This window comes from Pseudomonas sp. OTU5201 (assembly GCF_038440135.1).
Taxonomy (GTDB): Bacteria; Pseudomonadota; Gammaproteobacteria; order Pseudomonadales; family Pseudomonadaceae; genus Metapseudomonas; species Metapseudomonas resinovorans.
In genome coordinates this window covers 112466-223272 of sequence record NZ_JASATC010000001.1, presented here as the reverse complement: position 1 = coordinate 223272, position 110807 = coordinate 112466, and the positions used below count along the sequence as shown (strand labels likewise).

The window sequence follows — 110807 nt, the reverse complement described above, 5'->3', positions numbered from 1 at the left end:
AGTCCTGTACCACCGGCAGCCACTTGTCGCGGCTGGGGATGGCGGCCTTGCCGGCATTCAGGCGCTGATAAAGGGCTTCGGCGCGACGCACCTGTTCGGCGGTCGGCTTGATCCGTACTGACTCATAGCCGGTGACCTGGCTCCCTTCGAAAATGGGCGTGACATAGGCATTCACCCAGTAGTGGTCGCCGTTCTTGCAGCGGTTCTTCACCACTCCCATCCACGGACGTCCCTTTTTCAGGGTCGCCCACATATGAGCGAAGACCGCAGACGGTACGTCCGGGTGGCGCACCAGGTTGTGAGGCGAACGAAGCAGTTCGTCGCGGCTGAAGCCGCTGATGTCGATGAAGGCTTCGTTGGCATAGGTGATGACGCCTTTGCTGTCCGTGGTGGAGATCAGGCGTTGTTCGATCGGGAAGCTGCGTTCCCGCTGGGTTACAGGTTGGTTATTTCTCATGGTGTCCTTCCGCAAGGCTTACTGCTTATATCGGCATCCGCGCACTTAGGTTGAGCCTTTTCTTTTTGCGACAGTCTATCCGGATTCTGTCGCCACCTACCCCAAATTTCCCTGCCTGCCTCACGCCCCGATAGCGATTTCGAAGTCGTGCAAGTTTTTGACGCGGATAATCTGGCGAACTTTTCTTTTCCTTTGATGAATATCTATAAAACGCAGTGTTCTGTTTTTGGCGGCATATATATGGCGCACTTTAGGGTTTTCATTGGTGTCTATCAATGGAACTTGCGGGTGCATTTTTTGGCTTGAAAAGACTGCCCTGCATGGTTTTGGTGCTTGCTTTGATTTTGGGTGAAGGCTGCGTGGTGCTTGGCTTGTAGGGTAATTGCTTGTTTTTAATTGGTTATTAAATTTGAAACTTTAAGATGCTTTGGTAGTTGTGCGGATGGCATTCGATTTGCTCAGTTGAAATTGTCTTTCGCAATACGGCTGTCGTGCTTTCTTGACGTCGTGAATCCGGTCCCCGGTCATTCGCGAAGAATCCTGCCGTGCCTTCGAGTCTTGTTCGGGCTGGACGCTCGCAAGTCAGTCGCGAGGTCGGCCCTGGTCGTTCGCCTGGGGGGATCGTGTAATGCGCATCAGCATTTTCGGATTGGGGTACGTGGGGGCCGTTTGTGCCGGTTGCCTGTCGGCGCGGGGGCACCAGATCGTCGGGGTGGACATCGCCCCGTTGAAGATCGAGATGATCAACCAGGGCAAGTCGCCCATCGTGGAACCGGGGTTGGGGGAGTTACTTAAGCAGGGTGTGGCCAGTGGGCGCCTGCGCGGCACCCTGGATGTGCGTGATGCGGTGCTGAGCACCGACATCTCCTTCATTGCCGCGCCAACGCCGAGCAAGAAGAACGGCGACCTGGACGTTTCCTACATCGCCCAGGTCTGCGAGCAGATCGGCAGCGTGCTGCCGGAGAAGACGACTCGCCACACAGTGGTGGTGCGCAGCACGGTACTGCCCGGCACGGTGATGAACGTGGTCGTCCCGATGCTGGAGAAGTCCTCGGGAATGAAGGCCGGTGTCGATTTCGGCATCGCGGTGAATCCCGAGTTCCTTCGTGAGAGCACTGCGATCAAGGATTACGACTACCCCGCCATGACGGTCATCGGGGAGCTGGATTCGCAATCCGGAGATCTGCTGCAGGCCATCTACAGCGAGCTGGACGCGCCCATCATCCGCAAGAGCGTCGAAGTAGCGGAGATGATCAAGTACACCTGCAACGTCTGGCACGCAACCAAGGTCACCTTTGCCAACGAGATCGGCAATATCGCCAAGGCCGTGGGTGTCGACGGCCGCGAGGTGATGGAGGTGATCTGCCAGGACCACAAGCTCAACCTCTCCAAGTACTACATGCGCCCAGGCTTCGCCTTCGGTGGCTCCTGCCTGCCCAAGGATGTGCGTGCGCTGACCTATCGCGCCGGCCAGTTGGACATCGAGCATCCATTGCTGCACTCGATCATGCGCAGCAACCGGGTCCAGGTCGAACGTGCCTTCGACCTCATTGCCGGCCATGAAAAACGCCGTGTCGGGCTCCTCGGCCTGTCCTTCAAGGCCGGTACCGATGATCTGCGCGAGAGCCCCCTGGTCGACCTGGCCGAGATGCTGATCGGCAAGGGTTACGACCTGCACATCTACGACCAGAACGTCGAATACGCACGGGTCTACGGTGCCAACAAGGACTACATCGAGTCGAAGATCCCCCACGTGTCATCCCTGCTGCGCGCCGACCTGGCCGAGGTCGTGGAGCAGGCCGACGTCATCGTTCTCGGCAATGGTGACCAGCAGTTCGCCGGACTGCTGGACAAGATGCCGGCGGGCAAGACGGTGATCGACCTGGTGGGGTTCATGAAGTCGCGCAGCGGCGCGGGCATGGAAGGTATCTGCTGGTAGCCAACGGACCGGACGCCAAGCCCCGGAGCCGGTAAGGCGACGGGGTCGGGGAGCGGCGTTCCAGGGGGGATGCGAATGGATGGCTTGGCGAGCAGTCTGCGCGAGGGCGCCGGCTGGATGTTCTTCTGCACTGCACTGATGCTGCTGGCGCTGGCCATGCCGCAATCGGTGTTCGATCCAGAGTCGCGGGATTTCCTGCTGCTGCTGGGCGCCGTGGGCATCTGGCGCTATTCCATGGGCGCGATCCACTACCTGCGCGGCATGCTGTTCCTCTATGTCGTGTTCCCTTGGTACCGGCGCCAGGCGCGCAAGCTGGGTGAGTCCGCCGCCCCGTCCCATGTGTTCCTGCTGGTCACCAGTTTTCGCATCGACGCGCTGACCACGGCCCAGGTCTACCGCTCGGTGATCCAGGAGGCCATCGACTGCGGCTATCCGGCCACCGTGGTGTGCTCCCTGGTGGAAATGTCCGACGAGCTGCTGGTCAAGAGCCTCTGGCAGAAGCTCGATCCGCCTGCGCGCGTCAGCCTGGACTTCGTGCGCATCGCCGGTACCGGCAAGCGCGATGGCCTGGCCTTCGGGTTCCGCGCGATCTCCCGGAGGCTACCGGACGAGAACGCGGTGGTGGCCGTGGTAGACGGCGATACCGTGCTCACGCCTGGCGTGGTGCGTCGGACGGCGCCCTATTTCAAGCTGTTGCCCCGGGTTGGCGGGCTCACCACCAACGAGTTCTGCGAAGTGCGTGGCAGCTACATCATGAGCGAGTGGCACAAGCTGCGATTCGCTCAGCGCCACATCAACATGTGCTCCATGGCCCTGTCGCGGCGCGTGCTGACGTTGACCGGGCGGATGTCGGTATTCCGTGCCCAGGTGGTTACCAATCCCGGTTTCATCGCCGATGTGGAGAGCGATCACCTCGACCACTGGCGGCTCGGCCGCTTCCAGTTCCTCACCGGTGACGACAAGTCCAGCTGGTACAGCCTGATGCGCCTGGGCTACGACACTTTCTACGTGCCGGATGCCGCCATCAACACCGTGGAGCACCCGCCGGAGAAAAGCTTTTTCAAGGCCAGCCGCAAGCTGATGTTCCGCTGGTATGGCAACAACCTGCGGCAGAACTCCCGCGCCCTGCGCCTGGGACCGCGCCGCCTGGGCTGGTTCACCTGCCTGGTGCTGGCCGACCAGCGCGTGGCGATGTGGACCAGCTTGCTGGGACCGGCCGTCGCGATCATTGCCAGCCTGAAGTACGGCATCCAGTTCCTGCTGATCTACCTCCTCTGGATCGGCCTGACCCGGCTGGCACTGACCCTGCTGCTGGTGGCCTCCGGGCACCCGGTCGGGCCGGCCTATCCGCTGATTCTCTATTACAACCAGGTGCTCGGCGCCCTGGTGAAGGTCTACGTCTTCTTCCGGCTCGACCGGCAATCCTGGACGCGGCAGAACACGCGGCTGGATCGCGGGCTGGCGAGCTTCCAGAACGGGTTCAACACCTGGTCCTCCAGGGCCATGACCTTTTCTGCGGCCAGTGTCTTCCTGGCCGTGCTCATGAGCGTTGTGTAAGGGGGTGGGGTGGCTGAAGGGCCGGCCCTGCAGGGGACAAAACCGTTTCGCAAAGGAAGGGAATGATGAGTACAGCCACGGGTGTTGCCAGCAATGCCAATATCGTCCATGAGTCCGAGGCCCAGCGGCAGTTTGCGCGCCTCAAGATGCCGGCCAAGGTGCGCTTCCTTGGCCCCAATCGCGAAACACTGGAAAGCGAGCTGCTGGATCTTTCCGCTGGCGGCTTCAGCTTCCGGGATACGACTCACCCGCTGAGCGTAGGGGGGCACCACAAGGGCAAGCTGGTGTTCCAGGTCGACGGGCTGGGCATGGCCATCGACGTCGAGTTCCAGGTGCGGTCGGTGCAGGACAGGGGGGCACGCGTTGGTTGCGAGTTCCACAATCTGCGCCCTCGCGAGGTGGCCGCGCTGCGCTACCTGATCACCGCCTACACCAGCGGTGAGATGGTGACCGTGGGCGACATGCTCAACACCTTGCAGCGCGACAACTTCGCCAAGGCACGCAAGGGGCGGGATGGCGGTGCCAGCATGGGCTTCTTCGGTCGCCTGCGCGCCTTGAGCTTCAGCCTGATGATCTTCCTCGTCGGCGTCGGCGCCTTCACCTACATCCTCAACCAGCTCTATCAGCTGTACTTCGTCACCCATGCCGACTCAGCCATGGTCAGCCTGCCTAGCCAGACCGTCAGCATGCCGCGCGAAGGCGTGGTGCAGGCCGCGTTGGTGAAGGTCGGCGGAGAAGTGGCCAAGGGTGCGCCCCTGGCTACGTTCAGCGCGACCATGCTCGACGTGCTGAAGAACAGTCTGCCGGAAGGCCAGATGACCCCGGACAACATCGAGAGGCTCTTCAGCAAGACGCTGCAGGGCACCCTCACCAGCCCCTGCGACTGCCGCGTCGTGGCCCAACTGGTGGGCGATGGCCAGCCGGCCGGCAAGGGAGCGCCGGTGTTCGAGCTGTTGCCCCTGCAAGGGCAAGCCACGATCGAGGCGCGCTTCCCCTACAAGACCTTCGCCAAGGTGCAACCCGGCGCCGAGGTGCGTGTTCAGGTGGCCGGTGAGAGTACATCGCGCACCGGGCGAATCAGTACTGTGTCCCTGCAGCAGGGCGGATTGGCCTCGGACCTGAGGGTTTCCGTTCTCACCGACGATCCCTTGACCACCGACATGGCCGGGCGCCCGGCGGAAGTGGTCATCGACGGCCTGCCCGGCAACTTGCTGCTGGACAAGGTCATGGCGGCCGGCAAATGAAAGTCGTACGCCTGGCCCTGATGGGCTGCGGCCTGCTCGCGGGCTGTGCCGGGCTGCCCGACCAGCAGCTGGCGCGGGAAGCGCTGCTGCGGGGTGATACGGAAACCGCCCGGCAGAACTTCCAGGCTCTGGCCGGCATGGGGTATCCCGAGGCGCAGACGGCGTTGGGCGACATGGCAGTGGGCAGTCGCGACCCTTCGCGCCTGGCCGAAGCCGAAACCCTCTACCGCCAGGCCGCGACCCGTTCGGTACGGGCGCAGTCGCGCCTCGGCCGGCTGCTGTCGCGTCAGGGCAGCGCCAGCGACGCGCAGCTCAAGGAGGCCGAGACGCTCCTGAGCCAGTCCATCGCCCAGGGCGAGTACAGCGCCGTGGTGCCGCTGACGCTGCTCTACCTGAGCTACCCGCAACTGTCGCCGGACCTCGATCCGCAGCAACAGGTGAACGACTGGCGCGCCAGCGGTATTGCCGAGGCCGAACTGGCGCAGATTCTCATCTACCGCAGTCAGGGCGCCTACACCGTGCACCTCGCCGAGGTGGAGGCCAAGTGCCAGGCGCTGCTGGCGGTTCAGGACATCTGCTACGTCGAGCTGGCCACCGTCTACCGGCTGCGTCATCAGCCGGCCGTGCTGGAACAGTTGCTGGCAAATCTGCGCGATGCCCACGCGGCAGGGCGTGTGGCGCCCGCGCGGGTGGAGTCCGTGGCCCTCACACTGGCCGATCCGACCATTCCGGCTCCGGCCGAGCTGAGCCAGGCCAAGGCCTTGCTGGTGGATGTCGCGCCGGGCTACCCGGCTGCCTGGTCGTCCCTGGGCAAACTGCTCTACGACTACCCGGCGCTCGGCAGCAGCGAGGACATGCTCGCCGCCCTCGAACGCGGTCGAGCGGCAGGCGACAGCCGCGCCGAGCTGCTCACCGGGCGCCTTTACTACGACGGTCGCGCGCTTGCGCAGGACCCGCACCAGGCCGAAGCCCACCTGCTGAAGGCGGCGCCCGAGCAGCCGGCGGCGAACTTCTACCTGGGTCAGCTCTATCGCCGTGGCTATCTGGGGGACGTCCGTCCGCAACAGGCGGTCGACCGCCTGCTGCTGGCCGCGCGAGCTGGCCACGGCAGCGCCGACCTGGCCCTGGCCCAGCTGTTCAGCGAGGCCCGTGGCGTCAAGGTTAACCACGTCAACGCCTACGTATTCGCCCGGATCGCCGCCCGCCAGGGACGTCCGGAAGCGGCCGCCCTGGTGGTGGGTCTGGAACCGGCCATGACGGCTGCCGAGCGCCAGCGCGCCGCCGAGCTCCTGCGGGAAGAGCAGGGCGCGCGGCAGGTCGACCCGGCACGCCTGGCCCGAATTAAACCGCTGCACAATGGTATGGACCTGCTATGAAGATGACGCACTGGATGGGGGGCATCCTCGGTGGCTCATTGCTGAGCGGCCAGCTGTTGGCGGCCACGGCGGAGGAGCCGCGCAGTTTCGGCCTGGATATCAAGTTCACCGCGCAATCGGAGGACGATCGTGATCTCGGCACCCGGCCAGGAGGCGACGTGCAGGGCCTGGGTGTCGACGTGCGTCCCTGGCTCTTCGGGCTCTGGGGTGACTGGAGCGCCTACGCGATGGCGCAGGGCGTGGCCGCCACCGACACCATCGAGACCGACACCCTGGAGTCCGACAGCATCGTCGCCGACAGCGAAGGCGGCAGTGATGCCCGCGAGGCCGACAAGAGCTACCTGGCGCTGCGTGAGTTCTGGGTGGACTACGGCGGGCTCACCGCGTACCCCGGCGAACACCTGCGATTCGGCCGGCAGCGCGTGCGCAGCGATGAAGGCACCTGGTGGGATACCCATATCGAGGCGCTGCACTGGGTGTTCGACACCACCTTGCTCAAGGCTAATCTGGGCCTTGCCGAGCGCTACAGCGAGTACCGTACCGACATCGACGACCTGGCTCCCGAAGACGAGGACCGCCAGCACCTGTTCGCCGGAATCTCCACCCAGTGGGCGCCGGGCCACAGCCTTGGCGCCAAGCTCCACCACAGCCGCGATGATGGCGACCTGGCCGGCGTCGGCGAAACCGTGGACGAACTGACCAAGACCCAGACCGGCGATCTCACCTGGCTGGGCCTACAGGCCGATGGCGACTACTTCAACCCGCGTAGCACGCTGCCCCTGAACTACTGGGCGCAGGCCATCTGGCTCACCGGTGACCAGGACAGCGTCACCCAGAGCTCGGCCAGCGGCCTGCCCCTGGTCACCGGCGAACGCAGCGGTGATCTGGATGCCTGGGCGGTGGACCTGGGGCTGCGCTGGAACATCGACGGCCAATGGAAGGCCGGCGCGGCCTACGCCAGGGGCAGTGGCGGCACGGATTCCAACAGCGAAGATTCCGAGCAGTTCGTGCAACCAGGGCTGGAGAGCAACCGTTCCAGCTTCACCGGCACGCGGACTCGCCTGCATCGCTTCGGCGAGGCCTTGCGCGGCGAACTGACCAACATCCAGATGGCGACCCTCTACGGCTCCCTGGCGGTGCGCGAGGACTACGACGCCAGCCTCGTCTACCACCGCTTCTGGAGACTGGAAGACGACCTGCCCACTGGAGATTCCGGAATCAGCGCCACTCTGGTGAACGGCGAGAAGGACCTGGGGCAGGAACTCGACCTGGTGGCCACTTACTACATCAAGGGCGGCCTGGTGCCGCCGGGGCTGGACTGGGTGGACGAACCTTCGGCACTGGTCCGCGTGCGGCTGGGGCTGCTGTTCCCTGGTGATGCCTACGAAGACGCGGACTCCACCATGCACCGCGCCTTCGTCGACTTCATCTGGCGCATTTGAGGGAGGGGCGGGAGATGCAAGGGATGATCAAGTCCGGAGTCGCATTGGCCGCGTGCCTGGCCAGTGCCCTGGCCGGCGCGGAAATACTGGCCGGCGGCTACCGGCTCAGCGCCGAAGCGGGCGAACCGCTGGAGATTGCCGCGCCGGCGATGCCGGATCTGTCCGTTTTCACGGCTGCGGCGGCGGAGGCCAGGATTCAGCGCAAGCCGGAGGGCCGCGCGGTAATCAAGGAGATGCTGCATGAAGACGTACTGGACGAGTTCATCGGCGGCGAAGAGCGCCTGAAGGAATGGGTAGTGCGCCAGAAACGCATGCCCCGCGCCATCTTCATCGAGAAGGGCTACATGAACACCGCCGCGCTGGCCAGGCAATTGCCCCGGGAGGTGTTCGCCGAAACCGCTCCTGGCGTCTACCTGGCGCGGCTGCCGATCATCGTGCGACCCGGCGCCACCCTGCACATCGACCGCGAGACACGCGAACTGCGGCTGTCCCAGGAGGCCGGTGCCTTCCTGGTCAACGACGGGCGGGTCTTCATCATCGGCACGCGGGTCAGTGCCTGGCGCGAGACCATCGGCGAGCCGGCGTTGTGGCGCGACGGCAAGGAGTTTCGGCCTTACTTTCTCGCCTGGGGTGGCACCGAGACCTATGTGGTCGACAGCGTGATCCAGAGCTTCGGCTACGACGCCAGCAAGGCCTACGGATTCTCCATCTCGCAGTACAGCCCGAGCATGGCGCCAAAGATGAAGCGCTCACGTCCTACCGGCTGGTTGCTCAACTCGCGCTTCATCGACATGTGGTACGGCTTCTACTGCTACGAAGCGGACGACGTGGTCATCCTCGGCAATACCTACGAGGACAACATCGTCTACGGCATCGACCCCCACGACCGTTCGCGGCGGCTGATCATTGCCGAGAACGAGGCATTCGGAACGAAGAAGAAGCACGGGATCATCATCTCCCGCGAGGTCAACGACAGCTGGATCATCAACAACCGGTCCCATCACAACAAGCTGTCAGGCATCGTCCTGGACCGCAGCAGCGTCAACAACGTCGTCGCCTACAACGAGACCTACAAGAACGAAGCGGACGGCATCACCCTCTACGAAAGCCCGCGCAACCTGCTCTGGCACAACCGCAGCATGAACAACGAGCGGCACGGCATACGCGTGCGCAACAGCCTGGATGTCCGCCTCCAGGGCAACCTGCTGGCAGCCAACAAGCTCACCGGCATCTACGGCCACATCAAGGACCTGCGCGGTACCGATCGTGACCTGGAAGAAGACCCCTTCGACCCGCGCGTGTCCCTGCGCATCGTTGGCGACCAACTCGTCGGCAATGGCTCCAGCCCCATCGCCATCCATTCCCCGACGCGGCTGGAACTCTACCGGCTGAGCATCCTGGCGCCGCAGAAATCCTCGGGGATTTCCTTCAGCGGCCTGCTGGGCGAACACCAGGCAGAAATCATGGACATTCTGCTGCGCCAGCAGCGGGCGGTGCTGATTGAGCCCGCCGGCAGCCTGGCCAGCAAGGAGTGAAGCGATGAATCGAGCCACATGCGTGGTCGCGGCGACTCTTCTGGCCGCTGCCAGCGAGCTGCGCGCCGCGCCGACCTATGAGGCGCAAGCCTGTTGCAACCTGTGCCCGGCGGCGGCCAGCCTCGAATCGGCCCAGCCGGGCCTGGCGGAACTCGGTGCCCTGCTGGAGGCCCGTGATGGCTGGTTGTTCAGCCGTGCCCAGGACCTGCGTACAGAGTTCGGCCTGGACGACTACAGCTACAAGCAACTCAGGCGCTTGCGCAACGCCCTCAAGCACAACGGCACCGAGCTGCTGGTGGTCTACCAGCCCAGTCGCGGACTGCTCCATGGCGAAAAACTGCAGCCGGCCGACCTGTTGCGATTCGACCAGGCCGGGGCGCGCGAAAACTACCGCGCGACCCTCGCACGCCTGCGCGAGCTGGACATCTGGGTTCCGGACCTGGCCAGCCTGCTGGAAGCCCGGGCCGACATGCCGGACTACTACTTCAAGGGCGACCAGCACTGGACGCCCCAGGGGGCGGAGCGCACTGCGCGGCTGGTGGCCGATACGGTGCGCGGCATTCCGTCGCTGCAACACCTGCCCCAGGCGCGTTTCGCCAGCCAACCCAGTGGCTTGATCGGGCGCAGCGGTTCACTGCAGAAGGCCGCGCAGCTGGCCTGCGGCACGGGTTATCCGCGTCAGTTCGTCCAGGGCTATGTCACCCGTCCCTTGGAGTCGGGCCAGGTACCGGCTGCCGAAGTGGTGCTGGTGGGCGGCGGGAACGCTGACGATGGCTTCAACTTCGCCGGCTTCCTCGAGGAGAACCTGGAGACGCCGGTGCACAACGCATCCCAGCCGGGGGGCGGGCATGCGGCTGCACTGATGGCGTACCTCATGAGCGATGACTACCGGCAGCGGCCACCGAAACTGCTGATATGGGAGATGGACGATGCCGACAGCCTGACCCAGCGCAATTTCTACCGACAGACCATCGCTGCGGTGGGGGACGGCTGCACGGGCCGGCCCGCGTTGCTGCAGGGGCGAGCCAGCCTGGCGGCCGGTAGCCACCAGGTACTGTTCAATGGTGCCGACGGCGTACTGCCGATTCAAGGCAGCGACTACCGGATCGACCTGCAACTGGACGACGCGAGCGTGCAGCAACTGGCCGCCACCCTGACCTTCATGAACGGTCGCCAGGAGAATCTGGTGTTCCTGCGCGGCCCGGGACCGGGGCGCTTCCTGCTGGAGCTGCGCGAGGACGCTGACTGGGACGAACTCACCTTCCTCTCTCTCAATGTCCAGGCGTTGCCAGGTGGCGGTGACGGGCAGCTCAGCGCGCGCCTGTGCAAGGCGCGCAGCGACGAGGCGCGGCCGGAGCTGCGCACCGCACAGGCCGGAGCCGGATCGTGAAGGCCTGGATCGCGGTGCTGGCAAGCCTGGTGCCAGTCCTGGCCGGCGCCACCGATCTGGTTCCCCCCGGGGGCTACTACCTGCCGGCAACGCTGAAGAAGGGCGAGGCGGAAACCTGTCCAGTGGTGGCCAGGCCTTACGTGGGCGACCTGATGATTCCGAGCAAGTACGAGGGCTCCGGCCCGGCTCGGGACCAGTTGAACAAGGCATCCAACGCCCGCTACCAGGCCCAGGCCGAGCAGATCCGCGTACTCGAGAAGATGGTCAACAAGCAGGTGGCTGCCTGGTTGCGGCTGGGGCGCGAAGGGCACCTCGACTGCGCCTTGGAATGGCTCGGCCAGTGGGCAGCTGCCGAGGCGCTGCTGAGCCGGGAGTACACCCATACCGGCAAGTCCATGCGCAAGTGGGCCCTGGGCAGCATTTCGTCGGCTTATCTGCGGTTGAAGTTTTCCCGATCCCAGCCCCTGGCCGGACGCGAGGCGCAAACCCGCCCCATTGAGGCTTGGATCGGCCGGCTCGGCCAGCAGGTGGTGGCGGACTGGCGCGACCAGCCGCTGGAGCGCCTCAACAACCATCAGTACTGGGCCGCCTGGGCGGTGATGGCCGCTTCGGTCGTGGTTGATCGTCGCGACCTGTTCGACTGGTCCGTGGCGCAACTGCGCATCGGCGTCTCGCAGGTCGATGCGGAGGGCTACCTGCCCAACGAGCTGCGCCGCGAGACGCGCGCCCTGGCGTACCACAACTACAGCATGGGCCCGCTGATGATGATGATGGCATTCGCCCAGGCCAACGGCATCGACCTGCGCGCGGACAATCACCGGGCGATCCAGCGCCTGGCCACGCGCGTGGAGCAGGGCATCGAGAACCCACGGCGCTTCGAAGAGAAGACCGGCTTCAAGCAGGAGCTGGAAGACCTGCAAGAGGACGGCAAGTTCGCCTGGCTGGAACCCTATTGCGCGCTCTACCGCTGCGCGCCCAGCACCGAAGAGTGGCGCCGCTCCATCGAGCCGCTGAAAACCTACCGGTTGGGTGGTGACATCACCCAGCTGTTCGCCACGCCACCGCAGGTGGGCGAGCGCGACTGAAGCATGCGTTTCCCCGGCACAGGACGTGCCGGAGGCTTGATCCGGCCGGTCGTCGGGAAGACGGCGCGGCCCAGGTGGATTCGAGGGTTGAGAGGAGAGCAGGCATGATTCCAGTGATTTTGTCCGGTGGCAGTGGTTCGCGACTCTGGCCGCTGTCGCGCAAGCTGTACCCCAAACAGTTCCTGGCCCTGGCCGGTGAGCACACGCTGTTCCAGCAGACCATGCAGCGCCTAGGTGGCGACGGCATCGAACGACCGATCATCGTGTGCAACCAGGAGCACCGCTTCATCGTCAACGAGCAGTTGGCCGGTATCGGCATGACCGCCCAGGGCATCCTGCTGGAACCTTTCGGTCGCAACACGGCACCGGCAGTGGCCATTGCCGCCCTGCGGATGCTTGCCGAAGGCCGCGATGAACTGCTGCTGGTGCTGCCGGCCGACCACGTGATCACCGACCAGGGTGGGCTGCGCCAGGCCCTGGAGATCGGCCGGGCGGCCGCGGAGGACGGCGAGTTGGTGCTGTTCGGCATTCCCGCCGAACGCCCCGAGACCGGTTTCGGCTACATCAAGGCCGCACGTGGCGAAGAGGGGGCGGAGCTGCAGCCGGGGGCGTACCGGGTCGAGCAATTCGTCGAAAAACCGGACAGCGGCCGCGCCGCCGAGTTCGTGCGCAGCGGCGGTTATTACTGGAATAGCGGCATGTTCCTGTTCCGCGCCAGCCGCTATCTGGACGAGCTGCGCAACCATGAACCGGACATCTACGACACCTGCGTGCTGGCGCTTGAGCGCAGCAAGGTCGAGCGCGACGTGCTGCGCATCGATGCCGGCACCTTTGAGTGCTGCCCGGAGAACTCCATCGACTATGCCGTGATGGAAAGAACCTCCCGGGCCTGCGTGGTACCGCTCAGCGCTGGCTGGAACGATGTGGGGAGTTGGTCGTCCCTCTGGGAAGTCCACACCAAGGACGGCGATGGCAACGTGCTCAAGGGCGATGTGCTCACCCACGACAGCCGCAATTGCTATGTCCACGGCAACTCCAAGCTGGTCACGCTGCTGGGCCTGGAGGACGTGGTGGTGGTGGAAACCCGTGATGCGGTGATGATCGCCCACAAGGACAAGGTGCAAGAGGTGAAGAAGCTGGTCGGCGCACTGGACGCCTGTGGCCGCCAGGAAACCCAGAGCCACTGCCAGGTCTATCGTCCCTGGGGCGGCTACGACTCGGTGGACTCGGGTTCCCGTCACCAGGTCAAGCACATCACCGTGAAGCCGGGGGCGCAGCTCTCGCTGCAGATGCACCACCACCGCGCCGAGCACTGGATAGTGGTGTCCGGTACCGCACGGGTGACCTGTGACGACAAGACCTTCCTGCTCACCGAAAACCAGTCCACCTACATCCCCATCGCCTCGATCCACCGCCTGGCCAACCCCGGCAAGATTCCGCTGGAAATCATCGAGGTCCAGTCCGGTAGCTACCTGGGCGAGGACGACATCGAACGGTTGGAGGATGTCTACGGCCGCAGTGCCCAGGACCTGGGCCTGGTGAAAGGCTGAAAGCGCGTCACGCGGCGCGGCCTGCGCTTTTCCGCGGGCCGCGCCGGGAGGTTAGCCCGCCAGGAGTTGCCGCAGAACGTAGTGGAGGATGCCGCCGGCCTTGAAGTACTCCACCTCGTTCTGGGTGTCGATGCGGCACAGTAGTTCAGCTTGCTCCTTCGAGCCGCCATCGCGGGTGATTTCCAGGTGCAGGTCCATGTGTGGGCGCAGGCTGGCGCCGTCCAGGCCGCTGATGGTCAGGGTTTCCTTGCCGGTGAGGTTGAGGGTCTTGCGGTCGACGCCCTCCTTGAACTGCAGGGGCAACACGCCCATGCCCACCAGGTTGGAGCGGTGGATACGCTCGAAGCTCTCGGCGATTACCGCCTTGACCCCCAGCAGGTTGGTGCCCTTGGCCGCCCAGTCGCGGGAGGAGCCGGTGCCGTATTCCTTGCCGGCGACTATCACCAGCGGCGTGCCTTCGTCCTGGTAACGCATGGCAGCGTCATAGATGGCCAGTTTTTCACCGCTGGGCAGGTGCAGGGTGTTCCCGCCTTCCTCGCCACCAAGCATCTCGTTGCGAATACGGATATTGGCGAAGGTGCCGCGCATCATTACTTCATGGTTGCCGCGCCGTGAGCCGTAGGAGTTGAAGTCGGCAGGGGCGACGCCGTGCTCGCGCAGATAGCGCCCAGCCGGGCTGTCGGCCTTGATGTTACCGGCCGGGGAGATGTGGTCGGTGGTCACCGAATCACCGAGCAGGGCCAGGATGCGCGCCTGGTGGACGTCTTCCACTTTCGGCGGCGCACCGGTGATGTCGGCGAAGAAGGGCGGGTGCTGGATATAGGTCGAGTCCGCCTGCCAGGCGTAGGTATCGGATTCGGGCACCTTGATCGCGCGCCATTGCTCGTCGCCGGCGAAGACTTCGGCGTATTCCTTGCGGAACATGGCGGTATCCACCTTCTGGATGGCTGCGGCGATTTCTTGCTGGCTTGGCCAGACATCCTTGAGATAGACCGGCTGGCCATCCTTGCCCTGGCCCAGGGGCTGGCTGGCAACATCCACGCGCACACTGCCCGCCAATGCATAGGCCACTACCAGCGGTGGCGACGCCAGCCAGTTGGCTTTCACCAGGGGATGCACACGTCCTTCGAAGTTGCGGTTGCCCGAGAGCACCGAGGCCACCGTCAGGTCCGCTTGCTGGATGGCCTTCTCGATGGGGTCGAGCAGGGGCCCGGAGTTGCCGATGCAGGTGGTGCAGCCGTAGCCCACCAGGTTGAAGCCGAGCTGGTCCAGATAGGGCGTGAGGCCGGCCGCGCGGAAGTACTCGGTCACTACCTTGGAACCCGGGGCGAGGGAGGACTTCACCCAGGGTTTTCGGCTCAGGCCCTTTTCCACGGCCTTCTTCGCCAGCAGGCCGGCGGCCATCATCACGCTGGGGTTGGAGGTGTTGGTGCAGGAGGTGATGGCGGCGATGACCACGGCGCCATCTTCGAGATTGAAGCGTTCGCCATCGTCCAGCGTCACGCTGGCCTTGCCGGCACCACGTGTGCCGGAGGATTTGAGTTGCAGGTTCAGCAGGTCGTCGAAAGCCCTGGGCACCTGGGGCAGCGGCACGCGGTCCTGGGGGCGGCGGGGGCCGGCCAGGCTGGCCTCGACGCTACCGAGGTCCAGCGAGAGCGAATCGGTGAACAATGGCTCATGGCCAGGTTCGCGCCATAGGCCCTGGGCCTTGCTGTAGGCCTCCACCAGTTGCACGGTTTCTTCCGGTCGGCCTGAGAGGCGCAGGTAGCCGAGGGTGATCTCGTCAACCGGGAAGAAGCCGCAGGTGGCGCCGTACTCCGGGGCCATGTTGGCGATGGTGGCGCGGTCGGCCAGGGGCAGGTCGGCCAGGCCGTCGCCGTAGAACTCGACGAATTTCCCCACCACCCCCTTCTTGCGCAGCATCTGGGTGACGGTGAGCACCAGATCGGTGGCGGTAATGCCTTCACGTAGCTTGCCGGTTAGCTTGAAGCCAATCACTTCGGGAATCAGCATCGACACTGGCTGGCCGAGCATGGCGGCTTCAGCTTCGATGCCGCCGACGCCCCAGCCGAGCACGCCGAGGCCGTTGATCATCGTGGTGTGGGAATCGGTGCCTACCAGGGTGTCGGGGAAGGCGTAGGTGAGGCCGCCTTCTTCACGGGTCCAGACCGTACGGGCGAGGTATTCGAGGTTGACCTGGTGGCAGATACCCGTGCCGGGAGGCACCACGCTAAAGTTGTCGAAGGCCCGCTGGCCCCAACGCAGGAAGGCATAGCGCTCGCCGTTGCGCTGCATTTCGATCTCGACGTTCTCTCCGAAGGCGGCCTGGGAGGCGAAGCGGTCCACCATCACCGAATGGTCGATCACCAGGTCCACCGGCGACAGCGGGTTGATGCGCTGCGGGTCGCCACCGGCCGCCGCGACGGCGGCGCGCATGGCGGCCAGGTCCACCACGGCCGGCACGCCAGTGAAGTCCTGCATCAGCACCCGGGCGGGGCGGTACTGGATTTCCCGATCCGAACTGCGCGGGCCGAGCCATTCGGCCAGGGCCTTGAGGTCGGTAGCATTGACCGTTTCGTCATCCTCCCAGCGCAACAGGTTCTCCAGCAGCACCTTCATCGACATGGGCAGCTTGTCGATCGCACCCAGGCGCTTGGCGGCCTCGGGCAAGCTGAAGTAGTGAAAGGTCTTGCCTGCGACTTCGAGGCTGCGGCGGCAGTTGAGGCTATCCAGGGAAGGCATCGGGATCTCTCCTTGAGGCCCACACGGCATGGGCCGGCTGCTCGTACGGAAGCTAAAACCCTAGCTCCGCTTGGCGGGTCCTGCCACGTCAGCCGACCGGCAGGGTGGGCCGGGCTCCTCTGATGACGCTGTCCGGCTGTAGGAATTTCCTTCCTTTTCTGTGTGAAAACGGGCGTTGCGCAACTATAGTGCGCGCCCAGGAGGAACCCACCCGATGAACACCTTGCTGTTGCACTGCCGCCCCGGTTTCGAGGGTGAGGTCTGTGCTGAAATCGCCGAGCACGCCGCCCACCTCGATGTGGCGGGTTATTCCAAGGCCAAGCCCCATAGCGCCTGCGCCGAGTTCGTCTGCAGCGAGCCCGGCGGCGCCGAGCGGTTGATGCGCAAGGTGCGTTTCAGTCAGTTGATCTTTCCGCGCCAGTGGGCCCGTGGCGAATACGTCGAGCTGCCGGAAACCGACCGCATCGGCGTGCTGTTGGAGGCACTGGCCGGCTACCCGGTGTGCGGCAGCCTCTGGCTGGAGGTGCTGGACACCAACGAAGGCAAGGAACTGTCCACCTTCTGCCGCAAGTTCGAGAAGCCACTGCGCAGCGCCCTGATCAAGGCCGGCAAGCTCAAGGACGACCCGCAACTGCCGCGCCTGTTGCTGACCTTCCGCAGTGGCCGACAGGCGTTCGTCGGCATGGCCGAGTCCAACAACTCGGCGCTCTGGCCCATGGGCATCCCGCGTCTTAAGTTTCCCCGCGAGGCGCCGAGCCGCTCGACCCTCAAGCTGGAAGAGGCCTGGCACCACTTCATCCCCCGCGTCGATTGGGACAAGCGCCTGGCACCTGGCATGACTGCAGTGGATCTGGGCGCAGCCCCCGGTGGCTGGACCTGGCAGCTGGTGCAGCGGGAGATCAAGGTCACCGCCGTCGATAACGGCCCCATGGCGGAGAGCCTGATGTATTCCGGCTTCGTCGAACACCAGCGTGCCGACGGTTTCACCTTCAAGCCGCGCCGGCCGGTGAACTGGATGGTGTGCGACATCGTCGAGAAGCCTGCGCGCACTGCCGCGATGATTGAAACCTGGCTGGGCGAAGGCTGGTGCCAGGAAGCGGTGGTCAACCTCAAGCTGCCGATGAAGCAGCGCTACGCCGAAGTGCGGAAGCTGCTGGCGCGCATTGACGACGGGCTGAAAGGGCGCGGGCTGAAGGTCTTTATCGGCTGCAAGCAGCTCTATCACGACCGCGAGGAAGTGACCTGCCATCTGCGCAGGCTATAGCGCCGGCACTCGCTCCACCCAGTAGCTCTGCTTGTGTCCACGCGCCTGGTACTCCGCTACCAGGCGCTCGGCTTCTGCCCGGGTCAGGCCGTCGCGCAGGACGAACTCGTTGCCGTTGTCATCCAGTCGCTTGACGCACCAGCTGCGCTCGGGGGCTTCGGACATGGCCCGCTCCCATGGGAAAACCTCATGCTGCGCCGCCGTTCACTGGCTGGCCAGTGGCGTCTCCAGGGGGATCAACGCCGGCAGGCGGACCTCCCCCTTGAGCGTGGTCGACTGCGGGCTCCAGGAGCTGTTGAACAAGTACTGGCCGCTGAAACCGCTGACTTTCAGACCCAGCTGTTCGCCGGGCTGGAGCAGGGCGCTGACGGCTGCCAGCTCAACCTGGCGGGCGTTGAGTGGGGTGACCTGTTCGCTGAGCACTTCGAGGCGGCCTCCGGCGCGGCGCACGGCCAGGGAGGCGAACAGCAGCGGTGTGTCGGCGTCGCGCTGCAACTGCAGCCGTGCGGTACCCACCAGTCCACTGACGTTGTCGACCTGGCGCAGCGGGATGAAGCGGGAAGGGCTGAGCCATCCGCTGGTCAGCGGGCGAATGCGCGTCTCCGGCAGGGTCTGTGGCGCCTCCATCTGCGGGGGCTGTTGCAGCGCCAGGCCGTGATCCAGGTCGAGGCTGAGGCAAAGGTCCGGCACGCTGTCGGCGACGCCGGGCCGGCCGCGCAGCTTGTCCTCGTACCAGGCAACCACCGCCTGATAGAGGTTGATGGCGCGGCCACCGCAATGCAGCACGGGCTCGTTGTTGAAGGGTGGCAAGCCGCTCCAGCGCTGCAGGGGCGGCGGCAGGATATGCCCACCCTGCATGCCCAGGAAGCGCACATCGGCGTCGCCCTGATCCAGGCAATCGCGGATGGCCAGCCCCTGGTCGAGGGGGAATAGGGTGTCGCGCAGGCCCTGGATCAGCAGCGCGTCTGCGTGCGGGCGCTGGCCGCGTTGGCAGTAGCTGGAAAGGCTGTGGGACTTGAGCTCCGCCCGTACTTCGGGCGTCATATCGCCGCCGGCGCTCTTCAGGTAAGGCGCCTGGGTGAACTTTCCCAGGTCGTAGCCAGTGGCGATGCCGAGGCCCAGCAGTACGCCAGTCCAGCCGACTTTCATGCGTCCGCCCGGGGCAAGGGCCTCGGACAGGTCGTACCAGGTCGCGATGGGCACTATGGCGTCGATGCGCGGATCTTCCGCCGAGGCCAGCAACTGCACGGCGCCACCATAGCTTTCGCCGAGCATGCCGACACGTGGATCGCCGGGGCGGTCCATGGTCAGCCGCGGCAGGTGGGCGGCGGCCCAGTCGATCACCGCCAGGGCGTCCTGCACTTCGTAACGCGGGTCCATCATCTCGATATCGCCGTCGCTGCCGCCCCAGCCGCGCTGGTCGTAGCTGATCACCCAGAAACCGGCCTGCCAGGCCTTGAGCGCGGCTCGCCCGGACATCATCTGTTGGCCGTAGAAGCCGTCCGGCCCGGTCACCCGCCAGCCGCCCCAGCCGTGGGTGTGAACGACCAGGGGCGCTTGCTCGCCGGGCTTCAGCGCCGGCTGGAAGACGGTGGCGGAAAGCCGGGTGCCGTCCCGGGCGGTGATCACTGTCTCGAAGTGGGTCGCAGGCAGCGCGCGGTCGGTGAGGGTGCTGTAGTCGGGAAGCTGCTCGCGGGCAGCGCAGCCGCCCAGCAGGAGAAGAATGAGAATCAGACTGGTGGGGCGCATCGGATTTCCGCTGGCGGTCATGTTCCGTCCAGCTTGCCCGAGTGAGCGGGCCAGGAACGCCCATCCAAGGTTGTGTGGCGCTGTGGCCGGACGTCGCAGTACGCGTGGCAAGGCTGGGCGGACACTCGGCTTTGCGCCACAATAGCCGCCAGTTTTTGGAGTGCCCCATGTCCCAACAGCCTGATGCCATCCTCGACGCCACCGGCCTGAACTGCCCCGAACCGGTGATGATGCTGCACAACAAAGTGCGCGACCTGCCGGCCGGCGGCCTGCTCAAGGTGATCGCCACGGACCCTTCCACGCGCCGCGATATCCCGAAGTTCTGTGTCTTCCTTGGCCATGAACTGCTGGACCAGTCGGAAGAGGCCGGCACCTACTTTTACTGGATTCGCAAGAAGGCAGATTGATGCCCTTCTGCTTCGCCCCAGGCTCGAACATGAACCCTGCGCGCGTGCAGAGCCGGGGGCTGGCGTTCAGCGAGCCCCGGCTGGTCTCACGCCAATGTGAATGAAAAAAGGGCCGCTCAGTGCAGCCCTTTTTTGTCAGCGGCGAATCCTTGCCCGTGCGCTGCGCGCCAGTCTCAGGCTGAGCAGCACCGCAGCACAGGTCAGGCCCACCACCAACCCCTGCCAAAGCCCCTTGGGCCCACTGGGTTCGCCCAGCCAGTCGGACAGGCCGAGGGCATAACCCACCGGTAGGCCGATGCCCCAGTAGGCGAAGAGGGTGATGACCATGGTCGCGCGGGTGTCCTGGTAGCCACGCAGGGCGCCAGCAGCCGCTACCTGGATGGCGTCGGAGAACTGGAACAGCGCCGAGTAGACAATCAGCATGGCTGCTACTGCGATCACTTGCGGATCAGGCGAGTACATTTTCGCGATCAGTTCGCGGAACAACAGCATCAGGCTGGCGGACAAGCAGGCATAGGCCAGTGCGGCGCCGATACCAATACCTGCGGCGAAGCGCGCGGCGCGCGGCTCGCCACGGCCCAGCGCCTGGCCGACGCGCACGGTGACCGCCATCGCCAGGGCGTACGGGATCATGAAGATCAGGGCGCTGAAGTTAAGCGCGATCTGGTGCCCAGCCACCACGGTGGCGCCCAGTCCGCCGATCAGCAGTGCGATCACGGCGAAAATGCTCGATTCGGCGAATACGGCGATGCCGATGGGGCCGCCGATGGAAAGCAGGCGCTTGATCATCGACCACTGCGGTTTGTCGAACTGGCCGAACAGCCGGCTCGGCTTGTAGGCTGGGGCGCGGGTTACCCAGCTCAGCATGCCCAGCAGCATGAACCACATCACTGCGCCGCTGGCCCAGCCACAGCCCACGCCACCCAGAGCGGGCATGCCGAGGTGGCCGTAGATCAGGATGTAGTTCAGGGGAATGTTCAGCAGCAGGCCGCAGATGCCCAACACCATGCTCGGGCGGGTACGGCCCAGACCGTCGCTGAAGCAGCGCAGCACGTAGTAGAGGGCCACCGCCGGAAAACCGAAGGCGATGCCGTGCAGGTAACCCATGGCCGGGTCGACCAGGTCAGGGTCCACGCCCATCAGCTGCAGAACGGGGCGCGCATTGATCAGCAGCAAGGCGCCGCAGATACCTACCACCAGCGCCAGCCAGAGGGCCTGGCGCACCAGCGGTCCGATCTCGTCCGGTTTGCCGGCGCCAAAGCGCTCGGCGACCTTGGCGGTGGTGGCAAGGAGGATGCCGGTCATCAGCAGGAACACCGGAATCCAGATGGAGTTGCCGAGCGCCACGGCAGCCAGGTCGCGGGGGCTGACGCGGCCGGCCATCACCGCGTCGACGAAACCCATGGCGGTGTTGGAAAGCTGGGCGATCATGATCGGCGCCGCCAGCTTGAGCAGCGCGCGCAGTTCCGTGCTGGCGCGGCTGAAACGGGTTTGAGGTTGGGTCACTGATAGTTCCATATCGATAAGTCATCCTCCGGGCATACCGGTGGTGTCCATGCAAAGGGTGGCTGACGGGAATCTGGGCGTTGCCTGGTCGCGACGGGCTCGCGACGGTGCACGGTCCCAGCCTTTGCAGCAGAGGCTGCCGGCGGAACGGGACGTGGAGGCTGAGGGACGCCTAGTCTACGCCCTGACGCCTTGGTCAGAAAAGAGGGGCGACGGCCCGTGATACGGGCATCTGCCGAGGGGATTGCGTAAAATGACGGCCTCTCTGCCGGAGCCTGCCATGCAAATTGTTGCCGACGAAAACATACCCCTGGTCGATGCCTTCTTTGGCGGCTTGGGGAAAATACGCCGTCTGCCGGGGCGCGCCATCGATGCTGCCGCGCTGGCAGACGCCGATCTGCTCCTGGTGCGTTCGGTGACCCGCGTCGATCGCGCGCTGCTGGCGGGTAGCCCGGTGCGCTTTGTCGGCACCTGCACGATCGGGACCGATCACCTGGACCTCGACTACTTCACCGAGGCCGGTATCGCCTGGTCCAGCGCCCCCGGTTGCAACGCCCGCGGCGTGGTGGACTACGTGCTCGGTAGCCTGTTGGTGCTGGCCGAGGACGAAGGCGTGGACCTCGGTTCGCGCACCTTTGGCGTCGTGGGTGCCGGCCAGGTGGGCGGGCGCTTGGTGGACGTGCTGCGTGGTCTCGGGTGGCGGGTGCTGGTGTGCGATCCGCCGCGGCAGGCCACTGAAGGGGGCGACTTCGTCGATCTCGCGACCATCCTTCGCGACTGCGACGCCATCAGCCTGCACACGCCGCTGGACAGCGGCGGTGGGCACCCGACTCATCACCTGTTGGACGCCGGTCGCCTTGCGCGGCTGCGCTCCGGTGCCTGGCTGATCAACGCCAGCCGTGGTGCCGTAGTGGACAACCAGGCCCTGCGCGAGCTGCTTGGCCGCCGCCCGGACGTGCGCGCGGTGCTGGATGTCTGGGAAGGCGAGCCCCGGGCGGACGTTGAGCTGGCGCGCCTTTGCCGTATCGCCACGCCGCACATCGCCGGATACAGCCTGGACGGCAAGTTGCGCGGCACGGCGCAGATCTACCAGGCCTGGTGCCGGGTCGGTGGGCAAGCGGAAAGTGTGCAATTGGATGAGCTGCTACCGACCCCCTGGCTGGGGGAACTGGCCCTGGATGCCAGTTGCGACCCGAGCTGGGCGCTGGCGACCCTGTGCCGCGCGGTGTATGACCCGCGCCGCGACGATGCGGATTTCCGTCGCAGCCTGGTGGGCGATGAGGCGAAGCGACGCGCTGCTTTCGATGCCCTGCGCAAGCACTATCCGGTGCGCCGGGAGATCGACGGGTTGCGGGTGCGTTTGATGGGGGAAGCCCCCAGGTTGGCGGAGATTGTCCGGGCGCTGGGCGCGGAACTGGTGTAGGAAGTGGCCCGGAATCACCCCGGGCCAGGAGTGCTCAAGCCTGTTTCAGCTCAGACTCCAACTGCTTGTGCAGTTCCTGGCAGGCGCGCTGGATCATGGATTCGGTGATGGGAATCTCACGGCCCTGGGCGTCGATGACGGCGCCGCCTACGGGACGACGATTCCGTAGCGGGATCACGCGGCGATCGGAAGTGCTGTCATGCAAACTCATGGCCTGTCTCCTCTTCAGGTGGTGCGCGCAGTCTAGGTAGGATAGATGAAAGCGCGGTGACAGTTGGCGCCAACGTTACGCCAGAAAAAAGAACGACCAAGAAACACTAGCATTGAATATGCCAACTGCGAATGTTCTGGTCGTGGTAGGTGGACCCCCAGTGCGGGGCGACAGTTCAGTTCGAGGTAAGCATGTCCTTGTTCCATATGGGCCTGATCATCAATCCCCTGGCCGGTCTGGGCGGCCCGGCTGCGCTCAAGGGTAGCGACGGCGTAGCCGCAGAGGCCCTTGCCAGAGGCGCGGAGCCCCGTGCGGCAGCGCGCACTCGCCTGGCCCTGGAATGTCTGCTGCCGCTTGTCGGGCGCATCCAGTTCCTCACCTTCCCCGGCCCGATGGGCGCCGACCTGTTGGCGGATATGGGCTTCGACCACCGCGTACTAGGCCATCTCGACGGCCCCATGACCTCTGCAGAGGACACTCGGCATGCTGTCGACGCCCTGCAGGATACCGGCGTTGCCTTGATTCTCTTCGCCGGTGGAGACGGCACGGCGCGGGATGTCAGCGCCGCAGTGCGTGAAGGCCAGCCGGTGCTGGGTATTCCCGCCGGCGTGAAGATCCACTCCGGCGTCTATGCCATCAGCCCGCGCGCCGCCGGGGAACTGGCGCGGCGCCTGGTGAAGGGTGGCCTGGTGCGCCTGGCCAGTGGCGAGGTGCGCGACCTGGACGAAGCGGCCCTGCGTGACGGCAAGGTCGCGGCGCGCTGGTATGGCGAGCTGACCGTGCCCGAGGAAGGCCACTTCATGCAGCACGTCAAGCAAGGCGGGATGGAGTCGGAAGAGCTGGTGCTGGTGGACCTGGCCGACTGGCTAAACGACAGCTGGGAGGAGGGCGTGCGCTATGTACTCGGGCCGGGCTCCACCCTCCATGGCCTGGCAGCCAACCTGGGGCTGGACACCACGCTGCTGGGCGTCGACGTGGTCGAGAACGGTCTGGTGATCGCCCGAGACGTGACCGAAAGCCAGCTTTTCGCGCTGGTGGACGGCCATCCGGCGCGGTTGCTGGTCACGGCCATCGGCGGCCAAGGGCACATCATCGGCCGGGGCAACCAGCAGATCAGCCCCAGGGTGCTGCGGGCCATCGGTCTGGATCACCTGAGGGTGGTCGCCACCAAACGCAAGCTCGCTACCCTGGAGGGCCGGCCGTTGCTGGTGGACAGTGGTGATCCGGCCCTGGATGAAGCCTTCCCGGATGCCGTGCGCGTCTGGGCGGGCTACAAAGAGGAGCTGCTCTATCCCGTGGGGTGGGGCGACCCGGCCTGAGGCTGAGCACCGGTATCCGGGGAGATCGGCTACCATCGACGGCACTTCCTCGTGGATTCAGGAGCATCGTGATGGATGCCGAGCAGTACCCGCCCCATGTCCGCTCCGGCGAGCGCGTCGTGCTGTTTGACGGGGTGTGCAAGCTCTGTAACGGCTGGGCGAAGTTCCTGATCCGCCATGACCGGGCGCGGGTGTTCAAGCTTGCCTCGGTACAGTCGGTGGAAGGGCAGGCGATCCTGCGCTGGTTCGGCCTGCCCACCGATAGCTTCGCCACCATGCTCTATGTGGAAGGCCGCGAGCTGTTCGTCCGCTCCGAGGCCATCGCACGAATCGTCCGTCAGTTGCCGGCCCCCTGGCCGCTGCTGGGCGTTTTCCGCTTTCTGCCCTTGGGCCTGCGCGACTGGTGCTATGACCGTATTGCCCTGAATCGCTACCGCCTTTTCGGCCGGCACGATGTCTGCCTGTTGCCGTCGCCCGACCATGAGGGGCGCTTCCTGAATGCCGACCGCTGAATCACGTCGCTTCGCCTCGTTGGCCCGTTGGGGGTTGGCGCTGTTGTTCCTCTACCACGGTCTGGTGCCCAAACTGCTCTGGCTGAGCGCCGACGAGAAATTGATGATTGCCGCCCATGGCCTGACTCGCGTGGAGCAGGTAACGACCATTGCCGGACTGGCGGAAATCACCCTGGCGCTGATCCTGTTGCGGGTACGCAAACAGCGCTGGCCCCTGGCGCTGGCGGCGGCGCTGTTGATCGGCCTACTGCTGGATGTGGCGCTGTTCACTCCGAGCTTGCTGATCCAGGCATTCAATCCTCTGTCCACCAACCTGGTGGCGCTCTGCCTCTGTCTGGTGGGGTGGTGGGCCGAAGCGCCCGCTGCCGCCGCGCAGTGCGCAGGCAACCCCCTTAGGCAATCCGACTGAGTCTCTCCATGGCATCCCTTTTTTCTGCAAGGCAGCGCAATGCGCTGCGCATGGCCGGTCGCTTCGTTTCGCCCTATCGCTGGCGAGTGTTGGGTGCGCTGCTGGCGTTGTTGTTCACTGCCGGAATCACCTTGTCCATGGGCCAGGGCATCCGCCTGTTGGTGGACCAGGGCCTGGCCACCCAATCCCAGGCGTCGTTGCAGCATTCGATCATGCTGTTCTTCGGTCTGGTGCTGGCGCTGGCCGTCGGTACCTTCACGCGCTTTTACCTGGTGTCCTGGATAGGCGAGCGATTCGTCGCGGACATCCGCAAGCGCGTGTTCGATCACCTGATCCAGCTGCATCCAGGTTTCTACGAGAGCAACCGCGCCTCGGAGATCCAGTCTCGGCTTACAGCTGACACGACGCTGCTGCAATCGGTGATCGGCTCGTCCCTCTCCATGGCGCTGCGTAATGGCATCATGCTCGTGGGCGGCATCGGCCTGCTGTTCGTCACCAATCCCAAGCTGACCGGCATCGTGCTGCTGGCGTTGCCGCTGGTGCTGGCGCCTATTCTCATTTTCGGGCGCCGGGTGCGGCGCCTGTCGCGGCAGAGCCAGGACCGTATCGCCGATGTCGGCAGCTACGTTGGCGAAACCCTGGGGCAGATCAAGACGGTGCAGGCGTACAACCACCAGGCCCAGGATCGCCAACGTTTCGCCAGCACGGTGGAAGGCGCCTTTGACGCTGCACTGCACCGCATTACCCAGCGTGCCTGGCTGATCACTCTGGTGATCCTGCTGGTGCTGGGAGCGGTTGGGGTCATGCTTTGGGTCGGCGGAACGGACGTCATCGCCGGGCGTATCTCTCCCGGCGACCTGGCGGCCTTCGTGTTCTACAGCTTGATCGTGGGGGCGGCCTTCGGTGCCATCAGTGAAGTGATCGGTGAACTGCAGAGCGCCGCCGGTGCGGCCGAGCGTATCGCCGAGTTGCTCCAGGCGCGCAACGCCATCCATGCCCCGGCTGAGGGGCGGGTGACACTGCCGGAACGTGTCAGTGGGCGTATCGAATTGGAGGCCGTTTGCTTCGCCTATCCCAGTCGGCCTGAAGTGAACGCTCTGGATGGCGTCAGCCTGGACGTTCGCCCTGGCGAGACCCTGGCGCTGGTCGGGCCCTCGGGCGCGGGCAAGTCGACGGTCTTCGAGCTGCTGCTGCGTTTCTTCGACCCCCAGGCGGGCAGCATCCGTGTCGAGGGCGTGGAGTTGCAGCAACTCGACCCTGTCGACCTGCGCCGCTGTTTCGCCCTGGTGTCCCAGAATCCCGCGCTGTTCTACGGCAGCGTCGAAGACAACATCCGCTACGGACGCCCCGAGGCCAGTGATGCCGAAGTGGAGGCTGCCGCGCGTGCGGCCCATGCCCACGAATTCATCAGCCGTCTGCCGCAGGGCTACCAGACGCACCTGGGGGAGGGCGGCATCGGCCTTTCCGGTGGCCAACGCCAGCGTCTGGCCATTGCCCGAGCCCTGCTGGTGGATGCACCCATCCTGCTGCTGGACGAGGCCACCAGCGCCCTTGATGCAGAAAGCGAACACCTGATCCAGCAGGCCCTGCCGGCCCTGATGAGCGGGCGCACCACGCTGGTGATCGCCCACCGTCTGGCCACCGTGCAGAATGCCGATCGCATCGCTGTGATGGAGCGGGGAAAAGTGATTGCGGTCGGTCGTCACGCGCAACTCGTGGCCAGCAGCCCGCTCTATGCGCGACTGGCCGAGTTGCAGTTCGGCGTCCAGGCGGAGGATGAGGTGGAGTAGGGGAGTTAAATAACGGAATGAAAAAAAGGGGATGCCGATGGCATCCCCTTTCTTTTTCAGGCTTGGATTCAGACGACCGGTTTGGTCTCGTCCTTGGCTTCGTCCTTCTCTTCTTCCTCGGCCTTGGTATCGGCTTGGGCCGGTGCTTCGGCTTCGGCTGCTCCAGCCACTTTCTCAGTCTGTTCGGCCGGAGCCTCTACAGCCTGTTCGGCAGCTTCTTCAACCTTCTGCTCGGGGGCGACCACTTCCTCTTCCACGCCGGCGATGGCGTGTACGGCAGCGGAGAGCGGTTCGGCAGCGGCTACCGCGTCAACGGCCTTGGCAGCAGCCTCTTCGGCTTCCTTGGCCAGACGCTCGGCTTCGCGCTGACGGCGACGCACTTCACGCGGGTCGTTGGGAGCACGGCCACCGCTGGAGGGCGCACGAACCAGCTCTTCGACCTGAGGCTCTGCAGTCGGTGCTTCCTCGACGGAAGCGACGGCAGGCGCTTCGGCTTCGGCTTCGACCGGGGCCGCTTCAACGACCTGAGGGGCTTCGACCACGGCCGGGGCTTCCTCGACCACCGGAGCCTGTTCGACGACCGGAGCGGCTTCCTCGGCTTGGGCGACCACGACTTCGGCAACCGGAGCATCAGCAGCCGGAGTTTCGGCCGCGGCCGGTGCTTCAGCAGTTGCTTCTGCGACCAGGTCTGCGGTGACCGCGGCGGTGGCGGCTACTGCAGCGATCTGGACGGCGTCGGCCGGGGCAGCCTGTTCGGCGCCTTCCTGATCTTCCTGGCCTTCTTCCAGCTCATCACCGTTTGCTTCGCGCTGGCGCTCGCGGCGATTGCTGCGGCGACGCTGGCCACGGGAACGGCGACGGGGACGTTCGCCATCGGCGCCTTCCTGTTCGTCGTCCTGCAGCAGCTCTTCGTTGTTCAGCAGTTCTTCGTCGACCGCCTCGGCATCAGCCTGGGCCAGTTCTGCACGGGGCTGGCGCTCTTCACGAGGTTGACGCTCTTCACGCGGCTGGCGTTCTTCGCGGGCCGGACGTTCGGCGCGTTCGCCACGCTCGCGGCGACCTTCCTGGCCTTCACGGGGCTCACGAGGCTGACGCTCTTCGCGAGGTTGGCGCTCTTCACGCGGCTGGCGTTCTTCGCGAGGCTCGCGTGGCTGACGCTCTTCGCGGGGCTGGCGCTCTTCACGCGGTTCACGCGGCTGACGCTCCTCGCGAGGTTGGCGCTCCTCACGCGGCTGGCGCTCTTCGCGGGCCGGACGCTCGCCACGCTCGCGGCGAACTTCCTGGCCTTCGCGCGCCTCACGGGTTTCGCGCGGCTGACGCTCTTCGCGAGGCTTGCGATCGTCCTCACGGCGGCCTTCACGACCTTCGCGGGGCTCACGACCGTCGCGGCGACGATTCTGCTGGCGACCGCTACGGCGTTCTTCACTGCGCGGCTGACGCTCGGTGGAAGGCTTCTCGGCTTCGACCTTGGGCTCTTCCTTACCGGCGAACAGTCCTACCAAGGACTTCACCAGACCCTTGAACAGGCTGGGTTCCGGGGTCGGTGCGGGTGCGGGCGTCGGGGCCTGAGGGGCAACCGGGGCCGGAGCGGGGCGCTCAGGGGAGACAGTTTTCACCGCGGCTTCCTGGCGAACCAGGGTGCGGGTGGAGCTGACCGGCTGAACTTCTTCCGCTTCGGCAGGCGTCATTTCGTAGCTGGACTGGCTGCTCAGCACTTCCGGGCTGTCATCGCGCAGGCGCTGGACTTCGAAGTGCGGGGTTTCCAGGTGGTCGTTCGGCAGGATGACGATGCGCGAACGGCTACGCAGCTCGATCTTGGTGATGCTGTTGCGCTTCTCGTTGAGCAGGAACGCGGCAACCGGGATCGGGACCTGGGCGCGGACTTCGGCGGTGCGGTCCTTGAGGGCCTCTTCTTCGATCAGGCGCAGGATGGCCAGGGACAGGGATTCGACGTCACGGATGATGCCTTGGCCGTCGCAGCGCGGGCAGACGATGCCGCTGGTCTCGCCCAAGGACGGACGCAGGCGCTGACGGGACATTTCCAGCAGACCGAAACGAGAGATGCGGCCAATCTGCACACGGGCGCGGTCGGCTTCCAGGGCTTCTCGGACTTTCTCTTCCACGGCGCGCTGGTTCTTGGCCGGGGTCATGTCGATGAAGTCGATGACGATCAGGCCACCAATGTCACGCAGGCGCAGCTGGCGGGCGATTTCTTCGGCCGCTTCCAGGTTGGTCTGCAGGGCGGTTTCTTCGATGTCGCCGCCTTTGGTCGCGCGAGCCGAGTTGATGTCGATGGACACCAGGGCTTCGGTCGGGTCGATGACGATGGAACCACCGGACGGAAGCTTCACTTCGCGCTGGAAGGCGGTTTCGATCTGGCTTTCGATCTGGAAGCGATTGAACAGCGGGACGCTGTCCTGGTAGAGCTTGATCTTGCTCTGGTATTGCGGCATCACCTGGCGGATGAAGCTCAGGGCTTCTTCGTGGGCTTCGACGCTGTCGACCAGCACTTCGCCGATGTCCTGGCGCAGGTAGTCACGAATGGCGCGGATGATGACGTTGCTTTCCTGGTAGATCAGGAAGGGGGCGCCACGCTCACCGGAGGCTTCCTTGATGGCGCTCCAGAGTTGAAGCAGGTAGTCCAAGTCCCACTGCAGCTCTTCGCTGGAGCGGCCGAGGCCGGCAGTGCGGACGATCAGGCCCATGTCGGCCGGAGCGTTGAGGCCGTTCAGCGCTTCACGCAGTTCGTTGCGCTCTTCGCCTTCGATGCGGCGGGAGATACCACCAGCGCGAGGGTTGTTCGGCATCAGAACCAGGTAACGGCCGGCGAGGCTGATGAAGGTGGTCAGGGCTGCGCCCTTGTTGCCACGTTCTTCTTTCTCGACCTGGACGATGACTTCCTGGCCTTCGCTGAGCACTTCCTTGATGTTGATGCGGCCTTCGGGGGACTTCTTGAAGTACTCGCGGGAGATTTCTTTCAGAGGCAGGAAGCCGTGGCGCTCAGCGCCGAAATCGACGAAGGCAGCCTCGAGGCTGGGTTCGATACGAGTGATTCGGCCTTTGTAGATGTTGGCTTTCTTCTGCTCGCGGGCGCCCGATTCGATGTCCAGATCGTACAGGCGTTGGCCGTCGACCAGAGCAACACGCAACTCTTCGGGCTGAGTCGCGTTAATCAGCATTCTTTTCATGTGGTACCAATAGGTTTCCGGGCTACCGGAAACGGCGATTGGCGCACACGACTCTCGCGGTCGGTGTCAGGTGCGTGTCAGGGGAGGCGGGCCACCCCAGTGTCCAGCGAACTCCAGCCAAAGGGGCCGGAATCGCGACTACGTCTCCTGCTTGCTGTGTCGTGACAGAAGCACTTGTTCAGGAGGAGGAATCAACGGTCGGTAGCGGACGAAATGAAGCGTCTTGAAACTACGCAGTCCGACGGTTATGCATCTCCACCCTACACTTATCCCTTGAAAATCGGGTGCCGCTCGCTGAATCCGTAGCGGGTTGCATTTACCGTGATCTCCCGTTGGAAGGGGTGATCACGCGTCATGGCTCGAGGCTTTGATTTCGGAAATATCGCGGTCAATGCGGCGAATTTTCTGTCGGACGGCCTTACGTCCTGAAAGGGTTGCAGCGGTTGGGGTGGCAGTTTTGGCGAACACCCCGAAACCAGGCCGCTTTTGGCGGCGTTCGCGACTATAGCAGTAATCATTAAGTGCTTCAAATCCATAAAAAATTGTTATGATGCCCAGATGAATACTCCTGCCTCTCCGACCTCCGGCGTCCAGCTGCTTGAGGTTTCGCCGGAATATGCCGGCCAACGCATCGACAATTTCCTACGTACCCAGTTGAAAGGTGCGCCCAAGACGTTGATTTATCGCATCCTTCGTAAGGGCGAGGTCCGCGTCAACAAGGGGCGAATCAAGCCGGAGTACAAGCTTCAAGCTGGCGATATCGTGCGGGTTCCGCCGCTGCGCCTGTCCGAACCGAACGAGCCGGCACCGGTGGCCCAGGGGCTGCTGGAACGTCTGGAGAGCGCCATCGTCTATGAAGACAAAGCGCTGATTGTGCTGAACAAGCCGTCTGGCATCGCAGTGCATGGTGGCAGCGGCCTCAGCTTCGGCGTGATCGAAGCCTTTCGTCAGTTGCGTCCAGAGGCTAAGGATATTGAGCTGGTGCATCGCCTGGATCGCGACACTTCCGGTCTTCTTATGATCGCCAAGAAGCGCAGCATGTTGCGTCACCTGCATGAGGCATTGCGTGGTGATGGCGTCGATAAGCGCTATCTGGCGCTGGTGCGCGGCAGTTGGCCGACCTCGAAGAAGAAGGTCAGTGCGCCGCTGCTTAAGAACAACCTGCGCTCCGGCGAGCGTATGGTCGAGGTGAATCCCGAGGGCAAGGAGGCGCTGACCGAATTTCGTGTCGTGCGTCGTTTTGGCGAGTTCGCCACCCTGGTGGAAGCCAGTCCCATCACCGGGCGCACTCATCAGATTCGTGTGCATGCCAAGCACGCCGGTCATTCCATCGCTGGCGATCCCAAGTACGGGGATGAGGATTTCACCCGCGAGATTCGTGATCTGGGTGGCAAGCGCTTGTTCCTTCATGCGCATTCCCTGGCTATCAGCCTTCCCGATGGCGGTGAGCTGAAGCTGGAGGCTCCGGTGGATGAGATGTGGCAGAAAACCCTGGAGCGTCTCGGTGCCTGATTATCAGCTTCTGATCTTCGACTGGGATGGCACGTTGGTTGATTCCATTGCCCGTATTGTCGAATCCATGCGTGTGGCAGCGGAGGTTTCGGGGTTGCCCTGGCGTGATGATGCCGCCATCAAGGGCATCATCGGGCTCGGCTTGCCGGAGGCTATCGCCACCCTCTACCCAGAGCTCGAGGATGCGCAGCGTATCGATGCATTCCGGCAGCGTTATGCTGAGCACTACAGCGCCCTGGAGGTTCAGCCTTCCCCGTTGTTCGAAGGGGTGGCTGAGTCCCTGGAGGAATTTCGTGAGCAGGGTTACCGTCTGGCCGTGGCCACTGGCAAGAGTCGTCGCGGGTTGGATCATGTGCTGGCAGGGCGTGGGTGGCTAGACTATTTCGACGTCACTCGTTGTGCTGATGAAACGGCAAGCAAGCCTGATCCGCGCATGCTGCAGGAAATCCTGGCGCATTGTGGGGTGGCGGCCGAGCGGGCGGTGATGGTGGGGGATTCGCCCTTCGATCTGCGCATGGCGCATCGGGCCGGGATGGATTCCGTGGCGGTGGGCTATGGTGCTCAGCCGCTTGCTGAGTTGCTCAAGGAGTCGCCCAGATTGGCGATCGAGCGTTTCGAGGAGCTGAGTCACTGGTTGAGTGGTGGTCTGAGCCGGCAATCCCGAGAGGTGGAGTCTTATGTCTGACGAGTGGAAAGAACCGGCGGTCGACAAGGCTGAACAGAAGAGCTGGAAACTGCTGGAAAAAGCGGTTCTGGCCGGTGTTCAGGAGCAGCGCCGTGCCCGACGCTGGGGTATTTTCTTCAAATCGCTGACCTTCCTTTACCTGTTCGCTGCGCTGGCGCTGTTCTCGCCGATCTTCGACCTGCAGAAAAGTGCGGCGCGCAGTCAGGAGCACACCGCCCTGGTTGAGGTGCGCGGAATGATCGCCGATGAGGAGGCAGCAAGCGCCGACAATATCGTGACCGGTCTACGTGCGGCCTTCGAAGATCCGAAGACCAGGGGTGTGGTGCTGCGCATCAACAGTCCGGGCGGCAGTCCGGTGCAGTCCGGCTACGTTTATGACGAGATCCGCCGACTACGTGAAGAGCACAAGGACATCAAGGTCTACGCCGTCATTTCGGACCTGGGTGCGTCCGGTGCTTATTACATCGCCAGCGCGGCAGACGAGATTTATGCCGACAAGGCCAGTCTGGTCGGCTCCATCGGTGTCACTGCGGCGAGCTTCGGCTTCGTCGATGCCATGGCTAAGCTTGGTGTCGAGCGCCGTGTCTATACCTCGGGCGAGCACAAGGCTTTCCTCGATCCGTTCCAGCCGCAAAAGCCGGAGGAGACCGAGTTCTGGCAGGGTGTGTTGAGCACCACGCATCAACAATTTATCGAGAGCGTGAAGAGGGGGCGTGGCGACCGGCTCAAGGTTGACACTCATCCCGAACTCTTCAGTGGTTTGGTCTGGACTGGCGAGCAGGCGTTGGCGTTGGGGTTGGTGGACAAGCTTGGCAATACCAGTTTTGTGGCTCGTGAAGTCGTCGGTGCAAAGGAGATTGTTGACTACACCGTTCAGGAGTCGCCTTTCGATCGATTTTCGAAGAAGTTTGGTGCCAGCGTCGCTGAGCGCCTAGCGCTCTGGATGGGGTTCCAGGGGTCAGGCCTGCGCTGAGTGTGAGTGTCGTTAATGAAGGAGGGCCCGGCGAATGTCGGGCTTTCTTCCTTCTATATAGGGCTCAGGGGATCTGAACGCCTTCGGCGAGTAGCATGTCCACCAAGTGGATAAGCGGTAGGCCGACCAGGCTGGTGGCGTCCGTGCCGTCGGTGGAGCGAAACAGGCTGACGCCGAGGCCTTCTGCCTTGAAGCTGCCGGCACAGTCGTAGGGTTGTTCGGCTTCCAGGTATCGGCTGATGCGTGCAGCGTCCAGTTCGCGGAAGTGCACGGTGAACGGTACGCAGGCGACTTGATGTTGGCCGGTGGCGCTGTTCAGCAGGGCAAGGCCGGTCAGGAAGCTGACGCTGGCGCCGCTGGCGCGCTGCAGTTGGTCGCGGGCGCGCTCGAAATCGTGGGGTTTGCCGAGGATCTGCTCGCCCAGTACGGCGACCTGATCGGAGCCGATGATCAGGTGGTTCGGATTCTGTGGGGCAAGGGCGCGGGCTTTCTCCAGGGCCAGGCGGCGCACCAGTCGTTCGGCGGATTCTTGTGGTTGTCGGCGTTCGTCGATGTCCGGAGCGCCCCAGGTGAAGGGTAGGCGCAGGCGTTCGAGCAGTTCGCGGCGGTAGGGGGAGCTGGATGCGAGCACCAGTGGCAGCATGGCGGTCTCCGGGTTGTTGGGCGAGAAATTTTATAGAGGCCTTTCGTGTATGGACAATGCGGAAATTCTTTTGACAGGGCAGGGGCTCATCCCTAGAATGTCGCGCCTATGTTGAATGGGCCGATTCCACCTCATGTAGATCCGCGCAAGTTGGCGGACCGCGAAGTCACTCTTGATGGTGACATTGCGCTCGCCCGCCTGGAGCGACTCTGCGAACCTCTTGCGGACAACGCAGGCAGCATTCATGCGAGCCTCGCGTTTGGTCGTGACGAGCGTCGCGCTGTTGTCATCCACAGCCGGATTGATGTTGAGGTCAAGATGGTTTGCCAGCGTTGTCTAGAGCTGGTCACCCTGAACATCCACAGCGAGTGTGATTACGCAGTGGTGCGGGAAGGGGCTGACAGTCAGTCGCTGCCGAAGGGCTATGACGTGCTGGAAGTGGGTGAGGATCCATTGGATCTGATGACTCTGGTCGAGGATGAGCTACTGCTTGCCCTGCCCATAGTTCCGGCCCATGACCCTGAAGATTGCCAGCAGCCGGCGGGCACCAACGAGCCCGAGCCGAGCGTGGACGAGGTTTCGCGGTCCAACCCGTTCAGTGTACTGGCGCAGTTAAAGCGTGACCCAAACGTTTAGGAGTTAATTGATTATGGCTGTTCAGCAGAACAAAAAATCCCGCTCGGCACGCGATATGCGCCGTTCCCACGACGCCCTCGAGTCCAGCGCCCTGTCCGTAGAGAAGAGCACCGGTGAAGTTCACCTGCGCCACCACGTTTCCCCGGACGGTTTCTACCGCGGTCGTAAAGTGATCGACAAGGGCGCTGCTGAGTAATCCTTGGCCGCCTCGATCATCGCGATTGATGCAATGGGCGGGGACTACGGTCCCCGCTGCATTGTTCCAGCCAGCGTCGCCTGTCTGGCTGAGTTCCCCTCGCTGCACCTGGTCCTCGTCGGCCAAGCCCCCCTTCTTGAAGAACTTGTCGCCCGCGTTCCTGCGGACTATCGCCAGCGCCTGCAAATTGAGCACGCCAGCGAAGTGATCGCCATGGACGAGCGTCCGGCGCAAGCTTTGCGCGGCAAGCCGGATGCCTCGATGCGCGTCGCGTTGGAGTTGGTCCGTAACGGACGGGCCCAGGCTTGTGTCAGTGCCGGCAATACGGGCGCCCTGATGGCGCTGTCCCGCTATGTGTTGAAGACTCTGCCTGGAATTGATCGCCCGGCGATGGTCAGTGCCATTCCCACGGCGCGTGGTCATTGCCATCTTCTGGATCTGGGGGCGAACGTCGATTGCAGTGCCGAGCATCTTTACCAGTTCGCTGTAATGGGGGCGGTCGCCGCAGAAGCCTTGGGTATCGCCCGTCCGCGCGTTGCGTTGCTGAATGTCGGCACTGAAGACATCAAGGGCAACCAGCAGGTCAAGCTTGCGGCGAGCCTTTTGCAGCAGGCCGAAGGCCTCAATTACATCGGCTACATCGAAGGTGATGGTCTCTATCGCGGTGAGGCGGATGTAGTGGTTTGCGACGGTTTCGTCGGCAACATCCTGCTCAAGTCCAGCGAAGGTTTGGCCTCGATGATCGCTGCGCGTATCGAGGCGCTCTTTACCGAAAGCCTGGGGGCTCGCCTGGTTGGCTCGCTGGCTTTGCCGCTGCTGCGTCGATTGCGCACCGACCTGACGCCAGCGCGCCACAATGGGGCGAGTTTCCTGGGTTTGCAGGGCATCGTCATCAAGAGTCACGGCTCGGCTGGTGCGGAAGGGTTCCAGAGTGCCATTCGCCGGGCGCTGATCGAGGTGCGCGAGAATCTGCCGCAACGCCTTCACGGCCGACTGGAGCATCTGTTGCTGTAGGATGTGACCACTATCGGCAGCCTGTCATCCAAATGTCAGTTTCGTGCGCTTGGCTATGCCGGGCGTCAATCTCCCTATACCGCCAGATAAGGGACCTCACTCAATGTCCGCTTCCCTCGCTTTCGTATTTCCCGGTCAGGGTTCCCAGTCTCTGGGCATGCTGGCCGAGCAGGGGGGCCAGCACAAGCTGGTCCTGGATACCTTTGCCGAAGCCTCCGAGGCGCTCGGCTACGATCTCTGGGCGCTGACTCAGCAAGGTCCGGAAGAGCAACTCAACCAGACCGATAAAACCCAGCCTGCCATTCTCACGGCTTCCATCGCCCTGTGGCGCCTTTGGTTGGCCGAAGGTGGCGCCCGTCCAGCCTATGTCGCTGGTCACAGCCTGGGCGAGTATTCCGCCCTGGTGGCCGCTGGCAGCCTGGGTCTCACCGATGCGGTGAGACTGGTAGAGCGTCGCGGCCAGCTGATGCAGCAAGCCGTTCCGGCAGGGCAGGGCGGCATGGCCGCAATCCTTGGCCTGGAAGATGTCGACGTGCTGGCCGCCTGCGCCGACGCCGCACAGGGTGAGGTGGTCAGTGCCGTGAACTTCAATGCCCCTGGTCAGGTGGTCATTGCCGGTGCTGCTGCTGCGGTCGAGCGTGCCATCGAAGCGTGCAAGGCACGCGGTGCTAAGCGTGCCATGCCATTGCCGGTAAGCGTGCCGTCGCACTGCGCGCTGATGAAGCCGGCCGCCGAGCGCTTCGCAGAATCGGTTGAAGCCCTGGATTGGCAGACGCCTCAGATTCCGCTGGTGCAAAATGTCAGCGCTGCTGTGGTGGCCGATCTGACAGAGCTCAAGCGCGATCTGCTGGCTCAGCTCTATAGCCCGGTCCGTTGGGTCGAATCGATGGTCAGCCTGTCCGAGCGTGGCGTCACTGATCTGATCGAGTGCGGCCCCGGCAAGGTGCTCTCGGGCCTTAACAAGCGTTGCGTGAAGGGTGTCAACACCCACAACCTGGATACCCCTGATGCTTTCGCAGCCGCCCGTGCTGCGCTGGCCTGAACAAGGAGAAGACCTATGAGTCTGCAAGGTAAAGTGGCACTGGTCACCGGCGCGAGTCGCGGCATTGGCCAGGCTATCGCCCTCGAGCTGGGCCGTCAGGGCGCCGTGGTGATCGGCACCGCGACCTCTGCTTCCGGTGCCGAGCGCATCGCCGAGTTCCTCAAGAACAACGGTATCGAAGGCGCAGGCCTGGTTCTGGATGTCAGCAACGATGAGTCGGTTGCCAGCACCCTGGAGCACATTCAGCAGCACCTGGGTCAGCCGCTGATCGTGGTGAACAACGCCGGCATCACCCGCGACAACCTGATGCTGCGCATGAAAGACGACGAGTGGTTCGACGTCATCAATACCAACCTCAACAGCCTGTACCGCCTGTCCAAGGCCGTGCTGCGTGGCATGACCAAGGCTCGCTGGGGGCGCATCATCAATATCGGTTCGGTGGTGGGTGCCATGGGCAACGCCGGCCAGACCAACTACGCGGCTGCCAAGGCTGGCCTTGAAGGTTTCAGTCGCGCCTTGGCGCGCGAAGTTGGCTCGCGCGCCATTACCGTCAACTCGGTGGCCCCCGGCTTCATCGATACCGACATGACTCGCGAGCTGCCAGAAGCCCAGCGCGACGCGCTGCTGAACCAGATTCCGCTGGGTCGTCTGGGTCAGGCCGAAGAGATTGCCAAGGTGGTGGGGTTCCTCGCTTCCGACGGCGCTGCCTACGTTACCGGCGCTACCATTCCGGTCAACGGCGGCATGTACATGAGCTGAATGTGACGAATCCCTTCAGAAAGCTGTCATATGGGCTGTCTAGAATTCGCTATATAAGTGCAGCCGGGTTATAGACATTTCGTTGCAGCGATCCGGAAGGGGTTCAGGCGTTCTGCTTGAAATGCGGAAAACCCTTTCTATACACTGCAGCCCCAGCTGCACGGACTTTTCCATAGGAGTGAAAACACGGTATGAGCACCATCGAAGAACGCGTCAAGAAAATCGTCGCCGAGCAACTGGGCGTCAAAGAAGAGGAAGTAACCAACAGCGCTTCCTTCGTTGAAGACCTGGGTGCCGACTCCCTTGACACCGTTGAGCTGGTGATGGCTCTGGAAGAGGAATTCGAGACCGAAATCCCGGACGAGCAAGCCGAGAAGATCACCACCGTTCAGGAAGCCATCGACTACATCAACGCCAACGCGCAGTAATGTAGTCGTCGGTTCCCCGACGCGGAAAAGCCGCACGACCCGACTGGGCGTGCGGCTTTTCTTTAAGCCGATTGTTGAAAATCCGCGGTTTGCACGTTGCCTGCCGGGCTTTTCAACAGTCTGTTAATCCGAATCAACCGCCGTGTAGAGATTGAAGAAGGAGAGCGCTGTGTCGCGTAGACGCGTCGTGGTCACTGGCCTGGGCATGCTGTCGCCGTTGGGTACCGATGTACCGAGCAGTTGGCAGGGAATTCTGGCTGGCCGCAGTGGCATTGGCCTGATCGAACATATGGACCTTTCCGCGTACTCCACCCGTTTTGGTGGTTCGGTCAAGGGGTTCAATGTCGAGGAGTACCTGTCGGCCAAGGAGGCGCGCAAGCTTGACCTGTTCATCCAATACGGTCTTGCCGCGAGCTTCCAGGCTGTGCGCGATTCGCGCCTCGAAGTCACTGACGCCAACCGTGAGCGCATTGGCGTCGCCATGGGGTCGGGCATCGGCGGTCTGACCAACATCGAGAACAACTGCAAATCCCTGATCGAACAGGGGCCGCGACGGATTTCGCCGTTCTTCGTACCTGGCTCGATCATCAACATGGTGTCCGGCTTCCTGTCGATCCACTTGGGTATCCAGGGGCCGAACTACGCCATTGCGACCGCTTGCACCACTGGCACCCACTGCATCGGCATGGCCGCACGCAACATCGCCTATGGCGAGGCAGACGTGATGATCGCTGGCGGCTCCGAGATGGCTGCTTGCGGACTGGGTCTAGGAGGTTTCGGCGCAGCTCGAGCGCTGTCCACCCGCAATGATGATCCGACGCGGGCCAGTCGTCCCTGGGACAAGGGGCGCGACGGCTTCGTGCTGTCTGACGGCGCCGGTGCCCTCCTGCTGGAAGAGCTGGAACATGCCAAGGCTCGTGGCGCGACCATTTACGCCGAGCTGATCGGATTCGGCATGAGTGGCGATGCCTATCACATGACCTCACCGCCGGATGACGGCGCTGGCGCTGCCCGTTGCATGCGCAATGCCCTGCGCGATGCGGGCTTGAATGCCGACCAGGTGCAGTACGTGAACGCCCACGGTACCTCGACACCGGCAGGCGATGTGGCTGAAGCCATGGCGCTCAAGTCGGTGTTTGGCGATCACGCCTACAAGCTCGCGGTCAGTTCCACCAAGTCCATGACTGGCCACCTGTTGGGTGCGGCTGGTGCCGTTGAGGCGATCTTCAGTGTGCTTGCCCTGCAGGACCAGGTGGCGCCGCCGACCATCAACCTGGAAGAGCCGGACGAGGGCTGCGACCTCGACTTCGTGCCTCACGAAGCGCGTTCCATGCCCATCGATGTGGTGCTGTCCAACTCTTTCGGCTTCGGTGGCACCAACGGTTCCCTGGTGTTCCGTCGGTTCGAGGGCTGATGCCGGACTGGGTCGACGGCCACCCGGCCGAGTCGCTGTCTATCAAGGACCGCGGCTTGGCCTATGGTGATGGGCTTTTCGAGACTATCGCCGTGCGCGCTGGTCGGCCCCCGCTTCTCGAATACCACATGGCGCGGTTGTCTGAAGGCTGTCGACGCCTGGGTATACCCCTCGATTTCCAATTGATGCGCACTGAGCTGCTGGCCTTCTCGGCTGGGTTGGGTGAGGGCGTTGCCAAGCTGATCATCACTCGCGGCGAAGGGTTGCGCGGTTATGCGCCGCCACCGGTTGCGCTGCCACGACGCATCCTGCAGAGCGCTCCCTTTCCGAGCTACCCGGAGGGTTACTGGGAGCAGGGCGTCCAGCTTTTTTCCTGCGCGACCCGTCTTGCCGAGCAGCCGCTTCTGGCTGGACTCAAGCACTTGAACCGACTCGAGCAGGTCCTTGCCCGCGCCGAATGGCAGGGCGGCGAGTTCGCCGAGGGCTTGATGCGCGACCAGTCCGGTCGCGTGATCGAAGGGGTGTTCAGCAATCTTTTCATGGCGCGTGATGGCGTGCTGATCACGGCGGATCTAGGCCGTTGTGGCGTCGCCGGTGTCATGCGTGCCGCGCTGCTGGACGGCGCCAGGGCAGCTGGAGTCGAGGTCGAGGTGCGGGATATTCCCTTCGACGAGTTCCTCAGGGCTGATGAGGTTTTTCTTTGCAACAGCCTCTTTGGTATCTGGCCGGTGCGTTCTGTAACAGGCCATCACTGGCCGGTCGGGCCGCTGACCCGTAAACTTCAGGCCATCGCCCGCGATCTACTGGACATCTGATTCGTGATACGCAAATTCCTGCTGATGCTGGAGGCAGGCCTGCTTCTTGCCGGCCTGCTGGTAGCCTTCGCCGGCTGGCAGCAGCGCGTCACCCTTGAACAACCCCTGAACATCTCCGCCGAGCGGATGCTGGATGTGGCGGCTGGTGCCACACCCGGTGGACTGCTCAATCGCCTGGAGGAAGAGGGTGTACTGAACAATGCCTTCTGGCTGCGTCAGTACTGGCGCTTCAACCTGGCCAACGCCTCCCTGCACAGTGGCGAGTATCGCCTGACACCCGGCATGCGGGCTGGTGACTTGCTGGGGCTCTGGCAGCGAGGTGAAGTGGTGCAGTACAGCTTGACGCTGGTGGAAGGCTGGAACTTTCGTCAGGTCCGCGCGGCACTCGCCAAGCAAGCCAAACTGGAACAGACCCTGGCCAATGTCAGCGACTCCGAGCTGATGGCTCGACTCGGCCGTCCGGGGGAGTATCCGGAAGGCCGCTTCTTCCCTGATACCTACCACTATGTGCGTGGCATGCGCGATATCGACCTGTTGAAGCAGGCGCGCGATCGCCTCGATCAGGTCCTGGCCGAGGAGTGGGGCAAGCGTGCGGACCGACTGCCTTATAACGATGCCTATCAGGCGCTGATCATGGCTTCCCTGGTGGAGAAGGAAACCGGTGTGCCGGCCGAGCGTGGGCAAATCGCCGGCGTCTTCGTGCGTCGCCTGAATACCGGCATGCTGCTGCAGACTGACCCGACCGTGATCTACGGTCTGGGCGAGCGCTACAACGGCAACCTGACGCGTGACCACCTGCGTGAGCCGACGCCTTACAACACTTACGTCATTACTGGTTTGCCGCCGACTCCGATTGCCCTCGCCGGGCGCGAGGCCATTCACGCCGCGCTGCACCCAGCCGCAGGAAAAAGCCTCTACTTCGTCGCCCGTGGCGACGGCAGCCATGTATTCTCCGAGACCCTGGGCGAGCACAACCAGGCCGTGCGTGACTTCCAGTTGAAGCGCCGCAACGGCTACCGCTCCAGCCCGGCCCCGCAATGAATAAGGACACCCAGTGAGCGGTCTGTTCATCACATTGGAAGGCCCGGAAGGCGCCGGAAAAAGCACCAACCGCGAGTACCTTGCCGAGCGCCTGCGTAACCATGGCGTCGAAGTGGTACTGACTCGCGAACCCGGCGGTACGCCGCTGGCTGAGCGCATCCGTGAGCTCCTGCTGACTCCTAGCGACGAAACCATGGGCGTCGATACCGAGCTGCTGTTGGTGTTCGCGGCTCGCGCCCAGCACCTGGAAGGCGTGATCAAGCCGGCACTGGCTCGTGGCGCTGTGGTGCTCTGCGACCGGTTCACCGACGCGACGTACGCCTACCAGGGTGGAGGACGCGGCTTGCCCGAGGAGCGCATTGCGTTTCTGGAGCGTTTCGTCCAGGGCGACCTGCGTCCAGATCTGACACTAGTCTTCGACCTGCCTGTTGAAATTGGTCTGAGTCGAGCTGCAGCTCGTGGTCGTCTCGATCGTTTCGAGCAGGAGCAGCGCAGCTTTTTCGAGGCTGTGCGCCAGACCTATCTTCAGCGCGCTCGTGCCGCAGAGGAGCGCTACAAAGTGATCGATGCCTCGCTGCCGTTGGCCGAGGTGCAGGCCAATCTCGACAAATTGCTGCCCGAGCTGCTGGAGCGCTGCCATGGCTGATGCCTATCCCTGGCAGGAAGCGCTGTGGCAACAGCTGGCAGGTCGATCCCGTCACGCGCATGCCTACCTACTGCATGGGCCGTCCGGTATCGGCAAGCGTGCGCTTGGTGAGCGCCTGATGGCGCGATTGCTCTGCCAGAGCCCGGCCGGGCTCGACGCCTGCGGTCGGTGCAAGGCGTGTCTTCTGCTGGCGGCCAATACCCACCCTGATGCCTTTGTGCTGGAACCGGAGGAGGTCGACAAGGCCATCCGCGTTGACCAGGTCCGCGAGTTGGTGGAGTTCGTAGTCCAGACCGCGCAGCTCGCGGGGCGCAAAGTGGTGCTGCTGGAACCGGCCGAGGCGATGAACATCAATGCCTCCAACGCGCTGTTGAAAAGCCTGGAAGAGCCCTCTGGCGATACTGTCTTGCTATTGATCAGCCACCAGCCCAGCCGACTCCTGCCGACCATCAAGAGCCGTTGCGTACAACAGGCTTGTCCGCTGCCCAGTGAAGCTCAGAGCCTGGCCTGGCTGGGTTCTTCGCTGCCTGATGCATCGCCCGAGGACCTGCGAGAGCTGCTGGTTCTAGCGGGTGGTTCGCCGCTCTTGGCTTTGCGTCTGGAAGGACAAGGCGTTCGCAGCCAGCGTGCCGATGTCGTGGAAGGTGTGAAGAAGCTGCTCAAGCAGCAGGTGGGCGCCAGCCAGTTGGCCGAAGGGTGGAGCGCCGTGCCGCTGCCCCTGCTGTTCGACTGGTTCTGCGACTGGGCTCAACTGATGCTGCGCTACCAGCTCACCCGCGATGAGACGGGGCTGGGACTGAACGATATGCGCAAGGTGGTGCAGTACCTCGCCGACAAGGCCCCGCAGCACAAGGTCCTCGCGGTCCAGGATTGGCTGCTGCAACAGCGGCAAAAAGTACTGAACAAGGCCAACCTCAACCGTGTCTTGCTTCTCGAAGCGCTTCTGGTGCAGTGGGCAAGCCTGCCCGGGCCGGGCTAGAATCGGTGGCTGAACCCGCTTGTCAGGATATCCGCATGAGCTTGCCGCCAAACCTGGGCCCGCGTAACGGGATTCTGTCCTTGACCATTAAGGACAAGTCCGTGCTGTATGCCGCCTACATGCCGTTCATCAAGAACGGTGGCCTGTTCATTCCGACCAACAAGACCTACAAGCTGGGCGATGAAGTGTTCATGCTGCTCAATCTGATGGACGAGCAAGAAAAGATTCCGGTCGCCGGCAAGGTGGTCTGGATTACTCCCAAGGGCGCCCAGGGCAACCGTGCAGCGGGCATTGGCGTCCAGTTCAACGACGGCGACAGCGGTGCGCGCAACAAGATCGAGACCTACCTCGCCGGCGCCCTCAAGTCCGACCGTCCCACTCATACGATGTAACCGGCCGTCAGGTCCGGGCTGCAAGCAACAGGCTTGAAGCTTGGCGCCTGCGCCTGGAGCCTGAGCCATGCTGATTGACTCCCACTGCCACCTGGACCGCCTCGACCTGGCCGCCCATGATGGTTCTCTCGATGCTGCCCTGGAAGCTGCCCGCGCCCGTGGGGTTGGCCAATTCCTCTGTATCGGCGTGAGTGCCGACAATGCCGCTGCCGTGAAGTCCCTGGCTGAGCGTTATGAGGACGTGCACTGCTCCGTTGGCGTTCACCCGCTGGATCTACAGCCGGGCGAATCCCTCGCACTCGACTGGTTGCTGGGCGAGCTGCAGCATCCGCGTGTGGTGGCTATTGGTGAAACTGGCCTGGACTATCACTACGAGCCCGAAGCCGCCGAGCTCCAGCAGCAGGCTTTCCGTCTGCACCTGGATGCAGCGAAGGTGACCGGCAAGCCGGTGATCGTGCATACCCGGGAAGCCCGCGCCGATACGCTGGCGCTACTGCGCGAAGCAGCGCTGCCTCAGGCCGGCGTATTACATTGCTTCACCGAGGACTGGGATATGGCTCGCGCTGCGCTGGACCTCGGCTTCTACATCTCCCTTTCCGGCATCGTCACCTTCCGCAATGCCGATGCCCTGCGTGAAGTGGCGCGTCAGGTGCCGTCCGATCGCCTGCTAGTGGAAACCGATTCGCCCTATCTCGCGCCCGTGCCCTACCGCGGCAAGCCCAACCTGCCGCAATACGTGCGCGAGGTCGCGGAGTTCCTTGCCGATTTGCGTGGGGTATCGTTCGAAGCCTTTGCCGAGCAGACCAGCGAGAATTACCTGCGCCTGTTCCCCCTCGCACAACGAGGCTGAGAAGCGCCCAGTGAGTGGCTGAAAAAACTGCGCACAAAAAAAAACCCGGGTTCTGGGGGATGAATCCGGGTCAAGACCATTAGGAGTAAAACAAAGGAACGCGATCCACGGTTCCTCGACTGGCTGGGCACTTGGGGGGAGATGCCACACGCCAGTAAGAGAAGTATTGGTCAATATCTCCAAGCGTCCAGATAGCCCGAAGGCGATTCTTAAACCTATTTGGAATACGCCGGCACCGGCTGAGTCCTCATGCGTCTGCCATCTGGCGCAGTAGCGCAAGGGTTTCGTCTATCACGCGGGGTTCGGTATAGAAGTGCGGCGAAAAGCGGATGCCGCCACCCCGTTGGGCGCATACCACTTGCTCGGCTCGCAGTCGCTCGAACAGCGTCTGATTGTCCCAACCGTCCAGCCGAAAACTGAGGATGCCGGCACGTCGCGCCGGATTCAGCGGGCTTAACAGCCGAACCCCGGGAGTCTGCGCCAGTCCGTCCTGCAGCCACTGCACGCGTTCCGCCAGCGCGACCGCCACCTGCTCCATGCCTACCTCTTCCAGCAACGACAGGCTTGCCTCCAGCGCCATGGCGCCGAGCATGTTCGGGCTGCCGCACTCGAAGCGTCGCGCCGTGTGGGACGGTGCCCAGTCGGCGCGTTCGTAGTCGCCTGGATGCTCCAGCATGTGCCAGCCGTATTCATGGAGTTTCAGTTGCTCGCGCAGATCGCTGCGGCAATAGAAGACTCCCAGACCTTCCGGGCCGAGCATCCACTTGTGCCCATCGGCCATGGCAAAGGCGCAATCGATGGCCTGGGCGTCGAAGGGCAGGGCGCCCAACTGCTGGATGGCGTCGACACAGAAGAGCACGCCGCGCTGCCGGCATTCCTGGCCGAGGCGTTGCAGGTCCAGGCGCAGGCCACTGGCGTACTGCACGGCGCTGACAGACAGAAGTCGGGTGCGCGGCCCGCAGGCTGCGAGCAGGGCGCTTTCGGGATCGCTGCCGTCCAGTGATACCTGGACGGTGTCCACGTCGTAGCGTTTCAGCGCTTCCCAGACGACCCGATTGGAGGGGAACTCCTGGTCGCTGATGATGACCTGATCACCTGCCTTCCAATCCAGACCAAAGGCAACGAAAGACAGGGCTTCCGATGTATTCTTGACCAACGCTAGATCAGCAGTGGTTGGTGCGTTCAGCAATTTGGCCAGGCGTTCGCGCAGGCGACGTTCTACTATCAGCCAGTCTGGATAATCTCGTGCGCCGAGGCGCCAGTTCTCTTCGGCAAAGCTCTGGACCGCACGGGTCGCTCGTTTGGGCCATGGCGCAACCGCAGCATGGTTGAGATAGCGGAGCCCATCAGCGTGGGCAAACTCATCTTGCAATAAGCTCATAGTCGGATGATCCGTGCATTTTTACGCCAGATAGGCATAATACGCGGCTTGATTTTTGACCCCACAGTCCCTTTATGCAGAAAGAACCCCGTAAAGTCCGTGAGTTCCGCCGCCGCGAGCAGGAAATTCTCGACACCGCCCTCAAGCTCTTCCTGGAAGAGGGCGAAGACAGCGTTACCGTCGAGATGATCGCTGACGCAGTGGGTATCGGCAAAGGCACCATCTACAAGCACTTCAAGTCGAAGGCGGAGATCTATCTGCGCCTGATGCTCGATTATGAGCGCGACCTGAACGCGTTGTTCCATTCCGCTGATGTTGATCGTGACAAGGAAGCGCTGTCGCGGGCCTATTTCGAGTTCCGCATGCGTGACCCACAGCGCTATCGCCTGTTCGATCGCCTGGAAGAGAAGGTTGTGAAGAACAGCCAGGTGCCCGAGATGGTCGAGCAGCTGCACAAGATTCGTGCATCCAACTTTGAGCGTCTGACCCTGCTGATCAAGGGGCGTATCGCTGAAGGCAAGTTGGAAGATGTGCCGCCGTACTTCCACTACTGCGCTGCCTGGGCCTTGGTACATGGCGCCGTCGCGCTTTACCACTCGCCGTTCTGGAGCAACGTGCTGGAAGATCAGGAAGGTTTCTTCCAGTTCCTCATGGACATTGGCGTGCGCATGGGTAACAAGCGCAAGCGCGAAACCGAGTCGCCAGCCGGCTGACGTATTCAGTGCATCTATAACGCGGTCCCGGATATGTGCCTTACCGGCCGCAGGGATATACTCCGGCGTACCACATGCCGGAGCGTCCCATGATCGTCGATCGCCAAGGCAGGCGCTTCCGCAATTTGCGTATCAGCCTGACCGCCGCCTGCAATTACGCCTGCACCTACTGTGTGCCAGATGGCAAGCGGCTGGTAGCGGCTCAGGACGAACTTTCGGCCGAGGCCATGGTGCGCGGCGTGGCCTACCTCATTGAGGCGGCCGGTATCGAGCGTTTGCGTATCACCGGCGGCGAGCCGTTGGTGAGTCCCAAGCTCGATCCTTTCCTTCGTGAAGTCAGTAAGCTCGGGCTCGAAGACATCAGCCTGACCAGCAACGGCCAACTGCTGTCACGCAAGTTGCCACTGTTGCTGGATTGCGGCATCCGCCGTCTGAATATATCCCTCGATACCCTGGATGCCGACGAGTTCCGCGGCATCGCCCGTGGCGGTGACCTGGCCGCTGTGCTCAAGGGGCTCGAAGAGGCGAGTGCTGCTGGCTTGAAGATCAAGGTCAACATGGTCCCGCTGCGTGGCAAGAACCTCGACCAGGTGCTGCCGTTGCTGGACTACTGCCTGGAGCGTGGATTCGAGCTGCGCTTCATCGAATTGATGCGCATGGGGCACCTGGCCCGTGATCCCAACAGCTTCCATCAGCAGTTCGTGGGGCTGGAGGAGCTGCTGGCGCTGATCCGCACGGCCCATGAGTTCGTTCAGGCAGATGCGCCACTGGATGCTACGGCTCTGCGCTACCGGGTACCCGGCGAGGGTTGCTTCGGTGTGATCGCCAACGAGAGCGTGCCGTTCTGTCGGACCTGCTCGCGCCTGCGCTTGTCTTCTACCGGATGGCTGCACGGTTGCCTCTCTTCGAGCAACCGTCACTATGTCGGCGATCTGCTGGAGAAACCCCGCCACGAAGCGCTGCCAGCGCTACAGCGTTTGCTGGTCAGAGCCCTGGCGGACAAACAGGATGTTGCGTTCTCCGGCGGCGTCACCGTGATGAAGATCATTGGCGGTTGATGGCGCGGAAGCTGCATTGGTTCTCTATCCGCCGGTTTTTCGTCGCCGGCGCCTGGAGGACACACGATGCGTAGCATGATTCTGTTGCTGGCGATTCTCGGCCTGGTTGGCTGCATGAAGGTCAGTGACATGGCGGAGGGCACTCGCGAACAGATGAGCGATGCCGGATTCCTGGACCACAGCGAGACTCGCCGCGCCAGCCCCTGGCGTCTGCAGGCGGACTCCTTCATCTACATTGCTCAAGGCTACTTTGTGCCGCCGGGCTCCGCCTATCCGCGACCCAATGTAGTCGCTGAAGAGGCTTTTGACGGCTTCGTCGAGTACTTCCCCATGGTGCGCCGTGCCAAAGGGCCTGCTGGCCTGGAAGAGGCCATGGGCCAGGCCCGTTCGGTAGGTGCCCACTATCTGCTTTACGCCCGATTCGCCAGTGCTGACGACCGTATCGGTACGGTGGAGGAGTGGGAGGATCAGGAGGCACTGGATCGGCTCGGCCGCGACCGTGGCGTAATCCAGCTGATGTTGATCGAAACCAATACCCGCTATTTGGTAGACACCGCTCGAATCCGCAATCGTGGCGGATTTCTGACGTTCTACGATTCCAAACCGGAAGACCTGATCGGCCCACCGCTGGAGGAGTATGCTCGCAGCCTGATCGGCTTGAGTCGTTGAGGAGATAGGAATGAGCGATCCCGGCAAGGCCGGCGACTTGCTGGCGCAGATACCCAAGGGCGACAAGCCGGGCGGTGCGCCTGTTCATCTGTGGAACCCGTCGTTCTGTGGTGACATCGACATGCGCATCGCTCGGGATGGCACCTGGTTCTATCTGGGTACGCCGATTGGTCGCAAGCCCATGGTCAAGCTGTTCTCCAGCGTGATCCGCAAGGACGGCGAGGATTATTTCCTGGTCACCCCGGTGGAGAAAGTCGGCATTCAGGTTGAGGACGCCCCCTTTGTCGCCGTCGAGTTGCAGGTCGAAGGGGTAGGGGAGGCACAGCAGCTGCGCTTCATCACCAACGTCGAAGACGAGGTGGTGGCTGGTGAGGCCCACCCGCTGCGCGTCGAACTGGACCCGCAGACCCAGGAGCCGTCGCCCTACGTGCTGGTGCGCACTAACCTGGAAGCGCTGATCCACCGCAATGTCTTTTACCAACTGGTAGAGCTGGCTGAGCCGCGCGACATCAACGGAGTCGCCTGGCTTGGTGTCTGGAGCGGCGGGGAGTTCTTTCCCATCGGCCCGCTGCCCGAGTAACCGAAAGGCGGAAAAAAGGCTCCCGAGGGAGCCTTTTTCGTGCCTGCTTACATGTTGGGGTAGTTCGGGCCGCCGGTACCTTCCGGGGCTACCCAAGTGATGTTCTGGGCCGGGTCCTTGATGTCGCAGGTTTTGCAGTGGACGCAGTTCTGGGCGTTGATCTGGAAGCGCTTGGCGCCGTCTTCCTGGGTCACCACCTCGTACACGCCGGCCGGGCAGTAACGCTGTGCCGGCTCGTCGTACAGCGGCAGGTTCTTGGCGATCGGGATGTCTGCGTCTGCTAGCTTCAGGTGGCAGGGCTGTTCCTCTTCATGGTTGGTGTTGGAGAGGAATACCGAGCTGAGTTTGTCGAAGCTGAGCTTGCCGTCCGGCTTCGGGTACTCGATGCGCTGGGACTGGGCGGCGGGCTTCAGGCAGGCATAGTCCGGCTTGTTGTCGTGCAGGGTGACCGGGATCTTGCCGCCGAAGAGGTTCTGGTCGACATAGTTGAACGCGGCACCGGCGAGCACGCCGTACTTGTGGATAGCGGCGCCGAAGTTGCGGCTGCGGAACAGCTCGTCGTACAGCCAGCTGGATTTGAAGGCATCGACATAGCCGGTCAGTTCGTCACCGCCTTCCTTGCCGGAGGCCAGCGCAGCGGCCACGGCTTCGGCGGCCAGCATGCCGGACTTCATCGCGGTGTGGCTGCCCTTGATCTTGGCGAAGTTCAGGGTGCCGAGGTCGCAACCGATCAGCGCGCCGCCCGGGAAGACCATCTTTGGCAGCGAGTTCAGGCCGCCCTTGCAGATGGCACGAGCGCCATAGGCAACGCGCTTGCCGCCTTCCAGGTACTGCTTGACCACTGGGTGGTGCTTGTAGCGCTGGAATTCGTCGAACGGCGAGAGGAAAGGGTTGCTGTAGGACAGGTCGATGATCAAGCCCACTACAACCTGGTTGTTTTCCAGGTGATAGAGGAAGGAGCCACCGGTGTTCTGGTTGTCGACGAAGGACAGAGGCCAGCCGGCGGTGTGGACTACCAGGCCGGGTTGGTGCTTGGCCGGGTCGATGTCCCAGATTTCCTTGATGCCGATACCGTAGTGCTGGGCGTCGGCTTCGGAATCCAGGTTGTACTTCTTGATCAACTGTTTGCCGATGTGGCCCCGGCAGCCTTCGGCGAACAGGGTGTACTTGGCGCGCAGTTCCATGCCAGGGGTGTAGTAACCCTCTTTCGGATGGCCTTCACGGTCTACGCCGAGATCACCGGTGATGATGCCGCGAACGACGCCGTTCTCGTCGATCAGCGCTTCCTGGGCGGCGAAGCCCGGGTAGATCTCAACGCCCAGGCCTTCGGCCTGCTGGGCCAGCCAACGGCAGAGATTGCCCAGGGAGATGATATAGTTGCCCTCGTTGTGCATGGTCTTGGGCACGAAGAGGCCGGGAACCTTGATGGCGGAGTCGGCATCTTTGAGCATATAGATGTCGTCGCGGGTTACCGGGGTGTTCAGCGGGGCGCCCAGGTCTTTCCAATCAGGGAAGAGCTCGTTCAGGGCTCGCGGTTCGAATACGGCGCCAGAGAGGATGTGGGCGCCGACTTCGGAACCCTTCTCGACCACGCATACGCTGATCTCTTGACCAGCTTCCGCGGCCTTCTGCTTCAGTCGGCACGCGGCGGACAGGCCAGCAGGGCCAGCGCCGACGATGACGACGTCGAATTCCATGTATTCGCGTTCCACAGTCAATCTCCTCAAGGCTCTTCGATATTTTGTGTTGGAGGGCTAGGCTCGATCCCTGACCTGAGCGGGCGCATTATATCCAGACCCTTTGTTCGGTCCAATACAAACGTTTGTTTGAATTTTGTGAAACCCTGATAGGATAAGGCTCTGCGGCTTATGACGGGTCATTTTGCTGTATTGACCGGAATAGGCGATACGGTCAAGATACGGGCGGTTTTGCGCTCGCTGTCTGGGCTGAGAGTCGGTTCCGGCCGACCTGCATTACTGGCCAGGCTCGTCTTGGCGACATTCTTATTAACCGGAGAGTAACGAGGAATCCATGAAGGTTCTTGTAGCTGTCAAACGAGTGGTCGACTACAACGTCAAAGTCCGCGTCAAGGCGGACAACTCCGGCGTCGACCTCGCCAACGTGAAGATGTCGATGAACCCCTTCTGCGAAATCGCCGTGGAAGAAGCCGTCCGTCTGAAAGAAAAAGGCGTAGCGAGTGAAATCGTCGTCGTCACCATCGGCCCGAACACCGCTCAAGAGCAGCTGCGCACTGCCCTGGCCCTGGGTGCTGATCGCGCCATTCTGGTCGAGTCCGCCGACGAGCTGAACTCCCTGGCCGTAGCCAAGCTGCTTAAGGCGGTGGTCGACAAGGAACAGCCTCAGCTGGTCATCCTCGGCAAGCAAGCCATCGACAGCGACAACAACCAGACCGGCCAGATGCTGGGCGCCCTGACCGGCTACGCCCAAGGCACCTTCGCCTCCAAGGTTGAAGTGGCTGGCGACAAGGTCAACGTTACCCGTGAGATCGACGGCGGCCTGCAGACTGTTGCGCTGAACCTTCCGGCGATCGTGACCACCGACCTGCGCCTGAACGAGCCGCGCTACGCGTCGCTGCCGAACATCATGAAAGCCAAGAAGAAGCCGCTGGACGTGGTCACCCCGGACGCCCTGGGTGTTTCCACCGCTTCCACCGTCAAGACCCTGAAAGTTGAAGCACCGGCCGCCCGCCAGGCTGGTATCAAGGTCAAGTCCGTGGCTGAACTGGTCGAAAAACTGAAGAACGAGGCGAAGGTAATCTGATGGCTATCCTGGTTGTTGCTGAACACACGAACGCCGCTCTGGCAGCCGCCACCCTCAACACCGTGACCGCCGCTCAGAAGATCGGTGGCGACATCCACGTCCTGGTCGCGGGTGCTGGTGTAGGCGCTGCCGCCGAAGCCGCCGCCAAGATCGCTGGCGTGTCCAAGGTGCTGGTAGCCGACAATGCCGCCTACGCCCATCAACTCCCCGAAAACGTCGCTCCGCTGATCGCCGAGCTCGGCAAGGGCTACAGCCATGTGCTGGCGCCGGCCACCACCAACGGCAAGAACTTCCTGCCGCGCGTGGCTGCCCTGCTGGACGTCGACCAGATCTCCGAGATCATCGCCGTTGAAAGCGCCGACACCTTCAAGCGTCCGATCTACGCCGGTAACGCCATCGCCACCGTGCAGTCCTCGGCTGCCGTGAAGGTGATTACCGTGCGTTCCACCGGTTTCGACGCCGCTGCCGCTGAAGGCGGTTCCGCTGCCGTTGAAGCCGTGGGCACTGTTTCCGACGCTGGCAAGTCCGCCTTCGTCGGTGAAGAGCTGGCCAAGTCCGATCGTCCGGAACTGACCGCTGCCAAGATCGTCGTATCCGGCGGCCGTGGCATGCAGAACGGCGACAACTTCAAGCACCTGTACGCCCTGGCCGACAAGCTGGGCGCGGCTGTCGGTGCTTCCCGTGCCGCCGTCGACGCCGGTTTCGTACCGAACGACATGCAGGTCGGCCAGACCGGCAAGATCGTTGCGCCGCAGTTGTACATCGCCGTGGGCATCTCCGGTGCCATCCAGCACTTGGCGGGCATGAAGGACTCCAAGGTGATCGTCGCGATCAACAAGGACGAAGAAGCCCCGATCTTCCAGGTGGCTGACTACGGCCTGGTGGCTGACCTGTTCGAAGCCGTACCAGAACTGGAAAAGCTGCTGTAATAGCGCTTCCCGGCCTGCCGTACAGAAAACCCGCTCTTCGGAGCGGGTTTTTTATTGCCCCTCAACGATGGCTGGCGTCGAGGAATGCCTGATAGTGTCGGGCGGTTTCCTCGGGGCGTTCGATCATGGGCGCGTGACCGCAGTTTTCCATGATTACCACGCTGGGTTTCTTCAGCAACGGCTTCATGACCTCGATGCTGGACACATCCAGCACCTTGTCGCGATCGCCCCAGAGCAGCAAGGTAGGGGCCTCGATCCTTGGCAGTTCGGGCTCCAGCGGGATATAGCGCTCCCGTAGCTGGCGGAAGACCTCGTCGTAGTGTGCCTCGTTGGCCATGGATTGCTCAGCCAGGTAGGCCTTCACCGAGGTGGGGAGGGGCGGTGCCTCGACGAAGACGAAATCCAGCATCCGTTGGAAGTCCTCCGGGCTCCGGACCACCAGCGGGTTGGGCTGGCCGCTTTCGATCAGGCGGAACAGCTCGCTCTTGTTCGGTGCCGTGATGCCGCCGTTGTCGAACAGCGCCAGGCTACGCACTTGCTGCGGGTAGCGAGCCGCGACGATTCCGGCGATATGGCCGCCCATGGAGTTGCCCACCAGATGCACCTTGCCCAACTCCAGGGTCTTGATGAACGACTCCAGACGCTCCGCCTGGGTGCCGACGTCGTAGCTGCCGGTGGGGCGGTCGCTGTCACCGAAGCCAGGCAGGTCCAGGGCGATGACGTGGTAGCGCTCGGTGAAGTGACGAGCGAAGCGCAGCCAGTTGTCCTTGTTGGCGCCGAAACCATGGATCATGACGATGGTTTCGCCCTTGGTCGGACCGCCCTCGTAGTAATGGATGCTAAGATCGCCCAGCGCGATCTGTCGCTCCGACAATCCGGCGAGTTGGCGCTCCACCAGACGCACGCTGCCTGTCAGAGCAGCGGGGGAAAAGTAGAGGGTTGCCGCCGCAGCCGCCAGGAGAATGGTGACTGTGATGAGGAACTTCTTCATGACCTGTCCTTATCGCGAATGGTTCTTTTAGCCGCCTGTACGCTAGCATGAAGCTCGTTCCAGGCGATGCCGCCCACGCTGCGGCCAATCGAATGTCCAGTCCGGGAAACCTCAGATGCCAAGACTCTGCCTCTCATCCCTGCTCCTAGCGCTATGCCTGCTACCCGGACTCGGGCAGGCTGCCGGGAAATGCGAGCGGCTGGTGGCCACCGGTAATCCGGAGTATCCGCCCTACCTGTGGCGTGACCCTGAGAACCCCAAACAACTGATAGGCGCCAATGCCGACCTGCTCAAGCAGATCGCCAAGGAATTGGGGTTGAAGGTTGAGATCCTCTACACCGGGCCCTGGTCCCGAGCCCAGGATGAAGCGCGCACGGGGCGGGTCGACCTGATCGCCGGCGCATTCATCACCCTGCCACGCCTGGAAACCATGGACTACGTTCATCCGGCCTTCCTCGAAACCCAGAGTGTTGTCTGGGTGAAGCGCGACCGGGCGTTTCCTTACAGTGGCTGGGACGACCTGCGCATCCACACTGGCGGCACTCTAGTGAAGAACAGTTTTGGTGAGGCCTTCGACCGCTTCGCCAGGGACAACCTCAAGCTCGAAGAGGTCCCCAGCCTGACCCAGGCCTATCAGAAGCTCCTGCTGGAGCGCACCGACTACGTGCTCTACGAGCGCTACCCCGGGCTGGTACTGGCCGACACACTCGGCATGGCGGATGACCTGGTCGCTCTGGAACCACCCATTTCCAGTGAAGGTCTGTACCTGACCCTGTCCCACAATTCGGCCTGCAACGACCCCTGGCTGCGCGGACAGCTGGCAAGAAAAATGACAGAATTGGTCGCCGCCGGGGTGCCGGAAACCCTGCTGCAGCGCAACCTGGAACGGTGGAAAGCCCTGCAGATGCAACCTGCCGCGATGCCTGAATGATTAGGAACCCTCTAGTGAGCAAGACACCCCTGTTTGCCGTCGGCCTTGTGGTGCTGACCTTGGCCGGCTGTGCCAATGATCCGGCGCCCAACGAACAAATGCGCCTGACCCAGAAGGCGGTGGAGCAGGCCAAGGCCGTAGGCGCCACCGAACAGATCGAAGAAATGAAGCTTGCGCAGGACAAACTCGCCCTGGCCGAGAAGAATATGGGCGAGGAGGACTACAAGCGCGCTCGTATTCTGGCCGAGGAAGCCGAACTTGATGCACGCCTGGCTGAGGCCAAAGTGCTGACCAAGAAGAGCCAGGACCAGCTGGCTGAGCTGACGTCGAGGATCAATCGCTTGCGCAAGCAGTTGGGAGAGGTTCAGTGAAGCGGAATCGTGCATTGAGCGTCGGCCTGCTGTTCAGCCTCGGACTACTTGGCGGGTGCGCCAGCCAGCAGCAGACCGAACAGAGCCTGGAGCAGGCCCGGCAGATGTTCCAGAAGGTCAAGGAGGACCAGAACGTCCTCAGCGCGGCACCGAAGGATGTGATCCGCTCCGGCGAATCCCTGGCTCGTGCCGAACGTCTGTCCAGCTACTGGGGCAATGACGCCGACGTCGTCCATTACGCCTACCTCAGCCAGCGCTACAGCGAAATCGCCAGCCAGCACAGCGAGCAGAGTCAGAACCAGACCCGCGTCGCCAAGCTGCAGCTGGAGCGCGAGCGTCTGCAACTGGCGCTGCGTGAAGCGAAACTGCTCAGCGTGCAGCAGCAGGGCAAGTGGCTGGAAGAGCAGATGATTGCCCTGGCCGCCACCGAAACTGACCGTGGTCTGGTCATGACCTTGGGCGATGTGCTGTTCGACACCGGCCGGGCCGATCTCAAGGCGTCGGCCAACCGCACGGTGCTCAAACTGGTGCAGTTCCTCCAGCTCAATCCGCGGCGTGTCGTGCGCATCGAAGGCTATACCGACAGCAGCGGCAACAAGCAGGACAACCTGAAGCTCTCGACTGACCGTGCCCAGGCCGTGGCTGATGCCCTGGCTGACCTCGGCATCGATGCCAAGCGTATCCAGGTACAGGGATATGGTGAGGCCTTCCCGGTGGCGGAGAACGCCTCCAATCGGGGCAGGGCGCAGAACCGACGCGTGGAGATCGTCTTCTCCAACGAGAAGGGTGAGCTCGGTCCGGCGCGTTGAGTCGCAACACAGCAAGCCCCGGTGACCGTTCGGCACCGGGGCTTTTTCTTGCCTGGACAATTTCACTGTATGGCACACAATTTCATGATCTGTACCGGTGCAGTTTTAGGGGCTTCGGATAGTGTTTCGGTCCAGTGATACAGGTGCCGCCGTTATGACCAATCTGTTGCTCTACCAACGCATCGCCCAGCAACTGGCCGATGATATTCGCCGAGGTGTCTACCAGCCGGGCGAACGCGTGCCTTCGGTGCGCAAGCTCAGCTCTCAGCTCAGTGTCAGCCACGCCACGGTTCTGCAGGCCTATGCCAGCCTGGAGGATCAGGGCCTGATCCGCGCGCGTCCGCAATCCGGCTTCTATGTACACCAGACACCCGCACTGACCGCATCCACCCCCGATATCGCCCGCGTTGAGCGCCCCGGCCTGGTTACCCGTGCCAGCATCATCCAGCAGGTCCTGGCCGAATCCCGCCGCGAAGGTGTGTTTCCATTGGGGGCGGCGGTTCCCCATGTCGATTACCTTCCGGTACGCACCCTTCACCAACAGTTGGCCAAGGTCACCCGCTTCCACAGCCCGCGCGCCTTCAGCTACATGTTCAGTCCCGGTTTCGAACCGCTGCGGCGCCAGGTGGCGATCCGCATGCGCGATGCCGGTGTTGTGGTAGACCCGAGCGAAGTGGTGATCACCCACGGTTGCGTGGATGCGCTGCAGATGAGCCTGCGGGTGCTGACCCGGCCAGGTGACCTGATCGCTACCGAGTCTCCGACCTACTACGGCCTGCTGCAGTTGGCCGACCTGCTCGGCCTGAAAGTGATCGAGATTCCCAGCGACCCCACCACCGGCATCAGCCTGGAAGCCCTGCAGTTGGCCGCCAACCAGTGGCCGATCAAGGCCCTGGTGCTGACCGCGCGGCTGAGCAATCCCCTGGGTGGCACCATTCCCGAGGAGCGGCAGAAACAACTGTTGCGCCTGTCCTCCGACTTCGACATCCAGATCATCGAAGACGATATCTACGGCGAACTAATGTTCGACCAGGGGCCTTCCAAGGCGATCAAGGCCTATGACCTGGACGACCGGGTGATCTACTGCTCCAGCTTCTCCAAGACCCTGTCGCCTGGCGTGCGCATTGGCTGGATGATCGCCGGCAAGTACCAGGCGGAAATCCAGCGCCTGCAGACATTCAGCACCCATTCGGCGTGCAGCGTCACCCAGATGGGTGTGGCGGCCTATCTGGAAAATGGCGGATACGACCGGCACCTGCGCTACATCCGCCAGGAATACCGGAAGAACCTCACGGCCTTCCAGTTGGGGGTGCAGCAGTATTTCCCCGAAGGCACCCAGATTACGCGTCCCAACGGCGGCTTCATTCTCTGGATCAGCCTGCCGGCGAAGGTGAACACCAAGGATCTGCACGTGCGCGCCCTGCAGCAGGGCATCAGCATCGCGCCGGGTCTGATCTTCAGTAATACCGAGCAGTTCAACCACTGTGTGCGGCTGAACTGTGGCATCCCGTGGAACCGCGAAGCCGAGCGCGCCATCATGACCCTCGGTATGCTCGCCAAGCAGCTCTGCCAGGAGGCCGGCCTGTAACCGGCCTTCTGAAGCTGATTTTTCTTGAAGGCTTAACCCCTCTTGCAGGACGCCTACGTCTACTGGTGCGAATGGCTCATTCGTACTCAGGAGGCGACCATGTCCAGCCGTAACTTCCTTCAGCAACAACCCTTGGGCGCGGGCTTCACCACCGGCCTGCTGCTAGCCCTGGCTGCCTGCAGTGCCCAGGATGCGTCGGCGCCGGCCACCGGCAAGGTCGATGAGGCTCCACCTCCGCCCGTGCTGGCCCAGCCTGAGCTTGTGCTGAAGGAGGAGGCTAAGAGCCGTGCGCCGGCTTCCCTGGCCAAACGTTCCGACTACGCCGCCGAAGCACGGCAGATGCCCATGATCGCGCCAGCGCCCATGGCGGATGCACTGCAACCTGGCTACCGCGATGTACCGCGCGAGCAGTACCAGCACCTCGCCGACAACCCGGTGCATGCCGTCGCCAGTGAGCCGGTCTCCACCTTCAGCATCGATGTCGACACCGGCAGCTACGCCAACGTACGGCGCTTCCTCAATGGCGGCCAACTACCTCCGGCCGATGCCGTGCGGCTGGAAGAGATGGTCAACTACTTCCCATACAGCTATCCGCTGCCGGAAGGCGACGTGCCCTTCGGCATAGGTATCGAACTGACGCAGACTCCTTGGAATCCGCAGACTCGGCTGTTGCGCGTGGCGATCAAGGCCTCTGACAGCAGCATCGAACAACTGCCGCCGGCCAACCTGGTGTTCCTGGTGGATGTCTCCGGCTCGATGGACCGTCGCGAGGGGCTGCCCATGGTGCAGGGCACCCTCAAGCTGCTGGTGGATCAGCTGCGTCCGCAGGACAGGGTATCCCTGGTCACCTACGCCGGGGAGGCGAGCGTGGTGCTTGGATCTACGCCAGGCAGCGAGAAAGCCAGGATTCGCGCCGCCATCGAGCAACTCAGCGCGGGTGGCTCCACGGCTGGCGAATCAGGCATCCAGCTGGCCTACGCCGAAGCGCAGAAAGCCCTGATCCCTAATGGCATCAACCGCATCCTGCTGGCGACCGACGGCGACTTCAACGTCGGAATCAGCGACTTCGAGACCCTCAAGCAACTCGCCGCGCAGAAGCGCAAGGGTGGGGTGTCACTGACGACCCTGGGCTTCGGCATGGACAACTACAACGAGCGGCTGATGGAGCAACTGGCCGATGCAGGTGACGGCAACTACGCCTACATCGACAACCTGCGTGAGGCGCGCAAGGTGCTGGTGGACCAGCTTGGCTCCACGTTGTCGGTAGTCGCCAAGGACGTGAAACTGCAACTGGAGTTCAACCCGGCCAAGGTCAGCGAGTACCGCCTGCTGGGCTACGAGAATCGCGCGCTCAAGCGTGAAGACTTCAGCAACGACAAGGTTGATGCTGGCGAGATTGGCGCCGGCCACACCATCACAGCGTTGTACGAGATCGTACCCACCGGCTCCAAAGGTTGGCTGGAACCACTGCGTTACCAGCCGGTCGCCAAGACCGAGGGCACGGTCGGTGAGCTGGCCTGGCTGCGGGTACGCTACAAGGCGCCAGGTGCGGAGCAGAGCCGACTGCTGGAGCGTCCCATTGGCGCCGACAAGGTTGTTGGTCTCGACGAGGCCAGTGAGGATCTTCGCTTTACCGCCGCGGTGGCAGCCTTCGCCCAACAGCTCAAGGGCGGTCAGTACACTGGGTCTTTCAGTCTGACCGACAGCGCCGGTCTCGCTCGGAGCGCTCGGGGCGACGACCGCTTCGGCCTGCGTGGCGAGTTCGTGCAACTGGTGGAACTCGCGCAAAGCTTGCAAACTCCTGCCCCATCCCACTCGCGGAAGGAATGACGTGAACGCGACTCTCACGTTTGACGACGCCGCTTTGCTGCGGCGTTACCGTAACGGCGATGCCCAGGCCTTTGGCGTGCTCTACGCCCGCCATCGCCTGGGCCTTTACCGTTTTCTCTGCGGGCTTTGCGGCGATGGTGCCCTGGCCGAGGAGATCTTCCAGGAAACCTGGCTCAACCTGATCCGCAGCGAGTCCGAGCAGCGTGGCCAGGCAAGCTTCAAGACCTGGCTCTACCAGATCGCCCGCAATCGCCTGATCGACCATTGGCGCAAACACGGCCGTTTGCAGGGCCGCGAGGAAGCCTTCGACGAAGCCCTGCACGGCGACGCCTTGTACGGCAGCAGTCCTGATCCGGAGCGGGAGCTTTCCCTCAGCCAGGATCAGCTGCGCCTGCGCGCGGCCCTGGACGAACTGCCGGGCGAGCAGCGCGAGGTGTTCCTGCTGCGCGCCCATGGTGACCTCGAGCTGACCGAGATCGCCGAACTCACCCGCACGCCGGCCGAGACGGTGAAGAGCCGTCTGCGCTACGCCCTGCTGAAGTTGCGTCGGCTGCTGGCCGACCCGGACGCGGCCGAGGAGGTATCCACATGAACCAAGACCCGCACAAGTCGGACGCCATGGAACGGAAACTGCTCGAACACTACCGCTGCCACAGCCACGACGAACCGTCGGCGGCACTGGACCAGCGCATCCTAGCGGCGGCGGCAGCCCAGGCGGCGCAGAATCGGCCAGGGCGCAGCCCATCCCTCGGTGAGCGCTTGCATGCCTGGTTGTTCGGTGCCGGAGGCCGGCAACGCTGGGCGGTCGCCTTAGCCGGTTTCGCCACACTGGGCATTGGCTTGAGCCTGACCTTGCGCACCCAGGATGAGGCCGAGCAGCGCTTCGATGCGCCCCCTGCCGGTGCCGCGCCGTATTCCGCGCCAGCTCCGGCGGCAGCGCCGATGTCCCGGGCGGCACCGGCCACCCTGGCCAGTCCTCCTCAGGCGGAGAAGAAAGCCTCTGCCATGGCTGACAGCAGCGCCGAGGTCGAGGCGCGTCAGGCAGAACCTTTGCATCTGGATGAATCCGCCCCCAAAGAGGAACTGGCAAAAGCTGCGCGGCTCCCCGAACCGGAAGCGAGTCTGCGTCGTGTGCTGGAACTCAATGCGGCAGGCAGACGCGAGGAGGCGCACAAACTGCTGGGTGAGCTGCAGGCCCGCTATCCGCAACGTGACATCGCCGCCGAACTGCGACAGCTGGAGCGTGACCGCTGAAATCCGTCGCGCCAGGCTTGCCAGCGTTAGGGCGAAGGTGGAGCATGGCGCGATCACTGCCTCTGCTAGAGCCTTCATGCGTTCCATTCATCTGCTTTGTGCCGGTCTGGCACTGACGTTGCTCGCGGCGTGCGACAAGGACGCGCCGTCGCAGCCCAAGTCGCCGCCCGCGCCGCCGCCCATCTCTGCCAGCCCGGAGTCGACCCCCTCGACTCCGGCGCCGGCTGCGCCGGTCATGCCTGCGCCTCTGCAAAAGCCTGTTCCGCCACCGCCGGCGCCGCCCCCGAAACCCCTGCCGCCGCCTCCCGCCCCGGCACAACCCAAGAAGCCGCCACTAGGCGCGACTGCCGTGGCACCGGTGCCCAAGGCCAAGCTCGATCTCAGTCTGCCCAGGGATCTGGCTGATCAGTTAGAGCCGGGCGATGTGATCGACGCGCTGTCGGAACAGCCGCTGTTACCTCAGATGTTCGTGGAGAAGCCCGCCCCGGAAAGTCCGTTCCAGCTCAACGGCAAGCTGATCACCAACGAACGGGAAGACGACTACTGGCGCTCCGTGGAAGGCGCCGAACTGCAGTTTGAGTTCAAGCGCTAGAGCGGGCTTATAAGCCGGGCAGTGTGCCCAGCCACACGATGAGTTGAGTGAAGCGATAACCAAACGGGCAGGGCTATTCGTACCTGCCACCTTGCAAGCGCCCTGCACCCACTTCAGAACCGATACTCCCCACGCTGAATCGCCTCGTACAGGCTGCCGTCCAGCGGGCGGAATCCCGGGTCGCCGGGCAGGCGCGCGAAGAGGGGGGCGTTCACCGCTTCCGGGTCGTATGCCTGCTTCTTCAGGTCTGTCTTCTTGTACTTGAAGGTGCCCGTGGTCTCTACCTCATCCAGGAGGCGCACGAACAGTGGCGAGGCATAGGCCGGTAGCTCGCGGTCCAGGTGCTCGGCCAGGGCCTGGCGATCCAGCTGCGCGCCGCTGGCCAGGCGCAGCGCGGCCATGCCACAGCGTCCGTTGGTGCCGGGGATTTCCACGCCATAGACCACAGCATCCTCCACGCCGGGGAAGGCACCCAGTGCGTTCTCCACCTCGGTGGTCGAGACGTTCTCGCCTTTCCAGCGGAAGGTATCGCCGAGGCGGTCGACGAATTGCGCGTGCTTGCAGCCAATGCCGCGCATCAGGTCGCCGGTGTTGAACCAGGCATCGCCTTTCTTGAACACGTCACGCAGGATTGCCGCCTCGCTCTTGGCGGGGTCGGTGTAGCCGTCGAAGGGCCATTTCGGGCTGATCTCGCTGATCAGCAGGCCCGACTCGCCCTTGGCCACTTCCTGGAGGAAGCCTCGGTGGTCGCGCAGGGGGCGGTCGTTTTCCAGGTCGTAGTGGACGATGGCGAAGGTCGCCGGGGAGAACCCCACCGTATTGTCGAAATTGAACACATTGGTGAAACCAATGTTGCCTTCGCTGGAGGCGTAGAACTCCATTACGCGCTCGACGCCGAAGCGCGCCTTGAACTCGGCCCAGATCGATGGGCGCAGGCCATTGCCGATCATGCAGGAAAGGCTGTTGCCCTGCTCCTCGGGGCAGGGGGGCTGGTTCAACAGGTAGCGGCACAGCTCGCCGATGTAGCCGAAGCAGGTGGCCTGGTAGCGCGCCACATCCTTCCAGAAATTGCTCGCGGAGAACTTCCGGCGCAGGGCGATGGCGGCGCCACCGGCCAGTACTGAGGCCCAACTCACGGTGACCGCGTTGTTGTGGTAGCAGGGAAGCGTCAGGTAGAAAACATCGTTCTCACCAAGGCCCAGGCCCGAGTGACCGAAGCCACCGTAGGCTTTGATCCACTTGCCGTGGCTGAGGATGGAGGCCTTGGGCATGCCGGTGGTACCCGAGGTGTAAATGTAGAAGCAGGCGTCCTTGAGGCGCACCTGGCCGGTTTCCGCCGGGTTGTCGCTGGACTGGCCCATGGCGAGGCGCATCAGATTCTGCCAGCCAGGCGGAGCGTCACCCGGTTCGGTCAGGCTGTCACTGTCGGCTACCCAGTAGCAGCGACGGGCATCGTCCAGCTCGTCGCGAACGTCGTCGAAGGCGCCACGCAGCTCCTCGCCCACTACGAAATGCCGGGCCCTCACCAGCGTGAGGCTGTGGCTCAGCACCTTGCCGCGCTGGGTGGTGTTCACCATTGCGGCGATGGCCCCCAGTTTGGTCAGGGCCCCGAGCACTGCCAACACTTCGATGCGGTTCTCCAGCATTACCGCCACCACGCTGCCATGGACCACACCTTCGGCCTTCAGGGCATAGGCCAGGCGGTTGCTCCAGGCATTGAACTCGGCATAGCTGAGCCGTCGCTGCTCGTCGATTACCGCCGGACGCTGCGGATACAACCGTGCTGCGCGCTCCAGGGCCCAGCCCAGGGAAAGCGCCTTCTCGCGGTTACGGATGCCGGTGTAGTAGAGGCCCAGCAGCATGCGCGGCAGGCGTGGCAGGTTGGCCGGCAGCCGGGCGATGAAACTCAGCGGGGAGATCAGTTCGGCTTGGCTCATGATTCTCGCGTGTTGTCGTTGTTGTACGCAGGCGTTTTCCTGACTCTAGAACGGGCGGCCAAACCCCACCATGACCCTGGCGCGGCGGGATGAAGGCAGATGGGCAAATCAGCGCAGGGGGAGAGATTCTCTGTAAGGGCCAATGAATTCGCCCCTACAGGTGTGTTCCGCCAACCGGGGGTGTTCTCAATCCAGGAACAGGTCCGGCACCAGCGAGCCGCCTTGCGGGTCGTAGCGGTATTGCTCGAACTCGGTCTGGCCCTGTTCGCGCAGCAGCTCTTCGTCGATCAGCAGGCGGCCGGTAATGCTGCGGTCGGTGCTGGACAGAATGGCGTGGGCCGCGTCTGCCATGATGGCGGGGGTGCGGGCGCGCTTGAAGGCGTCACGGCCACCCAGCTCGAACTCGATGGCGGCGGTGGCGATGATGGTTTTGGGCCATAGCGAGTTGACGCTGATGCCGTACTTCTTGAACTCATCGCTCATGCCGATGCTGAGCATGCTCATGCCGTACTTGGTGATGGTGTAGGGGCCGTGCTGGGCGAACCACCTCGGTGCCAGGTTGAGCGGCGGCGAAAGGTTGAGAATATGGCCGCTGGCGCTTTGCTTCAGGTAGGGCAGGGCGGCCTGGCTGCAGACCATCACCGCGCGGGTGTTGATCTGATACATCAGGTCGAAGCGTTTGGGTTCCAGGTGCTCGACGCCAGTGAGGCGGATGGCCCCGGCGTTGTTGACCAGGGCGTCGATGCCACCGAAGTGCTCGGCGGCCGTGGCCATGGCCTCACGCACTGCGTTCTCGTCGCGCACGTCCAGCTGCAGGGGCAGGGCTTTGCCGCCGGCGGCCTCCACTTCATCTGCCACGCTGAAGATGGTACCCGCGAGCTTGGGATGGGCTTCCGCGCTCTTGGAGGCGATGACGATGTTCGCGCCGTCGACCGCGGCGCGCAGCGCGATCTCGCGGCCTATGCCGCGGCTGGCGCCAGTGATGAACAGGGTTTTGCCGGACAGTGACATGCGCGTTCTCCTGATTGTTGTGGTTCCTGGGGGCCGCGTTGCGGCCCTTGGCGAATGAATTCGCCCCTACAAGGCGCGGGCGTCAGGCTTCTTCGACTTCCACCAGCAACTGACGGCTCTTGACCTGGTCGCCGCGGGTGACCTGGACACGGCGGATTACCCCGTCCACGCCGGCTTTAAGCGGGTGCTCCATCTTCATGGCTTCCAGGACTACCAGCAGCTGGCCCTTGCTGACCCGTTCGCCTTCACTTACCAGCACCTCGACGATGGCGCCGTCCATCGGTGCCTTGACCGTGCCCGAGCCAGCACCAGACTGGCCACCGGCCGGCTCGTGGGTGATGTCCTGAAGTTCCAGGTTGCCGTTGCGGCCGAAGAGCCAGAGTTGCTGTGCCTGTTGATGGTAGGCAACACGGCGGCGGATGCCGTCCAGTTCCACCACCGCCCAGCGACCATCGGTACGCAGCAGACGGATGGCGATTTCAGACTCGCCCACGTTGGCCAGCAGTCGTGGCTGCACGCCGGACTCCTGTATCGACAGCTCCACTTCGTGCTTCTGCTCGCCGTGACGCAGCACCAGGCGCCAAGGAGCGTTGCCGGAGCTGCGCCAGCCTGCCAGCCCGCCCTGGTGGGCGCTGGCCGATGCTGAGGCCTGGTAGAGCAGCGTAGCAGCGATGGCGAGTTCGCCCGGCGAGGCGGGTTGGCTGCTCAGGCTGGCATCGTTGCTGAATTGTTCGCCGATGAAGGCCGTGGTTGCGTTACCGGCGGCAAAGCTCGGGTGCTTGAGCAGGTTGGCAAGGAAGCGCTGGTTAGCCTTGACGCCCAGCAATACGCAGTCCTCCACCGCCCGCGCCAGTTTGCGTCGGGCTTCGTCGCGGGTGGCTCCCCAGGCGATGACCTTGGCCAGCATGGGGTCGTAGAACGGCGTAACGGACTGGCCTTCCTCCAGCCCGTGATCGATGCGAATGTCGGGAAGCTCCGCCGGCTCCCACCGCAGCACACTGCCGGTCTGGGGCAAGAAGTCAGCAGCGGGGTCCTCGGCATAGAGGCGAACCTCGATGGCGTGGCCGTCCAGGCGGATTTCATCCTGCTGCAGTGGCAACGGCCGGCCTTCGGCGACGCGGATCTGCCACGCGACCAGGTCCTGGCCGGTGATCAGCTCGGTGACCGGGTGCTCTACCTGCAGGCGGGTGTTCATTTCCAGGAAGTAGAAGTCGCCGCTGGCATCCAGCAGGAACTCCACCGTACCCGCGCCGACGTAGTTGACGGTGCGCGCGGCTTCGACTGCAGCCTTGCCCATCGCCTGACGCAACGCGGGGGTCATGACCGGGCAGGGGGCTTCTTCGATGACTTTCTGGTGGCGGCGCTGCACGGAGCAATCGCGTTCGCCGAGATAGACCAGGTTGCCCTGCTGGTCACCGAACACCTGGATTTCCACGTGGCGCGGCTGCACGACGGCCTTCTCCAGAATCAGCTCGGCGCTGCCGAAGGCGTTCTGTGCTTCCGAGCGGGCGGTACGAAGTTGTGTGGCCAGTTCTCCAGGGCCCTTCACCAGGCGCATGCCGCGTCCGCCGCCACCGGCGCTGGCCTTGATCATCAGCGGATAGCCGATGCGCTCGGCCTCGCGTGCCAGGGTGCTGTCGTCCTGTTCGGCGCCTTCGTAGCCGGGAATGCAGGGCACGCCGGCCTCCAGCATGGCCAGTTTGGAGAGACGCTTGCTGCCCATCAGGTGGATGGCTTCCACCGTCGGGCCGATGAAACTGATGCCGGCAGCCTCGCAGGCACGGGCGAAGTCGGCGTTCTCGGAGAGGAAGCCGTAGCCGGGGTGAATGGCGTCGGCGCCGGTCTTCTGTGCGGCACCGATGATGGCGTTGATCGACAGGTACGACTGACCGACCGGAGCCGGGCCAATGCAAACCGCTTCGTCCGCCAACTGCACATGGCGCGCATCAGCGTCGGCCTCGCTGTAGACCGCTACCGTGCGGTAGCCGAGCGCTTGGGCGGTGCGCATTACTCGGCAGGCAATCTCGCCGCGGTTGGCAATCAGGATCTTGTTGAAGCTGGGCATGGACTGTTTCCCTCTCCCCAACCCTCTCCCTGAAGGGAGAGGGGACTGTTCGGTGTGGGCGCTGGTTACTCGGCCCAGCTGGGTTTGCGTTTTTGCACGAAGGCCAGGGTGCCCTCGGTGCCTTCGGCGCCGGTGACGGCCAGGGCGAACTGCTCTGCAGCGCTGTCCAGCAGCGGGCCGATGGGCTCGCTTTCAGTGGCCAGCAGCAGGGCCTTGGTCCGAGCGTTGGCGCCAGGCGCGCAGCGGCGAACCTGCTCAAGGCTTTCAGCCAGGCGCTGCTCCAGGGCGGCGCTATCGGCCTCGGCGAAGTGCACCAGGCCCAGGCGCAGGGCTTCGGTGCCGTCAAATCGCGCGGCGGTCAGGGCCAGACGGCGGGTTTGGGTCAGGCCGATGCGCTTGACCACGAACGGTGCGATCTGTGCCGGCAACACGCCGAGGCTGGTTTCCGGCAGGCCGAACTGGGCGCCTTGCAGGGTAATGGCGATATCCGAGACGCAGGCCAGGCCGAAACCACCACCGAGCACTGCGCCTTCCAACACCGCAATCACCACCTGGGGTTGTGCCTGGGCTTCCTCCAGCAGGCGGCCGAAGGCGCGGTTCAAGGCCTGGTAGGCTGCACTGCCGGTCGCCCGCGCGCTGGCCATGTCCTTGATGTCGCCCCCGGCGCAGAAGTGGCCACCCGCACCGCGCAGCACCAAGGCACGCACATTGGCGTCGTTGCGCGTCACGGCCAGCACCTCGCGCAGTTCCTCGACCATGGCCAGGCTCATGGCGTTGCGGCTGTCTGGCCGGTTCAGGGTGACATGCAGTACGCCACCGGCCTGTTCCAGCAGCAGGGTTTTGCAGTTCGGCAATCCACTCATGCCGCTGTCCTCGTTCGTTCGTCCGTGGGCTGTAGGATGGGGGGTGCGGAGCGATACCCATCATGGGTGCGATGGGTATCGGCGCTGTGCGCCTCCACCCATCCTGCGGGCCTTCAGCCCTTTTTCTTGCCCGGCAGGATGCCCATCAGCTTGCAGATGATGCCGAGCATGATTTCGTCGGCGCCGCCGCCGATGGAGACCAGTCGCGTATCGCGGTAGGCGCGGGAGACGTGGTTGTCCCACATGAAGCCCATGCCGCCCCAGTACTGCAGGCAGGCGTCGGTGACTTCGCGGCCGAGGCGACCGGCCTTGAGCTTGGCCATGGAGGCGAGACGGGTGACGTCCTTGCCGCTGACGTAGAGCTCGACAGCCTGGTAGACCAGGGCGCGCAGGGCTTCGATTTCGGTCATCAGCTCGGCCAGGCGGAAGTGGATCACCTGGTTGTCGATCAGCGGATTGCCGAAGGTCTTGCGCTCCTTGCAGTAGTCGATGGTGACGTCCACGCAGTGCTCCAGGCCCTTGATCATGTTGGCCGCGCCGAACATGCGTTCCTCCTGGAATTGCAGCATCTGCATCATGAAGCCGGCGCCCTCGTGGCCGATGCGGTAGCGCTGCGGCACACGGACGTTGTCGAAGAACACCTGGGCAGTCTCGGAGCTGCGCATGCCGAGTTTGTCCAGATGGGCACTGAGGGTGATGCCGGGGGTGTTCATTGGCACCATGATCAGCGACTTGTTGACGTGGGGCTTGTCGTCCGAGGTGTTGGCCAGCAGGCAGATGAAGTCGGCGCTGGGGGAGTTGGTGATCCACATCTTGCTGCCGTTGATCACGTAGTCGTCGCCGTCCTTGCGGGCGCTGGTCTTCATGCCCGCCACGTCTGAACCGGCACCTACTTCAGAGACTCCGATGCAGCCGACCATTTCGCCGGTGATGGACGGGCGCAGGAACTCCTCGCGCAGTTCATCCGAGCCGAAGCGGGCGAGGGCAGGGGTGCACATGTCGGTCTGCACGCCGATGGCCATGGGAATGCCGCCGCAGTGGATGGTGCCGAACTCTTCGGCTGCGACGATCGAGTAGCTGTAGTCCAGGCCCATGCCGCCGAACTTTTCCGGCTTGGAAATGCCCAGCAGGCCCAGCTCGCCGGCCTTCTTGAAGATATCGTGGATCGGGAAGCGGCCTTCCTTTTCCCACTGGTCGACATGGGGGTTGATCTCCCTGTCGACAAAATTGCGCACCGTGCGGCGAAGTTCTTCGTGTTCCTGGGTGAAGATCATGTGTTGTTCTCCTTATCGAATCATCAGAACCGGGCCACGCCGAAGCTGTTGGCCTTGAGCGGGCGGGCGTCGGCCTCCGCGCAGATATCCAGCAGATAGCCCAGCAGCCGGCGGCTGTCACGGGGGTCGATCAGGCCGTCATCCCAGAGGTTGGCGGTTCCGTAGAGTGCGGTGGACTGACTGTCGAGCTTCTGTGCGGTCACTTGCTCCAGCATGTCGAGCATCTTCGGGTCGGGCTCCTTGCCCTCCTTGGCATGCTTCTCCTCGGTGACGATGCGCAGCACCTTGCCGGCCTGGGCGCCGCCCATCACGGCCGTGCGGCTGTTGGGCCAGGCGAAGATGAAGCGTGGGTCCAGACCCCGGCCACACATGGCGTAGTTGCCGGCGCCGTAGGAACCGCCCACGACCAGGGTGAGTTTGGGTACGCGGGCATTGGCAACGGCCTGGATCATCTTCGAACCGTGCTTGATCACGCCCAACTGTTCGGATTCGGTGCCGACCATGAAACCGGTGGTGTTGTGCAGGAACAGCAGCGGCACGTTGGCCTGTTCGCACAGCTGGATGAACTGCGCTGCCTTGGACGCACCCTGCGGCGTGATCGGGCCGTTGTTACCGATCAGACCGCAGGGCCGGCCTTCGATGCGCAGGTGGCCGCAGACAGTCTGGCTGTCGAACTCGTTCTTGAAGTCGAGGAACTCCGAGCCATCGGCGATGCGGGCGATGATCTCGCGCACGTCGTAGGGTTTCTTCGGATCGGCCGGGACCACGCCCAGCAGCTCTTCGGTGCTGTACAGCGGTTCGCGCCACTCGGGTTTGGCGCGGACTGGCAGTTGGGCGTTCCAGGGCAGCATGGCGAGGATGTCACGGGCCAGGCGCAGGCCATCGGCGTCATTCTCCGCCAGGTATTCGGCAGTACCGGCCACTTGAGCATGCATCTCGGCGCCACCCAGTGCTTCGTCTGTGGCCACTTCACCCGTAGCCGCCTTGAGCAGGGGAGGGCCGGCGAGGAACATCTTGGCCTTGCCGCGCACCACGATCACGTAGTCCGACAGTCCGGGCTGATAGGCGCCACCAGCAGTACTGGAGCCATGCACCACCGTGACCTGGGGGATACCCATGGCGGAGATCCGTGCCTGATTGGCGAAGCCGCGGGCGCCCTCGACAAAGATTTCCGCCGCGTAGTTGAGGTTGGCGCCGCCGCTTTCGGTCAACGCCACCATCGGCAGCTTGTTTTCCATGGCGATCTGCTGCAGGCGCAGCGTCTTCTTCAGCCCGGTGGGGGAGATGGTGCCGCCCTTGATGGCGCTGTTGCTGGCACTGATCAGGCAGCGGGTGCCTGCGATGTAGCCGATGCCGGCGATGATGCCGCCGCCGGCCTGGGTGCCGTCCTTGTCATCGTGCAGCTTGTAGCCGGCCAGAGAGCAGAGTTCGAGGAAAGGGCTGCCCGGGTCCAGCAGCAGGTTCAGGCGCTCGCGGGGCAGGAGTTGGCCGCGCTTCTCGAACTTCGGCTTGGCCTCGGCCGCCTTGTCCAGCACCTTCTGTTCGATCTCGCGGAAGCTGGCGATGGCGGCGAGCATGGCGTCGCGGTTTCTGGCGAAGTCTTCGCCCAGGGCGTCGAGTTCGGATTGGATCACGGCCATCATTCCTGGTCCTTCAGCACGTCGGGCAGGTATGCCCGGTGGAAGCCGTTGTAGGCCTTGCTCTGGCCGGGCTTGGCCTTGGCCAGCGGGAAGGCGCGGCTGCCCTGGCTGGCGGCACCGTCGATGCGAATGGTGTTGCCGCTAATGAAGGCGGCGCCGGGGGAGAGCAGGAAGACGATGGCGGCGGCCACTTCCGATTCGCTACCGATGCGCTTGAGCGGCACGTGCTCGCGCAGGGTGGGGATGATGGCCTTGAAGGCGCCTTCGTAGGTGTCCATGCCGCTGGAGGCGATCCAGCCCGGTGCCACGGCATTGACCCGCACCCCGGCGTAGCCCCACTCGATGGAGGCGGTCTTGGTGAAGTTCTCCATGCCGGCGCGGGCGGCGCCGGAATGGCCCATGCCGGGCATGCCACCCCACATGTCGGCAAGCATGTTGACGATGCTGCCGCCGGCTTTGCTCATGGCCTGGTTGAACACCTCGCGGGCTACCAGGAAGCCGCCCACCAGGTTGGTACGCACCACGGTTTCGAAGCCTTTCTGGCTGATCGAGGCGAGCGGGGCGGGGTATTGGCCGCCGGCGTTGTTGACCAGGTGGTGGATGGCGCCGCGCTCGGTGAGCACGGCAGCGACCATCGCCTTCACCGCTTCTTCGTCGCGAATATCGCAGGCCTGCCAGCTGGCGCTGCCGCCGTCTTCGATGATCTCGCCGGCTGTCTTTTCCAGCTTCTCCGGCTTGCGGCCGACCAGCACCACGTGGGCGCCGAGGGCCGCCAGCTCATGGGCGGTGCAACGGCCGATGCCGCTGCCGCCGCCGGTGACCATGATGGTCTGGCCGCTGAACAGGCCGGGCTTGAATACCGAATCGTATGCCATGGATTGCGTCCTCAGAGGCTGTCGGCCAGGGCCTGGGGCACCGGCACCGGGAATTCCAGGAGTTGCTGGGCGAAGGCCTTGCCTTGCGGGTCGATACGCAGGCTGGCGACACCGCCACCACCCAAGGCGTTTTCCAGCAGGAAGTTCAGGCTATGGCTGCCCGGCAGGTACCAGCGCGCGACGCGGCCTAGTTGTGGGTCGAGCACATGGCCCATCCAGTCGACCACCGCTTCCGGCGTCAGGGCTTCGGCGATCCAGGGCAGGTACTCCGCCTTGCGCGCCATCACGCCGATATTGCTGTGGTTGCCCTTGTCGCCCGAGCGCGCCACCGCCAGTTTCACCAGAGGCACGCTGGCACTGGCCTGGCCATCGGCGGCAGGCGGTTGAAGGTCGTCGGCGAGGGCGGCGACGTCGAAGCCTTCCACGTTTGGCAGGTCGCAGGGGCGGCGCTGCCCGTCCATTTCCACGTCCAGGTGGCAGGTGGATTTGTCCACCAGGAAGGAAAACAGGCGGATCACCGGGTAGACCGTGGGTCGGCCGCCAACGATGCCGGTCAGGCCCGGCGCCATGCCGGTGGCGGCCTGGGCGATCTCGCGGGAGAAGAGCACCAGGGCATCCTTGCGGCTGTGGCTGACGGCGATCTTGATCACCACCTCGCGGCTGTCCTGTCGCTGGCCATGGGGGCCGTAGGTGGCCTCACTGCCCAGCAGCTCGATGTTCACCTCGCGGTAGGGCCCCCAGCCACGTTCGGCGAAGATTTCCTCGGTCTTGGCGATGATGGCGCGGCTGACCCGCTCGGCCTTCCTCACCGCATCAATGCCGGCCAGCAGGCAGCTGGCCGTGCAACGGAAACCGTCCGGGTAGGTGGCGCTCACCTTGTACTGCGGTGTCGGCGGCAGGCCGCGGGCGCCGAGTACACGCACACGGTTCGGGCCGGCTTGCTCCAGGGTGACGCGGGTGAAGTCGCAGACCACGTCGGGGAGCAGGTAGGCGCGTGGGTCGCCGATCTCGTAGAGCATCTGCTCGCCGACCGAGAAAGGCGTGACCAGGCCGCCGGAACCATCCGGCTTGGTCACGCAGAAACTGCCATCGGCCTCGACCTCGATGATGGGGAAGCCGATGTGTTCGTAATCCGGTACCGACTCCCAATCGGTGAAGTTGCCGCCGGTGCACTGGGCACCGCACTCGATCAGGTGACCGGCGAGGGCGGCCTGGGCCAGCTTGTCGTGATCGCTCCAGGCCCAGTGGAACTCATGAACGAGGGCGGCACTGACCACTGCGCTGTCCACCACCCGGCCGGTAATCACGATGTCGGCACCCTGTTCCAGGGCGGCCACTATGCCGGGCGCGCCCAGGTAGGCGTTCACCGAAACGCACATGGGCGGCAGCGGTGCGTCGCTGAACATTTCGCGGATGCCGGACTTGGCCAGTTCGCCCAGCCTGGGCTGCAGGTTGTCGCCATGCAGCACGGCGATCTTCAGGGACACACCGGCCTTTTCGCAGGCGGCGGCCAGGGCGCTGGCGCAGGCCACCGGGTTGACCCCGCCGGCGTTACTGATCACACGGACTTTCTTCTCCGCAAGTGTTGGCAGCAGGGGGGCCAGGACCTCGACGAAGTCAGTGGCGAAGCCGGCATTCGGGTCCTTCAGGCGAGCACCAGCCATGATCGACATGGTGATCTCCGCCAGGTAATCGAAGACCAGGTAATCCAGCGTGGCGCCGTGCACCAGTTGGGCGGCGGCGGTGGAGGTGTCGCCCCAGAAGGCAGAGGCGCAGCCGATGCGTACGGTTCTTGTCATTGGATTATTCCGCAGCACTGTTGGGTGATGGATCAAACACTACCAAGCAAGCGCTTGGTTGAAAAGCGCCGCTTCAGTTCTTTTTTGCCCGAGCGCTTGCTTGGGCGCATCACCCAGCATAGATTTCGTTAATCAAGACAGAGACTTGCAGACCATTCTTAAGTTGGAGTGGCTGACTGCAGCGGGGATGCCAATGAGCGTTGACGATGAAAAAGCCCAAGCGGTGATGCACGAACTGGTAGCCAGCGGTCAGATCACCGACCCCGAAAGCGCCCGTGGCAAGCTGTTGCAGACCGCCGCCCACCTCTTCCGCAGCAAGGGTTACGAGCGCACCACGGTGCGCGACCTGGCGAGTGCCGTGGGCATTCAGTCCGGTAGCATCTTCCATCACTTCAAAAGCAAGGATGAGATCCTCCGTTCGGTCATGGAGGAAACCGTCCTCTACAACACGGCGCTGATGCGCGCCTCCCTGGCCGACGCTAGCGACCTGCGCGAGCGGGTGCTGGCGCTGATTCGTTGTGAGCTGCAATCGATCATGGGCGGTACCGGCGAAGCCATGGGGGTGCTGGTGTACGAATGGCGTTCGCTGTCGGAAGAAAGCCAGGAATACATCCTCCAACTGCGTGACAGCTACGAACAGATCTGGCTGCAGGTGCTGGGCGAGGCGCGGGCCGAGGGCTACTTCACCGCTGATCCGTTCATCCTGCGGCGTTTCCTCACCGGTGCCCTGAGCTGGACCACCACTTGGTTCCGTCCGGAAGGACCGATGAGCCTCGACCAACTGGCCGAACAGGCCTTGTCGCTCGTGATCAAGGACGTCTGACAGTAAATGTGAACTCTGTCACGGCCTGCGCGGGGAAACCTGTGTGGCTGAAACATTAATCACGTACTCTGCGGCGCAGGGCCGTATCTGCAGGGAGCAGCGGTAGAGATGGAAGTTGGCAGGGGGTTGTCCCTGAAAGCCTTGTGGTTCTCCGTAGTTCTGCTGGTTTCAGCGCCCGTGATGGCGTCGCAGACCGTCCAGGTCGCTGGCGCGCATTTTCCACCCTATGTGATCAAACCCGAATCGGCCGAGGCCAGCGGCTTGCTGCTGGATATGCTCGCGGCGCTCAATGAGTTGCAGGCGAACTACCGTTTCGTCGTGCGCCCGACTGCAATTCCGCGGCGCTTCAAGGACTTCCAGGACGGGCGGATCGACTTGGCCGTCTTCGAAAATCCCGACTGGGGTTGGCAAGGCATTCCCGGCGCACGGATTGACCTTGGGCTGGAAGACGCGGAGATCTTCGTCGCCAAGTCGCAGCCCGGGCGCAGCGAGCACTACTTCGGCAAGCTGGCCGGCAAGCGGCTTGCGCTCTATAACGGCTATCACTACGGATTCGCGGGCTTCAATGCCGACCCGGAGTTCCTTCAGCGCGAGTTCGACGCGAAGCTCACCTACTCCCACGACAGCAATCTGAGAATGCTGCTGAGGGAGCGCGCAGACATCGCGCTGGTGACCCGATCCTATTTCAACGTCTACCTGGAGCAGAACCCGGAGCAGGCCGGCAGCTTCCTTGTCAGCGAGCGGCTGGACCAGCGCTACCACCACTACGCCCTGCTGCGGCCAGATGCCCCCATCAGTGCTGCGCAGTTTTCGGCCCTGCTGGACAAGCTGCGCGCTGGTGGTCAGTTGCAACAGATCTTCGGACGCTATGGCATCGTGGTCAGGCCAGTCGCAGCGGGTAGCTCAGCAACAGCAGATGGCAGAGATTGACACCGAGGTGCAGCACCACGGCTACCGCGAGCCGGCCGCTGTAATGGAAGGCCAGGCCATAACCCAGTCCAGCTACCGCCGCCAGTAGCGCGAACAGTGGACCGAAGGGCAGGTGGACGGCGCCAAAGAGCACAGCGGTGAGCAGCACACCGTTGCGAGCCCCCAGCCTGGCGACCAGCAGCGGCTGCAGCAGTCCACGAAATACCAGTTCCTCCGCCAGCACCGTGGCCAGCAGATTGACCGCCAACCATTCCCATAGCATCGGCGGCCATTTCGGTTGCCAAGCGACCAGGCCAGTCGCCATGGCCAGCACGGGTACCAGTAGCAGGGTTGCCAGTATCGCGAGCCATGCCCGCTGCGCGGAGCGTGCCGGCGGTGTCGGGCGGCCCAGCCACCAGGCGAGTAATGTCATACCCACCAGCAGCTTGTCCCAGGACAGGCGCAGGGCGTAGGGCGCTGCATCGGGGCTCAGGCGCTGTGGCTCGCCCAAAGGCAGCGGGCTGAAGCCGGGCACCAGGTGGGCGGCCAGGGCTACGGAGGAGAGCAGGGTGACTGGCAGCCAGATCCAGGCTGGCAGTTGGCGATCGGCGAGTACCCAGCCCGCAAAGGCGACGCCCGCCAGCAGGGCACTTACCTGCACGCCGCCCAGCCCCTGGCCGAGCGCGAGGACAATCAGCGGGAACAGCAGTTGCAAGTGAAGCGGCATGACGCTTCCTTGCGCTGATGCAGCGGTCCTTTGTTCGGGGGCGGGCACGGGGTCAGCGGTCCTTGGCGTCCTTGGCATCCATCTCGGCATTGCGCTCGCGGATGCGCTTGAGCTGCTCCTCCGTCAGCGGCAGTTTCTTCGCCGTATCGCGCAACACCATCAGGCTACCGACTATGGAGCCGATGGCCAGAACCAGTATCAGCCAGGCATACCAGGGCATGATCATCTCCTGCGGAAAGGGGGGTTACTGTATTCGATTGTGCGCGCCTTTCCACGTTCCCGAGAATCATCGATTTGCCAGCGCCGACTGAAGGAGGTCGCCGCTGGTTCAGCGGGCGCCGCAGCCGGCTGTCGCCTTCGACCGGGTGTCCAGCAGGCGGGCGCGAAGCGTGTCGTAAGTCCAGTTGAAGGCCAGGGTGTAAGGCAGGAAGAACAGCAACAGGCCGATATCCAGCAGGAAGGCCTCTACCAGTCCGATCGACAGCCACCAGGCCGCCAACGGAACGAGGACCACGATCAGCCCGAGTTCGAACAGCACGGCGTGGGCCAGGCGCACCGGTAGGGTGCGCTGGAAGCCGAGGCTCCGCTGGGCCCGGTCGAACATGCTGTTGAAGAGCATGTTCCAGAGCATCGCCACAGTGGAGAACATCAGGGTCAACGCGCCCATGTGCGCCAGCGACTTGCCCAGCACCAGGGACAGCACCGGGGCAGTCAACAGGACGGCCAGGCCCTCGAACGCCAGGGCGTGGAGTACCCGCTCCTTGAAGGACTTGTTCAGGGCGGTGGTGGTGGTCCGAGGCATGGCGATCTCCAGGTTCCGTATGAACGTATGGCCTGTATTTTCATCGGTTGTTGGGATAGGGTTAAGTTAGAAACCATCGGGAAAACCGATATGAACTACTCGCCTGAATCACTTGAAGCCTTTGCCCAGGTCGTCTCCCTTGGCTCGTTCAGCGCCGCCGCGCGAAAGCTGGGCAAAAGCCAGTCCACCGTCAGCGAGGCCATTGCGCGGCTGGAAATCGATCTGGGGCTGACCCTCTTCGACCGAAGCAGCCGCCAACCTCGGTTGACCGATGCCGGACGCGCCCTGCTGGGACGGGTCGAGGCAATTCTTGCGGCATCCGATCGCTTGCAGCATGCGGCGGCTCAACTCGCTGGAGGATTGGAGCCCCGTGTCAGCCTCGCGCTTTCGGATGCCTACCAGTCGGCGCAGTACGAGGAACGCCTGGCTGAGCTGGATCAGCGCTACCCCGATCTCGAATTCGAGTGCCTGATCGCCGAGGATCGCGACGTGATCGAACTGGTTGCGCAGGGGCGCGCCACGCTGGGGTTGCTGGCAGCCCAGGGCAACTATCCGCCAGAGCTGGGCTCGGCGATGGTGGCCGAGCGCGCCGACTTCGGACTGTTCGTGGCCCTTGACCATCCTCTGGCACAGCGGGTGGATGTGCGCGTGAGCGACCTGTCCGGCTGGCGCTTGTTGCGCCTGAACACTCTGGGCGACGCCGTGGCGGTTGACGATGGCTTGCCGGACAGTAGCGGACGCTGCTGGTCGGCGCCGAGCTACTTGATGTTGCTGGAAATGGCCATCCAGGGATTCGGCTGGGCGGAGTTGCCGCGCTGGCTGGTCAGCGGCTACGCCAACGGGCGCTTGAAGGAGCTTCAAGTACCCGGTTGGCCGCGCAGCCAGGCGGTGGATGTGGTCTGGTCCCGGCAGCGCCGACTGGGCCCGGCGGCAAGCTGGTTGCTGGAACGCTTGTTGGGCCGATAGGCTGGCCGTGGAAACGGCGCGCCGGACCGTGTGCATCGATCAAGGAGGACCTCGTGCAGATACCCGTCACTATTCAGGCTGGCTTGTGGGGCTGGTTGGCCGCCAGCAGCCTGCTAATCGGAGCAGCCATTGGCTTTCTGGTGAAGTTGCCGCAAAAGGTGGTTGCCTCGATCATGGCCTACGGTAGTGGGGTGCTGATTGCCGCGCTGTGTTTCGGCCAGATCCCGGAGGCCGAACGTCTTGGCGGACTCTGGCCGACTCTGGGCGGTTTGCTGGCCGGCGGCATCGTGTTCGTCCTGGCTGACCAGTACATCGATCACTTGGAGCAACATCACCGTAGCAAGGCCGCGAATGGTGGAAACGGCATGGTCGCCTTGTTGATAGCCGTCGGTGCCTTCCTGGACGGTATCCCCGAATCCCTTGGCCTGGGACTGGGCCTGCTGGACGGTGGTGAGGTCAGCCTGCTGATGCTGGTGGCCATTTTCCTTGCCAACTTGCCCGAAGGGCTGGCCAGCGCCGCCGGCCTGCGCGAGGAAAAGCGCAGCGGCTGGCTAGTGTTCGGCCTGTGGGGTGTCATCGCGCTTTTGTCGGGGTTGGCTGCAATGGCCGGGCCTGGGCTGTTCGCCGGGCTGTCGCCGACCTGGCTGGCTTTCGCCCTGGGCTTCTCGGCGGGGGCCGTGCTTTGCATGCTGGTGGACACGCTGCTTCCTGAAGCCTTCGAGAGCACCCACGCCTGGACCGGGCTGATTACCTTGGCCGGATTCATGACAGCCTTCGCGCTGGACCACATCGTGTAAGGCAGCGGCGCGCGTTGGCTTCCGCTACAATGCGCGCCGTTTCCGATTCGTATGAGATTTCCCCATGTCCGCCTGTCAGACGCCGATCATTGTCGCCCTCGACTTTCCCACCCGTGACGCTGCCCTGCGGCTGGCCGACCAGTTGGACCCCAAGCTGTGCCGGGTCAAGGTGGGCAAGGAGCTGTTTACCAGCTGCGCTGCGGAAATCGTCTCGACGTTGCGTGATCGGGGTTTCGAAGTCTTCCTCGACCTGAAATTCCACGACATTCCCAATACGACGGCCATGGCGGTGAAAGCTGCTGCCGAGATGGGTGTGTGGATGGTCAACGTCCATTGCTCAGGTGGCCTGCGGATGATGGCGGCCTGCCGTGAAACCCTGGACAAGTTCAACGGGCCCAAACCACTGCTGATCGGTGTGACCGTGCTGACCAGCATGGAGCGCGAGGACCTGGCCGGCATCGGTCTGGACATCGAACCCAAGGAACAGGTGCTGCGCCTGGCAGGCCTGGCCGACAAGGCCGGCATGGACGGCCTGGTGTGTTCGGCCCAGGAAGCCACGGATCTCAAGGCTGCCTATCCGCGCCTGCAACTGGTGACTCCGGGTATCCGTCCGGCCGGCAGCGCCCAGGACGACCAACGCCGCATCCTCACGCCGCGCCAGGCCCTGGATGCCGGTTCCGACTATCTGGTCATCGGCCGCCCGATCAGCCAGGCCACCGACCCGTCCAAAGCCCTGGCCGCCGTCGTGGCCGAACTGGCCTGACGTCGACGTCGTTGGTGCGCTGTCCCGGCAGGCAGCGCACCATTGATGCCGATCAGCGCACTTTCAGCACAAGCTTCCCGAAGTTCTCACCGCTGAACAGCTTGCCCAGGGTTTCCGGGAAAGTTTCCAGCCCGCTCACCACGTCCTCTTTGCTCTTCAGTTCGCCGCTGGCCAGCCAGCCGGCAATGTCCTTGACCGCCTCGCCGAAGCGCGGTGCGTAATCGAACACCACCATGCCTTCCATGCGCGCGCGGTTCACCAGCAGCGCCAAGTAGTTGGCCGGCCCTTTCACTGCGTCCTTGTTGTTGTACTGGCTGATGGCGCCGCAGATGACGATGCGTGCCTTGCGGTTGATGCGGGTGAGCACGGCATCGAGGATATCGCCGCCAACGTTGTCGAAGTAGACATCCACGCCCTTGGGGCATTCGCGCTTGAGCGCGGCGTGCAGGTTTTCGGCCTTATAGTCGATGGCACCGTCGAAGCCCAGTTCTTCCACCAGATAACGGCATTTGTCGGCGCCGCCGGCAATACCCACAACGCGGCAGCCCTTGATCCGTGCGATCTGCCCGGCCACTCCACCCACCGCCCCGGCGGCACCGGAGATCACCACGGTTTCTCCAGCCTTGGGTTGGCCCACATCGAGCAGGGCGAAGTAAGCAGTCATGCCGGTCATGCCGAGAGCAGACAGGTAGAGCGGCAGCGGTGCCTGGCCGGGATCAACCTTCTGGAAGTCGCGCGGTTCACCGAGAAAGTAGTCCTGCACACCCACCACGCCACAGATATGGTCGCCTACCTGGTAATCGGGGTGCTGGGACGCCACCACCCTGCCAATACCCAGGGCGCGCATCACCTCGCCAATCGCGACGGGGGGAATGTAGGAACGGGCGTCATTCATCCAGCCGCGCATGGCCGGGTCCAGGGACAGGTAGAGGTTCTCCACCAGTACCTGGCCGAGGGCGGGTTCGCCTGTCGGGGTTTCCACGTAGGAAAAGGTGTCGCGAGTAGCCGGGCCGACCGGTCGCTGGGCGAGGAGGAACTGGCGGTTGAGCTGGGACATGGCAGGAACTCCGAAAGGGAAAGCTCTGGTGATAGTCCCGCAGGGCGGCAGTAGCAAGTTCGGTGGCGGGGCGGAATGTGCTGTCATCCATATCAATGATTCAGGGGTATGGCCTTCATCAGTGGGATGCATGGTGTGTCCACCAGAGCCTTGATGATGCTGACGCCGGGCAATGGCGAATGACTAGACTGCGCCGCAGTTTCCATTCCCGTCGAGGATGCATAGATGAGCATGAAGTTCTCCGGTCAGGTTGCCCTGGTAACCGGCGCCGCCAACGGTATCGGTCGCGCCACTGCCTTGGCGTTCGCCGGCGAGGGCCTGAAGGTGGTGGTTTCCGATGTGGATGTCGCCGGTGGTGAAGGCACGGTGGAGCTGATTCGTGCCGCCGGTGGCGACGCGCAGTTCATCCGCTGTGACGTGACCCGCGACGCGGAGGTCCAGGCGCTGATGGAGGGGACCGTGGCCGCCTATGGCCGTCTGGATTACGCCTTCAACAACGCTGGTATCGAGATCGAGAAGGGTAAGTTGGCCGAGGGCAGTGAGGCGGAGTTCGACGCCATCATGGGCGTCAACGTGAAGGGCGTCTGGCTCTGCATGAAGCACCAGATCCCGCTGTTGCTGGCCCAAGGGGGAGGCGCCATCGTCAACACCGCCTCGGTGGCGGGCTTGGGCGCGGCGCCGAAGATGAGCATTTATGCGGCTTCCAAGCATGCCGTGATCGGGCTGACCAAGTCGGCGGCCGTCGAGTATGCGAAGAAGAAGGTGCGGGTGAATGCCGTGTGCCCTGCTGTGATCGACACCGATATGTTCCGCCGCGCCTACGAAGCAGACCCGAAGAAGGGCGAGTTCGCCGCCGCCATGCACCCGGTGGGACGCATCGGCAAGGTGGAGGAAATCGCTGCGGCGGTGCTCTACCTCTGCTGCGATGCGGCCGGTTTCACCACTGGCCACGCGCTCGCCGTGGATGGTGGAGCTACCGCGATCTGAGGAAGCTGCGGGGGATTTCAATTCGCTCACCGGGAGCAAAAGAAAAAGGCGCCAATCGGCGCCTTTCTTCATTTATCGCGGCCGCTATCCCAGTTGAGGATCAACAGCGTCAGCACGCCGGCGATCAGGCCCCAGAAGGCCGAGCCTATGGACAGCAAGGTCATGCCCGAGGCGGTGACCATGAAGGTGATCAGCGCCGCCTCGCGCTCCTTGGGTTCCTGCATGGCGGCAGTCAGGCCGTTGCTGATGGAACCGAACAGCGCCAGGGCGGCGATGGATAGCACCAGCTCCTTGGGCAGCGCGGCGAACAGCGCTGCCAGGGTCGCGCCAAAGGTACCGGCAATACCGTAGAAGATCCCACACCAGACTGCGGCGGTGTAACGTTTGTTGCGGTCCTCGTGGGCATGGGGGCCGGTGCAGATGGCGGCACTGATGGCCGCCAGGTTGATGCCGTGGGAGCCGAAGGGCGCCAGCAGCAGTGAGGCGATCCCCGTGACCGAGATCAGCGGCGAAGCCGGCACCTGGTAGCCGTCGGCGCGCAGCACGGCAATGCCGGGGATGTTCTGCGAAGCCATGGCGACGACAAACAGCGGAATGCCGATGCTGATCACCGCCGTGACAGAGAAGTCAGGCGTCGTCCAGACCGGTTCGGCCAGGGCGAACTCGAAGCCGCTGAAATTCAGCAGACCCAGCGCAGCCGCCACCACGCAGCCCACCAGCAGTGCCACCAGCACGGCATAGCGGGGTTGCAGGCGCTTGAACACCAGGTAGCTGAAGAACATCGCCAGCACCAGGGCAGTGCGATGTTGGGCCGCGATGAAGATTTCGCTGCCGATCTTGAACAGGATGCCGGCCAGCAGGGCGGCGGCCAGCGAGGCGGGCAGGCGCCGCATCAGACGCTCGAAGCCACCAGTCAACCCCACCAGCGCGAGCAGCGCGGCGCAGACGATGAAGGCGCCGATCGCCTCGCCGTAACTCACGCCGGGCAGGCTGGTGATCAGCAGGGCTGCGCCAGGCGTGGACCAGGCGACGACTATGGGCGTGCGGTAGCGCAGCGACAGACCGATAGTGGTCAGGGCCATGCCGATGGACAGGGCCCAGATCCAGGAGGAAATCTGCGCATTGCTCAGGCCTGCGGCCTGCCCGGCCTGGAACATCAGCACCAGGGAGCTGGTGTAGCCGGTGAGCATGGCGATGAAGCCCGCCACCACGGCCGAGGGCGACGAGTCGGCCAGGGGGCGCAGGCGCGGCGGGTTTGCCGGGGTTTCCGAAGTGGGGGTCATCAGATCTTTCCGTGCGCGTCGGCCAGGATAGGGTAGAGCGAGGCTACCAGCAGCAGGGCCATGCCAATGTTGAACCGGCGCAGTATGCGCGGTTCGGACAGCCAGCGGCGCAGCAGGCTGCCGGCCACGGTCCAGAGTCCGACGCTGGGGCAATTCACCAGGGCGAATAGCGCGGCGATCAGCACCACGTTGACGACGAAGTTCTCCTGCGGGGTGTAGGTGGTGATGGCGCCTATGGCCATGACCCAGGCCTTGGGGTTGACCCACTGGAAGGCGGCGGCCTGGAGGAAGGTGAACGGCTTCGGCTGTTTTTCAGTGCTGTCCGCATCCGGGGCGCCCGAGCCGGCGATTTTCCAGGCGAGGTAAAGCAGGTAGGCGGCGCCGATGTAGCGCAGTGCGATATACAGCTCGGGAACCTGCTGGAAGACCTGGGACAGGCCCAGGCCCACGGCCATCACCAGGATCATGAAGCCGATACTGATACCGAGCATGTGCGGCACGCTACGGCGCACGCCGAAGTTCACACCCGAGGCGAGCAGCATCATGTTGTTGGGGCCGGGCGTCACGGAGGTGACGAAGGCAAAGAGGATGAAGGCGAAGATCAGTTCCAGGCTCATGGCGGTCACCTTGTCGTTGTGTCCGCAGACTAAAGCCAGGCGCCGTGCAACGTCCCGATACAGCAATGCGCGCGTTGAGCGTTACAGTCGATTGGCACCCCGCGGATCAGCGGCTACTGTGATGCTTTTGCTGCCTGGAGCCATGCACATGGATGAGAACCCCTATGCCGCCCCGCGGGTGGAACTGGTGGAAGAAGCAGGACCTCGGCAGATGAATGGGTGGACGCCCGACCATCTCAGGCTACTCGCCTGGCTGAGCCTGGTCTGTGCGGTGAGTACGCTCATTCTGACCGGACTTGCTGTGGCCGCCGGCGCTACCGAAGACCCGCTGATGACGAACCTGTCCGACTGGTTCGGCGTGGCCCTGACCCTGCTGGGTTGCTACCTGCTGATCCGTTTCAAGCTGTTCGCCGAGGCGCGATTCTCGGCCGAGGGGCTGGCTCCGCCGGTCTGGGCAGTGATCATCGGCAGCCTGGTGATCGAGGTGTTGGGCTTTCTGATGGGTGATGCCAGTACCCAGCCGGGCTGGCCGATGCTGTTCTACTTCGGTCTGGTGGCCATGCTCGGCGCCCTGACCGCCTGGTTGGGCGTGCGCCTGCTCAAGGTGCAGAACGCCTATCCGGCCTTGCGGGTCATGGGCTGGCTGGACCTGGTGGGCGGCATCATGATGGCGACCGTCGTGTTGATGATGCTCGGTCTACTGCCGCTGATCGCCAGCAACGTGGCACTGATGTTGGTGTTCTTCCGCGGTGCGCGGGAACTGGAGCCTGCTGCCTAACCTTCCGCGGCTTCGCTCTGTCTTGCGGTGCAGAGCGCCTGGTTGACCTCCAACCAGCCGCGCACCGCTTCTTCCCCGGCCTCGCCAAAGGCGCGCTGCAACAGGCGCGCCTGTTCCCGGCGCAGGGCCTGTTCCAGCTTCGCACCTTCTAAGGTGAAACCCAGCAGGCGCTTACGCTTGTCATCAATGGCGGTGACGCTCTCCACCAGCTTCATCTCGATCAGCTGCCGCAGAGGGGTGTTCAGCGCCTGCTTGGTCACACCCAGGTAGCCAAGCAGTTCCTTGACGCTCAGCCCGGGATACTTGGCGATGAAGAACAGGATGCGGTGATGCACTCGTGACAGTCCGCGGCGGGCGAGAATTTCGTCCGGCTTGCTAGTGAAGGCCTGGTAGCCGAAGAAGAACGCTTCCATGGCAGCTTGCTGAACGGCGGAGTTTTTCAGGTCAAGCATATTGACGTATCTGTGACGGTCGTCGTAGTTTCGGTCAAGCAGTTTGACTTAATTTCCTCGCTTCCGCACCCGGTGACAATCCATGGCCTTCTCTGAACGCATCGCCCGCCTGAAAAGCTCCCTGATCCGCGAAATCCTTGCCGCCGCCCAGCGTCCGGAAGTGATGTCCTTCGCCGGAGGCTTGCCAGCCGAGCCAATGCTGCCGAAGGTGGACTGGGCCGAGATGCCGGCGAGCATGGGCCAGTACGGCATGAGTGAAGGCGAGCCAGCGCTGCGTGAAGCCATCGCCGCCGAAGCGCGTGCTCTCGGCGTGCCCTGCGAGGCGAGTCAGGTACTGATTGTCAGCGGCTCCCAGCAGACCCTGGACCTGGCCTCCAAGCTGTTCATCGATCCGGGCACCGAGGTGCTGCTGGAAGCACCGACCTATCTGGCGGCCCTGCAGGCATTCCAGCTGTTCGGTGCCGATTGCATCGCCGTACCCCAGGAAGCCGACGGTCCCGAGATCGCTGCCCTGCGCCAGCGCCTGGAGCAGCACAAGCCGTCCTTCGCGTATCTGATTCCGACTTTCCAGAATCCGTCCGGCACGCGCTACAGCGAGGCCAAGCGTGACGCGGTCGCCGCGTTGCTGGACGAGTTCGGCGTGACCCTGATCGAAGACGAGCCTTACCGTGAGCTGGTATTCGACGAAAGCAGCGCCACCCCCATCGTCAGCCGCCTGAAGAAGGCCAGCTGGATCTACACCGGTACCGTGTCCAAGACCCTGCTGCCAGGCCTGCGCGTGGGCTTCCTGATCGCAACGCCGGACCTGTTCCCGCACCTCCTGCGCCTGAAACAGTCTGCCGACCTGCATACCAACCGCATCGGCCAGTGGCAGGCACTGCAATGGTTCGGCACCGAGCAGTACCGCCAGCATTTGGCCGAGCTGCGTGATTTCTATCGTGTGCGTCGCGACTCCATGCAGGCTGAGCTGGAGGAACACTTCGGCGAGCTGGCCACCTGGGAGATTCCCCAGGGCGGATTGTTCTTCTGGTTGACGCTGAAACAACCGCTGGACACCCGCACCCTGCTCAAGCCTGCACTGGAGCAGAACGTCGCCTTCATGCCGGGCGAACCGTTTTTCATCGATCCAGACAAGCACCCGGGCCATCTGCGCCTGAACTTCAGCCACGTGGCACCCGAACGTCTGGGTGAAGGTCTCAAGCGTCTTGCCGGAGTCATTCGTCAGGCCCTGGCGGCCGAAGCTGCCTGATCACAGGGGAGGGAACGATGTACAAGGTTTACGGCGACTACAAGTCCGGCAACTGCTACAAGGTCAAGCTGATCCTCAACCTGCTTGGCCTGCCCTATCAATGGGTGCCGGTGGACATCCTCAAGGGCGAGACCGAGAGCCCCGAGTTCCTGGAGAAGAACCCCAACGGCAAGATTCCCGTGCTGGAGCTGGAAGACGGCACCACCCTCTGGGAATCCAATGCCATCCTGAATTTCCTCGCCCACGGCAGCGACCTGCTGCCCGCCGAGCCGCGTCTGCGCACCCAGGTGTTGCAATGGCAGTTCTTCGAGCAGTACAGCCACGAGCCATACGTGGCCGTGGCGCGCTTCATCCAGCTCTACCAAGGCATGCCGGAAGATCGCCTGGAGGAGTACAAGGTTTGCCAGGTGCGCGGGCACAAGGCCTTGAAGGTGATGGAGAAGCAGCTGCAGCGCACGCCGTATCTGGTGTGTGACCAGTACTCCATTGCCGACATCGCGCTGTACGCATACACCCATGTGGCCCACGAAGGCGGTTTCGAGCTGTCCGGCTATCCGGCGATTCTTGCCTGGATGGAGCGCGTGGTCAGTCATCCGTGTCATGTGGGCATGTTCGATTGAGGTTCTCTGAGCAGCAAAAAAGCCGGCGTAAGCCGGCTTTTTCGTGATGGCGGGTCTTCCGGGCCTGTACTAATTTGGACGCTTCAGCCCGCCAACGAGCGCAATCCGGAGTGTCGCCCATGAAATACCGAGGCAGTTGCCATTGCGGGAAGATCGCCTTCGAGGTCGAGGGCACCCTGGAACAGGCCATGGAGTGCAATTGCTCGCTGTGCAGCCGGCGCGGCTACCTGCTCTGGTTCGTACCGCGAGAACAGTTGAGGCTCTCTACACCGGAGTCCGACCTGTCCACCTACCGCTTCAATCGCATGCATATTGCTCATCATTTCTGCGCCCACTGCGGCTGTGCGCCCTATGGCGAAGCCAGCGATCCCAAGGGTAAGCCCATGGCGGCCGTGAACGTGCGCTGCCTGGAAGATGTCCCTCTGGACAGTCTCAAGGTGGTGAAGGTCGACGGCAGGAGCTTCTAGCCCGGATGCCTTCGTGCAGAACGCAGAAACGAAAAAGCCGGCTGGCGCCGGCTCTTTCGTGGGGAGGGTAACTCAGTTGTTGATCAGGCTGAGGAATTCGCTGCGGGTGGCGGCGTTTTCACGGAACTCGCCGAGCATCACCGAGGTGACCATCGAGGAATTCTGCTTCTCCACGCCGCGCATCATCATGCACATGTGCTGGGCCTCGATGACCACGGCCACGCCCAGGGCGCCGGTGACCTGCTGAACGGCCTCGGCGATTTGGCGGCTGAGGTTTTCCTGGATCTGCAGGCGGCGCGCGAACATGTCGACGATTCGGGCGACCTTGGACAGGCCCAGCACCTTGCCGTTAGGGATGTAGGCCACGTGAGCCTTGCCGATGAACGGCAGCAGGTGGTGTTCGCAGAGCGAGTACAGCTCGATGTTCTTCACCAGCACCATTTCGCTGTTATCGGAGCTGAACAGGGCGCCGTTGGTGACTTCTTCCAGCGTCTGCTGGTAGCCGCGGCAGAGGTACTGCATCGCCTTTGCGGCACGCTTCGGGGTATCGAGCAGGCCTTCGCGGGAAACGTCTTCGCCGAGCTGGCCGAGGATCGCGGTGTAATGCTGTTCCAGGGACATGGAAATTCCTGTGGGGATTTACGCAAAAGCGCAGGGTAGGGCGCGAACGGGCGGCTGGCAAGGGTGGGTTGCGCTGAAGACCTGTCCCGAAGCCGGGCGTTTCACTCGTCGCGGCCGTCCAGCATGGTTCGGCGCAACATCACATAGACCGCGCCGGTTCCGCCGTGCTTCGGCAGGCAGGACGTAAAGCCCAGCACCTGCGGGTGTTGGCGCAGCCAGGTATTGACGTGGCTCTTGATCAGCGGACGCTTGCCGTCCAGGCGTGCCGCCTTGCCGTGGGTGACGCGTACGCAGCGCACTTCGAACCGGGTGGCTTCGGCGATGAAATCCCAAAGGGTTTCGCGGGCCTTCTCCACGGTCATGCCGTGCAGGTCGAGGCTGCCGTCGAAGCCGATCTGACCCTGCTTGAGTTTGCGCATCTGGCCTTCCTGAACGCCGTCGCGGGCCCAGTGCAGCTCGTCCTCGGCACCGACGTCGATGACGAACTGATCGGACAGACCGTCGACCTTGACGCTGGCGACGCTCAGGGTGGCGTTCTGCCTGCGGTTGGCCAGCTGTTTGTGGTCAGCGCGTACCTTGCCAGTGTCGGCGCGATCGTTCCGGATGCGCTTCACGCCGCGCATCTGTTCGGCAAACAGGGAGCTATCGTCGTCTACTTGGGCGTTGTCGTGGGTATCGTCTTGCATACTGGCCTCCGCGAAGGGCGGCTAGTTTACCCAAATACCCCGTGTGGGGCTCAGTCGCGTTTCTTCATGAGGTGAGGTGACATGCTCAGGCCGCTGCGGCGTCGGGACCACCGTCGGCAGAGGCGCCAGGCGAGTACGCCGATCCAGAGGAAGAGCAGGCCGAAGAGAAACAGCACTATCGCTGCACCCGTGCTGTCGTTGAGGGGGCCGAGGGCGGGCGGGCGGCCAAGGAGGGTGGCGGCGCCGGCCATTGCGAGCAGTACACCGAAGCTGGCCAATAGCGCGGAGAGTGCCGCTGCTAAACGCCAGCGCCAGTTGCCTGGGCCGCGTGGGCGCAGGCGGCGGGCATCGAAACCATCGGATAACTTCATCCGGACGTCCTCTTGCTTGATCGGGGTATGACCGGCGCCAGCTGGCGGTGGTTCCGGTCAACCCCGTCGCGGATGTCGCGGGATATTGCGACGCCTCGTTAGATAAGCGCCTTGGCCTGCGGCACCACACTGGCGAAGTTGTCGGCGAGGGCGATCACCTCGACACGGTGCATGTCTTCCGCGCTGATAACGCCGCCGTCGACGGTTGGCAGGTCGCGGGTCGCGCAGGCTGCACTCACCAGCGTGCAGCGATAACCATAGTCCTTGGCAGCGCGGACCGTGGTGCTGATGCTGGAGTGGGTCATGAATCCGCAGACGATCAGGTCCAGGTGCCCGATAGCTTGCAGGCGGTCATGCAGGTCGGTGCCGGCGAATGCGTTGGGCAAGCGCTTCTCGACCACGATCTCGCCCGGCAGGGGCGCGACCTCGGGCAAGTGCTCTCCACGCTCTCCACGGGGATCGAAGATGCCGCCGGGTACACCGAGGTGTTTTACATGGACGATGGCGCTGCCCATGGCGCGGGCGGCGGCAAGGAGGCTGGCAATCTCGCCGAGGGCGGCATCGAGACCGGGCAGGGCGAGAACGCCGCTACGGTACTCTTCCTGGGCGTCGATGATCACCAGGGTGGCATTGTTCAGGTTGGCCGGCGGATAGCCACGGCCACTGAGCTGGAACATGGATTTCGGGGCGGACATGCGAATCTCCAGGTACGACATGGCCACCATTGTCCGCCCTGCGGCGCAATAAGTGAACCATGGGCCAAGGTCCAGTTGCCCGGCGAGGACGCGGCGCTCAACTGCCACGCGGACTGCAGGGTGGATTGTGCGGCGTTTTTGGGGTGTCCGTTCGTCGGCGCCTGCGGGCTGCTCCAAGACGGTAGGGGTGCTAGAATCTTCGGCCCGTTTTCCGAGGTAGCTGCCGTGTCCGAATCCCGCCTGCGCACCCTGCGTGACCACATCCGCTGGGCTGTCAGCCGTTTCCATGCTGAGAACCTGTTCTTCGGTCATGGCACCGACAACGCCTGGGATGAAGCCCGTCAACTGGTGTTGGGCGCACTGCACTTGCCTTACGAGATTTCTGACAGCTACCTGGACTGTCGCCTTGAAGAGGACGAATGCGCTCACCTGCGCGAGCTGCTGCGTCGGCGCATCGACGAGCGTGTTCCGGTCGCCTACCTGCTGGGCGAGGCCTGGTTTTGCGGCATGCCTTTCTTGGTCGACGAACGGGTGCTGGTGCCTCGTTCGCCCATCGCCGAGCTGATTCAGCAGCAGTTTGCACCCTGGCTGCCCCAGGACCCGGCGCGTGTCCTCGACCTCTGCACGGGCTCGGGCTGCATCGGTATCGCCTGCGCCCATACGTTCGCGCACGCGGAGGTGGTGCTCGCTGACCTTTCCTTTGACGCCCTGGAAGTCGCCAACCTGAATATCGAGCGCCACGGCCTGGAAGAGCGCGTCTACACGGTACAGGGCGATGGTTTCGACGGCCTGCCGGGGCAGCGCTTCGACCTGATCGTATCCAATCCGCCCTATGTGGATGCCGAGGACTTTGCCGACATGCCGGCTGAATACCACCACGAGCCCGAACTGGGCCTGGCCTGTGGCAATGATGGTCTGGACCTGGTGCGGCGGATGCTGGCCGAGGCGGCTGACCACCTGACCGAGAAGGGCTTGCTGATCGTGGAAGTGGGCAACAGCCAGTCGCACGTCGAAGCGCTTTATCCAGAGGTGGATTTCCTCTGGCTGGACTTCGAGCATGGCGGACACGGTGTATTCATGCTCAGCGCCAGGCAGTGCCGGGAACACCAGCCGTTGTTCCGCGCGCGACTGAATCCCTGACCCTTCGGGTCAGCGGGTGATGATCCAGATCAGCAGGCCCGCCTGAAATACCGCGAATGCCACCAGGCAGGCGATGGTAAAGCGCAGGCCGCTGTCTTCACGTTTGTAGAGGGCGATGCGCTCTTCAAGTTTGCGAATCTCCACCTCCTGCCGCCGCAAGTTATGGTCAGCCTGCTCGAGCATCGCGGCGGCTTCCTGCAGTCCCACCAATTGGACCTTCTCGCGGTGCCAGTCACCGTGCAGTTCGCTGATCTGGCCAGCACTGTAGCTCGCCTTCAGCTGCAGGTTGTCCAGGTAATTGATCTCGAATCCCTGCGCCTTGAGGACGTGGTCGCGACGTAGACGCGCCTCGTTGTCCAGTGCGTCCTTGGCGGGCAGGGCGCCGCCCTCTATTCGATAATGGGCCCAGCGTTGCTTGGCCCAGGCGATGCCTTGGGCAAGTAGAAAGCGTCCCAAGCCGCGGTTCTGCGGTTCCAGTTGCAGGCCGCAGTCCGGGCCGAAGCGGACTTCCTTGCTGCGGTGGTCAGCCCAGACTTCCAGCAGGTTCTGCTCCTTTCGCACCTTCTGTCCGGGAAGCCCGATGCTAAGGCGCAGCACGCTCTGCTCCTTGTTGTGCCGTTCCACTCGGCCCAATTCGACAAAGCGCAGTGGCCGTGTGCCGGTGTGGCGGTCGATGGGTTGGGGGGCGAGACGCAGCAGGTCGAAATGCTCGGCCGCCAGTTCCGTCCACGGATGGGGCGGCGGGGCGGCTTCTGTGGCGCTTTGCTGTTCGGCTGGGCTTTCGCTCATCGGGAAGTACCTTGCAAGAACCTGCTGCGACGGACTTGGTACGTCAGTGCGGATTCTGTACGTAAATGCCCGTGTCAGGCGAGATTTCCTACAGAATCTTTCGCCTTTATCGACCGCTCTTCGCATTTCTGGAGTCGGGCAGTTCCTCGATGAAGGCCAGGATGCGCTCGCCCAGCTCTCGTGCCAGGGGCAGCCGTGGGTCGCGGTAGGATGCCAGCTGCTGTGCCATATCCATCGGCACGATACGCAGCATATGGTTCATGCCCTCGATGATGGCCAGTTGGGCATCCGGTTTGGCGGCCTTGAGCCGCTCGGCATCGCTCACGCTCACCTGGATATCGTGGCTGCCCTGCAGGATCAGCGCGGGTATCGGCAGCCGGCCAAAGGCCCGTGCCGGGTCCTGGCGAAACAGGGAAATCAGGTACGGCTGCACACTGGGGCGGAACAGTACTTCCAATGGTTGCGGCACTTCGGCCACCTGCTGGCCCGCCCGCAAGCTGGCCAGCAAAGCTTCGCTCTGGGTCAGCAAAGGAGGGGGCAGGCGGTCCTGCAACTGGTCGCGCAGCAACTGGTCGATCGGGCGGGCGCTACCGGAAATGCTGACCAGCGCATCAGCACCCGCTGTCGCCGCCGCGAGGCTGGCGATCAGCGCACCTTCGCTGTGACCGATCAGGATCAGTTGGGAAAACCTCGCGTCCTGCTTCAGCTGTTGACCCCAGGCTGCGGCATCACCGGCGTAGAGCTCGATGCTGAGCTGGCGCTCATCCGCTCCTGCGTCCTGGCTAGCGGCAATGCCGCGCTTGTCGTAACGCACGCTGGCAATTCCATTGCGCGCCAGCAACTGGGCAAGTTTCTTCAGGCTGTCGTTGCGTCCGCCGAGGGGATTGTTGCCATCACGGTCGGTGGGGCCGGAGCCGGAGATGATCAGCGCCACCGGCACGGGCTGATCGGTCTTCGGGCGCAGCAAGGTGCCGCGCAGGATGCCGCTGCCGGTGTCCAGTTCGATCGGGCGTTGCAGCACGCTCTGGGGGGCGGCCTGGGCCAGGCCGGCAAGGAGAGGAAGGATCAGCATTAGAAGTCGCAGCATTGCTTTGAGGTCGATACTCGGAATGGTGGGTTGGACGCGGCAGCGGGCACAAGGTCGAGGGGTGAACTGGCCGGACGCCGCGGGTATACTGCTCGACCTTCGAACGAGGCCCATTTCTGCGGAGCACTGTGCATGTCCGGCAACACCTACGGCAAGCTGTTCACCGTCACCACCGCTGGCGAAAGCCATGGTCCGGCGCTGGTCGCCATCGTCGACGGCTGCCCGCCGGGGCTGGACCTGTCCCTCGAGGACCTGCAGCGTGACCTGGACCGCCGCAAGCCGGGCACCAGCCGCCACACGACCCAGCGCCAGGAAGCTGACGAGGTGGAAATCCTCTCTGGCGTATTCGAGGGCAAGACCACCGGTTGCGCCATCGGCCTGCTGATCCGCAACACCGACCAGAAGTCCAAGGACTACTCGGCGATCAAGGACCTGTTCCGCCCGGCCCACGCCGACTACACCTACCACCACAAATATGGCATTCGCGACTACCGTGGTGGTGGCCGGTCCTCGGCGCGGGAAACCGCGATGCGCGTGGCCGCTGGCGCCATCGCCAAGAAGTTCCTGGCTACTCAGGGCATCACCGTGCGCGGCTACATGAGTCAGCTCGGCCCCATCGAGATTCCCTTCAAGACCTGGGATTCGGTGGAACAGAACGCCTTCTTCAGCCCTGACCCGGACAAGGTTCCCGAGCTGGAGGCCTACATGGACCAGTTGCGCCGTGACCAGGACTCGGTGGGCGCGAAGATCACCGTGGTTGCCGAAGGTGTGCCGCCAGGACTGGGCGAGCCGATCTTCGACCGCCTGGATGCTGAACTGGCCCATGCGCTGATGAGCATCAACGCCGTCAAGGGCGTTGAGATCGGTGCAGGCTTTGACAGCGTGGCCCAGCGCGGTACCCAGCACCGCGACGAAATGACCCCGGAAGGCTTCCTCTCCAACAACGCCGGCGGCATCCTCGGCGGCATCTCCTCTGGCCAGCCGATAGTCGCCAATCTGGCGCTGAAACCGACCTCCAGCATCACCACGCCCGGTCGCTCCATCGACGTTCACGGCAACCCGGTGGATGTGGTCACCAAAGGCCGCCACGATCCGTGCGTGGGCATTCGCGCGACCCCGATCGCCGAAGCCATGATGGCCATCGTGCTGATGGACCACCTGCTGCGCCACCGCGCGCAGAATGCCAGCGTGCGGGTCGAAACCCCGGTGCTCGGCCAGCTGTGACGGGCGGCGCGAACGCGCTGCCCTATTGGCGGCTTTCCAGCTTCTATCTCTTCTACTTTTCCCTGCTGGGCGCCACGGCGCCCTTCCTCGGTCTTTACTTTGCGCACCTGGGCTTTTCCAGTGCACGTATCGGCGAGCTGCTGGCGATCCCCATGCTGATGCGCTGCGTAGCGCCCAACCTCTGGGGCTGGCTGGGCGACCGCAGCGGCCGGCGCCTGGACATCGTGCGGTTCGGCGCCTTCTGCACCCTGCTGACCTTCTCGCTGATTTTCGTCAGCCAAAGCTACGCCTGGCTGGCACTGATCATGGCCTTGCATGCCTTCTTCTGGCATGCCGTGCTGCCTCAGTTCGAGGTGATCACCCTCGCACATCTCCGGGAGCAGGCGGCGCGCTACAGCCAGGTACGGCTCTGGGGCTCCATCGGCTTCATCCTGACGGTGATCGGTTTGGGCGAGCTGTTCGAGCTGTTCAGCCTCGACCTCTATCCCTGGGCGCTGGTGCTCATCATGAGCGGTATCGTCCTCAGCAGTTTCTGGGTGCCGAATGCCGCGCCCCAGGCCAGGCCCGACGTGCCGGGGCAGAGCGGCTTTATCGACCAGTTGCGCCAGCCGGGAGTACTGGCCTTCTATCTGAGCGTGGGCCTGATGCAGCTGTCCCACGGGCCTTACTACAGTTTCCAGACCATCTACCTCGAATCCCTTGGCTACTCGCGCAGCCTGATCGGCCAGCTCTGGGCGCTGGGCGTGGTGGCTGAGGTGCTGCTGTTCATGGTGATGGCGCGCATTCTTACGCGCTATTCGGTTCGCGTGGTGCTGTTGGCCAGTTTCCTGATCGCCGCCCTTCGCTGGCTGCTGATCGGTAATTTCGCCGACCAGTTGCCGGTACTGCTGTTTGCACAACTGCTGCATGCCGCTACTTTCGGCAGCTTTCACGCTGCCGCCATCCATTTCGTGCAACGTCGGTTCGGACCGCGCCAGCAGGGGCAGAGTCAGGCGCTCTACGCCGCCCTGGCCGGCACCGGCGGCGCCCTCGGTGCACTCTACTCGGGCTACAGCTGGAGCAGCCTGGGGCCGCTCTGGACTTACGTTATCGCGACGCTCGCGGCGCTCGCCGCAGCCGTTATCATTGCCACCCAATTGCAGGAGGAGCGGGCATGAATCGCCAAAAACTCGCCCAGGAAATCATCGAAGCCGGCCGTTTCCTGTACAACCGTGGCTGGTCGCCGGCCACCAGCAGCAACTATTCGGCGCGGCTGTCCGCGACCGAGGTGCTGCTGACCGTTTCCGGCAAGCACAAGGGTCAGCTCGGCCCGGACGATGTGCTGGCCACGGATATGGACGGCAACAGCCTGGAGCCAGGCAAGAAGCCCTCGGCCGAAACCCTGCTGCACACCCAGCTTTACCGCTGGAAACCGGAAATCGGCGCCGTGCTGCATACCCATTCGGTGAACGCCACCGTGTTGTCGCGCCTGACGCTGGCCGATTCTCTGGTGTTCGCCGATTACGAGTTGCAGAAGGCCTTCAGCGGCATCAGCACCCACGAGTCCCAGGTGCTGGTGCCGATCTTCGACAATGACCAGGACATCGCCCGTCTGGCCGCCAAGGTGCAACCCTGGCTGGAACAGCACGCTGACTGCGTGGGTTACCTGATCCGTGGCCACGGCCTCTATACTTGGGGGCCGCGCATGAGCGACGCCCTGCGCCAGGTCGAAGCCTTCGAGTTCCTCTTCGAGTGCGAACTGAAGACGCTCTCGATCACCCAGCGCTGAAGCTTCCTTCGCACGAAGATGCCTGACTGATACCGGTGTCGTCCGACCCGCCAGAGAGCCGGGAGGACGCCCGCAAGGAGTACCCAGATGAGCAGCCTGACCGTTTACCACGAATCCAGCCCCGACCTGCCGAACAAGGTGCTGACCCACCTGGATGACATCGCCTCCACCCTCGCGTCCGTCGGTGTGCGCTTCGAGCGCTGGGAGGCTTCCGCCCCCATCGCGCCGGGTGCCAGCCAGGAGGAAGTGATCGCCGCCTATCGCCCGCAGATCGACCGCTTGATGCGGGAGCAGGGCTACGTGACCGTCGACGTCGTCAGCTTGACCCGCGACCACCCGCAGAAAGACGAACTGCGAGCCAAGTTCCTCGACGAGCACCGCCATGGCGAAGACGAGGTGCGGTTCTTCGTCGCCGGCCGTGGCCTGTTCACTCTGCACATCGACGATTACGTCTATGCCGTGCTTTGCGAAAAGAACGACCTGATCTCCGTGCCGGCCGGCACCCGTCACTGGTTCGACATGGGCGAACATCCGCACTTCGTCGCCATACGCCTGTTCAACAACCCGGAAGGCTGGGTCGCCAAGTTCACCGGCGACGAAATCGCCAAGCGTTTCCCCCAGCTGGAAGACTGAGTTGCAGGAGCCGGCTTGCCGGCGAATGGGTACGAGGTACCTTCGCGAGCAAACTCGCTCCTACGACAGCCATACCGATTCACCTGGAGTTTCCAATGCCCATCAAGGCCATCCTCACTGATATCGAGGGCACCACCAGTGCGGTGAGTTTCGTATTCGACGTGCTCTTCCCCTTCGCTGCACGCCACCTGCCGGAGTTCGTCCTGACCCATGCCGGCGAACCGGCGGTGGCGCAGCAGATCGACGCCGTGCGGGACGAAAGCGGCGAGGTCGGGGCTAGCCTGGAGCGGGTGGTGGAGATCCTCCTGGGTTGGATCGCCGAAGACCGCAAGGCCACGCCCCTCAAGGCGTTGCAGGGCATGGTCTGGGAGCAGGGCTACCAGGCTGGCCAGCTCAAGGGCCATGTCTACCCCGATGCCGTTGAGGCACTGCGCCGCTGGAAGGAAGAGGGCTATGACCTCTTTGTCTACTCTTCGGGTTCTATCCAGGCGCAGAAGCTGATCTTCGGTTGCTCCGAGGCAGGCGACCTGGCGTCGTTGTTCTCCGGCTATTTCGACACCACCTCGGGAGCCAAGCGAGAGGCCGCGTCCTATCAGCGCATTGCGTCCGCCATTGGCCTGCCGGGCGAGCAGATCCTCTTCCTTTCCGACGTGGTCCAGGAGCTGGATGCTGCGCGCGAGGCTGGCATGCAGACTATTGGCCTGGCTCGCGAGGGTGGCGTGCTGGACGGCCATGAAACCGTGGCGAGTTTTGCGGTGATCGACTTGACACGCTTTTGACGCCGTCTGAAATCGTCTGACGGAGCGTGAGGAAGGCTGTCGTCGGCCGATCTATCCTTGGGGTGACTGCATCCAACCGTGAGCGTCCCCCATGGGTTCCCGCCTCTGCGTCGTTGCGGCTTGTCCCGATCCGATCCCTTACAGGGCAGTTGGCGGGTGGGTGCTGGAACTGGCGCTCTGGTCATGACCCGTCTATTCGTCCTGATGTTGCTCGCGATGCTGGCGTTGCCAGCGCCCGCTGACCAGAAGTCAGCCTGGCAGGCTCTGCGCGAAGGCAAGGCTTTCCTGCTGTTGCGTCATACCACCGCTCCGGGGACTGGCGACCCGGAAGGCTTTCGCCTGGGGGATTGCAGTACCCAACGCAATCTCAGCGACAAGGGACGCCAGGAGGCGAAGCGGTGGGGCAAGCTGCTGGTGCGGCGCAAGGTGGAGCAGCCGCGCCTCTATACCAGCAACTGGTGCCGTGCCCAGGACACCGCCCAGGAAATGGGCCTGGGGGCGGTGGAAACCCTTTCGGCGCTTGACTCCTTCTTCAGTGATCCGGACAGCCAGGCCGCGCAGACTGTCGAGTTGCGCAAGGCTATCGACAAGGTGCCCAAGGACAGGCCGGTGGTGATGGTCAGCCACCAGGTGAATATCAAGGCCCTGACGGGAGTGTTGGCGAAGAACGGCGAGGGTCTGATCATTGAGTTGCCCTTGGCGGATCCGCCAAAGGTAATGGCGCGTATCCGTCAGCCCTGAACATTCAGATCAGCAGCAGCTGGTCCTGCTCCGGTTGCAGCTTCACACCTTCCAGCTTCAGCAGTAGTGCCTTGCGCGGCAGGCCGCCGGCATAGCCGGTCAGGCTGCCATCGCGGCCGATCACCCGGTGGCAGGGAATGATGATGGAGATGGGGTTGGCACCATTGGCGGTGCCGACGGCGCGCACGGATTTCGGGTTGCCGATGCGTTCGGCCAGTTCGCTGTAGCTGGTGGTACGGCCGTAGGGGATTTCCAGCAGGGCCTGCCAGACTTGCTGCTGGAAGCGCGTGCCCCGTGGCGCGAGACGCAAGTCGAAGCGCTTCAGGCGCCCCTCGAAGTAAAGGTCCAGCTGGCGGCAGGGTTCGTCCAGTTGTCGACCGGCTGGCACCCAGTCAGTGTCGGGCTGCCAGCGTTCGGTGTTGTCCATGTAAAGCAATTGCAGGCCCGACTCGTCTCCAGCGAGCAACAGCGGGCCGGTGGGGCTGTCGTGGTAGCGGTAATGCATCTTCACTTCTCCTCGGCGTAGCTCTGCCAGAGATAGACGGCGGCGTAGGCGCGCCATGGGCGCCATTGTTCGGCGCGGCTAGCCAGTTCTCGTGCGCTGATGCCCTCTGGCCCCCAAAGTGGCGACTTGAGCAGCCCGAGGTCGGCAGAGGGGAAGGCGTCCGGCTCCCCGAAAGCGCGCAGAGCAATGTACTCGGCGGTCCAGCGGCCGACGCCGGGCAGGGCGCAGAGACGCTCGATCAGGAATTCGATGCCCGCCGCCAGGTTCAGTTCCAGGCTGCCATCGGCCACTGCCTGAGCGAATCGACGCAATGTGTCGACTCGTTTACCGGGCATCCCGATACCGGGCAGTGGATCGTCGGCGATGGATTGTGGGGTAGGGAAGAGCCGTTGCGGGCCGTCGACTTCGGCATCTGCCAATGGCTCGCCAAGACGCTCCACCAGGCGCCCGGCGATGGTCACCGCTGCCTTCACCGTTACCTGTTGGCCGATGATGGTACGCACCCCTTGCTCAAAAGGGTCGAACGCGACGGGTAGGCGCAATCCCGGATAACGTGCCAGCAGCCCTTGCAACAGCGGATCGCGGCCCAGGTGCTGGGCGATGGCAGCCGGATCGCTGTCAAGGTCGAACATTTGCCGCACGCGCGGTGCCAGCTGCGGCCCCAGGTCCCGAACCGACGGGCTCAGTTCAAGCTCCAGGGCGCCGGGTAACGGACGCAGGCGGAACCATCCGCTGCGCTCGCCCAGGCGGAAGCTGCGGCAATAGCTGTCGGTCGTCAGGTGCTCGACCCCGGGCAGGCGCCGCAGGGCGAAATGTTGCTGGAACTGCTTCCAGCTCCAGGGCTCGAAGTAATGAAGGCGCATGGGCTCGATGGGCTCGCGGGTCCGAATGGTGGAAGCAATTGCAGTCATGGAGCGACGATATTCTCTTGGCGCCGCGTCGTCTCTGCAAAACTGACTTTCAAATTCTCCCGCCGCGGTTCGACCTGACATCGAAGCCATCGTAGAATGCGCGCCTTTTCATGGGGCGGAGGCACCGTCCGCTAATACAGCCAGCAGGGGAGACAACCCATGAGCGATTACCAGGAAACTCTCTACGACGGTTATGGCCAGCGCTTCCGCATGGACAAGCTGCTGCACGAAGTGCGCACTGAGCACCAGCACCTGGTGATCTTCGAGAACGCGCGCATGGGGCGTGTCATGGCCCTCGACGGTGTGATCCAGACCACCGAGGCCGACGAGTTCATCTATCACGAGATGCTCACCCACGTGCCAATCCTCGCCCATGGCGCGGTGAAGAGCGTGCTGATCATTGGCGGTGGCGATGGCGGCATGTTGCGCGAAGTGCGCAAGCACCGTGATATCGAGCGCATCACCATGGTCGAGATCGACGGCACCGTGGTCGAGATGTGCAAGGAATTCCTGCCGAACCACTCCAAGGGTGCCTATGAAGACCCGCGCCTGAATCTGGTGATCGATGACGGCATGCGTTTCGTCGCGACCACCCAAGAGAAGTTCGACGTCATCATCTCCGACTCCACCGATCCCATCGGTCCGGGCGAGGTGCTGTTTTCCGAGAACTTCTACCAGGCCTGCCGCCGCTGCCTGAACGATGGCGGTGTCCTCGTGACCCAGAATGGCACCCCCTTCATGCAGCTGGGCGAAGTGCAAACCACTGCCAGCCGCATGGATAGCCTGTTTGCCGACTGGCACTTCTACCAGGCCGCCGTGCCTACCTACATTGGTGGCGCCATGACCTTCGCCTGGGGCGCAACCGACCCGGAGATGCGCAAACTGCCGGTGGAAACCCTGCGCCAGCGCTACGCTGGCAGCAGCATCGTGACCCGTTACTACAATCCGGAAGTCCACGTCGGCGCGTTCGCCCTGCCGCAGTACGTGCTGCACGCGGTGAACAAGCCGAGCAACGATTGAAAGTGTGCGGGTAGACGAAGAAGGGGCCGGAAGGCCCCTTCTTTATTTCATGCCTTTAGTGGGGTGGATGGCGCTTTTTTCATCCACCGGCGGTGCCCCACCGCCTCCAATGGTGGGCCGGTGAAGCGTGGTCCGCCCTAGTGATGAAGCCTGCATTTGGCCTTGGCCGGATACGCAGAATGAACAAGCCCGGCAACTTGGCCGGGCTTTTTCATGGAGGGGTGGATCAGATTTCCGTCGGCCGCACGTGGCCAAAGAGCTCCTGGGATACCCGAACGCGCTCTTCCGGGGTTTCCTGGATACCCTTGGCCTTCAGCTCTTCGAGGCGGGCCTCGATGGCGTGGGCTCGGTGGGTCAGTCCGCAGTCGTTGGCGATCTGGATGTTCAGGCCGGGACGGGCGTTGAGCTCGAGGATCAGCGGGCCCTTGTCCTGGTCCAGCACCATGTCGACACCGATGTAGCCCAGGCCGCACAGCTCGTAGCAGCCGGCCGCCAGCTTCATGAAGCCATCCCAGTTCGGCAACTGCACGCCGTCCACCGCGTTGGTGGTGTCCGGGTGCTTGGCGATCTTGTTGTTCAGCCAGGTACCGCGCAGGGTAACGCCGGTGGCCAGGTCCACGCCCACGCCGATGGCGCCCTGGTGGAGGTTGGCCTTGCCGTTGGATTGCCGGGTCGGCAGGCGCAGCATGGCCATCACCGGGTAGCCCATCAGCACGATGATGCGGATGTCCGGTACGCCTTCGTAGCTGATGCTCTTGAAGATCTGGTCCGGGGTCACGCGGTACTCGATCAGCGCGCGGTCACGGTGCCCGCCGAGGGAGTAGAGGCCGGTGAGGATGGAGGAAATCTGGTGCTCGATTTCCTCGTGGCTGATGATCTTGCCCGAAACCGTCTTGTAGCGGCCTTCGAAGCGGTCGGCGATCACCAGGATGCCGTCGCCGCCGGCGCCTTGCGCCGGCTTGATCACGAAGTCGTTACGCTCGCCGATGATGTCGTTGAGCTTCTCGATTTCCTTCTCGGTGGAGATGACCCCGTACATCTCGGGTACGTGGATCCCCGCCTCGATGGCGCGCTGCTTGGTGATGATCTTGTCGTCGACGATCGGGTACAGGTGCCGTTTGTTGTATTTCAGCACGTAGTCCGCGTTTCGCCGGTTGATGCCCATGATGCCTTTGGCTTCGAGGGCTTTCCACGTTTTGAGCAGGCCGAACATGGCTCAGTCCTTCAGGAAGGCTTTGAAGCGGAAGAGTTCGGTCAGGCGGTAGCCGCGGTAGCGACCCATCGCCAGCATGAAGCCCACCATGATCAACAGCACAGCCGGGAAGGTGAAGATGAAGTAGGTCAGCTCCGGCACGGTCATCAGCAGGTGCGCCAGGGTGGCCGCGACCAGTGTGCCGATCGCCACCTTGAAGGCATGGCCGCCGCCACGTTCTTCCCAGGTGATCGACAGGCGTTCGATGGTCATGGTCAGAATCACCATCGGGAACAGGGCAACCGACAGGCCGCGCTCCAGGCCGAGCTTGTGGCTCAGCAGGCTGATGACCGCGATCAGCACCACCACGAAGGTCAGCACCACCGAGAGCCTTGGCAGCATCTGTAGCTTCAGGTGTTCGAGATAGGAACGTAGCGACAGGCCGAGCGCCGTGATGATGGTGAACAGCACGATGCCGAAGCCCAGCTGGGTTTCGCGGAAGGCGAGGGCGATCAGCACCGGGGTGAAGGTACCCAGGGTCTGCAGGCCGCCGAGGTTACGCAGGATCAGGATCACCAGCACGCCAATCGGGATCATGATCATGATCTGGTAGGTCTGCTGGGTCTGCAGGGGCAGGCCGTAGAGCGAGTACTCCAGGAAGTCGGCGTCGGTGTTCTCGTCGGTCAGCTTGGCCAGGCGGATGGCGTTCATCTCGCTGTTGTTCATGCTGAAGGTCACCTGGACCTTCTTGCCGCCGTCGACGGTGATCAGGTTGTTGTCACCGGTCCACCAGATCAGGCGATCGTTGGGCAGGCCTTGCTCGCCGGTATCCGGGTTGAAGTAAAGCCAGTTCTCGCCATTGAAGCTGCGCAGCCAGAGCTCGGGGCTTTGTGCCTGCTCGCTCACCAGGCGGATGGTATGGACGCGCTCCATCGGCACGTGGGCGATGGACAGCAGCAGCTCGATGACCTTGGCCTTGTTCGGTGTGCTCTGATCGCCGGCGAGCAGCAGCTTGACGTTGTCATCGTTGAGGTTGTTGACCCGCTTGATGGTCTCGCTGATGAAGGTCTCGACGTCCGCCGAGTGCTGGCGGATGGGCGCCAGCAGGGCTTCGGCAGCTATTTTCTCGGGGCCTTCCACCGGGATGCTGTCACGGAAGATCGGGCCCTTGTCCTTCGCTTTCTCACCGCTGTAGCGCTTGGTCAGTACCAGGCGGTAGTAGAGCGTCTGGTTGCCGCTGGCACGACGGGCGGACCAGGTCACTTTGCGGTTGCCGTCAACGCGATTGATGCTCACCCCGTAGTTATTGGAGATGAAGCTCTCGTTGAGGCTGACGTAGTCCCGGTTCAGTGGCGGGACGAACATCTGGACCTTGACCGGATCGCGCGGGCTGGCCTGGAACTCGACCTTGGCGTCGATGTTCCACAGGTCGTCGGTCTCATCCTCGGTGATCGGGATGCCCTGAATGAATATCTGGTAGGCCGTTATCAGAATGCCCAGGCTCACCAGGAGGGTGATCAGGACTTTCAGATGCAGGGTAAGAGAGCGCATGTGGGTTACTCGTCAGAGTTTGCGTCGGTGGCACAGCCGGGTTTGCCGGCAGCGTATTTAAGGCTCGGGTCGACCAGTGCATCGAAGCGCTTGAGCGCCTCGGAACCGATCAGAAGCGGATATTGGAAAGCACTACGGTCGGTGAGGTTCACTTCGATATGCCGCAGGGCGGTGCCCATGCACACTTCCAGCTCAATGACCGGGCGTGCAGTGTAGGTCTTGCCTTCCTCGGGGTCATAGTCGCCGGCGCGGCGTTTGATTTTGCTGATTCGCGCCAGGGGGCGTTCGATCGGATGTTCGTGAGCATCGTCTATGGCCAGGTAGAAGCGCACCCAGGGTTCGCCATCCTTCTTGAAGCGCTTGATGTCGCGCGCACTGAGGGAGGCGGTCTTGGCGCCGGTATCGAGCTTGGCTGCGACTTCCAGGTCGAGATCCTTCAGCTTGGCGTACTCGTTGAGACCGTAGACGGTCTTCTCGGTGGCGAGGCCAAGGCTGGGGAGGGCGAGCAGGCAGGCAAACAGGGCGAAGGGCTTGAGTGTCATAAGTCCTTTGAGCGTAACGCGGTCATCGGTCCAGGAGCCCGGCCCACGGCCATCTTGGCTGCGGCGCCTGGTCTGGGAGTCTAGCAGGCAAGTCATTGGCGCCCAGACTGGCGCTGGCGGCGCGCATTCTAACACGCGGATTTTCCGGCGCGACAGACGCTTATGCCGCCAAAGGTCAGGGCGTGACGGCGTAGATGGAATTTCCAGGTTCAAAATGGATTGTCGACAATTGGTCGGGTTTGGTTTGACAGTTTGGCTTTGTTAGCAGTAATTTTGCGTCACCAAACAAGAATGTGTCGACAATCATGCTGGATGCCACTGAAATCCCCGTCGCAGAACCGCTGGACTCGGAAACTCTAGCCGAGAGTGTCTTCCGGCGTATCCAGACCGCCATCGTGCGCGGAGAGATCGCCCCTGGCAGCAAGATCTCCGAGCCTGAGCTGGCGCGTACCTACGGCATCAGTCGCGGGCCGCTGCGTGAGGCGATCCACCGCCTGGAAGGGCAGCGGCTGCTGGTGCGGGTGCCGCATGTCGGTGCGCGGGTGGTGTCGCTCAGCCATGCCGAGCTGATCGAACTCTACGAAATCCGGGAGTCCCTCGAGGGCATGGCCTGCCGTCTGGCCGCCGAGCGCATGAGTCAGGCCGAGATCGACGAACTGCGCCGGGTGCTGGACACCCACGAGCGCGACGAGGCCTTCCAGGCCGGGCGCGGCTACTACCAGCAGGAAGGCGATTTCGACTTCCACTATCGGATCATCCAGGGCAGCGGCAACCAGACCCTGACCCAGATGCTTTGCGGTGAGCTCTATCAGCTCGTGCGCATGTATCGCCTTCAATTCTCCACAGTGCCGAACAGGCCCCGCCAGGCTTTCAACGAGCACCACCGAATTCTCGATGCCATCGCCGACCGAGACGGCGAACTGGCCGAGTTGCTGATGCGCCGTCACATCGGTGCCTCCAAGCGCAATATCGAGCGCCACTACAAGGAAGCGCTCGCCAACCCGTCCAAAACACGAGGTGAGTCATGAGTCAGAAAACCGCCGGCCAGCGCTTCCGCGACGCGATTGCCGAGGAGCATCCGCTGCAGGTGATCGGCGCCATCAACGCCAACCATGCACTGCTGGCCAAGCGTGCCGGCTTCAAGGCCATCTACCTGTCCGGTGGCGGTGTTGCCGCCGGCTCGCTCGGCCTGCCGGACCTGGGTATCAACACCTTGGATGACGTGCTCACCGACGTGCGCCGTATCACCGACGTGTGTGACCTGCCGTTGCTGGTGGATATCGACACCGGCTTCGGTCCCAGCGCCTTCAACATCGAGCGCACCGTCAAGAACCTGATCAAGGCGGGTGCTGCGGCTGCCCATATCGAAGACCAGGTCGGCGCCAAACGCTGCGGCCATCGTCCGGGCAAGGAAATCGTCTCCACCGAGGAGATGGCCGATCGCGTTAAGGCCGCTGCCGATGCCAAGACCGACCCGAGCTTCTTCCTGATCGCCCGCACCGACGCCATTCAGGCCGAGGGTGTTGATGCCGCCATCGAGCGCTGCCTGCGCTACGTGGAGGCAGGTGCTGACGCCATCTTCGCCGAAGCGGCCTACGATCTGCCGACCTACAAGCGCTTCGTCGATGCGCTGGGCGTGCCGGTGCTGGCCAACATCACCGAGTTCGGCGCCACCCCGTTGTTCTCCCGCGATGAGCTGGCTTCGGTCGGCGTCGCTATCCAGCTTTACCCGCTGTCGGCCTTCCGTGCCGCCAACAAAGCGGCCGAAGCTGTCTACACCGCCATTCGCCGCGATGGCCATCAGAAAGACGTTATCGACCTGATGCAGACGCGCGCCGAGCTGTATGACCGTATCGGCTACCACGCCTTCGAGCAGAAGCTCGATGCCCTGTTCGCCGCCAAGAAGTAACCGGACGCGGGCCGCGTTTTCAGCGTCGCGGCCCGCGGAAAAAACAAGACACAAGCAACCGGATTGAAATGAGGAGAATCACGCGATGAGCGCTACCGAAAATACCACTGCCTTCAAACCGAAGAAGTCCGTGGCCCTGAGTGGCACCGCTGCCGGCAACACCGCCCTGTGCACCGTTGGCCGCACCGGTAACGACCTGCACTACCGCGGTTATGACATTCTCGACTTCGCTACTGCCTGTGAGTTCGAGGAAATCGCTCACCTGCTGGTGCATGGCAAGCTGCCGAACGTTGCCGAACTGGCTGGCTACAAGTCCAAGCTGAAGGCCCTGCGTGGCCTGCCGGCCGGCGTGAAGGCCGCCCTTGAGCAACTGCCGCCATCCGCCCACCCGATGGATGTGATGCGCACCGCTGTTTCCGTGCTGGGCTGCCTGTCTCCGGAGAAGGATGATCACAACCACCCGGGCGCCCGTGATATCGCCGACAAGCTGATGGCCTGCCTGGGCTCGGCGCTGCTCTACTGGTACCACTTCAGCCACAACGGCAAGCGCATTGACGTGGAGACCGATGATGACTCCATCGGCGGTCACTTCCTGCACCTGCTGCATGGCGAAAAACCGCGCGACTCCTGGGTCCGCGCCATGCACACCTCGCTGATCCTCTACGCCGAGCACGAGTTCAACGCCTCCACCTTCACTTCCCGCGTTATCGCTGGCACCGGTTCCGACATGTTCTCCTGCATCACCGGCGCCATCGGCGCGCTGCGTGGGCCGAAGCATGGCGGTGCCAACGAGGTGGCCTTCGAGATCCAGAAGCGCTACGACAACCCGGACGAGGCGGAAGCCGACATCCGCGCCCGCGTTGAGAAGAAGGAAGTGGTGATCGGCTTCGGCCACCCGGTCTACACCGTGTCCGACCCGCGCAACAAGGTGATCAAGGAAGTGGCTCGCGAGCTCTCCGCTGAGCAGCACAACACCAAGATGTTCGATATCGCCGAGCGTCTCGAGTCGACCATGTGGGAAATCAAGAAGATGTTCCCCAACCTCGACTGGTTCAGTGCCGTCAGCTACCACATGATGGGTGTGCCCACCGCCATGTTCACCCCGCTGTTCGTCATCGCCCGTACCTCGGGCTGGTCGTCCCACGTCATCGAGCAACGCATCGACGGCAAGATCATCCGCCCGAGCGCCAACTACGTCGGCCCGGAAGACCTGAAGTTCGTGCCGCTCAAGGATCGCCCATAACCATGAACAGCCAATACCGCAAGAGCCTGCCCGGCACGGCGCTGGACTACTTCGACGCCCGCGCGGCGGTCGAGGCCATCGAGCCTGGCGCCTGGGCGCGTCTGCCTTATACCTCCCGTGTGCATGCCGAGAACCTGGTGCGCAAATGCGATCCGGCAATCCTCAATGAGTGCCTGACGCAGATCGTCGAATGCAAGCGTGAGCGCGACTTCCCCTGGTTCCCTGCCCGTGTGGTCTGCCACGACATCCTCGGCCAAACCGCGCTGGTGGACCTGGCTGGCCTGCGCGACGCCATCGCCGACCAGGGCGGTGACCCCGCTCAGGTCAACCCGGTGGTGCCGGTGCAACTGATCGTCGATCACTCCCTGGCCGTGGAGTGCGGGGGCTTCGATCCGCAAGCGTTCGAGAAGAACCGCGCCATCGAGGACCGTCGCAACGAGGACCGCTTCCATTTCATCGAGTGGACCAAGAAGGCCTTCAAGAACGTCGATGTGATCCCGCCGGGCAACGGCATCATGCACCAGATCAACCTGGAGAAAATGTCGCCGGTCATCCACAACGACAAGGGCCTGGCCTATCCGGACACCTGCGTCGGCACGGACAGCCACACCCCGCACGTCGACGCCCTGGGCGTGATCGCCGTGGGCGTGGGTGGCCTGGAAGCCGAAAACGTCATGCTCGGCCGCGCGTCCTGGATGCGCCTTCCGGAGATCATCGGCGTCGAGCTGACCGGCAAACCCCAGCCGGGTATCACCGCCACCGACGTGGTGCTGTCGCTTACCGAATTCCTGCGCAAGGAAAAGGTCGTCGGTGCCTATCTGGAGTTCCGCGGTGAGGGTGCCGCCGCCCTGACGCTGGGCGACCGCGCTACCATCTCCAACATGGCTCCGGAGTACGGCGCCACTGCGGCGATGTTCTTCATCGACCAGCAAACCATCGACTACCTCAAGCTGACCGGTCGCGACGACGAGCAGGTCAAGCTGGTGGAGACCTACGCCAAGCAGGCCGGCCTCTGGGCTGACAGCCTGGATGATGCGCAGTACGAGCGCGTGCTGAGCTTCGACCTATCCTCGGTGGTACGTACCCTGGCGGGTCCCTCCAACCCGCATCGCCGCTTGCCGGTGAGCGCCCTGGCCGAGCGCGGTATTGCCGTCGACCTGGACAAGGCTCGCGCCCAGGAGGCCGATGGCCTGATGCCGGATGGGGCAGTCATCATCGCCGCCATCACCAGTTGCACCAACACCAGCAACCCGCGCAACGTGATCGCTGCCGGCCTGCTGGCACGTAACGCCAACAAGCTGGGGCTGGTGCGCAAGCCCTGGGTGAAGTCCTCCCTGGCACCGGGGTCCAAGGCGGTGAAGCTGTATCTGAAGGAAGCCGGCCTGGAGCAGGAACTGGAGCAGCTCGGCTTCGGCGTGGTGGCATTCGCCTGCACCACCTGCAACGGCATGTCCGGTGCACTGGACCCGAAAATCCAGCAGGAGATCATCGATCGCGATCTTTATGCGACCGCCGTACTGTCCGGTAACCGCAACTTCGATGGGCGTATTCACCCCTACGCCAAGCAGGCGTTCCTTGCCTCGCCGCCGCTGGTGGTGGCCTACGCCATCGCCGGTACCATCCGCTTCGACATCGAGAAGGATGTGCTGGGCGTGGTGGATGGCAAGGAAATCCGCCTGAAGGACATCTGGCCGACTGACGAAGAGATCGATGCCGTGGTGAAGGCTGCGGTCAAGCCGGAGCAGTTCCGCCAGGTGTACATCCCGATGTTCACCATTCAGGAAGACACTGGCCCGAAAGTCGATCCGCTGTACGACTGGCGTCCGATGAGCACCTACATTCGCCGTCCGCCCTACTGGGAAGGTGCCCTGGCGGGTGAGCGCAGCCTCAAGGGTATGCGTCCGCTGGCGGTGCTGCCGGACAACATCACCACTGATCACCTGTCACCGTCCAACGCCATCATGGCGAACTCGGCGGCGGGTGAGTACCTGGCGAAAATGGGCCTGCCGGAGGAGGACTTCAACTCCTACGCCACCCACCGCGGTGACCATCTGACCGCCCAGCGCGCCACGTTTGCCAACCCGCAGCTGGTCAACGAGATGGCGGTGGTCGATGGCGAGGTGAAGAAGGGCTCCCTGGCTCGCGTCGAGCCGGAAGGCAAGGTGATGCGCATGTGGGAGGCCATCGAGACCTACATGGGCCGCAAGCAGCCGCTGATCATCGTCGCTGGCGCCGACTACGGCCAAGGCTCATCCCGCGACTGGGCGGCCAAAGGAGTACGTCTGGCGGGTGTGGAAGCGATCGTCGCTGAAGGCTTCGAGCGTATCCACCGGACCAACCTGATCGGCATGGGTGTCCTACCGCTGGAGTTCAAGCCGGGCACTACCCGCAAGACTCTCGGCATCGACGGCACCGAAACCTTCGACGTGATCGGCGAGCGTAGGCCGCGTGCCGACCTGACCCTGGTGATTCGCCGCACCAACGGCGAGTCCATCAAGGTCCCGGTCGTCTGCCGCCTGGATACCGCCGAAGAGGTGTCGATCTACGAGGCCGGTGGTGTGCTGCAGCGTTTCGCGCAGGACTTCCTCGAGTCCTCGTCGCAGAAAGCCGTCGGCTGAGGCCCGCGACAACCCCCTCTCCCTCCGGGAGAGGGTTGGGATGAGGGGGAAGTTGCCTTCCCTCATCCGCCCTTCGGGCACCTTCTCCCTGGGGGAGAAGGGCGTTCATAGTCTTTCAGGACAATCTTCATGCCCCACGTACCCCAAGTGAAAATCCCCGCCACCTATATCCGCGGTGGCACCAGCAAGGGTGTGTTCTTCCGCCTGCAGGATCTGCCAGAGCGCTGCCAGATGCCGGGCGAGGCCCGCGACCGGCTGTTCATGCGTGTAATCGGCAGCCCCGACCCGTACGCCGCGCATATCGACGGCATGGGGGGGGCCACCTCCAGCACTAGCAAGTGCGTGATCCTGTCGAAGAGCAGCCAGCCTGATCACGATGTGGATTACCTCTATGGCCAGGTCTCCATCGACAAGGCCTTCGTCGACTGGAGTGGCAACTGCGGCAACCTGTCCACCGCCGCCGGGGCCTTCGCGCTGCATGCCGGGCTGGTGGAGCCGGCGCGTATTCCGGAGAACGGCACCTGCGTGGTGCGCATCTGGCAGGCCAACATCCAGAAAACCATCATTGCCCACGTGCCGGTGACCAACGGCCAGGTCCAGGAAACGGGTGACTTCGAGCTCGACGGTGTGACCTTTCCGGCTGCGGAGATCGTGCTGGAATTCGTCGATCCTTCCGATGATGGGGAAGAGGGGGGCTCGATGTTCCCTACCGGCAACCTGGTCGACGACCTGGATGTGCCCGGCATTGGCACCCTCAAGGCAACCATGATCACCGCCGGCATCCCCACCGTGTTCGTCAATGCCGAGGACATCGGCTACAGCGGGACCGAGTTGCGGGAAAACATCAACACAAACCCCGAGGCGCTGGCCCGATTCGAGGCCATTCGGGTTGCTGGTGCCTTGCGCATGGGGCTGATCAAGACCCCGGAGGAGGCCGCCACCCGGCAGCACACGCCGAAGATCGCCTTCGTGGCAAAACCCAGGGACTATCTGGCCTCCAGTGGCAAGACGGTCAGGGCTGAAGAGGTGGACCTGCTGGTGCGTGCTTTGTCCATGGGCAAGCTGCATCACGCGATGATGGGCACCGCGGCCGTGGCCATCGGCACTGCCGCCGCCATTCCGGGCACCCTGGTGAACCTGGCAGCCGGTGGTGGCGAGCGAAGTGCTGTGCGCTTCGGCCATCCGTCGGGCACTCTGCGCGTTGGCGCCGAAGCAGTCCGAGTGGACGGCGAGTGGACCGTTACCAAGGCCATCATGAGCCGCAGTGCTCGTGTGCTGATGGAAGGTTGGGTGCGTGTGCCTGGCGATGCGTTCTAAATGATTCATCCATGAAAAAGCCCGCAGAAGCGGGCTTTTTCATCATTGATCGCGTTACTTGAGGCGTCGTTCGACACCTTTTTCCACCAGTATTTTGGCGGAAATCTCTTCTACCGAGAAATGGGTGGAGTTGATGAAGTTGATGTTTTCGCGGCGGAACAGGTTCTCCACCTCGCGCACTTCGAACTCGCATTGTGCGAAGCTCGCGTAACGGCTATTGGGCTTGCGCTCGTTGCGGATGGCGGTGAGGCGGTCGGGGTCGATGGTCAGGCCGAACAGCTTGCTCTTGTGCTGCTTGAGGGCTGCGGGCAGTTGAAGGCGTTCCATGTCCTCTTCGGTCAACGGGTAGTTTGCGGCGCGGATGCCGTACTGCATGGCCATGTAGAGGCAGGTCGGTGTCTTGCCGCACCGGGACACGCCCACCAGGATCAGGTCGGCCTTGTCGTAGTAGTGCGTACGGGCGCCGTCGTCGTTGTCCAGGGCGAAGTTAACCGCCTCGATCCGCTCCATGTAGTTGGTGTGGTGGCCGATGGAGTGGGATTTGCCGACGGAATACGAGGAGTGCGAGGTAAGTTCCTGTTCCAGCGGCGAAAGGAAGGTCGAAAAGATGTCGATCATGAATCCGTTGGAAGTGGCCAGGGTGTCTCGGATCTCCTGGTTCACTATGGTGTCGAAGATGATCGGGCGGGAGCCGTCCAGCACCGCGGCCTTATTGATTTGCTGTACGATGGCGCGCGCTTTTTCAATGCTGTCGATGTACGGTCGCGTGATCTTGTTGAAGGTGATGGTTTCGAACTGCGCCAAGAGGCTCTGGCCAAGGGTTTCTGCAGTGATACCAGTACCGTCGGAGATGAAGAAAGCGGTTCGTTTCATTTGCGCCAAAGGCCTTAAGTCAGGAACGATTCTTGGCTATGATAGGCCGCGTTTTTAGCCAGGCCCGAGCCGGTCGGCATTGTGACGTATTTTTCTGGACCAACGCCAGAACGCTGCGGAGCTGTTCCGCATGAGCTTTTCCAACAAATAGTGGAGAGATCACCTTGGTAGAATACGTAGTTTCCCTCGATAAGCTCGGCGTTCACGATGTTGAGCATGTGGGGGGCAAGAACGCATCCCTGGGCGAGATGATCAGCAATTTGGCTGGCGCCGGTGTTTCCGTTCCCGGTGGTTTTGCCACTACTGCCCAGGCCTACCGTGACTTCCTCGAGCAGAGCGGCCTGAACGATCGTATCCACGCGGCCCTCGACGCCCTGGACGTGGATGACGTCAACGCCCTCGCCAAAACCGGCGCGCAGATTCGCCAGTGGGTGATGGACGCCGAGTTCCCGGCTCGTCTCGATGCGGAAATCCGCACTGCCTTCACCGCCATGGCGGCCGGTAACGACAACATGGCTGTGGCCGTGCGTTCCTCCGCTACTGCCGAAGACCTGCCCGATGCATCCTTCGCCGGCCAGCAGGAAACCTTCCTGAACATTCGTGGCGTGGACAACGTGATCCGCGCTGCCAAGGAGGTATTCGCCTCCCTGTTCAACGACCGCGCCATTGCCTACCGCGTGCATCAGGGCTTCGACCACAAGCTGGTCGCCCTGTCCGCCGGTGTGCAGCGCATGGTCCGGTCGGAAACCGGCACCGCTGGCGTGATGTTCACTCTGGATACCGAATCCGGTTTCCGTGATGTGGTCTTCATCACTGCCGCCTACGGCCTCGGTGAAACCGTGGTGCAGGGCGCCGTAAACCCGGACGAGTTCTATGTCCACAAGCACACCCTGGAAGCCGGTCGTCCCGCCATCCTGCGCCGCAACCTGGGCAGCAAGGCGATCAAGATGATCTATGGCGAAGAAGCCAAGGCTGGCAAGTCGGTGAAGACCGTTGACGTGGACCGCGCTGATCGCGCCCGCTTCTCCCTGACCGACGCCGAAGTGACCGAGCTGGCCAAGCAGGCCCTGATCATCGAGAAACACTACGGTCGTCCGATGGACATCGAGTGGGCCAAAGACGGTGATGACGGCAAGCTGTACATCGTTCAGGCCCGTCCGGAGACCGTAAAGAGCCGCTCCAGCGCCACCGTGATGGAGCGCTATCTGCTCAAGGAAAAGGGCAAGGTCCTGGT

Annotated in this window: 108 protein-coding genes (2 of these 108 running past the window's edge); 70 read left to right on the top strand and 38 right to left on the bottom strand. The window is 63.4% G+C overall.

The annotated features are described in order from the left end of the window. Positions 1-457, bottom strand: partial view of a methyl-accepting chemotaxis protein gene (locus tag AAHM40_RS01090; RefSeq protein WP_342243046.1) — the 5' portion only. Its footprint begins 1109 nt before the window's first position; the window shows 457 of its 1566 coding nt (coding positions 1-457); it begins with the start codon at positions 455-457; the stop codon falls past the left edge of the window. 628 nt (positions 458-1085) lie between these two features. On the opposite strand from AAHM40_RS01090, the gene AAHM40_RS01085 reads away from it, so the two are divergent. From AAHM40_RS01085 to AAHM40_RS01045, 9 genes are all read left to right on the top strand, one after another. Beyond that, on the top strand, positions 1086-2396 hold the full coding sequence (locus AAHM40_RS01085; protein ID WP_342243045.1) for a nucleotide sugar dehydrogenase: 1311 nt from the start codon (positions 1086-1088) through the stop codon (positions 2394-2396). 75 nt (positions 2397-2471) lie between these two features. Beyond that, positions 2472-3953 (top strand): glycosyltransferase family 2 protein, encoded by a 1482-nt coding sequence (locus AAHM40_RS01080; RefSeq protein WP_342243044.1) that lies wholly within the window; start codon positions 2472-2474, stop codon positions 3951-3953. Between the two features lie 65 nt (positions 3954-4018). Next, a complete protein-coding gene (locus AAHM40_RS01075; protein ID WP_342243043.1) occupies positions 4019-5197 on the top strand; it encodes an alginate biosynthesis protein Alg44 in 1179 nt (392 codons plus the stop codon). Further along, positions 5194-6573: an alginate biosynthesis protein AlgK gene (locus AAHM40_RS01070; RefSeq protein WP_342243042.1), complete on the top strand. Its 1380-nt coding sequence runs from the start codon at positions 5194-5196 to the stop codon at positions 6571-6573. Before AAHM40_RS01075 ends, AAHM40_RS01070 begins: the two co-directional genes overlap by 4 nt. 2 nt (positions 6574-6575) lie before the next feature. Then, positions 6576-8015: an alginate export family protein gene (locus tag AAHM40_RS01065; RefSeq protein WP_342243076.1), complete on the top strand. Its 1440-nt coding sequence runs from the start codon at positions 6576-6578 to the stop codon at positions 8013-8015. Positions 8016-8029: 14 nt separating this feature from the next. Further along, positions 8030-9550 (top strand): mannuronan 5-epimerase AlgG, encoded by a 1521-nt coding sequence (gene algG / locus AAHM40_RS01060; protein WP_342243041.1) that lies wholly within the window; start codon positions 8030-8032, stop codon positions 9548-9550. Between the two features lie 4 nt (positions 9551-9554). Continuing rightward, the gene (locus AAHM40_RS01055; RefSeq protein ID WP_342243040.1) at positions 9555-10940 is read left to right on the top strand and encodes an alginate O-acetyltransferase AlgX-related protein; all 1386 of its coding nucleotides are present in this window, start codon (positions 9555-9557) and stop codon (positions 10938-10940) included. Further along, a complete protein-coding gene (locus tag AAHM40_RS01050; protein ID WP_342243039.1) occupies positions 10937-12025 on the top strand; it encodes a mannuronate-specific alginate lyase in 1089 nt (362 codons plus the stop codon). Before AAHM40_RS01055 ends, AAHM40_RS01050 begins: the two co-directional genes overlap by 4 nt. Positions 12026-12129: 104 nt before the next feature. After that, a complete protein-coding gene (locus tag AAHM40_RS01045; RefSeq protein WP_342243038.1) occupies positions 12130-13575 on the top strand; it encodes a mannose-1-phosphate guanylyltransferase/mannose-6-phosphate isomerase in 1446 nt (481 codons plus the stop codon). Positions 13576-13626: 51 nt separating this feature from the next. Here AAHM40_RS01045 and acnA read toward each other — a convergent pair whose 3' ends face one another. Next, a complete protein-coding gene (gene acnA, locus AAHM40_RS01040; RefSeq protein ID WP_342243037.1) occupies positions 13627-16317 on the bottom strand; it encodes an aconitate hydratase AcnA in 2691 nt (896 codons plus the stop codon). 214 nt (positions 16318-16531) lie between these two features. Here acnA and rlmM point away from each other — a divergent pair, with 214 nt between their 5' ends. After that, the gene (gene rlmM / locus AAHM40_RS01035; protein WP_342243036.1) at positions 16532-17581 is read left to right on the top strand and encodes a 23S rRNA (cytidine(2498)-2'-O)-methyltransferase RlmM; all 1050 of its coding nucleotides are present in this window, start codon (positions 16532-16534) and stop codon (positions 17579-17581) included. Here rlmM and AAHM40_RS01030 read toward each other — a convergent pair. After that, a complete protein-coding gene (locus tag AAHM40_RS01030; RefSeq protein ID WP_171016566.1) occupies positions 17576-17746 on the bottom strand; it encodes a hypothetical protein in 171 nt (56 codons plus the stop codon). The genes rlmM and AAHM40_RS01030 overlap by 6 nt on opposite strands. Before the next feature lie 39 nt (positions 17747-17785). Continuing rightward, positions 17786-19351 carry an alpha/beta hydrolase gene (locus AAHM40_RS01025; protein WP_342243035.1) on the bottom strand — a complete coding sequence of 522 codons (1566 nt, stop codon included), beginning with the start codon at positions 19349-19351 and terminating at the stop codon, positions 17786-17788. Positions 19352-19497: 146 nt separating this feature from the next. On the opposite strand from AAHM40_RS01025, the gene tusA reads away from it, so the two are divergent. After that, positions 19498-19737: a sulfurtransferase TusA gene (gene tusA, locus AAHM40_RS01020; RefSeq protein WP_028630883.1), complete on the top strand. Its 240-nt coding sequence runs from the start codon at positions 19498-19500 to the stop codon at positions 19735-19737. 135 nt (positions 19738-19872) lie between these two features. Here the strand turns inward: tusA and AAHM40_RS01015 are convergent, their stop codons facing one another. Further along, the gene (locus tag AAHM40_RS01015; protein WP_342243034.1) at positions 19873-21255 is read right to left on the bottom strand and encodes an MATE family efflux transporter; all 1383 of its coding nucleotides are present in this window, start codon (positions 21253-21255) and stop codon (positions 19873-19875) included. Between the two features lie 268 nt (positions 21256-21523). Between AAHM40_RS01015 and pdxB the strand changes: the two genes are divergently transcribed. Continuing rightward, positions 21524-22666 (top strand): 4-phosphoerythronate dehydrogenase PdxB, encoded by a 1143-nt coding sequence (gene pdxB, locus AAHM40_RS01010; RefSeq protein WP_342243033.1) that lies wholly within the window; start codon positions 21524-21526, stop codon positions 22664-22666. 34 nt (positions 22667-22700) lie between these two features. Here pdxB and AAHM40_RS01005 read toward each other — a convergent pair whose 3' ends face one another. Next, the gene (locus AAHM40_RS01005; protein WP_342243032.1) at positions 22701-22877 is read right to left on the bottom strand and encodes a PA1571 family protein; all 177 of its coding nucleotides are present in this window, start codon (positions 22875-22877) and stop codon (positions 22701-22703) included. Between the two features lie 191 nt (positions 22878-23068). On the opposite strand from AAHM40_RS01005, the gene AAHM40_RS01000 reads away from it, so the two are divergent. The 4 genes from AAHM40_RS01000 to AAHM40_RS00985 all read left to right on the top strand — a co-directional run bounded on the left by AAHM40_RS01000 (position 23069) and on the right by AAHM40_RS00985 (position 26907). Further along, a complete protein-coding gene (locus AAHM40_RS01000; protein ID WP_342243031.1) occupies positions 23069-24196 on the top strand; it encodes an ATP-NAD kinase family protein in 1128 nt (375 codons plus the stop codon). Positions 24197-24267: 71 nt separating this feature from the next. Continuing rightward, on the top strand, positions 24268-24708 hold the full coding sequence (locus AAHM40_RS00995; protein WP_342243030.1) for a thiol-disulfide oxidoreductase DCC family protein: 441 nt from the start codon (positions 24268-24270) through the stop codon (positions 24706-24708). Next, entirely contained in the window at positions 24695-25117 is a 423-nt protein-coding gene (locus AAHM40_RS00990; RefSeq protein WP_342243029.1) for a DoxX-like family protein, read from the top strand. The genes AAHM40_RS00995 and AAHM40_RS00990 overlap by 14 nt, the downstream gene beginning before the upstream one ends. Before the next feature lie 8 nt (positions 25118-25125). Then, positions 25126-26907, top strand: a complete 1782-nt coding sequence (locus AAHM40_RS00985) for an ABC transporter transmembrane domain-containing protein (RefSeq protein ID WP_342243028.1) — start codon at positions 25126-25128, stop codon at positions 26905-26907. Positions 26908-26975: 68 nt separating this feature from the next. On the opposite strand, the gene rne is transcribed toward AAHM40_RS00985, so the two are convergent. Further along, positions 26976-30095: a ribonuclease E gene (gene rne, locus AAHM40_RS00980; protein ID WP_342243027.1), complete on the bottom strand. Its 3120-nt coding sequence runs from the start codon at positions 30093-30095 to the stop codon at positions 26976-26978. A 558-nt stretch (positions 30096-30653) separates the two neighbouring features. Here rne and rluC point away from each other — a divergent pair. The 3 genes from rluC to sppA are packed head-to-tail and all read left to right on the top strand — an operon-like array spanning position 30654 to position 33265. Further along, a complete protein-coding gene (gene rluC / locus AAHM40_RS00975) occupies positions 30654-31607 on the top strand; it encodes a 23S rRNA pseudouridine(955/2504/2580) synthase RluC (protein WP_028630875.1) in 954 nt (317 codons plus the stop codon). Continuing rightward, positions 31600-32292 (top strand): HAD-IA family hydrolase, encoded by a 693-nt coding sequence (locus AAHM40_RS00970; protein WP_342243026.1) that lies wholly within the window; start codon positions 31600-31602, stop codon positions 32290-32292. The genes rluC and AAHM40_RS00970 overlap by 8 nt, the downstream gene beginning before the upstream one ends. After that, the gene (gene sppA, locus AAHM40_RS00965) at positions 32285-33265 is read left to right on the top strand and encodes a signal peptide peptidase SppA (RefSeq protein WP_342243025.1); all 981 of its coding nucleotides are present in this window, start codon (positions 32285-32287) and stop codon (positions 33263-33265) included. The genes AAHM40_RS00970 and sppA overlap by 8 nt, the downstream gene beginning before the upstream one ends. Before the next feature lie 64 nt (positions 33266-33329). On the opposite strand, the gene AAHM40_RS00960 is transcribed toward sppA, so the two are convergent. Next, positions 33330-33908 carry a Maf family protein gene (locus tag AAHM40_RS00960; protein ID WP_342243024.1) on the bottom strand — a complete coding sequence of 193 codons (579 nt, stop codon included), beginning with the start codon at positions 33906-33908 and terminating at the stop codon, positions 33330-33332. A gap of 108 nt (positions 33909-34016) precedes the next feature. On the opposite strand from AAHM40_RS00960, the gene AAHM40_RS00955 reads away from it, so the two are divergent. The 13 genes from AAHM40_RS00955 to AAHM40_RS00895 all read left to right on the top strand — a co-directional run bounded on the left by AAHM40_RS00955 (position 34017) and on the right by AAHM40_RS00895 (position 44120). After that, positions 34017-34544, top strand: a complete 528-nt coding sequence (locus tag AAHM40_RS00955) for a YceD family protein (protein WP_342243023.1) — start codon at positions 34017-34019, stop codon at positions 34542-34544. Positions 34545-34557: 13 nt separating this feature from the next. Continuing rightward, positions 34558-34740, top strand: a complete 183-nt coding sequence (rpmF, locus tag AAHM40_RS00950; RefSeq protein ID WP_137822854.1) for a 50S ribosomal protein L32 — start codon at positions 34558-34560, stop codon at positions 34738-34740. A gap of 3 nt (positions 34741-34743) precedes the next feature. Beyond that, positions 34744-35754, top strand: coding sequence for a phosphate acyltransferase PlsX (gene plsX / locus AAHM40_RS00945; protein ID WP_342243022.1), 1011 nt, complete (start codon positions 34744-34746; stop codon positions 35752-35754). 103 nt (positions 35755-35857) lie between these two features. Then, positions 35858-36796 (top strand): ACP S-malonyltransferase, encoded by a 939-nt coding sequence (gene fabD / locus AAHM40_RS00940; protein WP_342243021.1) that lies wholly within the window; start codon positions 35858-35860, stop codon positions 36794-36796. Between the two features lie 15 nt (positions 36797-36811). After that, positions 36812-37555, top strand: coding sequence for a 3-oxoacyl-ACP reductase FabG (fabG, locus tag AAHM40_RS00935; RefSeq protein ID WP_280284302.1), 744 nt, complete (start codon positions 36812-36814; stop codon positions 37553-37555). A gap of 191 nt (positions 37556-37746) precedes the next feature. Further along, the gene (gene acpP / locus AAHM40_RS00930) at positions 37747-37983 is read left to right on the top strand and encodes an acyl carrier protein (protein ID WP_004422318.1); all 237 of its coding nucleotides are present in this window, start codon (positions 37747-37749) and stop codon (positions 37981-37983) included. A gap of 169 nt (positions 37984-38152) precedes the next feature. Further along, a complete protein-coding gene (fabF, locus tag AAHM40_RS00925) occupies positions 38153-39397 on the top strand; it encodes a beta-ketoacyl-ACP synthase II (RefSeq protein ID WP_342243020.1) in 1245 nt (414 codons plus the stop codon). Beyond that, the gene (gene pabC, locus AAHM40_RS00920; RefSeq protein ID WP_342243019.1) at positions 39397-40212 is read left to right on the top strand and encodes an aminodeoxychorismate lyase; all 816 of its coding nucleotides are present in this window, start codon (positions 39397-39399) and stop codon (positions 40210-40212) included. The genes fabF and pabC overlap by 1 nt, the downstream gene beginning before the upstream one ends. Before the next feature lie 6 nt (positions 40213-40218). After that, positions 40219-41253, top strand: coding sequence for an endolytic transglycosylase MltG (mltG, locus tag AAHM40_RS00915; protein WP_342243075.1), 1035 nt, complete (start codon positions 40219-40221; stop codon positions 41251-41253). Positions 41254-41266: 13 nt separating this feature from the next. Continuing rightward, positions 41267-41899 (top strand): dTMP kinase, encoded by a 633-nt coding sequence (gene tmk / locus AAHM40_RS00910; protein ID WP_028627863.1) that lies wholly within the window; start codon positions 41267-41269, stop codon positions 41897-41899. Further along, positions 41892-42878 (top strand): DNA polymerase III subunit delta', encoded by a 987-nt coding sequence (locus AAHM40_RS00905; RefSeq protein WP_342243018.1) that lies wholly within the window; start codon positions 41892-41894, stop codon positions 42876-42878. The genes tmk and AAHM40_RS00905 overlap by 8 nt, the downstream gene beginning before the upstream one ends. A 35-nt stretch (positions 42879-42913) precedes the next feature. Further along, positions 42914-43270: a PilZ domain-containing protein gene (locus AAHM40_RS00900; protein WP_028627861.1), complete on the top strand. Its 357-nt coding sequence runs from the start codon at positions 42914-42916 to the stop codon at positions 43268-43270. Positions 43271-43337: 67 nt separating this feature from the next. Continuing rightward, positions 43338-44120 carry a TatD family hydrolase gene (locus AAHM40_RS00895; RefSeq protein WP_342243017.1) on the top strand — a complete coding sequence of 261 codons (783 nt, stop codon included), beginning with the start codon at positions 43338-43340 and terminating at the stop codon, positions 44118-44120. Between the two features lie 247 nt (positions 44121-44367). Here AAHM40_RS00895 and AAHM40_RS00890 read toward each other — a convergent pair whose 3' ends face one another. Further along, on the bottom strand, positions 44368-45501 hold the full coding sequence (locus AAHM40_RS00890) for an aminotransferase class V-fold PLP-dependent enzyme (protein ID WP_342243016.1): 1134 nt from the start codon (positions 45499-45501) through the stop codon (positions 44368-44370). A 74-nt stretch (positions 45502-45575) separates the two neighbouring features. Between AAHM40_RS00890 and AAHM40_RS00885 the strand changes: the two genes are divergently transcribed. From AAHM40_RS00885 to AAHM40_RS00870, 4 genes are all read left to right on the top strand, one after another. Beyond that, complete coding sequence (locus tag AAHM40_RS00885; RefSeq protein WP_280284296.1) at positions 45576-46214, top strand: TetR/AcrR family transcriptional regulator; 639 nt, start codon at positions 45576-45578, stop codon at positions 46212-46214. An 89-nt stretch (positions 46215-46303) separates the two neighbouring features. After that, positions 46304-47272, top strand: a complete 969-nt coding sequence (locus AAHM40_RS00880; RefSeq protein WP_342243015.1) for a GTP 3',8-cyclase MoaA — start codon at positions 46304-46306, stop codon at positions 47270-47272. Positions 47273-47338: 66 nt separating this feature from the next. Continuing rightward, complete coding sequence (locus AAHM40_RS00875) at positions 47339-47941, top strand: DUF4823 domain-containing protein (protein ID WP_342243014.1); 603 nt, start codon at positions 47339-47341, stop codon at positions 47939-47941. Positions 47942-47951: 10 nt separating this feature from the next. Next, on the top strand, positions 47952-48521 hold the full coding sequence (locus tag AAHM40_RS00870) for a DUF1285 domain-containing protein (RefSeq protein ID WP_342243013.1): 570 nt from the start codon (positions 47952-47954) through the stop codon (positions 48519-48521). A 47-nt stretch (positions 48522-48568) separates the two neighbouring features. Here the strand turns inward: AAHM40_RS00870 and AAHM40_RS00865 are convergent, their stop codons facing one another. After that, positions 48569-50233, bottom strand: coding sequence for an electron transfer flavoprotein-ubiquinone oxidoreductase (locus AAHM40_RS00865; RefSeq protein ID WP_028627854.1), 1665 nt, complete (start codon positions 50231-50233; stop codon positions 48569-48571). 319 nt (positions 50234-50552) lie between these two features. Here AAHM40_RS00865 and AAHM40_RS00860 point away from each other — a divergent pair, with 319 nt between their 5' ends. Further along, positions 50553-51302: an electron transfer flavoprotein subunit beta/FixA family protein gene (locus AAHM40_RS00860; RefSeq protein WP_088191740.1), complete on the top strand. Its 750-nt coding sequence runs from the start codon at positions 50553-50555 to the stop codon at positions 51300-51302. Beyond that, positions 51302-52231, top strand: coding sequence for an electron transfer flavoprotein subunit alpha/FixB family protein (locus tag AAHM40_RS00855; RefSeq protein WP_342243012.1), 930 nt, complete (start codon positions 51302-51304; stop codon positions 52229-52231). Before AAHM40_RS00860 ends, AAHM40_RS00855 begins: the two co-directional genes overlap by 1 nt. Positions 52232-52292: 61 nt before the next feature. Here AAHM40_RS00855 and AAHM40_RS00850 read toward each other — a convergent pair whose 3' ends face one another. Beyond that, a complete protein-coding gene (locus tag AAHM40_RS00850) occupies positions 52293-53222 on the bottom strand; it encodes an alpha/beta fold hydrolase (RefSeq protein WP_342243011.1) in 930 nt (309 codons plus the stop codon). Positions 53223-53337: 115 nt separating this feature from the next. Here AAHM40_RS00850 and AAHM40_RS00845 point away from each other — a divergent pair, with 115 nt between their 5' ends. From AAHM40_RS00845 to AAHM40_RS00810, 8 genes are all read left to right on the top strand, one after another. After that, the gene (locus AAHM40_RS00845; RefSeq protein ID WP_342243010.1) at positions 53338-54153 is read left to right on the top strand and encodes a substrate-binding periplasmic protein; all 816 of its coding nucleotides are present in this window, start codon (positions 53338-53340) and stop codon (positions 54151-54153) included. 14 nt (positions 54154-54167) lie between these two features. Next, positions 54168-54524 (top strand): DUF4398 domain-containing protein, encoded by a 357-nt coding sequence (locus AAHM40_RS00840; RefSeq protein WP_342243009.1) that lies wholly within the window; start codon positions 54168-54170, stop codon positions 54522-54524. Continuing rightward, positions 54521-55333, top strand: a complete 813-nt coding sequence (locus tag AAHM40_RS00835; RefSeq protein WP_342243008.1) for an OmpA family protein — start codon at positions 54521-54523, stop codon at positions 55331-55333. The genes AAHM40_RS00840 and AAHM40_RS00835 overlap by 4 nt, the downstream gene beginning before the upstream one ends. A 154-nt stretch (positions 55334-55487) precedes the next feature. Further along, complete coding sequence (locus tag AAHM40_RS00830) at positions 55488-56921, top strand: aminotransferase-like domain-containing protein (protein WP_271472364.1); 1434 nt, start codon at positions 55488-55490, stop codon at positions 56919-56921. Positions 56922-57020: 99 nt separating this feature from the next. Further along, positions 57021-58751 carry a vWA domain-containing protein gene (locus tag AAHM40_RS00825; protein WP_342243007.1) on the top strand — a complete coding sequence of 577 codons (1731 nt, stop codon included), beginning with the start codon at positions 57021-57023 and terminating at the stop codon, positions 58749-58751. 1 nt (position 58752) lies between these two features. Continuing rightward, positions 58753-59343 (top strand): RNA polymerase sigma factor, encoded by a 591-nt coding sequence (locus AAHM40_RS00820; protein ID WP_342243006.1) that lies wholly within the window; start codon positions 58753-58755, stop codon positions 59341-59343. Next, positions 59340-60005, top strand: a complete 666-nt coding sequence (locus AAHM40_RS00815; protein ID WP_342243005.1) for a hypothetical protein — start codon at positions 59340-59342, stop codon at positions 60003-60005. The genes AAHM40_RS00820 and AAHM40_RS00815 overlap by 4 nt, the downstream gene beginning before the upstream one ends. A gap of 76 nt (positions 60006-60081) precedes the next feature. Further along, entirely contained in the window at positions 60082-60597 is a 516-nt protein-coding gene (locus AAHM40_RS00810; protein WP_342243004.1) for a hypothetical protein, read from the top strand. Positions 60598-60710: 113 nt separating this feature from the next. Here the strand turns inward: AAHM40_RS00810 and AAHM40_RS00805 are convergent, their stop codons facing one another. The 8 genes from AAHM40_RS00805 to AAHM40_RS00770 form a co-directional block, all read right to left on the bottom strand. Then, on the bottom strand, positions 60711-62534 hold the full coding sequence (locus AAHM40_RS00805; protein ID WP_342243003.1) for a long-chain-acyl-CoA synthetase: 1824 nt from the start codon (positions 62532-62534) through the stop codon (positions 60711-60713). A gap of 186 nt (positions 62535-62720) precedes the next feature. Continuing rightward, positions 62721-63545 (bottom strand): SDR family oxidoreductase, encoded by an 825-nt coding sequence (locus AAHM40_RS00800; protein WP_342243002.1) that lies wholly within the window; start codon positions 63543-63545, stop codon positions 62721-62723. 82 nt (positions 63546-63627) lie between these two features. Continuing rightward, complete coding sequence (gene atuF, locus AAHM40_RS00795) at positions 63628-65610, bottom strand: geranyl-CoA carboxylase subunit apha (protein WP_342243001.1); 1983 nt, start codon at positions 65608-65610, stop codon at positions 63628-63630. A 65-nt stretch (positions 65611-65675) separates the two neighbouring features. Beyond that, the gene (locus AAHM40_RS00790; RefSeq protein WP_342243000.1) at positions 65676-66473 is read right to left on the bottom strand and encodes an enoyl-CoA hydratase/isomerase family protein; all 798 of its coding nucleotides are present in this window, start codon (positions 66471-66473) and stop codon (positions 65676-65678) included. A gap of 113 nt (positions 66474-66586) precedes the next feature. Next, positions 66587-67747, bottom strand: coding sequence for a citronellyl-CoA dehydrogenase (atuD, locus tag AAHM40_RS00785; RefSeq protein WP_342242999.1), 1161 nt, complete (start codon positions 67745-67747; stop codon positions 66587-66589). A 23-nt stretch (positions 67748-67770) separates the two neighbouring features. Beyond that, positions 67771-69387 carry a geranyl-CoA carboxylase subunit beta gene (gene atuC / locus AAHM40_RS00780; protein ID WP_342243074.1) on the bottom strand — a complete coding sequence of 539 codons (1617 nt, stop codon included), beginning with the start codon at positions 69385-69387 and terminating at the stop codon, positions 67771-67773. After that, positions 69387-70262, bottom strand: coding sequence for an SDR family oxidoreductase (locus AAHM40_RS00775; RefSeq protein WP_280284278.1), 876 nt, complete (start codon positions 70260-70262; stop codon positions 69387-69389). The genes atuC and AAHM40_RS00775 overlap by 1 nt, the downstream gene beginning before the upstream one ends. 11 nt (positions 70263-70273) lie before the next feature. Continuing rightward, a complete protein-coding gene (locus tag AAHM40_RS00770; protein ID WP_342242998.1) occupies positions 70274-72061 on the bottom strand; it encodes an acyclic terpene utilization AtuA family protein in 1788 nt (595 codons plus the stop codon). A 193-nt stretch (positions 72062-72254) separates the two neighbouring features. Here AAHM40_RS00770 and AAHM40_RS00765 point away from each other — a divergent pair, with 193 nt between their 5' ends. Beyond that, positions 72255-72884, top strand: a complete 630-nt coding sequence (locus AAHM40_RS00765) for a TetR/AcrR family transcriptional regulator (protein ID WP_280284276.1) — start codon at positions 72255-72257, stop codon at positions 72882-72884. Between the two features lie 108 nt (positions 72885-72992). Continuing rightward, positions 72993-73814: a substrate-binding periplasmic protein gene (locus AAHM40_RS00760; protein WP_446731519.1), complete on the top strand. Its 822-nt coding sequence runs from the start codon at positions 72993-72995 to the stop codon at positions 73812-73814. Here AAHM40_RS00760 and AAHM40_RS00755 read toward each other — a convergent pair. The 3 genes from AAHM40_RS00755 to AAHM40_RS00745 form a co-directional block, all read right to left on the bottom strand. Beyond that, positions 73765-74520, bottom strand: coding sequence for a CPBP family intramembrane glutamic endopeptidase (locus tag AAHM40_RS00755; protein ID WP_342242997.1), 756 nt, complete (start codon positions 74518-74520; stop codon positions 73765-73767). The genes AAHM40_RS00760 and AAHM40_RS00755 overlap by 50 nt on opposite strands. A 52-nt stretch (positions 74521-74572) precedes the next feature. Beyond that, entirely contained in the window at positions 74573-74740 is a 168-nt protein-coding gene (locus AAHM40_RS00750; RefSeq protein ID WP_120655166.1) for a DUF2897 family protein, read from the bottom strand. A 108-nt stretch (positions 74741-74848) separates the two neighbouring features. Next, complete coding sequence (locus AAHM40_RS00745) at positions 74849-75322, bottom strand: multidrug/biocide efflux PACE transporter (protein WP_342242996.1); 474 nt, start codon at positions 75320-75322, stop codon at positions 74849-74851. Between the two features lie 90 nt (positions 75323-75412). Between AAHM40_RS00745 and AAHM40_RS00740 the strand changes: the two genes are divergently transcribed. The 3 genes from AAHM40_RS00740 to pyrF all read left to right on the top strand — a co-directional run bounded on the left by AAHM40_RS00740 (position 75413) and on the right by pyrF (position 77848). Beyond that, positions 75413-76288, top strand: coding sequence for a LysR family transcriptional regulator (locus AAHM40_RS00740; RefSeq protein WP_342242995.1), 876 nt, complete (start codon positions 75413-75415; stop codon positions 76286-76288). 53 nt (positions 76289-76341) lie between these two features. Further along, positions 76342-77085 (top strand): ZIP family metal transporter, encoded by a 744-nt coding sequence (locus tag AAHM40_RS00735; protein WP_342242994.1) that lies wholly within the window; start codon positions 76342-76344, stop codon positions 77083-77085. Positions 77086-77149: 64 nt separating this feature from the next. Next, positions 77150-77848, top strand: coding sequence for an orotidine-5'-phosphate decarboxylase (gene pyrF / locus AAHM40_RS00730; protein WP_342242993.1), 699 nt, complete (start codon positions 77150-77152; stop codon positions 77846-77848). A gap of 52 nt (positions 77849-77900) precedes the next feature. On the opposite strand, the gene AAHM40_RS00725 is transcribed toward pyrF, so the two are convergent. Beyond that, a complete protein-coding gene (locus AAHM40_RS00725; RefSeq protein WP_342242992.1) occupies positions 77901-78905 on the bottom strand; it encodes an NADP-dependent oxidoreductase in 1005 nt (334 codons plus the stop codon). Between the two features lie 225 nt (positions 78906-79130). Here AAHM40_RS00725 and AAHM40_RS00720 point away from each other — a divergent pair, with 225 nt between their 5' ends. Continuing rightward, positions 79131-79892, top strand: a complete 762-nt coding sequence (locus tag AAHM40_RS00720; RefSeq protein ID WP_342242991.1) for an SDR family oxidoreductase — start codon at positions 79131-79133, stop codon at positions 79890-79892. A 68-nt stretch (positions 79893-79960) separates the two neighbouring features. On the opposite strand, the gene AAHM40_RS00715 is transcribed toward AAHM40_RS00720, so the two are convergent. Together AAHM40_RS00715 and AAHM40_RS00710 are read right to left on the bottom strand one after the other, a co-directional pair. Further along, positions 79961-81175, bottom strand: a complete 1215-nt coding sequence (locus tag AAHM40_RS00715) for a benzoate/H(+) symporter BenE family transporter (protein ID WP_342242990.1) — start codon at positions 81173-81175, stop codon at positions 79961-79963. Beyond that, complete coding sequence (locus AAHM40_RS00710; protein WP_342242989.1) at positions 81175-81792, bottom strand: LysE family translocator; 618 nt, start codon at positions 81790-81792, stop codon at positions 81175-81177. Before AAHM40_RS00710 ends, AAHM40_RS00715 begins: the two co-directional genes overlap by 1 nt. A gap of 148 nt (positions 81793-81940) precedes the next feature. On the opposite strand from AAHM40_RS00710, the gene AAHM40_RS00705 reads away from it, so the two are divergent. Further along, positions 81941-82570 (top strand): hypothetical protein, encoded by a 630-nt coding sequence (locus AAHM40_RS00705; protein WP_342242988.1) that lies wholly within the window; start codon positions 81941-81943, stop codon positions 82568-82570. On the opposite strand, the gene AAHM40_RS00700 is transcribed toward AAHM40_RS00705, so the two are convergent. Further along, positions 82567-83022, bottom strand: coding sequence for a MarR family winged helix-turn-helix transcriptional regulator (locus AAHM40_RS00700; RefSeq protein WP_342242987.1), 456 nt, complete (start codon positions 83020-83022; stop codon positions 82567-82569). The genes AAHM40_RS00705 and AAHM40_RS00700 overlap by 4 nt on opposite strands. Before the next feature lie 82 nt (positions 83023-83104). Between AAHM40_RS00700 and AAHM40_RS00695 the strand changes: the two genes are divergently transcribed. From AAHM40_RS00695 to AAHM40_RS00685, 3 genes are all read left to right on the top strand, one after another. Then, a complete protein-coding gene (locus tag AAHM40_RS00695) occupies positions 83105-84271 on the top strand; it encodes an aminotransferase-like domain-containing protein (RefSeq protein ID WP_342242986.1) in 1167 nt (388 codons plus the stop codon). Between the two features lie 17 nt (positions 84272-84288). Further along, positions 84289-84891 (top strand): glutathione S-transferase family protein, encoded by a 603-nt coding sequence (locus tag AAHM40_RS00690; RefSeq protein ID WP_342242985.1) that lies wholly within the window; start codon positions 84289-84291, stop codon positions 84889-84891. Between the two features lie 119 nt (positions 84892-85010). Then, entirely contained in the window at positions 85011-85358 is a 348-nt protein-coding gene (locus AAHM40_RS00685) for a GFA family protein (protein WP_342242984.1), read from the top strand. Between the two features lie 72 nt (positions 85359-85430). On the opposite strand, the gene folE is transcribed toward AAHM40_RS00685, so the two are convergent. The 4 genes from folE to AAHM40_RS00665 all read right to left on the bottom strand — a co-directional run bounded on the left by folE (position 85431) and on the right by AAHM40_RS00665 (position 87731). Further along, a complete protein-coding gene (gene folE / locus AAHM40_RS00680) occupies positions 85431-85979 on the bottom strand; it encodes a GTP cyclohydrolase I FolE (RefSeq protein ID WP_004422399.1) in 549 nt (182 codons plus the stop codon). A 101-nt stretch (positions 85980-86080) separates the two neighbouring features. Continuing rightward, positions 86081-86665, bottom strand: a complete 585-nt coding sequence (locus AAHM40_RS00675) for a Smr/MutS family protein (RefSeq protein ID WP_028627818.1) — start codon at positions 86663-86665, stop codon at positions 86081-86083. Between the two features lie 50 nt (positions 86666-86715). Further along, positions 86716-87036 (bottom strand): hypothetical protein, encoded by a 321-nt coding sequence (locus AAHM40_RS00670; protein WP_342242983.1) that lies wholly within the window; start codon positions 87034-87036, stop codon positions 86716-86718. A 98-nt stretch (positions 87037-87134) separates the two neighbouring features. Continuing rightward, positions 87135-87731, bottom strand: a complete 597-nt coding sequence (locus AAHM40_RS00665) for a cysteine hydrolase family protein (protein ID WP_028627816.1) — start codon at positions 87729-87731, stop codon at positions 87135-87137. A 225-nt stretch (positions 87732-87956) separates the two neighbouring features. Here AAHM40_RS00665 and prmB point away from each other — a divergent pair, with 225 nt between their 5' ends. Continuing rightward, positions 87957-88871, top strand: a complete 915-nt coding sequence (gene prmB / locus AAHM40_RS00660) for a 50S ribosomal protein L3 N(5)-glutamine methyltransferase (RefSeq protein WP_342242982.1) — start codon at positions 87957-87959, stop codon at positions 88869-88871. A gap of 9 nt (positions 88872-88880) precedes the next feature. Here prmB and AAHM40_RS00655 read toward each other — a convergent pair whose 3' ends face one another. Continuing rightward, positions 88881-89660, bottom strand: coding sequence for a hypothetical protein (locus AAHM40_RS00655; protein WP_342242981.1), 780 nt, complete (start codon positions 89658-89660; stop codon positions 88881-88883). A 106-nt stretch (positions 89661-89766) separates the two neighbouring features. Beyond that, positions 89767-90747: an alpha/beta hydrolase gene (locus AAHM40_RS00650; RefSeq protein WP_342242980.1), complete on the bottom strand. Its 981-nt coding sequence runs from the start codon at positions 90745-90747 to the stop codon at positions 89767-89769. Positions 90748-90879: 132 nt separating this feature from the next. On the opposite strand from AAHM40_RS00650, the gene aroC reads away from it, so the two are divergent. From aroC to AAHM40_RS00620, 6 genes are all read left to right on the top strand, one after another. Then, positions 90880-91971, top strand: a complete 1092-nt coding sequence (gene aroC / locus AAHM40_RS00645; RefSeq protein WP_342242979.1) for a chorismate synthase — start codon at positions 90880-90882, stop codon at positions 91969-91971. Beyond that, positions 91968-93128 (top strand): MFS transporter, encoded by a 1161-nt coding sequence (locus tag AAHM40_RS00640; RefSeq protein ID WP_342242978.1) that lies wholly within the window; start codon positions 91968-91970, stop codon positions 93126-93128. Before aroC ends, AAHM40_RS00640 begins: the two co-directional genes overlap by 4 nt. Further along, entirely contained in the window at positions 93125-93739 is a 615-nt protein-coding gene (locus AAHM40_RS00635; protein ID WP_342242977.1) for a methylthioribulose 1-phosphate dehydratase, read from the top strand. Before AAHM40_RS00640 ends, AAHM40_RS00635 begins: the two co-directional genes overlap by 4 nt. Before the next feature lie 87 nt (positions 93740-93826). Further along, positions 93827-94372, top strand: a complete 546-nt coding sequence (locus AAHM40_RS00630) for a 1,2-dihydroxy-3-keto-5-methylthiopentene dioxygenase (RefSeq protein ID WP_342242976.1) — start codon at positions 93827-93829, stop codon at positions 94370-94372. Between the two features lie 95 nt (positions 94373-94467). Beyond that, complete coding sequence (gene mtnC, locus AAHM40_RS00625; protein WP_342242975.1) at positions 94468-95151, top strand: acireductone synthase; 684 nt, start codon at positions 94468-94470, stop codon at positions 95149-95151. Between the two features lie 183 nt (positions 95152-95334). After that, positions 95335-95892, top strand: a complete 558-nt coding sequence (locus tag AAHM40_RS00620) for a histidine phosphatase family protein (RefSeq protein WP_342242974.1) — start codon at positions 95335-95337, stop codon at positions 95890-95892. A 4-nt stretch (positions 95893-95896) separates the two neighbouring features. Here the strand turns inward: AAHM40_RS00620 and AAHM40_RS00615 are convergent, their stop codons facing one another. After that, positions 95897-96397, bottom strand: coding sequence for a methylated-DNA--[protein]-cysteine S-methyltransferase (locus tag AAHM40_RS00615; protein ID WP_342242973.1), 501 nt, complete (start codon positions 96395-96397; stop codon positions 95897-95899). A gap of 2 nt (positions 96398-96399) precedes the next feature. After that, positions 96400-97308 carry a DNA-3-methyladenine glycosylase family protein gene (locus tag AAHM40_RS00610; RefSeq protein ID WP_342242972.1) on the bottom strand — a complete coding sequence of 303 codons (909 nt, stop codon included), beginning with the start codon at positions 97306-97308 and terminating at the stop codon, positions 96400-96402. A gap of 159 nt (positions 97309-97467) precedes the next feature. Between AAHM40_RS00610 and speE the strand changes: the two genes are divergently transcribed. Continuing rightward, positions 97468-98328 (top strand): polyamine aminopropyltransferase, encoded by an 861-nt coding sequence (gene speE / locus AAHM40_RS00605; protein WP_342242971.1) that lies wholly within the window; start codon positions 97468-97470, stop codon positions 98326-98328. A 226-nt stretch (positions 98329-98554) separates the two neighbouring features. Here the strand turns inward: speE and AAHM40_RS00600 are convergent, their stop codons facing one another. From AAHM40_RS00600 to rloA, 3 genes are read right to left on the bottom strand one after another with little or no spacing between them, the layout of a single operon-like run. Further along, positions 98555-99541 carry an alpha-L-glutamate ligase-like protein gene (locus tag AAHM40_RS00600; RefSeq protein WP_342242970.1) on the bottom strand — a complete coding sequence of 329 codons (987 nt, stop codon included), beginning with the start codon at positions 99539-99541 and terminating at the stop codon, positions 98555-98557. 3 nt (positions 99542-99544) lie between these two features. After that, complete coding sequence (gene rloB, locus AAHM40_RS00595) at positions 99545-101071, bottom strand: osmotic stress tolerance membrane protein RloB (protein ID WP_342242969.1); 1527 nt, start codon at positions 101069-101071, stop codon at positions 99545-99547. A 5-nt stretch (positions 101072-101076) separates the two neighbouring features. Continuing rightward, positions 101077-101613 (bottom strand): retropepsin-like aspartic peptidase RloA, encoded by a 537-nt coding sequence (gene rloA, locus AAHM40_RS00590; protein ID WP_028627801.1) that lies wholly within the window; start codon positions 101611-101613, stop codon positions 101077-101079. Between the two features lie 305 nt (positions 101614-101918). Between rloA and AAHM40_RS00585 the strand changes: the two genes are divergently transcribed. From AAHM40_RS00585 to prpF, 5 genes are all read left to right on the top strand, one after another. Further along, on the top strand, positions 101919-102641 hold the full coding sequence (locus AAHM40_RS00585) for a GntR family transcriptional regulator (RefSeq protein WP_280284244.1): 723 nt from the start codon (positions 101919-101921) through the stop codon (positions 102639-102641). Then, positions 102638-103522 carry a methylisocitrate lyase gene (prpB, locus tag AAHM40_RS00580; protein WP_342242968.1) on the top strand — a complete coding sequence of 295 codons (885 nt, stop codon included), beginning with the start codon at positions 102638-102640 and terminating at the stop codon, positions 103520-103522. The genes AAHM40_RS00585 and prpB overlap by 4 nt, the downstream gene beginning before the upstream one ends. Before the next feature lie 85 nt (positions 103523-103607). Further along, on the top strand, positions 103608-104765 hold the full coding sequence (gene prpC, locus AAHM40_RS00575; protein WP_342242967.1) for a bifunctional 2-methylcitrate synthase/citrate synthase: 1158 nt from the start codon (positions 103608-103610) through the stop codon (positions 104763-104765). Between the two features lie 2 nt (positions 104766-104767). Continuing rightward, complete coding sequence (gene acnD / locus AAHM40_RS00570; RefSeq protein ID WP_342242966.1) at positions 104768-107383, top strand: Fe/S-dependent 2-methylisocitrate dehydratase AcnD; 2616 nt, start codon at positions 104768-104770, stop codon at positions 107381-107383. A gap of 129 nt (positions 107384-107512) precedes the next feature. Further along, positions 107513-108700: a 2-methylaconitate cis-trans isomerase PrpF gene (gene prpF, locus AAHM40_RS00565; RefSeq protein ID WP_342242965.1), complete on the top strand. Its 1188-nt coding sequence runs from the start codon at positions 107513-107515 to the stop codon at positions 108698-108700. Between the two features lie 54 nt (positions 108701-108754). On the opposite strand, the gene ppsR is transcribed toward prpF, so the two are convergent. Then, a complete protein-coding gene (gene ppsR / locus AAHM40_RS00560) occupies positions 108755-109573 on the bottom strand; it encodes a posphoenolpyruvate synthetase regulatory kinase/phosphorylase PpsR (RefSeq protein WP_342242964.1) in 819 nt (272 codons plus the stop codon). Between the two features lie 164 nt (positions 109574-109737). Here ppsR and ppsA point away from each other — a divergent pair, with 164 nt between their 5' ends. After that, positions 109738-110807, top strand: the 5' end (the start) of a protein-coding gene (gene ppsA, locus AAHM40_RS00555; RefSeq protein ID WP_342242963.1) for a phosphoenolpyruvate synthase. It continues 1300 nt past the right edge of the window; only the first 1070 of its 2370 coding nucleotides appear in the window; its start codon is at positions 109738-109740; its stop codon lies beyond the right edge, outside the window.

Bases quoted from the DNA above. Each gene is read 5' to 3' on its own strand.
- AAHM40_RS01085 (WP_342243045.1), top strand. From the start codon at position 1,086: ATGCGCATCAGCATTTTCGGATTGGGGTACGTGGGGGCCGTTTGTGCC.
- AAHM40_RS01080 (WP_342243044.1), top strand. From the start codon at position 2,472: ATGGATGGCTTGGCGAGCAGTCTGCGCGAGGGCGCCGGCTGGATGTTC.
- AAHM40_RS01075 (WP_342243043.1), top strand. From the start codon at position 4,019: ATGAGTACAGCCACGGGTGTTGCCAGCAATGCCAATATCGTCCATGAG.
- AAHM40_RS01070 (WP_342243042.1), top strand. From the start codon at position 5,194: ATGAAAGTCGTACGCCTGGCCCTGATGGGCTGCGGCCTGCTCGCGGGC.
- AAHM40_RS01065 (WP_342243076.1), top strand. From the start codon at position 6,576: ATGACGCACTGGATGGGGGGCATCCTCGGTGGCTCATTGCTGAGCGGC.
- algG (WP_342243041.1), top strand. From the start codon at position 8,030: ATGCAAGGGATGATCAAGTCCGGAGTCGCATTGGCCGCGTGCCTGGCC.
- AAHM40_RS01055 (WP_342243040.1), top strand. From the start codon at position 9,555: ATGAATCGAGCCACATGCGTGGTCGCGGCGACTCTTCTGGCCGCTGCC.
- AAHM40_RS01045 (WP_342243038.1), top strand. From the start codon at position 12,130: ATGATTCCAGTGATTTTGTCCGGTGGCAGTGGTTCGCGACTCTGGCCG.
- acnA (WP_342243037.1), bottom strand. From the start codon at position 16,317: ATGCCTTCCCTGGATAGCCTCAACTGCCGCCGCAGCCTCGAAGTCGCA.
- rlmM (WP_342243036.1), top strand. From the start codon at position 16,532: ATGAACACCTTGCTGTTGCACTGCCGCCCCGGTTTCGAGGGTGAGGTC.
- AAHM40_RS01030 (WP_171016566.1), bottom strand. From the start codon at position 17,746: ATGTCCGAAGCCCCCGAGCGCAGCTGGTGCGTCAAGCGACTGGATGAC.
- AAHM40_RS01025 (WP_342243035.1), bottom strand. From the start codon at position 19,351: ATGACCGCCAGCGGAAATCCGATGCGCCCCACCAGTCTGATTCTCATT.
- tusA (WP_028630883.1), top strand. From the start codon at position 19,498: ATGTCCCAACAGCCTGATGCCATCCTCGACGCCACCGGCCTGAACTGC.
- AAHM40_RS01015 (WP_342243034.1), bottom strand. From the start codon at position 21,255: ATGGAACTATCAGTGACCCAACCTCAAACCCGTTTCAGCCGCGCCAGC.
- pdxB (WP_342243033.1), top strand. From the start codon at position 21,524: ATGCAAATTGTTGCCGACGAAAACATACCCCTGGTCGATGCCTTCTTT.
- AAHM40_RS01005 (WP_342243032.1), bottom strand. From the start codon at position 22,877: ATGAGTTTGCATGACAGCACTTCCGATCGCCGCGTGATCCCGCTACGG.
- AAHM40_RS01000 (WP_342243031.1), top strand. From the start codon at position 23,069: ATGTCCTTGTTCCATATGGGCCTGATCATCAATCCCCTGGCCGGTCTG.
- AAHM40_RS00995 (WP_342243030.1), top strand. From the start codon at position 24,268: ATGGATGCCGAGCAGTACCCGCCCCATGTCCGCTCCGGCGAGCGCGTC.
- AAHM40_RS00990 (WP_342243029.1), top strand. From the start codon at position 24,695: ATGCCGACCGCTGAATCACGTCGCTTCGCCTCGTTGGCCCGTTGGGGG.
- AAHM40_RS00985 (WP_342243028.1), top strand. From the start codon at position 25,126: ATGGCATCCCTTTTTTCTGCAAGGCAGCGCAATGCGCTGCGCATGGCC.
- rne (WP_342243027.1), bottom strand. From the start codon at position 30,095: ATGAAAAGAATGCTGATTAACGCGACTCAGCCCGAAGAGTTGCGTGTT.
- rluC (WP_028630875.1), top strand. From the start codon at position 30,654: ATGAATACTCCTGCCTCTCCGACCTCCGGCGTCCAGCTGCTTGAGGTT.
- sppA (WP_342243025.1), top strand. From the start codon at position 32,285: ATGTCTGACGAGTGGAAAGAACCGGCGGTCGACAAGGCTGAACAGAAG.
- AAHM40_RS00960 (WP_342243024.1), bottom strand. From the start codon at position 33,908: ATGCTGCCACTGGTGCTCGCATCCAGCTCCCCCTACCGCCGCGAACTG.
- AAHM40_RS00955 (WP_342243023.1), top strand. From the start codon at position 34,017: ATGTTGAATGGGCCGATTCCACCTCATGTAGATCCGCGCAAGTTGGCG.
- rpmF (WP_137822854.1), top strand. From the start codon at position 34,558: ATGGCTGTTCAGCAGAACAAAAAATCCCGCTCGGCACGCGATATGCGC.
- fabD (WP_342243021.1), top strand. From the start codon at position 35,858: ATGTCCGCTTCCCTCGCTTTCGTATTTCCCGGTCAGGGTTCCCAGTCT.
- fabG (WP_280284302.1), top strand. From the start codon at position 36,812: ATGAGTCTGCAAGGTAAAGTGGCACTGGTCACCGGCGCGAGTCGCGGC.
- acpP (WP_004422318.1), top strand. From the start codon at position 37,747: ATGAGCACCATCGAAGAACGCGTCAAGAAAATCGTCGCCGAGCAACTG.
- pabC (WP_342243019.1), top strand. From the start codon at position 39,397: ATGCCGGACTGGGTCGACGGCCACCCGGCCGAGTCGCTGTCTATCAAG.
- AAHM40_RS00905 (WP_342243018.1), top strand. From the start codon at position 41,892: ATGGCTGATGCCTATCCCTGGCAGGAAGCGCTGTGGCAACAGCTGGCA.
- AAHM40_RS00900 (WP_028627861.1), top strand. From the start codon at position 42,914: ATGAGCTTGCCGCCAAACCTGGGCCCGCGTAACGGGATTCTGTCCTTG.
- AAHM40_RS00895 (WP_342243017.1), top strand. From the start codon at position 43,338: ATGCTGATTGACTCCCACTGCCACCTGGACCGCCTCGACCTGGCCGCC.
- AAHM40_RS00890 (WP_342243016.1), bottom strand. From the start codon at position 45,501: ATGAGCTTATTGCAAGATGAGTTTGCCCACGCTGATGGGCTCCGCTAT.
- AAHM40_RS00885 (WP_280284296.1), top strand. From the start codon at position 45,576: ATGCAGAAAGAACCCCGTAAAGTCCGTGAGTTCCGCCGCCGCGAGCAG.
- AAHM40_RS00880 (WP_342243015.1), top strand. From the start codon at position 46,304: ATGATCGTCGATCGCCAAGGCAGGCGCTTCCGCAATTTGCGTATCAGC.
- AAHM40_RS00875 (WP_342243014.1), top strand. From the start codon at position 47,339: ATGCGTAGCATGATTCTGTTGCTGGCGATTCTCGGCCTGGTTGGCTGC.
- AAHM40_RS00870 (WP_342243013.1), top strand. From the start codon at position 47,952: ATGAGCGATCCCGGCAAGGCCGGCGACTTGCTGGCGCAGATACCCAAG.
- AAHM40_RS00860 (WP_088191740.1), top strand. From the start codon at position 50,553: ATGAAGGTTCTTGTAGCTGTCAAACGAGTGGTCGACTACAACGTCAAA.
- AAHM40_RS00855 (WP_342243012.1), top strand. From the start codon at position 51,302: ATGGCTATCCTGGTTGTTGCTGAACACACGAACGCCGCTCTGGCAGCC.
- AAHM40_RS00850 (WP_342243011.1), bottom strand. From the start codon at position 53,222: ATGAAGAAGTTCCTCATCACAGTCACCATTCTCCTGGCGGCTGCGGCG.
- AAHM40_RS00845 (WP_342243010.1), top strand. From the start codon at position 53,338: ATGCCAAGACTCTGCCTCTCATCCCTGCTCCTAGCGCTATGCCTGCTA.
- AAHM40_RS00830 (WP_271472364.1), top strand. From the start codon at position 55,488: ATGACCAATCTGTTGCTCTACCAACGCATCGCCCAGCAACTGGCCGAT.
- AAHM40_RS00825 (WP_342243007.1), top strand. From the start codon at position 57,021: ATGTCCAGCCGTAACTTCCTTCAGCAACAACCCTTGGGCGCGGGCTTC.
- AAHM40_RS00815 (WP_342243005.1), top strand. From the start codon at position 59,340: ATGAACCAAGACCCGCACAAGTCGGACGCCATGGAACGGAAACTGCTC.
- AAHM40_RS00810 (WP_342243004.1), top strand. From the start codon at position 60,082: ATGCGTTCCATTCATCTGCTTTGTGCCGGTCTGGCACTGACGTTGCTC.
- AAHM40_RS00805 (WP_342243003.1), bottom strand. From the start codon at position 62,534: ATGAGCCAAGCCGAACTGATCTCCCCGCTGAGTTTCATCGCCCGGCTG.
- AAHM40_RS00800 (WP_342243002.1), bottom strand. From the start codon at position 63,545: ATGTCACTGTCCGGCAAAACCCTGTTCATCACTGGCGCCAGCCGCGGC.
- atuF (WP_342243001.1), bottom strand. From the start codon at position 65,610: ATGCCCAGCTTCAACAAGATCCTGATTGCCAACCGCGGCGAGATTGCC.
- AAHM40_RS00790 (WP_342243000.1), bottom strand. From the start codon at position 66,473: ATGAGTGGATTGCCGAACTGCAAAACCCTGCTGCTGGAACAGGCCGGT.
- atuD (WP_342242999.1), bottom strand. From the start codon at position 67,747: ATGATCTTCACCCAGGAACACGAAGAACTTCGCCGCACGGTGCGCAAT.
- atuC (WP_342243074.1), bottom strand. From the start codon at position 69,387: ATGGCCGTGATCCAATCCGAACTCGACGCCCTGGGCGAAGACTTCGCC.
- AAHM40_RS00775 (WP_280284278.1), bottom strand. From the start codon at position 70,262: ATGGCATACGATTCGGTATTCAAGCCCGGCCTGTTCAGCGGCCAGACC.
- AAHM40_RS00770 (WP_342242998.1), bottom strand. From the start codon at position 72,061: ATGACAAGAACCGTACGCATCGGCTGCGCCTCTGCCTTCTGGGGCGAC.
- AAHM40_RS00765 (WP_280284276.1), top strand. From the start codon at position 72,255: ATGAGCGTTGACGATGAAAAAGCCCAAGCGGTGATGCACGAACTGGTA.
- AAHM40_RS00760 (WP_446731519.1), top strand. From the start codon at position 72,993: ATGGAAGTTGGCAGGGGGTTGTCCCTGAAAGCCTTGTGGTTCTCCGTA.
- AAHM40_RS00755 (WP_342242997.1), bottom strand. From the start codon at position 74,520: ATGCCGCTTCACTTGCAACTGCTGTTCCCGCTGATTGTCCTCGCGCTC.
- AAHM40_RS00750 (WP_120655166.1), bottom strand. From the start codon at position 74,740: ATGCCCTGGTATGCCTGGCTGATACTGGTTCTGGCCATCGGCTCCATA.
- AAHM40_RS00745 (WP_342242996.1), bottom strand. From the start codon at position 75,322: ATGCCTCGGACCACCACCACCGCCCTGAACAAGTCCTTCAAGGAGCGG.
- AAHM40_RS00740 (WP_342242995.1), top strand. From the start codon at position 75,413: ATGAACTACTCGCCTGAATCACTTGAAGCCTTTGCCCAGGTCGTCTCC.
- pyrF (WP_342242993.1), top strand. From the start codon at position 77,150: ATGTCCGCCTGTCAGACGCCGATCATTGTCGCCCTCGACTTTCCCACC.
- AAHM40_RS00725 (WP_342242992.1), bottom strand. From the start codon at position 78,905: ATGTCCCAGCTCAACCGCCAGTTCCTCCTCGCCCAGCGACCGGTCGGC.
- AAHM40_RS00720 (WP_342242991.1), top strand. From the start codon at position 79,131: ATGAGCATGAAGTTCTCCGGTCAGGTTGCCCTGGTAACCGGCGCCGCC.
- AAHM40_RS00715 (WP_342242990.1), bottom strand. From the start codon at position 81,175: ATGACCCCCACTTCGGAAACCCCGGCAAACCCGCCGCGCCTGCGCCCC.
- AAHM40_RS00710 (WP_342242989.1), bottom strand. From the start codon at position 81,792: ATGAGCCTGGAACTGATCTTCGCCTTCATCCTCTTTGCCTTCGTCACC.
- AAHM40_RS00705 (WP_342242988.1), top strand. From the start codon at position 81,941: ATGGATGAGAACCCCTATGCCGCCCCGCGGGTGGAACTGGTGGAAGAA.
- AAHM40_RS00700 (WP_342242987.1), bottom strand. From the start codon at position 83,022: ATGCTTGACCTGAAAAACTCCGCCGTTCAGCAAGCTGCCATGGAAGCG.
- AAHM40_RS00695 (WP_342242986.1), top strand. From the start codon at position 83,105: ATGGCCTTCTCTGAACGCATCGCCCGCCTGAAAAGCTCCCTGATCCGC.
- AAHM40_RS00690 (WP_342242985.1), top strand. From the start codon at position 84,289: ATGTACAAGGTTTACGGCGACTACAAGTCCGGCAACTGCTACAAGGTC.
- AAHM40_RS00685 (WP_342242984.1), top strand. From the start codon at position 85,011: ATGAAATACCGAGGCAGTTGCCATTGCGGGAAGATCGCCTTCGAGGTC.
- folE (WP_004422399.1), bottom strand. From the start codon at position 85,979: ATGTCCCTGGAACAGCATTACACCGCGATCCTCGGCCAGCTCGGCGAA.
- AAHM40_RS00675 (WP_028627818.1), bottom strand. From the start codon at position 86,665: ATGCAAGACGATACCCACGACAACGCCCAAGTAGACGACGATAGCTCC.
- AAHM40_RS00670 (WP_342242983.1), bottom strand. From the start codon at position 87,036: ATGAAGTTATCCGATGGTTTCGATGCCCGCCGCCTGCGCCCACGCGGC.
- AAHM40_RS00665 (WP_028627816.1), bottom strand. From the start codon at position 87,731: ATGTCCGCCCCGAAATCCATGTTCCAGCTCAGTGGCCGTGGCTATCCG.
- AAHM40_RS00655 (WP_342242981.1), bottom strand. From the start codon at position 89,660: ATGAGCGAAAGCCCAGCCGAACAGCAAAGCGCCACAGAAGCCGCCCCG.
- AAHM40_RS00650 (WP_342242980.1), bottom strand. From the start codon at position 90,747: ATGCTGCGACTTCTAATGCTGATCCTTCCTCTCCTTGCCGGCCTGGCC.
- aroC (WP_342242979.1), top strand. From the start codon at position 90,880: ATGTCCGGCAACACCTACGGCAAGCTGTTCACCGTCACCACCGCTGGC.
- AAHM40_RS00635 (WP_342242977.1), top strand. From the start codon at position 93,125: ATGAATCGCCAAAAACTCGCCCAGGAAATCATCGAAGCCGGCCGTTTC.
- AAHM40_RS00630 (WP_342242976.1), top strand. From the start codon at position 93,827: ATGAGCAGCCTGACCGTTTACCACGAATCCAGCCCCGACCTGCCGAAC.
- mtnC (WP_342242975.1), top strand. From the start codon at position 94,468: ATGCCCATCAAGGCCATCCTCACTGATATCGAGGGCACCACCAGTGCG.
- AAHM40_RS00620 (WP_342242974.1), top strand. From the start codon at position 95,335: ATGACCCGTCTATTCGTCCTGATGTTGCTCGCGATGCTGGCGTTGCCA.
- AAHM40_RS00615 (WP_342242973.1), bottom strand. From the start codon at position 96,397: ATGCATTACCGCTACCACGACAGCCCCACCGGCCCGCTGTTGCTCGCT.
- AAHM40_RS00610 (WP_342242972.1), bottom strand. From the start codon at position 97,308: ATGACTGCAATTGCTTCCACCATTCGGACCCGCGAGCCCATCGAGCCC.
- speE (WP_342242971.1), top strand. From the start codon at position 97,468: ATGAGCGATTACCAGGAAACTCTCTACGACGGTTATGGCCAGCGCTTC.
- AAHM40_RS00600 (WP_342242970.1), bottom strand. From the start codon at position 99,541: ATGTTCGGCCTGCTCAAAACGTGGAAAGCCCTCGAAGCCAAAGGCATC.
- rloB (WP_342242969.1), bottom strand. From the start codon at position 101,071: ATGCGCTCTCTTACCCTGCATCTGAAAGTCCTGATCACCCTCCTGGTG.
- rloA (WP_028627801.1), bottom strand. From the start codon at position 101,613: ATGACACTCAAGCCCTTCGCCCTGTTTGCCTGCCTGCTCGCCCTCCCC.
- AAHM40_RS00585 (WP_280284244.1), top strand. From the start codon at position 101,919: ATGCTGGATGCCACTGAAATCCCCGTCGCAGAACCGCTGGACTCGGAA.
- prpB (WP_342242968.1), top strand. From the start codon at position 102,638: ATGAGTCAGAAAACCGCCGGCCAGCGCTTCCGCGACGCGATTGCCGAG.
- prpC (WP_342242967.1), top strand. From the start codon at position 103,608: ATGAGCGCTACCGAAAATACCACTGCCTTCAAACCGAAGAAGTCCGTG.
- acnD (WP_342242966.1), top strand. From the start codon at position 104,768: ATGAACAGCCAATACCGCAAGAGCCTGCCCGGCACGGCGCTGGACTAC.
- prpF (WP_342242965.1), top strand. From the start codon at position 107,513: ATGCCCCACGTACCCCAAGTGAAAATCCCCGCCACCTATATCCGCGGT.
- ppsR (WP_342242964.1), bottom strand. From the start codon at position 109,573: ATGAAACGAACCGCTTTCTTCATCTCCGACGGTACTGGTATCACTGCA.